This is a genomic window from Dehalobacter sp. DCM (assembly GCF_024972775.1).
Lineage (GTDB): Bacteria > Bacillota > Desulfitobacteriia > Desulfitobacteriales > Syntrophobotulaceae > Dehalobacter.
On the sequence record NZ_CP092282.1, the window covers coordinates 105172 to 220514 of the forward strand.

The following is a 115343-nucleotide window of genomic DNA, read 5'->3' on the forward strand; positions in this document are numbered from 1 at the left end:
CTCACACTTATTTCGGCTCCTCTATATGCCCGAGATAATGTTCTTTTAGGATGTTTGATTACCGGCCCGGTTCAGCTTATGGAAGCGGAATCTTTGACTGAAGGGACAAATGGACCATGTGGGGATTATTTCAAACATCTGAACACTATTCCCAAAATTTCCGGCGATCAGTTTACAGCCGTTGCAACATTAATATCCACCTTGGCTAATTATCTTACAGTCTCAGAAAGTCTTTCCCGTTATCAACAAGAATTGGTGTCCTATCAAGACCGTCTGCTTCAAGAAATTCAAAAAACAGTCAATCTGGAAAAAGAAATTACTGAGTACCAGTTGATGCTAAAACAGGCGGAACTAAGGGAACTCCAGGCCAAAATGAACCCACACTTTCTCTTTAACGCACTAAATGTAATTGCCCGATTGGCGTTTGCTGAAGGAGCGGTTGAGACTGAGGGAGCTGTTTTTGCTTTAGCAGATGTGGCCCGCTATGGTATTGAGGGAAATATCGAAATGGTCTTTTTAAAAACGGAATTGGATCACATTAATTCTTACCTTAGTATCCAACGGTTAAGGTTCGGAAACCGGATTAGCGTGAAAATTCTAGTAGAAGAAGAACATCTAAGCGTAAAAATTCTTCCTTTTACTTTACAACCACTGGTAGACAATGCGTTTAAACATGGGTTCGAATCGGTCCCAGGAAAACACCGCTTATTGATAAAGGTTGATGAGGATATCCCGGGAAATCGTTTGTTAGTTTATGTAATAGATGATGGAGCAGGTATTGATACACAGCGTGTGACTGATGGTGACCACTGGTGCCATTGCCCAGGCTCCAGCCTGGAAAATATTCATCAAAGAATGAGACGACTGTTTGGCGACGCATACGGATTACAATTGCAGGGACCCCCGGATATCGAAGGGACTAAGGCCACATTAATTATGCCGCTGTTTACAAGTAATTAGTAATACAATTCATTATTGCCTCTCATCTTTTCACAGGCCTTCCTATGCCATATCTTTGTATCTTGGAACGCAAATCATTTTTCTCTATTTTCTTGTCGCTACACTACTTCTTCTATTTGTGATTTAAAAAAGCCTAGATTTTTAGTATACGGAAAATTCAAAATGTTTTTCCAGATCAACAGAAATTAATCCAGAGGGACTGGGCCTGATAAATTAGAATTTATTATCTCAAGACCTAATTTCCTGGAGCAAAACACTCCTTGGGGACGAGGTGAAAAGTTTTTGAAGGTGGCCACTTCAAAAGGACCTAATTAAAGTTAAAAAAGAAAGGAGTAGTTGTAATGAGCAAAAAAATTTTAGAGCAATTGACTGAAGCAGTTTTAAACGGTAATGATGATCTAACTAAAGAGTTGGTGAGTCAAGGAATTGAAGCAGGATTAACTCCAACAGAAATGATCAACGGAATGTCACCGGGAGCCAGAGAAGCAGGCCGGAAATTCGGAACAGGAGAATATTTTCTTCCTGAGCTGATGATGGCTGGTGAGGCAATGAATGCCGGTGTACAGTTACTCATCCCTTATATGACGGGTGATGCTTCTCCTAAATCTATCGGAAAAGTAGTAATTGGTAGCGTTGAAGGAGATGTCCATGACATTGGTAAGAACATCGTTGCTGCGCTATTAAGGGCAGATGGTTTTGAGGTAATAGACTTGGGAGTAGATGTTTCAGCCGATGCGTTTATTGAAGCGGTAAAAAAGGAACAACCGGAGATTTTAGGCCTTGGTTCTTACATGTCCACCACCCTAAAAGGGATTGAAGACACAATGGACCTGCTGGTCAAAGAATCTCTGAGAGACAAAGTGAAAGTGCTTATGGGAGGAGTAGCAGTGTTTCCCCAATATGTGAAACGGGTCGGCGGAGACGGGTTTGCTGAGGACGCAGAAGGAGCCGTACAGGAAGCTAGAAGATTGCTGGGAGGTGAATAATAAAAATGTCCAGTAAAGAGCAAACGGAAATGGTAAAGAACATCATTGCCAAAAGGGACAGAGGTGAAAAACTGCTGCCTATTGAGAGGATCGTTCTGACAGTGTGCCATGAACATGCAGACAGGATCCCGACAGGATTTTTGTTCACGGAATGGATTGTCAACCGGTATGGGTACTCCTGCAGTGAAGCGGCTGCAGACCCCGAAAAACATTCGGATGCGATAGTGAAGTTTTTTGAAGAATTCGACTATGACGTAGTATTTCCAGGGATTGAAACGACCGTTGTCGAGGCTGAAGTTTTAGGGTGTACTTTAAAGAGACCCAAAGATTCAAACCCTCAAATTGTTAAAGAAGCAATAACCTGTGAACGTGATGTTGAAGAACTGGAAGAAAAAGTGGCAGCTTTGGACGGACGTACCGAAGGACGTATGCCGGTTAGACTGGAACTGTTTAAACAGCTGGTGAAAAAGACAAAAGGTGAGTATGCAGTAATTGCCACGCCGATGCAGCCTCTCCCGGTGGCAGTACAAATCTTGGGATACCCTCTGGCCGTTAAATGGATGAAAACAAAGCCTCTTTTAATGCACAGAGTGGTTGAGGCATGTACCCAGGCAGCCATAAAGTTTGCTCAGGCTTTTAAAGAAACCGGGATTCATGGGATTACATCTATTGCAGCTTGGAACAGCGTGCCCAACTTTAGGCCGGAGCAGCTTTGGGAATTCGACACACCGTATCTGGCCAGAATGATTCAAAGTGCCAGTCCTTTGCCATTTATTCACTATTATTGGGGCTTGCGCCTTCTTGGTGATGATTGGACAAGGTTTTTGGCCCGCCAGGTTTCAACGGGTACCTTTATTATGACAAATCTTGACCCTGATCCCCAGCAAGGACCCAGCAGGGATCTGAAGACTTTCCGGGAGTTGGCTAATACCTATCATAAGGCTTATGTCGTGGGCGTAGGGCCAGAGTTGTTAAAAGAAGGGACGCCGGAAATAATTGAAAATCGGGTCAAGGAATATATCAAAGGGCTGTATCCATGTAATGGTGGATGTATGATTAACCCTTGCGCGATTCCCCAAGGGTCACCAGTGGAAAATGTCCGTGCGTTTATTGATGCTTTAAATAAATATGGAACTTTCCCCATCAATCTGAGCAAATTGGATTAAATAGTCCTATAGATTGGAATGTCCAGTTTTCTGTAAGGGAGGGTCTACTATGGCAGAGACAATCCGATTATTGGTTGCGGATGATGAATCATTGGAGCGGGCTGTAATTATTGAAACTATTACCAGTGACGCAAGATGCGACAAGAATTACCATATCCAGGTTTTTCAGGCACAAGACGGTAATGAAGCAATGAGAATATTTAGCCAGCAGGATATTTCAGCAGCATTTTTAGATGTACGGATGCCAGGGAAAAACGGATTGGATGTAGCGGGACAGATCAAGTTGCATTATCCAGAGGTAAAGTTCACATTCATATCAGCCTATGGTGATTATCCTATGCTGCGCATGGCCTTAAATCTGCAAGCTAAAGATTATCTCCTGAAACCGGTACACCGGCGAGAAATTGTCAATGCTTTTTGGAAAATGGTAGATCCTCAAAATTTGATATCTGAGAAAGATGAAGAAAATACTTCTGAAGACATTAATTCATGGAACCCTTTAGACTCAACTAAACGCGTCATTAACTCAGCCAAGTCATATGTTCGGCAAAACCTTAGAAAACAGCTGACATTGAAAGAAGTAGCCGACCATGTGGGATTTAGTATGAGCTATTTCAGTACTTTGTTCAGTAAAGAAGAGAGCATGACATTTAAAGAATATGTAATCCAATCTCGGATTGAACGGGCTAAAGTCCTTTTGGAGAATACAAATCTTCCCATCAAGACCATTGCGCGTGAAACCGGATTTCAGGATCCCGATTATTTCAGCAAGGTGTTCAGTCAAAAGGTTGGGACCACTCCTTCCAGTTATCACATCCAAGAAGGGAAAGAAGACGACTGGAAAGATCTACTAAATAAACTGTGAGGTGACTAAGACATGAATTCGAGAGAGAGAGTTTTTGCTACTTTAGACGGAAAGATACCTGATCGGGTACCTGTACTTGCCCAGGTTGGAGATCATGCAGGAGTTAGTCAGGGTTTAACTTTTGATGTAATGTACAAGGATGCGAGGAGAGCAGCTGAGGCGCACCTAAAGGCATTAAATCGGTACAAGTATGATTCGGTGGCGATCCAGGTGGAACCAAGTTGGCCGGTAGTTGAAGCGTGCGGCGGAACACTTTTTTATCCCCCTGACAAATACCCGTGGATCACGAAGAATCCTATTTTAACAGAAGAAGATATTAAAAATTTTAAGATGCCGGATTTTGCTAAAGCTCCTGGTTCAAAAGTGACTGTAGAGGGGACGAGGATCCTGGCGGAAAGTACAGACGTTCCGGTAGGTGCGTATGTAACCGGGCCGTTTACCTTCTCAATGCAGCTATTTCCCTATGAGAATTTCATCAGAAGTATCAATAAAAAAGAATTTATGCATGCCCTGATTCAGAAAAGCACAGAAGTAGTGAACGCGTATGCCCAAGCATTAAAAGAAGCCGGGGCATCTTTCTTGGTGATCTGTGAACACGATCTGCAGATGTTCGCTCCCGCAACGATGACCGAGTTTTTCATCCCATATCTAAAGCAGGCGCTCACCTACGAATATAACATTTTGCACATGTGCGGGAAAGTAAATAATCATCTTGATGTAAATGGGGATGCTCTGTCTGACATGGAAAAACTGCAGATGGTCAGTTTAGGGCACCACACAGACATGCTTAAGTTTAAAAAGAAATATGCCGGAAAGCTTGGTTTCGCCGGAAACCTAGACCATATTGTCTTTTTGCCCCAGGCTTCCGCAGAGGAAGTAGAGGAAAAATGCGGAGAGATCATCACTGCCGCCAAGGAAGGCGGACAGTACATGCTGTCACCGGGTTGTGAAATTACCGCTGATGTACCGCCGGAAAATGTAGAGGCCATGGTTAGAGCTGCAGAAAAATTTGGGCGGTACGAGTAAAGGGGGGGACGATTTGTTCAAATTCAAAGCTGAACAGAAAATTTATCAAATTGGAAATGTTACAATCGGCGGCCAACCTGGACAGCATCCGACAGTATTAATGGCAAGCATCTTTTATCAGGGTGACAAGCTTGTTAAAGATGAAGAAAAGGGAACTTTTGATCAAGAAGGAGCCCTTGGCTGGATTAACAAAATTGATGATATGTGCAAAAAAGTTAAACTTCCTCTGATGATAGATATTGTCGGAGCCAGCGAAAATGCTATGCGTGCCTATGTTGAATTCATCGGACGCAACACAGATCTGCCGTTCATCATTGATGGGACGGTTGCCAAAGTGAGAATTGCCGGAGTGGAAATGGCTGCCAAGCTTGGTTTACAGGACAGGGCAGTGTTTGATTCCGTAAACGTTGAGAGTAAAGATGAGGAACTGAAAGAAGTAAAAAAGCATGGTTTGAAGGCTACCGTAGTTATGTTGAACAATTCAAAGAAGCCAACAGCTCAGGGCAGAGTAGATATTGCAGAAGCACTGATTGAACGGGCTAAGTCCTATGGTTTTGAAAAACTGATGCTTGACATGGCCGTACTGGACATAGTGGAGCCGGGACCGGCAGCTAAAGCAATATATATGCTCAAAGACAAATATGGATATCCTGCCGGCTGTTCACCAACCCATACGGTGATTACCGGGTGGAAGAAAGCTTCTATGTATAACAAGATTGAAGTAGCTTCCACTAAAACCAGTATGGCGACCAGCCTGCAGCTTTTGGGTGCCGACTTTATTATGTATGGAATCAAACAAACGGAAATAGTGCCGTCCATGGCGGCAGTTGATGCTTTGGTTGCATATAGCTGTATGCAGCATGGCGTAAGGCCTGCCAGCCATGATCATCCTTTGTACCATGTATTTAAGTGAATTTTGGGGTGAAAAATGTCTAACGTAATTGTCGCCTGCGGAACTTTGAAAATTCCATTAGAAAAAGCTATCGAAGCATTGCACGAAGATGAGCGGCCGGACATTATTTACCTGCCTGCGATTATGCACCTTTATCCAGACAAGTTGTCAGCTGCTATTAATGGACTGCTCGCTTCCTTTAAAGGCATATACAGTGGAATAATTGTTGTTTACGGCAAATGTGCTTACAGAATTGATGAAATAGTTAATCAACATGGGGCAATCAGGGTTCCAGGCGAATTATGTTATGCGATGTATGTCGGTGAAGACATCTACCGGGAAATGCTTAAAAAAGTGCCGGGAACCTATTTTTTGACAGACGATATATGCAGGAATTTTAACAAGCTGGTTGTAGAGCCTTTGGATTGGAGAGAGCGGCCTAGGATTAAAGAAATGATGCTTCGGAATTATCAACGAGTTGTATACTTGGATGTCATGGAAGATAACTCCCTTGACAAGAAAGCTCGCGAAATAGCTGACTTTCTTAACCTACCCCTGGAAATTCAAAGGATTGGCACCAAAAATTTTGAAACACTCATTATGCAAACTTTAAAAGAAATTAAGCAGTTTCCGAAGAGCAATGGAGGAAAGCTATGACTGACAGAAAAATAGTTTTTTATCCCGAAGAGAAGACGATTTTGACTGGTAAAAAAAAACTATTTTGGAGGCCTCTCAAAAAGCTGGTATAGCTATTGAAGCCACATGCGGTGGCAAGGGAACTTGTGGTAAATGCAGGGTGCGCATTCAACATGGGGCAAGAGAACCATTAACAAATGTCGAGGAAAACTTCCTTAGTTCATCAGATGTAGAAAAGGGGATAGCCCTGGCTTGCCAGTGCCGGGGCTATGGTAATCTTGAGGTTTTTGTTCCGGAAAAAGGAAATGAATTATCTCGAAAATTGAACCTGGAATCGAAAAAAGTATTACTGGACACAGATTTAAGAAAAGAATACTTGGAATTAGAGACACCTCATGTTCATGATTTCAGGTCAGATGCCAACCGCCTCATAGATGGGTTGAAAGGGAAACAAATTAATCCTTTGCGGCTCGATGTATTATCTACTATACCATTTATCCTGCGGGAAAACGATTTTAAGGTTACTGCTGTTCTGGCTGGAAACGAATTATTAGTAGTAGAAGCAGGGGATACACGTAACAAGATCTACGGAGTAGCATTGGATATTGGGACAACCACTGTTGCAGGTTTTTTGCTGGATTTATGTCAAGGTCTTGTAATAGGAGCCGCATCCCGTACTAATAAGCAGAATTCTTATGGGGCAGATGTAATATCCCGTATCCAGTTTTCTAATGAACAAGATAACGGTTTGAAATGTTTGCAGGAAGATGTATTAAGTGTCATAAATAAAATAATCAATGAATTGACACAGCAGAATGGAATTAATATTGGGAGCATCTATCAGGTGTTGGTCGTAGGAAACACCGTCATGTCCCATCTGTTTTTAGGGTTGTCCCCCGCTGCACTGGGAAAATCACCTTTTATTCCTGCATTCTCTACCATGACAGTAATCCCAGCCTATGTCTTGGGATTAGAAATCAATCATCGTGCGCAGGTTATTGTGTTGCCTAACATTGCAGGATATGTTGGTTCTGATACTGTGGCGGCTTTGTTAGCAGTGAAGATAGATAACGATACCGGATCGGCGATGATGGTTGATCTGGGCACCAATGGAGAGATAGCACTGGCCTGTGAAGGAAAACTGTATACCTGCTCTACCGCTGCAGGACCAGCTTTTGAAGGTGCTCATATTTATCAAGGGATGAGAGCCGTCAAAGGGGCTATAGAAAAAGTACGTATTGATAAAACGGTGACTATTGATGTTATCGGAAATGTTGCCCCATGTGGGATTTGTGGCTCCGGTTTAATTGACGCTGTTTCAGAACTGGTAAAAGCAGGAATTATCAATAATAACGGCCGGATTATGTCTCAAAAAGACCTGGATGGGAAAATTCCAGAAGAATTGTGGCACCGGTTACGTCCCAGTGGCTCTGGACAGGATTTTGTCCTTCATTATGGCACAACAGATGCTGATGATATTGTTTTAACCCAGCGAGATGTACGTGAATTACAGATGGCAAAGGCATCCGTCAGGGCTGGAGCAGAAATTCTTTTGAAGGAAGCAGCCATTAAGGCAAGCGATTTAAACGCGGTGATGCTGGCTGGGGCATTTGGCAGCTTTGTCAGGAAAGAGAGTATTCTCTCAATAGGAATGCTTCCAAGAGTAGATGAGGAAGTTGTATATTCAGTAGGAAATGCAGCAGGAGAAGGTGCAATTTTAGCGCTTGCTTCAGAAAGCGAGCGACATCATGCACAGTACCTGGCAAGGAAGGCAACTCATATCGAACTCTCGCTCAGACCGGATTTCAGTAGGTCCTTTAGAGATGCCTGTGCTTTTATGTGAACAAGATCAATGAACGGACAAAACACAGGTCAGTTTTAGGAATGGCAAAAAAAAAATGGAATAGGGGGCAAAACTTTAATTAAGTAAATATGACTAGCTAACTTTATTGGAGGGAAGAAGAATGGTGGAATTTAAATGCCCTGGACATAATCAAGATCATATTCCTGAAGAAGTTTTAAAGGAAGCTGGCATAACATTACCGAACGCTTACACAGATAAAAATGGCATAGTTGCTCTAGCCAGGGTGCTAAAGAACTATCAGAACGACGTGTTTGCCAAAGTACCTTTTTGTGTCACGGTCGAAGCAGAGGCCTTCGGAGCACATATTAAAATGGGTGATGCTTTGCACCGACCAAGAACAAATGGCCGCCGTTTCTCGTCTATTGGAGAACTATCAAGTATCCAAAGACCGGATATTTCTAAAGGTCGAATTGGAGAAGTGCTGGATGCTGTGGGGATTATGGCTGAGTCGGGAGAGAAAGTAATTCTAAATATTGTCGGCCCATTTACTATTATTCATTCTTTGATTGATTCTACACTTTTTTACAATGGGGTGCGCAAGGAACCGTCAAAAATCAAGGAAATCTTAGCTGTTATTGAGGATAGTGTAATTCAATACGGTATTGAGGGTGCAAAAAGAGGTGCTTCAATTATTTCCTATGAAGACGCGGTTGGAGTGACGGATGTGACGGGACCAAAGATGTATAAAGAGTTTAGCTGTCCGTCGAGTCGCAGAATTATATGTGGGATAAAAGAAGCTGGGGGGAGATTTCTGATCCATCTTTGTGGCAGGACCTCCGCGGCACTTGAAAATGCAGATATGGTCCACTCTTATGCCATTAAAGCCAGTAACGCCTTCACCTATGGCCATGCTCTGGCAAGGCTACTGGATGAGTTAACTGAACCTATTATTGTAGGTCACAAGTGTATAGCATGGGGTCCAATGAAGATGGATCAGCCTGTCATTTGGGGGATAAAATTAAACTAGATATGAGGGATATGTAAGATATATAGAAAATGGATATCTTCACTTGTCAAACTAGCCTTGAATAATTCTAAGAAGCAAATAGACCAGAAATGTATTGTTCATAAGACTTAGGGATGCAGGTTATCTTAAATAATTACAATTGAGGTAGTTATAAGTTATAAGTTATAACTTATAACTTATATGGTAAATAAAGTAACTGAAGTTTCGCACCCCTCAAAACCCTTGTATCTCTAATTTAAAGGTATCCTAATGCCAGTGGTTCCTTCTGATTATTACCGATTAACTGGCATTTTTAAGGGCTATAAGCTGATTACTAAGAAAAGAATTCTCAAATAGTTCTTTCAAATGTTCATATTCACTGGAATTCCTAAATTCCAAAATGTCCACTAAACCAGACTTGGCGATGCTGGTGATCACCACTTGCAGCAAATCATCAAATAATTCCCAGAGCCGCTCCGCTACATTCTTCTCTATGAGTTCGTCCTTGATTTCCGCAAATAATCCTTCTAAGGATTCGTAGGCGTTTACTCGTCGAAAATAGGCTAGGAGTGTATAGAGGAGATAGCAGGTCGTGATATGGGCAATCTGCGCATCGAAATCCCTCGATTGACAAGTCCCGAGCTTCAAATGCTGCTTGGCTTCCTTAAAAAAGACTTCGATGGTCCAACGGATACTGTAAATCTCCAACATACTCAATAAACTAAGAGATATATCCGTCGAGAGGAACAGTCTAAATTTCTTTTGATAGGGAAACCGGCAAAAATACAGTTTGATTTGTCCGATTCCTTCATAATCAACAAGGACTTCGAAATAACGGATATTCCGTTTCCTACAGCGTTTTTCGTTTCCCTCACTTTTGAGGACCGATTTTAATTGGCTGGCATTAAGGGAAGTCTCTTTGTAGCGATACTTCCTCGTATCTTGCCGAACACCACAGACCAAATGCATCGATTTTTTGTCTAATCCTCGAATCGTTTGAATGAACTCGTAACTGCTGAACCAGCTGTCAACCAGGACATATTTAGCCTTAAACCCCTGTTTTACCGCCCGTTTTATCATATCCAGACCGTTCGAAATTTTGCTAACATGGCATTCTCTGATCCGTTTAGCCCCAGCAGATTTGGGGTCTCGTTGCTTTTTGAACCGTTCTTTACGGTGCCTTGCCTTTTTTAAGGGCTTTTCCACTTGTAAAGTGAAGTCTATAGGCGTGAGGCTTTTACCATCGAAGAAACCAAGGGTTAAATTTTTAAAGCCTAATTTGCTACCTTTCTTCCCTGCAACATGGTCAAACACCTGGGTCATTTGTTCAATTCTTCGACCTGTCTTAGCAAGAGTTGTATCATCTAGAATGAAAGCGGACTTTTCATCCACTTCGTTCGTAGGATTAACCAATCGTTGAAACTGTTTGGATATACCGATCAGCAATGCTCTCCAAGGCATTTTTTCATTGTTCTTCAGTCGATATATGGAATCTTTCTTCATAGTAGTAACCTTTTGGAAATCGCTTTTATATAACGCGTGGACACTTTTCAGTAACATTAGGGGCAACATCAACATTAGTGAGAGGATTTCCGCGGAACTGTAACCATCCTGTTTCAGAAAACCAACTTTGCGGCAAAGCGTTTTAAGCTTGAACGTCTTCATAACTTCACATATAATATTGTTAATCGAATAGCCGTGATTTTGGAGTACGTTTTCAATTTCTTTGACAGGTTTCCGCATGATAACACCTCATTTTTGGTTGATTTGGAGTAGCATCTTATTATACCAAAAACCTAGTGTTCATGCGGATTTTTATCGTTTTTTCGTCTTATTCTAAGCCGAATTTTCGGCTGTTTTATGGGTGCGAAACTTCAGTTATATAAGAAACATGGGGTATTCGGCCCGGGCCCATCACTGCGGGAATTATCAAATGATTTTAGCACCGGCGCTCGTTGCCGCCGGGTTAGGCGAAATGTCGAGGACGGGTGAAAGTATTGTGCATCCGAGGCTCGGATTCCGATTTAAGGCGGCCGCCGTAACGACGGATATGCCTTTGGAACCAGATGGACCTATTTCTTTCGGAGCAAGGGAATTTTGCGTAACTTGCAAAAAATGCGCCACGCTATGTCCATCGGGTGCAATTAGTCAAGATGATCATCCGTCAAAGTTTAATAACTATGAAAAATGGCCCACAGATATTAAGAAATGCACATCTTTCCGTATTTGCAATACAAAAGGAGCCATGTGCGGAGTGTGTATGAAATCCTGTCCCTGGAACAATAAAGAGGATAGCTGGTTCCATACCGTGGGTATTTACGCTGCTTCCAAATCTAAGCTTGCTGCAAAATTATTGAAGAATGTCGATGATTTCTTCGGATATGGTACCGAAGTAATACAGGAGAACCGCTGGTGGCTTCAGTGGCCGGAACTATTTAAAAAGTAGTTTTCGTACGCTAGGCGATCGATGTTGTCTAGCGTCTCTTTTTATCTCAGCGTAATGATCGTATCAACGGCAGAAGTATGTTTGAAAAGGAGCAAGACCTATGGCCGAAGGAATATCTTATTATCCGCTCTTAATCATTGCAGTCATTGCTCTCATTATTCCACTCATCGTCAAAAAGATTAAATATATTTCTATCCCGATAGTCGTCGGGGAAATTATCGCAGGAATTATTATTGGGAAAAGCGGTTTTGACTTAATTCAAGGGAGCGAATGGCTAAACCTGCTCTATAATCTAGGATTTGCTTTTCTCATGTTTATGGCTGGGTTGGAAATTGATTTTGAGATGATCAGATCAATGGCAAGGACAAAGAATGTAAAATGGCACCAACACCCCTTTCTTATCGCCTTATTGCTATTTGCAACAACTTTTATTCTTTCGTTATTCGTATCAATTGGGCTTAAAGCCATTGGGTTAATACCCGATATCGTTATCTTCACAATTATTTTGTCCAGTACATCGGTCGGCGTTGTGGTTCCAATTCTAAAAGAACGTGATATGTTGACCACGCAATATGGGCAAAGCGTTTTACTGGCCGCGTTATTTTCGGATTTATTTACAATGTTGCTATTGTCGTCCTATATCACTTTCAAAAGCGCAGATTCCATGAAAGATATTGCTTTAATATTATTATTCATACCCATCTTTATCATTATCTGGAAATTTGGTAATGTTATTTCAAAATTACCGATTATTGAACAACTGGCCCATAAAAATTCTCAGATAAAAATTCGAGCATCATTTGCCCTTCTTATTTTATTTATCATCATTGCACAGCTTTTAAAGACTGAAGTTATTCTTGGCGCTTTCTTGGTGGGGGTTATTATTTCCTTAGTAAGTGATCGGAAAACAAGTCAGGTCTTTCATAAGCTGGACGCCATAGCCTATGGCATATTCATACCGATTTTCTTTATCATGGTTGGGGTTAATTTTAGCTTTAAGGATATTGTCAATAATGCAAGTTCGCTTTTCCTGTTGCCAATTTTAGTTCTTGCTGTTTACGCGGTTACCTTATCTCCGGTATTCTTCCTAAAAATCAATTATTCGTGGAAAAGATCAATTGCTGCAACGACTCTTCTATCATCAAGGCTGAGTTTAATCATTGCGACAGGTGCAGTGGCCCTAAAACTTGGAATTATTAGCAGTAGTTTAAACGGAACTATTATATTAGTAGCCATTGTAACTTGTACCTTGTCTCCGCCTATTTTCAATTGGTTGACGAAAGACTAATTCAAAATCTTAATTATTAAAATACGAGGTGAAAAGAAATGAATGCAGAAAACCAAAAAAGACAAAATCAACAGGAGATCCAGGAAAGCAGAAATGTATCCGATCCGGCAGATAAAACCTTAAAGCCGTCGGTCACGAACGTAAAATATAGCAAAGCCGCCCTTGAAAAATCCAATAAAAAAACAGTTCTCAACGCCGGAGACACGGAGCTGTCTTCGTCAAACGGCATGAGTATAACCCTGAAAATGCGACACAATTGGGTTCAACAAAAATTGTTGGGCCCATCGAAAGAATCAGTGAAACGGAAACAGGGTTTGCCAAAGCTGCTCGTGGTATTTATGGTGAACAGGTTTTAAAGTCATTAATTAAACTTGGCGGCAAGCACCCGTTAATGAGTGCGCTATTCACCATGTCTCATTCCATCGGTACGCCCGAATTTGTGGACGGGCCGGTAAGAGAGGATAAACTTCCTTTGCCGCCGCAGGATTTGCTGGCGAGCCATATTAAAGATCTCGGGATGTTTCTTGGCGCGTCAGAAGTTGGTGTTGGGCTCATGCCGCCTCACGCTTTCTATTCTGAGAAAGGTCCTGCGGTAGGCCACGGGCCCTACAATGCTTTGAATGTGACCCCGATAACCACAACGCATAAATACGCCATAGGCATCATCGTAGACCAGAGCTTGCCTACCGTATTGAGTTCAACGGGCTTTGACGGCATTAGTGCATCCCAAAGCTATATGGCTTATATGAACTCGGGTGTTATTGCTTGTTCTATTGCAGCTTATATTCGTAATCTTGGCTATTCAGCAAGAGCGCATCATTGTGGAAATTATCAGGTGGTGGTACCGCCGGTATTGGTAGCGTGCGGTCTTGGCGAAATGACGCGTACCGGTGAATGTGTTGCTCATCCCCGCCTGGGTTACCGTTTCAAGGCAGCCGTTGTTACGACGGACATGCCTATGGAACCCGATAAACCCATATCCTTTGGTGCCCGGGAATTCTGTGCCACGTGTAAAAAATGTGCGGATGAATGCCCTTCGGGAGCTATCAGTCATGATGATAATCCTATCATTCATAATGGCTATGAAAAATGGAATACCAATGTCCAAAAATGCACGACATTCCGGATTAGTAATAAGAATGGGGCGATGTGCGGACGTTGTATGAAAGTTTGTCCATGGAACAATAAGGAAGAGAGTTGGTTCCACTCGATGGGAGTAGCCGCGGCTTCCAAGTCGCAATTAGCTTCAAGACTATTAAAAAATATTGATGATTTCTTTGGTTACGGTACCGAAGTCTTAGAAGAAAATAAGTGGTGGCTAGAATGGCCGGAACTATTTTAACTTTTAGATCTCTAGATTACAAAGCAAAGGAGGTGAGCGTATGGTCGGAATGATTTACTCTTTTTTTGTCGGGGCCTTATCTGTTTTAATAGAAATCGGAGTTAATAGTCTCACTTCTGCCAGCGGGAAGGTTATGACTTGGTACGGCTGGGTGCTGGTTTATTTCATTTATGCCTGTATCGTGATGGGAACGTCCTTCGTTTACATTAATGCTGTGGGAAAACACAAGGTTGCAACGGAAAGAGGTGCAATGCTTCTCTTTGCGGGATCTGCAGTTGGTTGTTTAAGCCTCTGGGCGGTATGGCATTACTGGATGTAGCCCTAAGAATTAATGATAATGGAGATTAATTATGTACGTCAAAGCGCTAGACAAGCAATATTGTCTAGCGCCTTTGTTTGTTTTAGTCGTTATTTAGATTCAAATTGTTTATGTAGTCTAAAACTTTAAAAGAAAACTGCAGGTGAAGTAGAAAATTAATGTCATCTAGATCTACTTCCATGATTTCTTGTATTTTTTCAATACGAAGGCTCATTGTGTTACGGTGAATATGTAAGATGTTTGCGGTTTCAATTAGTTTCTTTGAATTTTCAATAAAAGTATAGAGTGTTTGGGTGAAATTAGTTTTATTTTTCTGGTCGTAATCTATAAGGGTTAGGAGGGATGGATGACATAAATCTTTTAAGTCGGTGTAAGATGAGCATAACTCAATCACATGATCTATTAAATATTTTTCATATTCAAAGAAAATCTTTTCTTGAGAAGATTTTACGCCGATATCCATTGCTGTAAGTGATTGTTGATAAAATTTATAGGTTTCACTGAGGTCTTGAAAAGTGCGACTTAGCCCGGCATGTAGGTTATTTTCACTAAGAAACTCAAACATATACTCAAAATCAATTTCGTGAAAGGGAGTATCGATACTCCTGCTAATCAGGATCACGATGTTATCCTCATAAATGATCGGTTTGCTGAAACTAATCAGACTTTCCACCATATCTCTAATGTATGAAAGGGGAATATTTGCAAGGTCAAATTGAGAAGGTCTTATCGTAAGAATACATAAGTTTTTTTTGAAATTGCAATCCAGATACATTAATCTTTCATGGATTACTTTTGAGTCCTTTATCTTTTTACTCAGCAAGTCAGCTAAAAAATATTCGTACATAATCCCTTTTGAGTTAATCAGAAACTTGTTTTTCTGCATTTCAGAGGAAATGACTTTGCATAAAAGTGAAAGAAGATCGATATCTTCATCCTTAATCGGTTGTAATACTTCCATTATTACAACTCTGCCGACAGCTTTTCCTTTAATATTAATACTTGAAAGTACTTGAGTAACAGAGGGTTCTGATAGTAAAGGAAATACTGAATAATTACTATTCGAATGGTCATCCTCAATTTTTTCTTTAGATAAGAACAACACCGGAAGTTTGCTGTTGTTCACTTTTTCTAAAGCTTTTTTGTGTTTCATCAAAGAAACAGTCTCGTAAGAAAAAAATCCTTTTGTTGTCAGTTCAATCCACATAGGATCATTAACCGTAATATTTTTTGTATAAGCAAGCAGCTTAAGACTTTTATCTAATACCATCATTGGGTTCCCTATTAATGGAAATGCCATATCGATGATATGTTGTATTCCCTGCCCCTGAGCGAGAGAATCTAGTAAAATTTCGGAATCAAGGGAGTGTTTGGTTTTATTGTTGAAGATATCCTGTATCGTATTAAACACTGCATTAAAACTAATTTCTCCCTCAATTTTCAATAGATTAAAGGGTGGATTCCTTTCGAAAGAATCTGGTATAGCCTCATCTGTTATCAAAATAAGATGATTTCCGCCATGGTTGGCAAAAGTTTCAAGGTTAGCGTTAGTACCCATATACAGAACATCGGGTTCAAAGGTCTGCTTTCCAGTTTCTATGAGTTTCAAGGTTCGGATCGCAGATAGCCCATTGGCGGATTTATAGAGTTTTGGATTAAATGCATTTAATTTTTCCAGAAGTGTGGTCATGTAGATATCCAGCGGATATACCCCCCAAGTATAAAAGTCATATACTTTTCAGTTGGAACGAGCCTTGGTAATCTTCTTCATAGTATAGTACAAACTGCGAAGTATTTCATCTTATAGTCCCTCACTTCGATAAAACAGCATTGAACCTTGAAAATCATTCTTAAGTAGCAGCTCTTTTATCTCACATACCTGTTTTTCTTTTTTTCTCGATGTCAAATATACTATTTCCGTACCCTGTTGTTTCCAAGATTTAATCAAGTTAACTGCGTTATTTATCGGAACATATGCTGCATGATTAAAATGTTGCAGTATACTTTTGGGCCCTAATATAGTACCTTCAGTAAAAATCATTAACCTTACTGGGTTTATCTCATTATCAGCAATATCTTCCTCGATTGGCTCATTTCTTATTAATTCTAAACAACCCACTGTATTTTCCCTTTCATAAGTCCTATAAAAAGAATTCTTTCGCCGCAGGACGCGGCGATCCTGCGCGCGATTTTATATAACGTTTCGCGAAGTTCCGCAGCGCCTTACCAAATTCATCTTTTCTAAGTTGCGGAACTTCGCTGTTATGTGATGGATAGCACCCCCATACTCAGCGGTTGCCATGGAGGGCAACCCCTTAAATGTGTATATTGCAAAGACATACAGTTTAAATGTCTTCAATAAAAAGTAGTATTCTAATTAGCTAATATCTATGGAAGCTAATCTTTTCTCAATTAACTCCTTTAACTCAGTATTTAAATCAAAAACAATGACCTCACTTATTTCATTTACTAATTCTCTTATTTCCACAATCTCCTCAACCATCTTGCGTGATTCTTCACCGGTAAGCGTATCAACCTCATCAAAGTTGGCGGTATGATATAAATATATCTCTCCACCTATTAAAAAACTAATATATACTGCAAAATATACTACTTCAATATGTAATATTTCACGCCCGACTTCATAATGTTTATTGTCTTTAGTTCTATAATTTCCTGACCCAATCATATTTGGATGTGTGTGCTCCGAAAGATATGGATAAATAATAGGGTGTATTATTGCGTCAATTGGATGTACGCCATGTTCTACCATTTTTTGTATAGATGTATTATGGTCATATTCCTTATTATTAGCCTTTAGTATTACCTTTTTATAGTTAAGTTTGTTATTATTTGTTTTTTTGAATTCATATATTCCAGCTTTCAATCCAATTTTTTGCCATACAAGTTCGCGTATTTCATGAGGATTATTAAGTATATAGGACATATTGATATAATTCTCATAAACAGTTCTAAGAATTATAAGAGTGTCTTCTCGAAAGTTATTGCTGAAGTTTCGCACCCATAAAACAGCCGAAAATTCGGCTTAGAATAAGACGAAAAAACGATAAAAATCCGCATGAACACTAGGTTTTTGGTATAATAAGATGCTACTCCAAATCAACCAAAAATGAGGTGTTATCATGCGGAAACCTGTCAAAGAAATTGAAAACGTACTCCAAAATCACGGCTATTCGATTAACAATATTATATGTGAAGTTATGAAGACGTTCAAGCTTAAAACGCTTTGCCGCAAAGTTGGTTTTCTGAAACAGGATGGTTACAGTTCCGCGGAAATCCTCTCACTAATGTTGATGTTGCCCCTAATGTTACTGAAAAGTGTCCACGCGTTATATAAAAGCGATTTCCAAAAGGTTACTACTATGAAGAAAGATTCCATATATCGACTGAAGAACAATGAAAAAATGCCTTGGAGAGCATTGCTGATCGGTATATCCAAACAGTTTCAACGATTGGTTAATCCTACGAACGAAGTGGATGAAAAGTCCGCTTTCATTCTAGATGATACAACTCTTGCTAAGACAGGTCGAAGAATTGAACAAATGACCCAGGTGTTTGACCATGTTGCAGGGAAGAAAGGTAGCAAATTAGGCTTTAAAAATTTAACCCTTGGTTTCTTCGATGGTAAAAGCCTCACGCCTATAGACTTCACTTTACAAGTGGAAAAGCCCTTAAAAAAGGCAAGGCACCGTAAAGAACGGTTCAAAAAGCAACGAGACCCCAAATCTGCTGGGGCTAAACGGATCAGAGAATGCCATGTTAGCAAAATTTCGAACGGTCTGGATATGATAAAACGGGCGGTAAAACAGGGGTTTAAGGCTAAATATGTCCTGGTTGACAGCTGGTTCAGCAGTTACGAGTTCATTCAAACGATTCGAGGATTAGACAAAAAATCGATGCATTTGGTCTGTGGTGTTCGGCAAGATACGAGGAAGTATCGCTACAAAGAGACTTCCCTTAATGCCAGCCAATTAAAATCGGTCCTCAAAAGTGAGGGAAACGAAAAACGCTGTAGGAAACGGAATATCCGTTATTTCGAAGTCCTTGTTGATTATGAAGGAATCGGACAAATCAAACTGTATTTTTGCCGGTTTCCCTATCAAAAGAAATTTAGACTGTTCCTCTCGACGGATATATCTCTTAGTTTATTGAGTATGTTGGAGATTTACAGTATCCGTTGGACCATCGAAGTCTTTTTTAAGGAAGCCAAGCAGCATTTGAAGCTCGGGACTTGTCAATCGAGGGATTTCGATGCGCAGATTGCCCATATCACGACCTGCTATCTCCTCTATACACTCCTAGCCTATTTTCGACGAGTAAACGCCTACGAATCCTTAGAAGGATTATTTGCGGAAATCAAGGACGAACTCATAGAGAAGAATGTAGCGGAGCGGCTCTGGGAATTATTTGATGATTTGCTGCAAGTGGTGATCACCAGCATCGCCAAGTCTGGTTTAGTGGACATTTTGGAATTTAGGAATTCCAGTGAATATGAACATTTGAAAGAACTATTTGAGAATTCTTTTCTTAGTAATCAGCTTATAGCCCTTAAAAATGCCAGTTAATCGGTAATAATCAGAAGGAACCACTGGCATTAGGATACCTTTAAATTAGAGATACAAGGGTTTTGAGGGGTGCGAAACTTCAGAAGTAAAATCTTATTATTCATTTATCCTAACTCAATTTCATAATGATACTGCTATTTTAAATCAAGGAGAGAAAAGAAGATGATAACTTGAAAGAGAGCAAAGAAGAAGGGGCAGTCCTCAAATATCTTGCTAAATTTAAAGGACAGAAAAGAACCACACCGCTTGTATCGCTGACCCCTATGGATATCCTAATTGCCTTAATAGGTGCTTTTTTGGGAATTGCCATTCTCAGCATATTATCACTTGAGTACGAGATTCCCATGTTGGCTACGCCGTTAGGGGCCTCCGCTGTTCTGGTATTTGGGGCACCGGATGCTCCCCTGTCGCAACCGCGTAACGTTATACTAGGTCACGCCTTGTCCGCAATTGTCGGGGTAACAACTTATCAGATTTGGGGAATTCACTGGTGGTCGGTGACTTCAGGGACATCTTTAGCCGTCTTGGTCATGATGTTAACGAAAACGACGCACCCCCCGGGTGGAGCCACAGCTATGTTTGCTATTCTCAATGCGGCTAACCCGATCTACATATTAACTCCAATTATTGCAGGTAGCCTGTTATTGGTTTTGGTGGGCATATTCGTCAATAACCTATCACCGAATCGAAACTATCCACGGTATTGGTACTAGATGCAATATTAGTAATGATTAATTCTAATGAAGAGATGAAAATTTGAAATTAAACTCTATTTATGTGCGTTTATGTAAGTATAATTGTAAAAGACTGATCCAAGAGGTGGAATTAATATTGCTTCTACCGGTCTAGTTATGTTTCACTCATTCATCAGAATGCTTATCTCAACATTTAAGACAAAGCTCTCCCAATGCAGCAAGTACAGGAACAAATATTATTATACGAGGAGTGGATAAAATGGCCGAGGTTAAAGTTTTTTCAGGAATTTGTGGTTTTAATACTAGTGTGAAAGTCGAATCCAAAAACATGCGGGATGCCCAGATTGAATTTCAGACCGAATGCCCAAACCTGAAACCATTGGAACCTGAACTTAAAGAAGTCAAAGCATTCGTGGAGTGTTTCGCAAAAGTTGGAGATTCACCGGTATTTCAAATGGCCAGAAAATACTGTAAACATGCGGCTTGTCCTGTTCCTACGGCGATTATTAAAGGTGTTGAAGTAGCTTGTGGTTTAGCCTTACCTAAAGATGCGGTGATAAAGATTAGCAAATAAGTTACAAGCACTATGATGACAAATTCTCAGAGCCCTACAGGAAGAGATGAGCGCTGGTGGAATTAATTGAGTTGACCATTGGAGAATTGGACCTGAAAGATATCTATTTGAGCATGGGTACAGGAGGTTCGGACAGAAGTATCAAACCGGAAATATGTGATGTAATCGAACAGATACGGGTCTATGCGGTACAACTAATTTAATTGAGTATATTTGTACAGTAGTGCCCGTTCAAATAGTGGGGCCCAACCAAATACTCTTAGACGAAAGGTATCCTTTGAACTGTAGTACGAATTTTTTTGAAGGGGCGTCCCAGGAAGCTATTATATTAAAGGAGAGTTTCTGAGGGTCTCACAGTAGACGCTGTGGAATTGCAGCTTTAAATCAAGCGGGGATCAAAAACCGGGAGAATCAGAGGGCAAGGATGAACCCAGCAGGTTATAAATTGGGTTATCGTTTAAGTCCAGGTTGTCATATGATTCCTATCATCGGCAAAAGATAATTTTCTCTTATTAGATGCTGATGTTGCTGCATATAGACCAAGGTTACCGGAATGATAAATACCCCAAATACAAATAGAGGTGATCCTTATGAGAGATTATGCTCGATCACAATTTCTCAATTGTGCAGGGGTACATCCCCACAGGAGCAGCCGTCAAGGCTGAAAATCTTATGGAGTGAAAGTCTCCTATCACCAATTAGCCGGTTCGGGTGATTAGCATATCCGAAATGTAGGGAGGTAACAAACTGCGGTGTGCCCGGACGAAAAAGCCGCGGCTGCCCATATAACCCAGAGAATAGAGGGTCGGAACAGACGGTGTGGCAAGCAAATATTGAGGTCAGAAGGATTAACGAATTACTGCAGCCCCGATATAGTTCCCCTTCAGAATCTGTTGAAAGGAATGCTGATTAGCGCTGACCCATTCCCGAATTGGGGAAGGCCGAAGCTTTGTGGGAAGAAACGGTAAATGCATCACAAAGGCAGCCGGGGTATGGGTTCTGACATCAATAGAAGGGTTCACAGAGATATCGACGGGAAAGTCCATTTCCAGATGGAATGGCAACAACCATCAAAGACCCGCCTTATAAAGTACAATCGAAGGAGGATGGGAGGATTTAGGACTGGCGCATGAGGTCATAAAAGCGATAAAAGGCTTGTTGAAGCAAAGGACCTCTGAACACTTGGGGGCCTCAGAGAAACGCAGTACGCAGTAACTGATAACGTATCTCTTTAATGAAGGATAACCCTTGAGTTAACCAAATAACCAATGGGCGAATATGGTGCCAACATTTAAACCTAGGGTTACTTGAGAAGGCTCAAGGGATAAACCTGGGGTTAGAACCGGAATCGGGAAATCCGACTGTCCGGGATCGCAGGGAGGCGTCAGGAAACGTGGTCTTGAAAAAAGATGCGCGCGCCTGCATTCTATCTCGACCAATTTAGACACAATTCAGTAGGACCTTATAGATTATGGATAAAAGATTCCTTCGGTGTTTCACTCAACACAAATAATTGTTGTGTTGTTATAAATAACAATTGAATTATCAGCGCTAAGGGCAAACCTGTCAAAAGATAGGGACGCAAAGCCATAGGGTCTAAGGTGCTTACCAGCACTATGATAGCCTGGCTACCGCAGAGACTACGTGTCTAAACCTGCCCTCTTAGCGGCAGGTTTTTTTGTCTTTTGAGCATGGCATTCGTGACTTTAGTGCTGAAAGTCCACTACGATGGTTGCTAGCACCAGTTGTTAGGTAAAGGTAAGAGGTGATGAGGACTCAGAAGGAAGCCGGAGGCAAGATGCCGACCTTGTGTGCAAAAATTACATATACGGCATATAGCAACCGAGCCCTCGCTTCATTTAAGGAATAATTGAAACGTGAGAACAACATGGATACGGTCGCATTTCGACAAAATATTACCGAAATATGGATGATGTCATTATTAAGATTTTTGTTTTTCATTTTAAGTAGGAGAGGTGCTGACAAATGAAAAATGTAACTTTATTAAAAATTAAAAGGTTAAAATAGCTGAAGTACAGTGGTGTAAGGATATCCATGCCGAGGGTGGCTTCACCGATCCAAATTACGTTCTACCCTCTGAGAATGTTACGCAACTCTCAACATTTCCACAATTCAATATGCCTCAAACAGACCGTAAAACCGCAATTTGTAACAAACAAATTGCGGTTTTGTCATTGACAAAAAAATCCTATTTTCGACTTCTGGTATGTATTAAACATTCTTCTTTCTCCAAAAAAATCTTTAAAAATAAATTAAGAAACTGGTTAAAGGGCAACCGATACCAGTTAAAAGATGAAATCTTATTTTCACAGTTTAACCAGCGAAACCGTGGAAAGCTATGCTTTTATGGACCGGAACAAGAACTAGATTTTATATACAAACAGCTGAAGAACCCAAAATTCAATGTCAGTGTCAGGAACGGACTTTTATTCCAGATATTAAATACCTGGAACGAGGTCAAGTGCGGCATTATCCTTATGTCTTTCTGGTTGGACATAAATTATACAGTGGACAAGCTCGGTGTCAAGAGCAGAAACATCAACTGCAACAAGCATAGTGCCTATGAGAAAATAAGAAAATTTTTGGGGAAAAACGACCATAAGCTTGGCCTTTATGCCTTCTTAGGAAATTCAATCGGGTGCCGTTCTCCTCCGCTTGTTCTTCATTTTTCAGATTAAAAAATCTAAAAATGGAGGACAAGCTCATGGAAGAAAACCAGCGTAAATACACGTTATTCGTTCAAAAGAAACGGATTGCTGTGAGTAAAGAAGTTTATATGGCTTACTACCACTGCAGAGATAGGGAAAAGTATCTTGATGAACTGGCAGTAACAAACAATATATCCTTTGAAGCCTGCCATGAAAAGGGTATTCAAGTGGAATATTTGATTGTATCTGCCCAGGAGTCCATAGAGGACAGTATCATATTGAAAGAAATGATTGCCAAGATGTTGCGGTGTCTTACTCTTTTAGAAGAAAGCGATCAGATGCTGATTAATGAACTGTTTTTCAAATGTAAGAGTGAGCGTCAATTATCGGCAGAAAAAGGAATACCACAAAAAACAATCAACGATAGAAAACGCAAAGCACTGCAGAAATTAAAAAAAATTATAGAAAAGTAAATCCGCTCAACCCCTCACTTTTTTCCCTATAGAAGTGAGGGGCTTTTTTTATCCCTCACTGCTCTTTGAAAAATGTTGGCGCAAGCCGTCCATACCCGACAGCTCAAATACGTTAACTGTTCAGCTGCTAAAACGGAAAGCGACCTTGGTAAACACGCCAGAACAGCCTGCGGACAAATTGCCCGTAAAACCGATCGCATCAAAGGCTATGAGCGAGACATGTTTGACCATAAAACAATCTGTGGTGGATTGCTTCGCCAGGACCTGAACAGCCTACAATGATACTCCTGCATAGTCGAGGTTAAGTCCCAGAGTGCAGCCCGGAGGTTCTCGGGGAGGTAGAATTCCTGTGATACCTGCTAACTACAGGTAGTTTGAGCTGTTGCCCCGGTGCTTGGGAAGTAGTGTCAAATAAAGCACAGGCTGAAAATGAAGAATAAGCGTGACCTCTTTGATATCAGAAACTGTGCAGCGGAACTCAAAGTCCGCTGCATCCTTGTGATATTAAAGCCCCAAATTTAAGGAGGCACGAGATTATGGGAGATGAGAAAAGAGTCTGGATTTACTGCCGGGTAGCTAACGGCGATCCTGAATTGATGGAAGCCCAAAGAAATGAACTGTTACACCATGCAAAAAGCCTTGGTTATATGGTAGTGGGAGAATCTCATGATACCGAAAGCGGGCGGTTCATTGACCGGGAAGGGATAAAAGAGGTTTCTGCAGCAGCCGCTTCCGGACAAATGGATGCCGTTTTAATTAAAAATGTTTCTTGCCTTGGGCGAGATATACTTCCGACCCTGGCATACATTGCGCAGCTTAACCGATGGAGTGTGGAGGCAGTCTCTGTCACGGAGGGCACCATTAAAATCACAGCCCCAAATGAAGCGATTGACCATATTATAGACACAATGCAGATGTAAAGGAGGATAAAGCAATGTCACAAGCTCAAGTAGCCAATGAAGTTAAATATAAAATGGCGCTTTCCCTGCTGAAATCCATGCTTAAAAAGGGTCTCATTACTCTTTCAGAATTTAAGGAAGTGGACCAAATAAATCAGCGTTTGTACGCCCCACAATTAGTAGAGGTATATATGTAAAAACACTTGATATAGTGGTTTTTGTGTAGTACTGTGTGTTGCTAACAGGACATCAGGTTCTGAAAAAAAGAGAGGAGGATGCGTATGCCCAAGGTAACCATGATCAACCCAATCAGCCCAAAAACAGAGAAAAAAAAGATCCTCAAACTACGTGTATGCGCATACTGCCGTGTCAGCTCAGATCACGATGAGCAGCAACAGTCCTTTTCGACACAGGTAGAGTACTACACCGATCTGATCGAAGTCAACGACACTTGGACGTTTGCGGGCATCTACGCTGATGAGGGTATCAGCGGCACCAGCAAAGAAAAGCGTGACGAGTTTCTGAGGCTGATGAAAGACTGTGAAGCCAAAAAGGTGGATATGGTTATCACCAAATCCATCTCCAGATTTGCGAGGAATACCAAGGACTGCATTGAAGCTGTCAGAAAGCTGAAAGAGCTTGGAATTGCCATCTATTTCGAAAAGGAAAATATCAACACCATGACGGTGGATAGCGAGTTGATCCTCACCATACTTGGCTCCGTCGCTCAGGAAGAATCCATCTCCATCTCCAAAAACAACAGATGGGCGATACAGAAAAAATTCGAAACAGGGGAATGGAATCCCTCTTGCCTTCCCTATGGATACACCAAGGGTGCCGAGGGTAAAATCATCATCGATGAAGCGGAAGCCGTTATCGTCCGCAGGATATACCATGACTACTTAAACGGTAAAGGCTCATATATCATCGCCAGGGAGCTGACACAGGAAGGTGTTCCTACAAGAAAAGGTGCAGAAGCGTGGGGAGAAAATGTAGTTGGGGAAATCTTGACCAATGAAAAATATGTCGGCGATATGCTGATGCAAAAGACCTTTACCACCGATACGGTGCCTTTTATCAGGAAAAAGAATAAAGGTCAAAAACAAAAGTATTTTATACAGGACAGCCATGAACCCATCATTTCAAGAGAAGAAGCCCAGCTTGTCAGGGAAATCATGGACTGGCGAAGAACAGAAAAAATGATGGTTGCCGATACCGGAAAGTACAATAACCGATACCCGTTTACTGGTAAAATTATATGCGGTGAATGTGGAACCACTTTTAAAAGACAGAAACTATTCAAAGGGATGCCCTACCATACGGAACAGTGGTGCTGCAGCAAGCATATCCACAAGCGAACAGCGTGCAGTATGACAGCCATCAAAGAGGATTACATCAAAGCAGCATTCATCATTCTTTACAATAAGCTGAAAAGCAACTGCGATCCAATACTAATCCCCTTAGCAGAGGATTTGAAAAAGCTCCATTACAGTCAAGGATATGAATCTCAGATAAAAAAACTTAACAGCAGAATATCGGAACTAACGGAACAGAGTCATGTACTGAGTAGACTGAGGTCGAAAGGATATCTTGACTCTGTTCTTTTTATAGAGCAAAACAGTCTCATCGTAAAAGAACTTGCGGAATTAAAAGCACAGCGCGGTGCTCTCCTTGATTATACCGATTTTGACGAGCGAATCACCAGGACCGATGAGCTGATTGCCATACTCAAGAACCAGGAGGACCTGACGGAGAGATTCGATGAAACAATCTTCTCTTTAATAGTAGAAAAGATATTCGTGAACTCAAAAGTAACACTTTCCTTTCATCTAATAAACGGACTGGAGCTTACAGAGATGATTGGAGAGGAAGTGAGCTAAATGGCGCAAAGGCATATGCCCTTCGGCTATAAAATCATCAACGGAACCGTAACTATTCTACCTAAAAAGGCAGACCTGGTCCAAAAAATGTTCAACGATTATATCGCAGGAGTATCCCTTCTGCAGATGGCCAAAGACCTGACTCAACAGGGAATTCCGAATGCCAACGGAAAACCCACCTGGAATCACGGCTCCATCGGGAAAATCTTAAGCAACTGCAAATATATCGGCAATGATTTCTACCCTGCCATAGTTACAGAGGAAGTATTTAATAACGTAAAAGTATGCAGAGAAGAAAAGAATGCTCAACTGAACAGAAATACCAATTACTATGCCAACGGCATCACCAGCACTTACCCTTTCAGTGGCAAGGTAGTCTGCGGCGAATGTGGAAGCGTGTTCCGGCGCTACACCGAGCACCATGATAGAAATAAAAAATGCAACTGGAAATGCAAGCGCTACATTGTTGACAACAGGGTCTGCTGCAAAAGCGGCGTGGTAGATGACCATCAGCTGGAAGCTGCCTTTATAGAGATCTTCAACCGGGTGCTTAAAAAACCGGATGTGATAGAGACTCACCCCACAGTCGAGGCAATACAGGAGAGTACGGAATTAAAAAAACTTACCCTGAAAATCACCAGAGCATTACATGAAAGTGACTCGAACTCAGTGGAACTGGCAGAGCTATTATTCAAAAAAGCTGCAGAGCAATATCGGCTCTCAAAGATAGATGACTTTGAGTACCAGACTAGGAAGCTGCAAGCAATATTTCAAACTCGCAAGCCCATCACAGCATTTGATGAGGATTTGTTCAAGGCTACCATCAAGAGCATTACGGTAGAAAAGACTGGCCAGCTACGATTCGAGCTGATCAATGGCGTAACGCTAAATACTACCTACACATTACGTGGAAAAGGAGGAATCGATCATGGCAAGAGCGGCAAGAACAGTATCGGTGATCCCTGCCGATCCGATTTATGATTTTAAGGAAAAGGCAAAGGAAAAGAAATTGAGAGTAGCGTCATACTGCCGTGTCAGTACAGAACTGGAAGAACAGCAGTCCAGCTATCAAATGCAGGTCGAGCATTATACAAGAGAAATACAGTCAAATCCAAAATGGAAGTTCGCAGGCATCTATGCGGACGAAGGCATCAGCGGAACCAACACTAAAAAGCGAACAGAGTTTAACCGAATGATAGAAGATTGCCTGGCAGGTAAGATCGACATGGTGCTGACCAAATCCGTCAGCCGATTTGCCCGCAATACCGTAGACTGCATTACCTACATCCGACAGCTTAAAGAGAAGAACATCGCCGTATTTTTTGAGAAAGAAAACATCAACACTCTAGATGGTGCTGGCGAGCTTCTAATTACCATCCTGGGCAGTCTGGCACAGGAAGAAAGCCGATCTTTAAGCACCAATACAAGATGGGGTGTTGTCCGCCGGTTCGAAAGAGGGCAGGTATACCTGAACCACACGCAATTCCTGGGCTACACTAAAAACCCTGAAGGGGAGCTTGTCATCGTACCGGAAGAAGCTGAAACAGTAAGATTGATATTCAGGCTTTACTTAGAAGGTTGCAGCTTTGCGAAGATCAAGAATCACCTGGAGGAAAATAGCCTTAAAACAGCTACAGGCAAGGACAAATGGTATACCAGCACCATATCAGGTATGATTTCCAATGAAAAATATATGGGAGATGCCCTGCTGCAAAAAAGCTTTACCACAGATTTTATTAATAAGACAAGAGTCAAAAACAGAGGAATTGTGCCCCAATACTATGTAGAAGGAAGCCACGAAGGGATCATCTCCAAGGAATTATGGAATCGCGTGCAGGAAGAAAGGGCTCGTCGGGCCAACATCCGGAAATCCACGGACAAAAGGTCGATAACAGACAACGGGAAATACAGCTCAAAATATGCCCTCTCAGACCTCGTCCGATGCGGCGAATGCGGCAAACCATACAGACGGGCAACCTGGACGAACTACTCGGAGAAACGAATCGTATGGCGCTGCTACAACAGGCAGGAATACGGGAAGAAATACTGCAAGCATTCACCGACCATTGATGAGCCGCTCTTGCAGGATGCCATTATGAAGGCCATCAACCTGCTGATTGGGGACAAAGAAGATTTTATGGGCACCCTTACCTCCAACCTCCAAATGATTATGGGCAAACATGCCAAGGTCATGGATATCCCAGCGATGGACAAACGGCTGGAAGAACTGAAGGAAGAGATGCTGGCCTTGGTTGGGAAAAATGCAAAAAGCGGAATCAACAATGTAGACTTTGATGAGGATTATGAAAAAATCGCTGCGGAACGCAAGCAAATACTCAAAGAGAAAAATGAGTATACAGAACAGCAAGCCATCTACGATACCTATAACTACAGAGTCAACGAGATGAAAAAATTCCTCGGCGATGTGAGTTGCGTTATGACCAAATTCGATAATGATCTGGTCAGACGGTTAATACAAAGTATCAAAATTGTATCGGAAGATAAGATGATTATCACTTTCAAATCTGGTATTGAGATGGAGCAGACAATGGAAGGGCGAGGAAAATATAAAGGTTGCGGACAATGGAAAAGGAACAAAAACAACGCAAAAATCAGTGCCTGCTTATGATCCGGAAGCAGGCACTGGAAATTTAAAAACAAGTAAGCTGAATAAAATTCTCAGACATCAAATGAGAGCTTTATTCAGTTTATTCTTTAAGAATGCAGAGGATGATAACACCAAAAAGCGTGTTTTAAAGGCTGGTAGGACTGATATGGGCGTGTACGCCAAAGTTGTATTTCAAAAGGATCCGCGATAAGGCGGGCGATTTATTGTTGTCTTTGATGTCGGGGCGATACAGCATGTCGGACAAGCAAAACAATAAATTACTCGCTTGCCCGCCGCATAGCATTACCGTTCAGAGCAAAGATACGCACCAACGGAGTAGGTTTACCACTTGCATCGGTTTGAATGCAATAAATAATTGATGATGGCCAATAATTCAGCGAACGCTGAATTATATATTGCAATTAAGCAATATTTTTGATATGATTTTTTTGATTAATTGCGAGGTGACGTATATGTCAGTAAGCTATAAAAAGCTGTGGAAGCTATTGATTGATAAAGACATGAAAAAACGCGATCTGAGCAAAAAAGCAGGGATAAGTCATGCTTCGATTGCAAAGCTTGGGAAAAATGAAAATGTGACCACTGATGTTCTCGTTAAAATATGTGCTGCCCTGGAATGCGATATTGGCGATATTATGGAAGTGCTGCCGGACAAGGAATAGCATGGCGGGTGACGATATGGGTAAAAAGACGACTGAACAAATAAGTTACAATATGAAAAGAATAAAAAGTAAGGATTCCCATATTGAACTGATACTTCGCAATGAACTATGGTCTCGTGGATTGCGCTATCGAAGAAACGTTAAAACAATCATAGGAAAGCCCGATATTGTTTTTAAAAAGAAAAAGGTGGCCGTTTTCTGTGACAGTGAGTTTTGGCACGGATATGACTGGGAGCATAGATGTAACGACTTCAAATCAAACAGAGACTTTTGGATTCCCAAAATCGAGCGTAATATCCAACGTGATAAAGAAGTGAACGCAGAGTTGGTGAGACAAGGTTGGACGGTACTAAGATTTTGGGGCAAGAATATAGAAAAAGACACAAAAGGTTGTGCCGATAAAATAGAAGAAGTTGTCCGATGCGAGCAAATTGTTATACAAGATCAAAGATAGGGAGCGTTGATAATGAATACGTTTAAAAACATTTTGAATGCTGCCGTGAACAACAAGCAAAATGATAATGATTTCAGAAGTCTGAAAAGGGAACTCTTTTTTCGGACTGAAAGAGAATTGGAAAATTTCAAGCCTCTAGCAAATGGAAGCACGGCCAAAAATCCAATACAACTTATTGATTTCTTTTGCGGAGCGGGAGGAACCTCTCTTGGTTTTGCAGCAATTAATCGAGTTATGCCTGTTTTCCGTTTTTTGGGAGGATGCGATATAAACAAGATTTCTGCTCAAACCTACAGTAAGAACTTTGCAACACCGTTGCTGAATGAAGATATTTTAAATGTGGCATACAGCGACGACGCCATAAGTATTTTCCTTAAAAAAATCGGATTCGATGATTCATTGCCGACAGTGTTGATAGGATGTGCTCCATGTCAAGGCTTTTCTTCTCATAGGAAGAAACATTGGGATGAAGAAGATGACAACAGAAATAATTTGGTAATAGCTTTTTCTCATTTGGTTGAAAAAATCAGGCCGGATGTTTTTATCATGGAAAATGTACCGGAGTTTTTATCACAGAGGTATTGGAAGTATTTCAGTAAAGCTTCCGAGTTGTTTACAGAATGCGGATATACAACAAAGCAGGGTATTCATAACGCAGCTGAATTTGGGGTTCCGCAAGAGAGATTTCGATCCATCATTATCGGCATGAAAAAAGATTTTTTGTTACCTTCGGGTTATTATGAAGCTGAAGAATACAGAACGGTAAGAGATGCAATCGGGAATCTTCCTCCAGTGAAGGCTGGCGAAATTTGCCCAAATGATTACCTTCATAAGAGTGCTGCGCATAAAAAGAGCACTATAGATGTTATCCGGCAAGTGCAGCATGACGGCGGGAACAGACCCATCGGGGTCGGTCCAAAGTGCTTAAATAATGTGAGCGGATTCTCCGACGTATACGGCAGGTTGAGTTGGGATAAACCGTCCATTACAATTACTCACTATGCGAGAAATCCCGCCAGCGGACGATACTCACATCCTGAACAGGACAGAGGATTAACGGCAAGAGAAGCTGCATCGCTGCAAAGTTTTCCCTATGGGTTTGAGTTCGAAGGTAAATATGATGATGTGTACAGGCAAATCGGAGAAGCAGTTCCCCCTTTGCTGTCATGTGGCATTGCGACAAACATTTTGGTTGAGTTGCTCTCCACGGAACCAACTCAATACGAACTGGATAACAGCACGCCATCTCTTACAAAGCCTGTAAGCAGTTCCTATTCCAGCGTGATTGCGGGAATAAAAGGAACAAGGAGACGAAAAGTATGAGGTATACCTGCATTGACAGTTTTTCCGGAGCCGGAGGTTTGAGTTTGGGACTGAAAAATGCCGGATTTGATACAATACTTAGTTTTGATATTGATGACAAGTGCATCAAAACGATTCGTCAAAATCAGAAATATTTCCGCCATCCCTCATTGGTATCCGATATTTCCGATATGCTGAACGGAAAGATGTTGCAATTGTGCAATTTGAAAAAAGGTGAATTGTTTTTGTTGGCCGGCGGTCCACCCTGTCAGGGCTTCTCGATACAACGGCGCGGAGAAGATACAGATGACAGAAACGATTTGGTGCTGAAGTATGGGCAACTGGTACAGGAAGTGTATCCTTGTTTTTTTGTGATGGAAAATGTGTCTGGGATCACGGGAAAACGTGGGAAAAAGATATTGACTCATCTTGTTGAGAATATGCGAAACATCGGTTACACAGTACATATGAAGTTGCTTGATGCACAAGATTACGGTGTTCCGCAAAGAAGAAAAAGAATTATCCTTATTGGAGAAAGAAATGACATGGGTTCAGACTATGAATTTCCGGAGGCATCGCCTGAAAGAAGAACTGTCCGAGATACGATTGGCTTTTTGCCCGAACCACCGGAAGATGGTAAAGACCACCCGGATATTTTGTTGCATAGACGAGACAAACTGTCTTCGCTTAATATTCTGCGATTGAAAGCATTAAAGCAGGGAGAAGGTCGCGATTCTCTGCCGCCCGAACTGTTGGCAGAATGTCACAAAATAGACAGTTCCGTAATTGGATATAGGAACGTGTACGGGCGCATGGTATGGGATGAGGTCGCTCCAACAATAACAGCTCGATTTGACAGTTTTACAAGAGGAAAATTCGGACACCCGGAACAACTGAGAAGTATTTCTTTGCGAGAAGGCGCTATGTTGCAAACATTCCCGCAAGATTTTATGTTTGTGGGAACAAAAGTGGAGGTGGCAAGGCAGATCGGAAACGCCGTACCACCGATATTGGGAGAAAAGATAGGAAGAAGTATCATAGAATATTTTGAAAGCAGAGGATGTTGAGTAATGTCATATATATCAATTGTAAAAAAATATTTGACTAATTTGCAAAAAGAATATCAAGCGGCAGTCATGGGAGGGCAGCATACCGCTGAACTGTCATACAGACCTGTTTTGGATACTCTTTTCAGAGAACTTGCAAAAGAATTAAACGGTAGCGACAGCATGACAATTGTCCTTGAACCCAAGAACCAAGCACGTATGGGAAGACCCGATTGGAGAATCCATGACGGGAGAACTTTGGGTGTATATGGTTATATTGAAGGAAAAGGGCTATCAATTAACAGATTTGACACCAGTCTATATCAAGAACAAATTGATAAATATCTTACGTTGGGACACAAACTTATCATCACAGATGGATTGGATTTTGTCTTTTGCATGGATAAATCCGAATCTGCTGTGATCATACCGCTTGTCGATAAGGAAGAACTGCGCAGAAAAGATTGGAGCAAGTTGTCTGTAACTCCAAGCTTTGAAATGTATATGCGGCGATTTTTTGCCGAGCCATCGCCGCAATATTGTGATGAGAGCCAGTTGGTGGAATTGGTTGCAATTAGGACAAGACTGTTGTCAAATGAATTGCTTAAGTACGCATCGTTACCGATAGAAGAAGCTTTTGACGATGAGCGAGAAGCCATTGAGGTTATTTCGGATTTAAAAGACTTGGTATACACACATAATGACAGGAATCTGCGAACAGATAAGGTTTTCACCGATTTTGTCGCGCAGTTAATAATGTTTTGTTTGCTGTACGCCCATAGAGTTATATGTGAAACATCCGATTCTCCGTTGGAAAAAGAAAGAAAAATAAAGGAATTTTTAACGGAAGACAGTGACAATAACAGTGAGCTGAGGCCATTCAAGCGTTTATTGTCCTTTTTAATGAAAAATGCGGACGAGAAGTGTTTTATTATTCTCTGGACGGAAGAATGCATAGAATTTTTGTCTTTTGTTCAAATGACGGACCAGCAAATATCAAATCCGGATTATCACAAGCTGTTTGAATTATTTTTATCTAAGTTTGACGCACAGGCCAGATTTGATTACGGTGCATATTACACCCCCAAAGAACTTGCCGAATTCATTGTGGTTTTAACCGAGCAAATAGTTAACAAAAGTTTTAATGGAGTCAGTATTTTTGACGAAGGAAATACCATCATAGATATAATCGCACCGAAATTGATACAATTTAATGATGCCCAAAGTCGCTGTGCTTAGGGGTGTGCAAAGCGATTAAAGGGTGTGCATACAATCAATATAATTATGAGGGTAACTTAAATATAGGTGCAAAATTTTCGAGGTTTTTCTGCTAAAAGGGGTGAATGAATATATGAGTTATTTTGCAAAAATGTATAGTAAAATTTGTTATCCACGTTTTAACTCGGGAGCAAAAGGATTGCGATCAGCGCAGATTGGTGCTATCCATGCAATTGCCGCCCATAGCACCCTCAACAAAAAAGAAGCGGCCATCATAGTCATGCCAACTGGTTCTGGAAAAACGGCAGTACTAATGATGGCTCCTTTTGTTTTAGCAAAAAAGAAGGTTCTCGTTGTGACGCCAAGTATTATGGTTCGTGGCCAAATATATGAGGATTACAAAAATCTAAGTACTTTGAAATATATTGGAGTTTTGAATAAAGAGGCACCCGCTCCGAATGTATATGAACTTAAAAATAAATACTCTGATGATCAGCATGAAAGTGTCATACAAGCTGACGTCGTAGTAGGGACTCCCCAAGTTTCACTTTCATTATCAGAAAACCCGGATAACCTTTTATTTGATTATATTGTCGTAGACGAGGCTCATCATGTACCCGCTGAAACCTGGCAAAACATACTTTTAAATATGAGACACGCGGAGGTATTACTCGTTACTGCAACCCCCTTTCGTTTAGACAAAAAAGAAATAAAAGGCGACCACATATACTCATATCCTTTATCAATGGCTTATAAGGATGGTATTTTTGGCGAGATAACCTACATACCAATCGAGGAAGCTCCAGATAAAGATCGACTCATAGCAATTGAAGCTGAAAGAGTTCTCCTAAATGACCGTTCTCAGAAATTAGACCACTACCTTATGGTTAGGACTGATACGAAGGAGAAATCAAAAAATCTTGAATTGATTTATCAAACTCACACTTCCCTTAGGCTGAAACGAATAGATAGTTCAACAACCTATAACACCATAAAACAGACAATCACAAGTCTCAAAGCTAAGGAAATTGATGGAATAATTTGCGTCAACATGCTTGGAGAAGGGTTTGACTTCCCTAATCTAAAAGTAGCTGCAATCCATGAGGCACACAAATCACTTGCTTCAACACTACAATTCATTGGCAGGTTTGCACGTACTAATACATCTAATATAGGTAGTGCAAAATTTATTGCTATGAATGATGAAAGGCTTCTTGTTGAAAATTACCGTCTTTTTTCAAGCGATTCTATTTGGCAAGATATAATTCTTGATATGAGTGAACGGAAGATATATAAAGACGAGGCAAATAAGAACGCAATAAAGGAATTTATTAGTCAAGATGATTTACCTGAAGCTAAGGTTTCTTTACATAATGTACGTCCCAATTGCCATGCTAAAATTTATGCAGTTTCCAGCTTTAACTTAGATAATGAATTCCCAGACATCTGTGGCGTTGAAAATCAAATATATCGAGATCCTACAAATAATACAATTGTAGGGTTCGCTCAAAATAAGACAAATCCAATTTGGCTCGAAGGTAGTCAAGTTAGTGACATTGAAAATTTACTCTTCATTATCCATTACCAAAAAACAACAGCTTTGCTTTTCATCTATTCACAAATTAAGAGCGAATTTTTTTATGATCAAATTGCACTTGCTTTCTCAGAAGAACCAACTAAAATACCGCGAGATGAAATGAACCGTGTTTTGGGCAAAATGGAAAACTACGAATTCTATAATACTGGTATGCAAAATCGTTATTCTGAAGATGGAGAGTCTTACCGAATTTACTCTGGCTCGAATACTGCAGCTTCAATAGATGAAACAACTGGTAAGATGCGGTCAGCTGGCCATGCATTTTGTAAAGCTATGAAGAATGATACCCCTGTAACTATAGGTTATAGTAGTGGCTCGAAAATTTGGAGTAGCTCTTACTTAAAACTATCCGAATACGTGGCTTGGTGTGATGAATGTGGTGCAAAAATATCAGACAGTAAAATAGTAGTGAAAACCAACACAAATTATGATTTGTTACCACTTCCTCGCAAGCTGAAAAAATATCCTCCTCAGGTCTTTTTCTGTTTCTTCTCTGACAAAACGTACTCTTCACCCCCGATAGTTTATTTGGGCGAGAAAAAAGAAACTGCGCATATTTTGACAGATGTACTTATTAAAGTAATAGCTGTCAATGATGATTCAGTAATGGTGTCTGCGGAGGTTGGAGGAGTAGAAGAATTATTAACATGTGATATTGAAGGGAAATATAAGTCGGAAAATGTTTTGATTTATGTACAAGATGGGAGGCAAATTTTGCCTCTTGTTGACTATCTCTCTTCACATCCCCTTCAATTCAAAACTACAAATGATGCCATAATTGTGGGTAACGAGATTTTTGAGGGGGATCCTAATTCGATAGCATATTCTGATAGGCATATTTACGGTGTCAATTGGATTGATCTCGGCACGAATGTAAGAAAAGAATATGGTGAAAAAACTAGCCGAGGAATACCTATCCAGGATACTTTGGAAGCCATCTTAAAAAAGGACGAAACTTATAAATATATTATTTATGACCATGGAACTGGTGAGGTTGCAGATTTTATTACGATTACAGAAAGTGAATCATCTATAAATGTCGAGTTTTTTCATGTAAAAGCTATGAAGGGAAAGCAGTATAATAGCGATGTAAATGATATATATGAAGTTCTTCAACAAGCCATCAAGTCAACAATCTGGTTGAAAACAAAAGCGGTGCTTTTACAAAAAATTGTTGATAGAAGAAAGGGTGGGAACTGCATTTTTCAACGTGGATCATTGGATGCTCTTAAAGCTTCCTTACGTAGTGACAACCAATTCAATGCGGTGATTTATGTTGTACAGCCTTCAATTAGTAAAAGTACCAGTATGCCTTCCAAATATCAGGAAGTAATTGCTGCTGCCAATTTTTACATAAACCATAGCGGGCGAGTAAAGGAACTAAGAATTTGGGGAAGCGTATAAAACACGCTATATTCAAATTAAATAAGCAAACAACTACAACCGTAGACGGATGAAGATTGAACCGTTAAGGACTTGTTTGCTTATTTTTATTTTATGGGGTTTCCTTTGTAGGATACTCATTTTTAATGTTCAAATCAAATTTGGGCGGGTTAGGGTATATCTCGTTTATTAACAATAAAATAGCTTCATTCAATTCATATCGTACTATTTTCCCTTGGAAATCCAAGTCGCGCATATAATCAATCGCACTATCAAGATTCTCAAATAAGCGATTCTCTCTTTTTGGTTGCGTATAGTTACCATTCAGATCAGCTAGGCTGTTCGTGAAATTCGCAAATTCCTTGGCAGAGAAAAACTTGCTTAAAGCCTCTCTAGTATCCAGCCATAAAATAGAATCGCTATCAGGATTAGTCATTTTTCTGATAGCCTGTATCGATTCACCTTTTAAGCCCAAGTAAGCGCTTGCTTTCTCTAAGGAAAAGGACTCATGATCGGTTTCCCCAGTAAGATAACCAACATCCACTTTCAAAAAATCTGCGATCAGAACCATTGTGTCGTATTTTGGAAATCCAACTTCGCCATTCTTTATCTTGGCTCCTGTGTTCAACCACCGGCTAACATCTTTTTGACCATATGCAGTTCCATATTTAGCATTCATAGCTTCCGCAAATGATGCCTGGGTGTACTTTCCTGAATCCATACATTCTTTTAATCGAGTTTTCCAGCACATCGCTTTTTCTTTTAATAAGTCATTCATGGTATATAACACCTCCGATTACGATTCATTTTATAACTTCTGTAAGTCTTGTGCAACTTAAATTGGAATGCTATCATTTTAGTATAGAAGATAAGCTCAGAGGTAGAGTAGTAAATCGAGGAGGTGTCGATATGGATTCCCAATCCAGACAAAACCATTATTTAGCCGTTGAAGCAGGTGATTGCAAGAAAAAAAGCTTTATGGATAAAGCTAAAGAACATAAGAAAGAAATTGCTATTGGAGCAGCAGTCGTACTTTCCGTGGTGGCGGTTGTGCTTATTGTAAAAAACAGAGAAGCTTTGATGGCCGTCATGAAGCCAGCACACATTGAAGATGTCTTGACGAATAGCTTAGTAACTACTAATAATACCGTTCCTATAATAACAGAGACTATCCCAAAAAATATCCCGGGTAATTCATTAACTGGAATAACCAATGTCAGAGGGCATATACGCAACCTTCCTGAAGGTTGGAAACCGTCTGTCAGCAAGTTGGAATTAGCGGAAAAATTGGGATACTGTTTAGATGATCACCAAACATGGGTAGATTCTTATACAAAATTAGCAGCCTAAATGAAGAGATGGCGTCTACATAATCACTAGCCGCAGATGCGGCTGAAAGGAAAGGTCAAATGAAACGAGAGGAAGTTTTAGATGCGCTTCGAGCAGGGGAATTTGATGGCATTAGTCATTCATATGAGCCATATAGTGGTTATGGGAAAAATAAGCATCATCTAGAGATGACTGTGTCTGGAGGTAGCATTGAGGTCACTAAGGTTACTACGGGTAAATTTTTTGATGGTAAGGAAAATGAACGATTTGAAGATAGGAATACTGAAGTTTTAAGTGATTCTGAAGCTACAGAGTTTATTGAAAGCCACCCGTATTACTTTTCACAAAGAAGACCTGATTTGTTTTAGTCCGATAAGCGGAATCTTAATAGATCAAAAAACAGCCTGCATAGTGCGGGCTGTTTTGTTGTGGTTAGCTAGACAATTGTCTCTGTGCCGTCCTTAAAGGTGAAACGGACCTCTTCTGGGCTATTTATTGTCACGTGATCCACCATGCTATGCCAGAGCATAGTGTCAAAATCGCTGATTATCCCGCAATGCTTTTTCAGCTCGGAGAGGAAAGCTTCGATGTTCTTCCGCCGGGTTGTTTTTTCCTTAATCAGCCCACTGACGGATTCCAGATTGGTTTTCGCAGCATCAAAGCGTTGGGTAAGACCCTCGTACTTTCTTTGGTATTCGTTCTGATCAAGGGCGACATGCGCATTTTCATATATGATCTGCTGTATCATCCCGGCCACAATTTCCATTTCATTTTGCAATTCTTCCTGCTGGGTTTCCAGCGCGGAGATGTCATAAAGGGTAGTTTTAATGAATTCAAAATTGGTGATGATTTCCTCCTTATCCTCGAGAAGTTTGTTCATTGCCGCCACAAATAGCTTCTTGATGGTCTCTTCATCCAAATGTGGAGTCTGACACCTGTGGTTGCCCTTGAATTTTTTATTGCATTGCCAAACCATGCGACGGTACTTGCTGTTAGAATGCCAGACCTTTGAGCCGTACCAGCTTCCGCATTCACCGCACTTTATCTTTCCTGAGAATATGTGTACACCGCTGTGCCGGTTTCGACCAGGCTGACGGGCTTCGAGTTCGCGTTGGACCATGTCAAAGACCTCAGGGTCGATAATCGGTTCGTGGTTATTTTCAACGTAATACTGAGGGATTTCACCATCATTTTGTTTTTTCTTTTTCGTAAGGAAGTCCACGGTGTAGCTCTTCTGAAGGAGGGCGTCCCCCTTATACTTCTCATTTGAAAGTATCCGTTTCACGGTTGTCGGATTCCATTTTTCCTTTTTACCGGGCGAGAGGATTCCGTCTGCCGTCAGCTGGCATGCAATCCCATAAGGCGTCATGCCTTGAAGGAACATGCTGAATATCCTCTTGATGATAACCGCTTCTTTTTCATTCAATACCAGGTTGCCATCTTCACCTCTGTCATAGCCTAGGAAGTGTCCAAAAGGTACGGTCACCTTGCCGTCAGCGAATCGCTTCCTCTGGCCCCAGGTTACGTTCTCAGAGATGCTTCGGCTTTCCTCCTGGGCGAGGGACGACATAATGGTGATCAGCAGCTCGCCCTTGGAATCCAACGTCCAGATGTTTTCTTTCTCAAAGTAGATCTCGATTCCTTTTTCTTTTAGCTGGCGTACCGTGGTAAGGCTGTCGACTGTGTTGCGGGCAAACCTGCTGACTGATTTGGTAACGATGAGGTCTATCTTTTCCTCCAAGGCATCGGCTATCATCCGCTTGAAACCTTCACGATGCTTGGTGTTTGTGCCTGAGATACCCTCATCTGTGTAGATCCCTGAGAACTCCCAGTCATCGCGGCCTTTGATGTAGCTGGTATAGTAATCGACCTGAGCTTCATAACTCGTGACCTGTTCGTCGCTGTCCGTTGATACCCTTGCATATGCCGCAGTGCGGCGCTTCCTCTTATCGTTGATGGGCGTCGCAGTAAAACGGCTTAATGTGGCTGGGATTGTCGTAACATTTTTAGCTGTTTTCCTGCTCATGCTTTTCCCTCCATGCTTGCTTCATTTTCTCGCCTTGGCTCTTTTTGCGTTCCTCCGACCAGGGGGGTTGCCTGCGTTTGAACTGCCATTGCCTTGTGATTTTCCGGCCATCATTGAGGTTGAAAACCAACTCGCTGTTTGAGATCACTGAGATGTGATCAACTTTTTCTGTGAAAATAGCTTCGTCAAACCCCTCTATTCCAAGAACTTCGGCGGAAACACTTTTCAGCAGGTTTTCTTCAATTCCACTGTGGCCGCAACCGCTGTGGGGAGGGCATCTCCAGTGGTGGGCCTTTTCTCCGCTCACCCGAGTGCTGGTGTTCCTTCGCAGGTTCTGTCCGCATGTGGTGCAGCTTATCTTGCAGGTAAAGCAGGTGATGTTTCCTGAACTTCGGGGATGCCTTTTGTTGTATGCTGACTTGGATGCTCGGGCTTCCGGAGTCCACCAGTCTTTCCTTGCAGTGGATTCCCATTCCCGACTTTCAATCCTCCCGTCCTGAAAATGGAACTCAATCTGGTTGGGGGCAGGGATTATGATCTGTCGTATCTGCTCAGCAAAGATGTCCTCGTCAAATTCATCTGTTCCAAGCACCTCGGCGCAGGATTTCTTTAGGGTTGCTTCGGGGATTGTCTTGTTTTTACAGCCGTTGCCGTTTCTCTGGTTGGCGCAAATCCACATTTTGTAAGAACTGTCCCGCTTCCTGCTCCTTGCCGACCTTTGATAGCTTCGACCGCACATTCCGCATTTGATTATGCTGGTGAAGTACCCCGTGTTGATTGCTGGATTCGCTATGGCACCGAGCTTTCTTCTCCTGGCGATTTCCTCCTGGACCTTGTTGTAGGTTTCAAGGTCGATTATGGCTTCATGGGATCCTTCGACCCAGTATTGGGGAAGTTCGCCCTCGTTGTTTTTGGATTTGTGCGTTATGTGGTCAGGTATGAAGACCTTTTGGAGAAGCATGTTGCCCGTGTATTTTTCATTCCGCAGAATGGCTCGGATGGAGGTGTTGCTGAAACGACCGCCAGTGTAGGATTTGACGCCCATTTCCTCCAGCTGCTTTTCCGTCTCCTCAGCGGAGAAACCGCTCAGGAAGTTGTCGAAGATCAACCTGACAACCTCGGCTTCTTCAGGAACAACAATGAACTGATTGCCGTTCCATCGGTACCCATAGACATTGAAGGAATTTGGCCTGCCTTCCTGAAACTTTTTTCGGATAGCCCACTTGATATTTTCGCTCGTTGAGCGGCTTTCTTCCTGTGCGAAGGATGCCAGAATGGAGAGCATCAGCTCCCCATCGCCGCTCAAGGAATTGATGTTTTCCTTCTCGAACCTGACTTCAATTCCTAAGTCCCGTAGATGCCTCACCGTCTCAAGAAGGTCGACTGTGTTTCTGGCAAATCGCGATATGGACTTGGTCAACACAATGTCAATTTTGCTCGACTCACAATCCGCCAAAAGCCGCCTGAATGCCTCTCGGTTGTCCGTAGTACCGGTTAGCCCTTCATCGGCATAAACTCCAGCATATTCCCATTCACGATTCTTTTGGATGTAATTGCTGTAGTGGCTGACCTGTGCCGAAAGGGAGTGCATCGTCCTGCCTTTTTCTTCAGAAACCCTGGCATATGCTGCGACTCTTTTCCGGCTTGGCATGACCGGTAATGATGGCTTGATTTTGCTTACTTTCCGCAATAAACTCACTCCTTTCCAACACTATACATCACTCTGAACGACACTTAAGTCAAGGGAATATAGGCGAATAGTGTGCCTAATTTGGGTTGGTATTTCTCGCGGAGAGAAGCCTCAATCAGGTTGAATTCTTCCTCTGTCACAAGGGCCTTCTTAAGCATAGTTCGGGCAATAGCGAGAGAGGACTGATAAAGTTTCTCGGCTTCGAATTGTTCCCTTGTCATGCCGTTTCACCGCCTTTGAAACGGTCTTTGACATAACAGCCGTGGGAGCAGTACTTCCTTTTTGAATTGCCGTAAGCGGTGAAAGGCTCATTACAGAATGCACAGGTGAAAGAGTAGACCGCTTTTTTATTGACCTTCTCAGGGTGCGAATTCCACCAGCTGGTGCGGCACTCGTCGCAACAGAATTTAAGCTGCTTTCTCCCGGATGGCTGAGTGAGTTCTTTCCCGCATTGTTTACAGAAAGATTGACTGATTGCCTGGGCCATTTCTGATTCAGCTTGATGTCCTACCAGGTTGTTCCTTCGGCAGTATGACTTTACGGTGTTTATTGACATCCCAAGAGCATCTGCTATTTTTCCATAGCCAGCACCCAGGGAGCGGAGTTCCTCAATGCGTTCTTTTTGTAATTGGTTCATACGATTTCCTCCTTTGAATAACGAGGATTAGTCCCTCACCATCCAAAGGACAGAAGCCGCTTGTTTGAGTACCAGTCATTCCGGCCAGAAATGAAAAAAGCCCCTCTACCGTCAAAAGACAGAAGAGAGGCTCACTTACCACACGGGCGATCTATTCGGATTTAATGAAGGCATCATTGAATCCGGCAGCTTTGACCTTGGCAAGCATCGCCTCAGCATTGGCTTTTACGCTGTATGCCCCGACCTGGACGCGGTATAGCTTTTTAGGATCAGCGGTCTGGGATGTTTCGCTTGCCTGAGCCTTGAGAAGCCTGCCGACCTCAGCACGAAAGGAGTCCATGCTTTTTCCGTGCTTTGGGAACCAGTGCATGACATCGCCATGGTTGCTGGCAATCCCAAGTTTGTAACCTTCACTATGACAGATGATGTTCTTCTCAGTCAGGCCGTATGACCTGCAAAGGAAAGCACATAGCTCCGCGGCTTCCTTATAGACTGCTGCAAAATAAGACGGGTCGCTCAGGTTGTCTTCACAGATCTCGAAACCGATGTGGGTATCGTTGGCTGAATCCCCAGCATGCCACCCCCGATGATTCCATGGAAGGGTCTGGTATGTTGCGATGCTTCCATCAGCCAGTTTGCCGATAAACGCATGTACGCAGACGCTTCGGCCCTCCGGCTTGTCCTTATTCCAGTGGTTGCCATACAGGTTCTTTCCAAGAAGGCCGTCGTCAGGGCCTACATAGCGCTTTAGGAAAGGGTTGTTAGCCCCGGTTGAGTGGACCATAATGCCTTTTGGAACGATCTTCCCGCCGGCTTTGTAGCAGGCGTTTTCTGTCAGGATGAGTTTTCTTAAATTCATTTTGTATCCTCCTTGTTGAGCTGTTCCAGAATGCCCCTGAGCTTCTCAGGAATAGGAAGGCCGATTTTCGCTGTGTTCTCCAGGATGCTGATGCCTTCGTTGGAAAGGTAGAAGAAAATGACTGCTGTACGGATAGCCCCGCCGTTCTGGATCAGTTTGGAGTCGATGATGTGTCCAACGGCCACAAGGGAAAAGATGAGCACCTTCTTGAAGATGCCCCTAAAGCCCACCTCGCTTGAGAGTCGTTTTTCCAGGACTGCCACCATGATGCCGGTGATGTAGTCGATGACTACGAATGCCACCAGGGCATACAGGAAGCCGTCCCATCCGCCCAGAAAGAAGCCGATGTAGCCGCCAACAGCGGCAATGATGATTTGAATGGTGTTGATGATGTCTTTCATTAGGCTCCTCCTTCATAAAAACAGGAAGGACTCGAAGGCCCTTCCCGAATTAGTACTATTTATTTTTAAGGCTCCGTGACCCTGAACCAGTCGCACCTCCCCTTGTAGGTCAGGCCGTTGGAGTTGTTACGGAAATATCCGATTCCAACATGGCTGATTGCCGACAGGAAGTTCGAGATGGTTTCCGTGAATACCTGCCACCAGAAATCCCCGTCGATAGACATGTCCAGAAAGTATGAGCTTCCAACCTTGCGGATCCTCACGTAAATGAAGTTGGAGTCCCATCCGCCGTTCAGGTAAGCATCGCTCGAGTAAGCGGTGTTCGATGTGAATTTGATTGCCTGCATGCCAGAATAACTGTCTCTGGAGCATTTGCCAAAAATGATCCTTCTGCTGTTGGCGCTGTTGTATAGGCAAATGCCGATATTAAAGTAGTTGAGCCTCGGCCCGTTGAGCATGACCTTGGCTGTTGCGGTGAAATCTCCTGCAGGCGCTGCCTGGACCAATAACCTCGTATGGTCGCTGCCTGGCAGAATGTCAATCGCCCCATAACGACTATTTTCAGTCCATGTTGCCGTACCTTGATTGACCCACGACCATTTCGTATCCATCACGGTATCATCGAACTCGTCGTCTTTTGAATGCGGGTTTGCAGGCGGGGCGTCGATTGGATTTGTGTAACTTGTACCGCTGCCGCCTGCCGAGGATATGGTGATCGTCTTTTGTTCGTCGTCTTGGGCGATGGATACGTTGGTGCCGGCTGCCAAGGTCACATCTCCGACCAGGGCGTTGCCGCCTGTCCTCTTGATGCTTGAGACCCTTGGGATGGCTGTATGCAGATCCGCAGCATGCCTTTCATCGTTGTAGTATTGGGGATGGTCGTCTGCATTCAAGCCTTGCAGTGAGCCATGGGTATGGTTGTGGCTCACCCCGGCAGGGCTTTCGGTTGAGGGGGTGGAGAGAGAGCTGTTCTGCGTGAACATCGACATCCGTTCAACCAGCTGGTTCATCCGGATTTCATGCTCAAGCATGATGTTGTTCAGCTCAAGGACATAGCTTAAAGCACCTGATTCATCCTCCTCGCAGGTGATTCCTTTGACCCTGACTTTCCCGTCAAAGCCTTCCGTGTCGCTTCCTTCCGGCGGGATGTACCAGCCGATCCAGTCGCCCATCATGAAGGTTTCAAAAGGCTTGAGCTTGATGCCTTCAGAGTCTATGAATTTGATGACGGTTCCCTGGATGCCCCAACTGACCTGTGCCGCCCCTCTAAGGAACAGCTGACCATAGTCCTGGAGCTTTGCCCAGTCGCTGGGGATATTCCTCGCCTGGAGGTATCCTTCGCGTCTGCCCCAGTCCGTCTGACTTGTGGGGTGCGCCGTCTCGATGAGACTTCCGCTTTCACCTTCGACCAGGAGGGCGTTGGTCATGCTTGCGCTGTCGCTCTGGTTCTGGTGCTTGACGATTGCCTGACCAGGCCTATATTTGACCGTATCGTATTTGTCCGCACCTTTTGCCTTATACAGCTTCAAATGCAGCGTCGGTGTCATCTCGATATCGAAAAGGCCCATACCTTCGCTGAGTTTCGTGGCCACCTGGGAGAGCGGAGTGCCTGCATGGAAGGAAAGGGCCGTAGAATCCTCGAACGGATTCCCCAATGTGTCCGCATCGGCAGTCCAGTCTACGGAGACGCCGGTAAGGCAGCCCCTTTGCTGGGCTTCCAGAAGGAGCTGGCGCAAGATAGCGCCGCCGTGCGCATCGGTGAAGGTTCTCTCAAGCGTGGCTGGATGCGGCATTCCTTCAGGATACACAACGCCTCGGTCAAGGAGGGAAAGGATGCCCCTGCCGCTTACCTCGATCATCTGCTGCTCACCCTCATCCACATAGGATGGACGCCTTGACTCGATGATCCATTTGAAAATGTCGATGCCGTCCAGCCTGCACAGGATGAAGTTCTGGTCGGTCACATAATCCCGGCTTCCGCCTTTGTCATCAAACCTGCTGATGGCAAATTTGCCGCTGCCGGGGTTGTTCAGGAGCACCTGAAAGGACTTGCTCTTAGCACCGCTGAGCTGACAAAGGATGCTGTTGGGATTGTTCTTGTCGCACACGAAAAGCTCGATCCCGATATCATCGGCAGGCTCTGCATCATATACTTCGATGCCGATGACATTGCTATAGCGCACACCAGGAGGATTAGGTTCTGTGAGCGCAACCTTGACTGCCCCGCTTTCAGCCTCCTGGGGGATCTGGAAAACGATCTTGTCCCAGCTCCAGGAGATGATGTTGCAAAGGTGGGTGCCAAGGTAGACATGACCGCCGTAGCCGCGCAAGTATCTGTCAGCATTAAGCGGGTCAGCTTCGGCTTTGAAGCCGAATCCATTCCCATATATGGTGACAACCGAGCCTTCAGAAGCCCTTGTGGTGGACAGTCTTTCAATGAAAGGGAAAGGAGGGTCGCTTGTGATGTTCTCATAGTCGTAAAGCGCACGTCGGTTCGTCCAGATGTCGGCTTTGGCAATATTCTCGTAGAGAGCCATGGTCCGTTTCCTTGGCCACTGGCTCAGCTTAGCAATATTCTCGTAGATGCCAAGAATCCTCTTGTTTGTCCATACTCCAAGCTTTGCGATGCTTTCATAGAATGAAACGGAGCGTTTCAGGACCTGGCTCACGCTCACGGAACGGACCGGCGAAACGGTAGTGCCGGATGTATTTGTGGCTGTGACCCTCCAGTACCAATTGCCTTCTGACAGAATCACTGCCATCCGGTAAGTGGTGTTGTGGCTCACATTTGTGGATTCGCTCGTTATTTTGGACGCGCTGTCGAATGTATCGACGCTATCCACCTCGACCTTGAGCGATGAGGCGACCAGCTGATTTTCATTATCGCTGTAAGTTACGTCAAAGGCGCAAATGGTCGCGCTCAGAGATGCCAGGTCGGAAGGCTTGACCAGATTTAAGCTAGGCAGCCCCATCTAATCACCTCCCGTTATGTCCAACTGCCGACGGTCACAATAGCCCTTGCCGCCTTTGGCCCGAGGGTGAGGAGCGGAGGCCCCAGAAGGTTTCGGACAAAGATGGTGCTGGACAGTGAACCCGGTCCGATGGAAGAAATGTCGAGTACGCTTTGCCATGGCCCATCCTGGCTGAAGGATATTGTAAAGTCCTCATGGTTCAACTGTATGTTCACATTGTTGGCAATCTTGGTGTTGCTGGTATTTTTTATCTTGAAGCTTTGGATCTCGGTCGTGCCTTCCGGCTGATCCCCAAAATCGATGAGAGAGGTCAGGTCAACCCCCGATGCATCAGTCATAACCACGTCATTAACTTGTTCTCCCACAGCTTTTCTACCATAGAGGTGGACCCCGCAAATATATAGATCCTCAAACTGCGGAGAAGTCTCCCGAAACCCTATCCTTATTGCTTTGACGGGTCCGGAGAAGGAAAGGGTGAAGATCTTGTTCCTCCAGTGGTCCATATCCGTATTTGCCGCAGGAATCGTATAGACTCCAGTCTCCCAGGTGCCATCCACACCGTTGGTCGTATCGGCTGAGCCTTGTATGGTGTGGCTGACAAATGAACATACCGTAGTTGAACTCCAGTAGAACCCAACTTTATTGACTTCGCGCAATTCCGGGAAAAAGAACCAGAAGACGCTTCCGAGCCTGTAGTCGCCAACCTTCCATGATTGCGATCGGTTTTCCTTGTTCAGGTTTCCTTTAGCCGTACTGTCAAGCCAGGAAGCTATCCCATTCCCGATGATTTGGCTGATGGTGCTCAAGTCGGACATGCTTCGAAAGCCAACTTCTGTTCCATCGATGTCATAAGGCATGCGATGTTCCGCTACTTCTGCATACATAATTCCACCTCCTAGAAGAATGCCGGGTAGTATTCCAGTTTGATGCTGCCGCCCGACACTCCATTCGTGATTCTCAACTGGTTGTAGCCGCTGTTTAGAAGCAGCCAGTAGGCATCTCCGCCATGCCTGATTGCGGAGAGCATGTTGGTGCTACCCTTGATGCATTTGAAATCTCCAGTACTAATAATGACGCTCTCGCCGGGAGCGATGCTTCCCTGATACTGCAGCCACACATCGTTATCCAGACATTCGAGTTTTGGAGATTCCATCGGGCCTGTAAGGGTAATGGTCGCATCGGTTATCGGGGCCGTTCCGGGATTCTCGTGGCTCCATTCCTGTGTCAGGGAATCCACTGCACTCATCTCGGAAATGGCCAGCGGAGCATAGAAGAAAGGATCCGAAAGCATGAACTCCACAGCGAACTTGGCATATCCGGTCTGTGTCTTCCCGAAAGTGACGGGGCGGTACACCTCTGCTATGGCTTCACGGATAGTCCCGTCGGGGAGGGTCCGTTTCAACACATACTGTCCGAGCTTTCCGAATACGCTGCTGAGATAGTCAATATTTTCATAAAGGACGTCATTCTCGCTCTTGCCGCTCGGAAGCTTTCCGGTAAGGGGATCCAGGCCGCGAACCCACATGGGGAGCATGACAATCCGTTCCTCATATCGCTTTTTGATCCATCTTTTCCCGTTTTGGAAAGGCACCTGGATGTTGTTGCCCCTGAGTCCTGGTGTTCCCAGACCTTCAGGAACTTCAATCACTGACCAGGCTTTGGTGCTCAGGCTCACGCCATTAAATTGCCATGTCTGTCCGTTCAAATCTTAATTCACCTCCCGTTATCCCAGACCGTAGGACTGCCTGAGCAGAACCCTGCGGGTGCTGTCAGACGCCGCTTCCGGCTTCGGGTTATTGATCGTTATGTCGTAGTTGTTTGTAACATTGCCGCTTTGAACCCCGGGTTCCGAAACTTTTGATTGAGCACCAACGCCAACCTTGAGCAGTGCTTTTGCCATGATCTCGTCCAGCTTTTCGATGGGGACCACCGCTTCAGTGCCGGCTTCACCAACGCCGATCACACTGGGACTTGAGAAGATTCCGCCCGACGCATACCAGTTGACCCCAAGCTTCGGGATCTGAGGAGGGTTCAAGCTGAACTTGCCTGTGATCTCAAAATGGGGAAGCTTGATGTGGGGGATTTTTATCTCAGGAATCTTCAGGTTCCTGAAGAAGCCGACAATGGCGTCAATTGCTCCCTTTACGGTATTCCGCGCGGCATTGATGGGAGTCTCGATGGCGGACTTTATTCCGTTCCAAAGGCTAGAGGTCACGGATTTTATGGCATTCCATGCGCCGGAAATTACATCCTTGATGACATTGATCTGGGTGGATACCAGACTTTTGATTAAGTTAAGTACGCCGCTGATGATGCTTTGGATGCCGTTCCAAAGGCTTGAGGTCACATTTTTGATGCCTTCCCACACGCCTTGCCAGTCGCCCTTGATCAGGCTCGTCACAACCTGGATGATTCCTTTGATCACATTAAGGGCGGTGGTGACCACGGAGGAGATGACGGTGAAGGCTGCTGTGATGACTGCCACAATGTCATTTCCGTATTTATTCCAGATGGCGCTTGCCACTTGAACGAAAGCGGCTATCAACGCGCGGATCGCTTCAAATACGCCTGCCATGACAGCTTTGACCTGGTTCCAGATGGTGATGACGCTGTTCCTGAAATTTTCGTTGTTGCGGAAAAGCAGTACGAATATTGCGATGAAACCGGCGACAGCGGCAACCGCGATGCCTACCGGTCCGGTGATGGCAACTATAGCCGCACCAACAGCCCCGGATGCGCCGCCTGCGGCAGCCATAGCCCCGGAAATAATCCCAAATGTGGTGGTGAGTGTCCCGACAACCGAGATTACCTTACCGATCACCAGCAGGACAGGTCCAACGGCAGCGGCAACCAAGGCAATCTTCACGATCATTTCCTGCTGTTCCTTTGAAAGACCCTGGAATCGATCCATCAAGGGTTTGATGGTGGCGATCAGCTTCTCCAGGATGGGGATCAGGATCTGTCCGAACTGGATGCCGATCTGCTGGGCTTGTTCCTTCATTGCCCTGATCTTATTGGTGGGGCTGTCCATGGTCCTTGCCAGGTCGCCCTGGGCATTCTTAGTGGCTTCCATGATCGCGCCGTAACGCGCCTGAACCTTCTGGGCTTCAGTCAGCTGCTCGCCTTGCTTGGCGATGCCGTGGGTGTAGGCATAGGTCTTGACAGTGGTGTCATTGACAAGGATGCCCAGCGCCTTGAGCGGCTCCGCCTCGCCGGAGATACCGGACTTCAGCTTGTTGAAGGCTTCTTCTGGATTTAAGTTGTAGAAGGAAGCCATATCATAGGAAAGCTGGGTCAGACCCTGGGACATTTCCAGGGATTCATCCGTAGCAAGCCCCATGGAAGTAAGCATGGAATTGTAGGTGGCCATATTGTTTCTTACGTTGTAAGCATTCAGCCCGAGGGCCTTGGAGGTTTCCTCCGACCATTTTCTTGCATCGTCCGCCACGCCCCCCATGGCCACCTCAAAGAGGTTCTCTGACTCCACGGCATCCATGGCCATTTTTGTTGCCGCTGTGCCGATTCCAAGAAGCGGAAGCGTTACAGCTGTGGACAGGGTTTTCCCGGCTGAGGATATTTTATCGCCCACAGCCTTCATTTTTGACCCGGCTTTGTCCATGCTCTCAGAGAGGGAGTACCAGGCGGAACTCTTTGTTTTCAGCTCCTCCGTAGTCGCCTTGAGTTCCTGCTGCATCTTGCCAAGCTCCGCATTGGCGTAGTTTAGCTTGATCTTCAGGTTCTCCGTGGCTTTGGCATCAGCGCCTTTTTTCTCAACGCTCTCCTGGTAGCTGCGGGAAAGGGCTGAAACCTTATCCTTTTGAAGGTCGACTTGGCGGTTTAAGCTGTCCGCCTTAAGCTTCAATCCGTCCGTGGACTTTCCGAAGTCCCCGAGTTTAGAGCTTGCTGCTGCAAATTCGCTCTGGACTACCTTCAGGCTCCGTTGGATCTTGCTTACGCCCTCCTGGAAGCCGCTGTCGTCAAGGCCGATCCTTGCCACTACGGTGCTGTTGTTTCCTGCCATTTATCTCACCTCCCTTAGAATAGAATGTTGTCGATGGTGTCAAGGTCTGAATGCTCATCGATTCCGTTGACCGTCTTGTAGACCTTGAAAAGAGCCTGGAGCTTTTTGGGGGTGCTGCTCCAGAATTGCTCCTCGCTCATCCGCAGGAGGTTCGTCCCCAAATAGAAAAGCCACTCCCAGTCCCAGCTTGCGGAACTTAAGTGGCTTTCGATTCCCCCGGGGCGTCATCTACCTCCGGCATTGAAATGTTAAGCGCCTCGTTGATTGCTGTGCCGAGGCTTTCCAGGTCGCTCAGCCCCAGCTGTTCGCCTATGGCCTTAAGGGTGACGGTGTCATCCTCGACTTTTACTGCGGAGTAAATCAGCGCCCTGACCGCTTTGATCTTCATGTTCTGCAAATCCTCAAAAGCAGCGTTCAGGTCGCCGTAAACTTCCTCCAGTTCGCAGAAAGTGTTCATATTGAGCTTCAGCTCATACTCCTTATTTCCGAGCTTGAATTTGATGCCCTTGTTCTTCAGTTCAGATGCCTTCAAATATCATCACCCCTTTCTAGACTGCAGGTGTCGGCTCAGCCGGAACTGCGGTAAACCAGGCTGCGATGATAGTCGGGTCTGCTCCGGCTTCATCTTCGTCTGCGATAAACCTGAAATTTCCGTCAAAGTCCCTGGAAAAGAAGGTGCCTTTAAGTTTTGCGCTTTTCGGGGACGGCTTATCAGCTTCAGTGTCGTACTCGTCAGTAGCCAGTTCGAATTTCCCCTTCAAGAGCCACACGTAGCGGTACTTGCCGTTGTGCTTCTTCGACTTGAAGCCCAGCGCCAGGGTCGGGGCGATGTCTTCCTTGCTCTCAACAAGAACGCCCTTGACCACTTTGGCACCCTGCAGGGTGGCCCTGCTGGTGAGGGAGAGCTGGTTCAGCTCGATTTCCACCTCCACGCTGTCAAAGGAAGAGATGATGTCTTCCACCGTATCGTCGGAGTAGATGTTCTCCGAATTGACCTTGGGCGTGAGCTTCGCACTTACAGCTCGTTCCAGCTTGGAGGGCGCCTGGTAGGTTGCACCCGTGTTGTCGTCGTCAGTCAGAAGGGCGATGTGGATGTCCCTTAATCCGATTTGTCTTGCCATATGTTAGACCTCCTTTGGTTCTAAATAGTAAAATTTGATCCCCTTGTGGTAGAGACCCGTGTCCGGTTCATAAAGATCCGCTTCATCCAGCCTATTGAAGCCCACGTTCTTCAAGGCTTGCTTGATGCCGGCTACGATAGCGGTGTAGTCTGATTTGGACCAGACGTCTACCTGGATGTAGTGGCCGGTGAACGCCTCGCCGTCATCTTCAAATTCCTCTCCGGTCTGCAGGTATTCATGGAAGGTAATGTAGGTCAGGGCTTGCCCGGAGTATTTCTGAAAACCGACAGGGACTCCAAGGGGGCTTAAGGTTTCAAGGATCAGTTTGTTAAGCAAGTTCATCAAGCCCCCTTTGAAGTTCATCTTTTATAGTTTCGTCGATCTTTTTTCTGTTCTCCAGAACGGAGTTCTCAGCCCAGTGCACGGCTGGGATCTTTGAGGTTCCCCACTCGGTGAATTTGGAGTAGAAGAATTCAGAGTTGTCGCCCTTGTTTGGGCCGATCTGAATGAAGTCCACGCCGTTTGCCGTATCAATCTCAGATACCTGGATGTTCTCAGCCATGTGCTTTTTGTTGGAGTCGGAGCGGGGAGCTTTTTCTTCCATGCTGCCTTTGACCATAGCTGCTGATTTTTCCAGGGCATTCTTCTTGATTTGGGTACCGCGGCTTCCAAGCTTATTGACTTTGTCGATCAGCTCCTGCATGCCCTCAAGCTCAATCTTGGCCATTGACGTCCACCTCCAAAGCCCGGATCTCCATGTACCTGTTCCGGTACTTGATATGGTCGATGCCGGTGATGTTGTAGGTCCTGCCCTGGAAGAGGATCTGCATGGTCTGATCGATTCCCTCCAGGAAGCGGATGGTGAATTTGACGGTGTTTTCTTCCTGGACTGACTTTGCTTCGAAATACTCCTTGCCATGCAGGTTTGTGACCTCGGCCCATACCGTCTTGAAGACTTGAGGAAGTTCAGTTTCGAAGCCATTCTCGTTTATAACCGGCATCACCCTCTGGATGGTGATGCGATGCCTCATTTTACCGATTCCCAAAGTTACCACCCCTCTTTCCGATAGGCGAAGAGAAGCCGCTTCATCAGGTCGATCATCGACTGCATGTCCACGGTTTCCCGCTGCTCATAAAGGTTTCCGATGGCATAGAGGGCCGCCTGTTTCACCGTTTCGGGTATTTCTACAAATTCAGCGAGGGGGAACCGGAGGATGTCCTCGCAAAGCTCCTCTGCAGAATTGATGCAGGAGGTGATGAGCGAATCGTCCGTATCACCATCGACCTTCAGGTATAGTTTTGCTTCATCAAGTGTTACCAGCAATGCGCTCACCTCCCAGTGTTATTCGGCAGCCATAAGACCCGCAACCTTGAGTTTGGCAAGCAGGGTGTTAAAGTCGACGACCAGTCCAGCGATGGTTGTAGCGGTGCTGTCGGCCTGGAAAGCAGCCGGAGTGAAGGCGGAGGGCAGGCCGACAACCTGGCCGCCCTCCACGATCTCAAGAGTTCCGCCGATGACAGTTTTTTCACCGCCTTGCTCGGTATAGTTTTTTACATTACTCATATCCCGTCACCTACGCTTTCTGCTGAAGGACCTTGATGGCTTCAGGAAGGATCAGCTTTCCGTCGACCCTTTGCGTAGCCTTAAAGCCCACCTGTCCGGTTGCAGCGAAGAGTTCGTTCAGTCTCTGGAAGGATCTGCCCTGACGGTCAGCCACCCAGTAGTAGCCGAAGTCGCCGAAGGCGATGGACTTTGCGTTGGCAGCGATGGTCGGAACAAAGGCAGAGGTCTTCACCGGCCTGTTCAGGATGGTGTCAGGCTGTCCCGCCTGGATGGAAGGCTGCCAGATGTACTGCCCGTTGCCGTCTTTCAGTTTTCTGATGGCCTTGACCGTCGCATCGTTCATGACGAAGATGGCATTCTTTCTGTACGGGGACTTCAGGCTGTAGAAAAGGTCCATGACCTCGTCGATGGTGATGGCGGTAGCTGAAGCCGCCGTAATGCCAAGCTGCGCTCCGCCGGTGGCGTTGAAGATGCCTGTGGGCTTGCCGACACCGTCTCCAATGAAGAAAGCTTCCTCTTCCTTGGCACCGATCCTTCTGGCGAACTCCCTGGCAATATAGCTCTCCAGGTTGAAGACGCTGTCGTTTAGGAGTTCCTCAGACACCTTGATCATGGTGGCCAGCTTGTATGCCCCGATGGAGACCTGTCCGAAGGCATCGTCAGACTCTGGGATTGCGCCTTCCTCGTCTACCCAGAAGGCGGTGCCCTTGGTAGCGACAACAGGGATCTTTCTGTCACCGGATGAGGTGGTGATGACTTTGGCGATGGATCTGAAGAGGTTCTCTTCCTCCAGGGATTCGACGAGGGTCTTTTCGAATTCGTCAGGCACCAGGTAGCCGCCTTCGGAATCCGTTCCGATCTGAAGGGCGTTCTGCACATCGTAGCTGTTCTTGTTTCTCATGGCTTTCCAGAAAGCCTGGGTGTAGGTGTCAGATGCCTTGCCTTTCTTCATTTCGCCGGACATGTTGGCTCCTGGCTGATTGGTGATGGGCGAAGCGGTGGGTCTTGAAAGCTCTGCATCGATGGCCGCCTGACGTTCCAGACGCTCAATCTCTTTGCCGAGGTTCATGACGTCGGTCTCCATCTTTTCGTAGGTTTCGGTGTCTGCGGCAGAGAGCAGGCCGTCCGTACCTCTTTTGCTGTCCAGGAATGCTTTTGCAGATTCCCAGGCTTTTGCGCGTTTCTCTCTCAGTTCAAGAATTGTGTTCATAGGTGTTATCCTCCTTAAATTAGTGAGCCAGCAGGCTCAGTCTCTTTTCGAGCTGCTCGATCGGGGTCTTGTTCTCAGGCTTAGGCGGGATCAGTTTCAAAAGCAAAGAGTTGGTCACTGCGGTCCTTGAGAACATCACAGCTTCCAACTCTTCTTCATGATCCGTTTGACTGTCGTCGTGAAATAGCATCTTGTCGGCGAAACCCATCTCGATGGCCTTCTTGGCGTTGAACCAGCTTTCAGCATCCATGAGCCTTGAAATCTTCGCCCGGGATAGCCCCGACTTGATTTCGTAGGCATTGATGATTGATTCCTTGACCTCAGAAAGCATCTCGATGGCCCGCTGCATTTCCTGGGAGTCCCCGATGGCAACGGTCATGGGGTTGTGGATCATCATCATGGCCACGGGAGACATCAGGACTTCTGTACCAGCCATTGCGATAACTGATGCCGCCGAAGCTGCAAGACCGTCGATCTTGACCGTCACATCTCCCTTGTAGTCCATCAGCATGTTGTAGATCTGTGCTGCAGCGAAAACATCCCCGCCCGGCGAATTGATCCACACGGTAATGTCACCCTGGCAGGACTCCAGTTCCTCTTTGAAGAGCCTTGGCGTCACTTCATCGCCGAACCAGGTCTCATCTGAAATCTGGCCGTTCAGGTAGAGGGTGTTGCCGGTGTCATCTCTGACCCAGTTCCAAAATTTGCGGTTCATACTCATGCATCACTTCCTTTCTGTTGAATCTGTGTGTCGGGTGTATTGGCTGTATTTGCAAACGCCCCGGCATCCTTGAGCTTTGTCATGTTGCCGTTGATGAGGTAGAGGTTTCCGCCTTCCACATCGGGGATAGGGTTCATATCCTCCATCTCGCGTATATCGTTGGCGGACAGCCACCCGTTTTGCCTTGCGATAGAGTAGCCGTTCATGCGACTTTGGTAATCGCCGCGAAGCAGCCCGTCCACATTCAGCTTGATGAAGTACTCGGTTTTTTCTCGCGGCAGGAGCAAGGACCGTTGGAGGGCCTGTTCCCAGCGGATGACCCAGGGGTCGAGGGTGTACTTCACGAACTCCAGGGATTGCTGCTCGATGTTCGAGAAGCTGGACTTTTCCAGATCCCCAACCATGTGCGGCGGGATCCGGTAGAGCCTTGCAATCTCATTGATCTGGAACTTCCTTGTTTCGAGGAACTGCGCTTCTTCCGGAGGGATGCCTATCTGCTGGTATTTCATGCCCTCCTCGAGGACCGCAACCTTGTGGGCGTTGTTAGTTCCCCGGTACACCTCATTCCAGGAGTCTCGGACCTTTTTGGGGTCTTTAAGTACGCCGGGGTGCTCCAGAACACCGCCGGGATTGGCCCCGTTGGCGAAGAAGCTCGCACCGTATTCCTCGCAAGCGAGGGTCATGCCCACAGCATTTTTCGCCATCGCAATGGGCGAGTACCCAACTAAACCGTCAAAACCAAGCCCCGGGATATGGAGCACGTCCTGCCTTCGAAGCACTACAGAACCGTAATCCTTTAAGTTGGGGTTCTCATCCGAGTTCCGGGAATAGGTGTAGAAGATCTCGCCTTTCTTATCCCGCCAGACCTCCATCTTGTTGGGAAGGAGCGGATAAAGCGCCACCACGCGTCCGGCTCCATCACGGATGACCTGTGCGTAGGCGTTCCCCCAGATGAGGAGGTGGCTCATAAGTGTTTCCCTGAAAACAAAGGAGGTCATCTCGCTGTTTGGCTCATCGTGCAGGATGTGGTAAAGCGGGTGGTCGTAGACTCTCTCCTTGCCGCCCTGGCTATAGCGATAGACATGGAGGGGCAGCGAAGCCAGAGCTTCTGACAGGATGCGCACACAGGAATAGACAGCAGTGGTCTGCATGGCGGTAAACTCGTTCACGGTCTTTCCGCTGGCGGTCCCTCCGAAAAGGAAGGTGTAGTTTGAGCCGGAATAGTAGTCGGTGGGCTTATCCCTTGCCTTGAAAATCTTTGAGAGAATGGGTATATCCATAGGCTTCACCTCCAGGTAAGCTTCAAAATGGGTGTAAAAAAAGAGCCTGTGTTTTCACAGACTCCAGATTTGGATTGTGTGTTAGAAGACCAAAATCCCCCGGTCGTCATATACGCTGTTTCTGACCTCTGTTCGCAGGGATCTGTCGAGAGCCATGATTGTTGCCACGGCTCCGTCGATCTTCTCGGTGCTTTTTTCCTTGTCCGGCTTTATGTTTCCCGCCGGATCTGTCCGTATGAAGATGTTGTCCATCATCCACCTCAGGACCGGATGCCCGCCGTGGGCGAGCTTTTCTTCCAGGGTCAGTTTCATAAGCTCCTTGGTCGGCGGAGACATATCTTTGAAGCCCTGACCGAAGGGAACCACCGTAAAGCCCATGCCTTCCAGGTTCTGAACCATCTGCACGGCTCCCCAGCGGTCAAAGGCGATTTCCTTGATGTTGTATTTTTCTCCGAGTTTTTCAATGAAAGCTTCTATGAAGCCGTAATGGACCACGTTTCCCTCGGTAGTCTGCAAGTGTCCTTGCTTTTGCCAAACATCGTAAGGCACATGATCCCGCCGGACACGGAGGTCGATGTTCTCCTCCGGGATCCAGAAGTAAGGGAGGACGATGTACTTGTCATTCTCATCTTCCAGAGGGAATACCAGAACGAAAGCCGTAATGTCCGTGGTGCTTGAAAGGTCGAGACCCCCATAGCAGACGCGCCCTTCCAGTAAATCCGGGTTGACCGGGAATGAGCATTTGTCCCATTTATCCATCGGCATCCAACGTACTGCCTGTTTGACCCACTGGTTCAGCCTAAGCTGCCTGAAGCTGTTCTCCTCGGCAGGGTTTTGTTTGGCGCTTTCGCAGGCGGCCTTTACCTTGTCCATGCCGACTGTGATGCCAAGGGAGGGGTTTGCCTTTTTCCAGACCTTCGGATCGGTCCAGTCGTCAGTTTCATCAGCCCCGAAGATGACGGGATAGAAGGTCGGGTCGATTTTCCTCCCGTCCAGGATGTCCTGGGCTTTCTGGTGGATCTCATAGCAGATGCTGTTGGTATCATTGCCGGCAGTGGTGATCAGAAAGTAGAGCGGCTGCATCCTGGCGTCGCCGCTGCCTTTGGTCATAACGTCAAAGAGTTTTCGGTTTGGCTGCGTGTGAAGCTCGTCGAACACGACTCCGTGGGTGTTGAAGCCGTGCTTGTTGGAAACGTCCGCCGAAAGCACCTGGTAGATGCTCCCGGTTGGGAGGTAGATCAGACGCTTCTGGGAATCCAGGATCTTCACGCGCTTTGAAAGTGCCGGGCATAGTCTCACCATGTCAGCCGCCACATTAAAGACGATGGATGCCTGGTTACGGTCGGCGGCGCACCCGTATACTTCAGCCCGTTCCTCACCGTCGCCGCAGGTGAGGAGCAGGGCAATGGCGGCAGCCAGTTCCGATTTGCCCATCTTCTTGGGGATTTCCACGTATGCCGTGTTGAACTGACGATAGCCGTTGGACTTGATTGTCCCGAAAACATCGCGGATGATTTGCTCCTGCCAGTCGATGAGTTCGAAGGGCTTTCCTGCCCAGGTGCCTTTTGTGTGGGACAGGCATTCAATAAACCCGACCGCATAGTCTGCGGCGGCTTTGTCGTAGTGGGAATCCTTGCCCATGAATTGAGTGGACTTGTATTTCTTCAGCCTTCGTATATGCGGTCACCTCCTTCGACAGACATAAAAATAGACCCCAAAGGGCCTTCCGGTACGAGGAACAGAGCCGTAAGGCTCCGCCTCTTTGGTTAGTTGAATTTGCTCATCAGGATCTGGAAAGCAATCTGGGCGTCTTCATCCTTTGGTTCCACATCCCAGCCGCGCTCGTAGCTGGCGATGGTTTCGTCCTCGCGCCTGATCATCAGTTTTGAAATCCGCCCGCCCTCAATCCCAAACTCGGATCCTTCCTCAAAGTATTTGACCCAGTATCTGACTAAGCTCGTTGGGGTTTTGATGGTTCCTTCTGTCCACATAATTCGTTCCTCCGTTAGTGTAGTTTTGTTATTACATATATCACTCTAACGGCATTTTATAGCAAGCTAATTCTGTTTATTATCAAAATCTTTTTAGAACTCCGTGTCCGTTGGCCAGTAGGTATCCTCATCCAATTCCCAGGGCAGCATCTCACCGGTGAGGATGAAGTGCGCATATTGGCTTTTGCAGTCTCGGGTGAAGGCAAGGAGTTCATCGTAACCACTGACCTCTGCTATTTGCTGCACCCTGTGGATATCAAACATGTTGGTCTCACCGGACTCTCGAATGGCTAGTATCTGGCGAATGATCCGCTCCTCGTAGGATTCTGTGGGCGGGTCAAAGGGTTTGACCACCGAGAAGTTGTCTTCTCCGAAAACCAACCCGAGGGTGGATCCGCAATCCCAGTTAACGTGTATGGTTCCAATATCATCGACCGTGCTCACCGTTCCCATCTCACCAGGTCTTAATTTGGTGTAAGGATCATTCATCCAGCCGAGTCGGACTCGGGTTCCCGGTTTGTAAGTATCCTTGATATGTTTCAAAAGGTCTGGTCTCATGCTTTTCATTTACTCCACCTCCGTTGCATCCGATGTCTTAAAGGCTGAGCTTCCTGTCAGCTTGGAAAGCAGGATCTTGCGTTCTTGTTTGTACTCGTCCCCGATGAATCCAAGCCTTAGGAGGAAGCAGCGGAAGGCATATTTTTCGTTTTCGACTTCCTTGGGCTTTGCTGTGACCCGTTTCTGTTCCTTAGCCAGTTTGGCAAGGGAGGTGATGAAAGCGGAGTAGGCTTTGATCTCTTCGGCGGTCACCGGGAAGCTGAACCAGGGGAAGCTTACTTTATCTTCTGTGATTTCAAGCGGAAGTTCCTTGACCCCAAGGGCGTTCCTGATCAGCGAGTCCTTGCTTTCGATAAGCTTTTTCAGGTTCTCGAGGTTCGTGTCTGTGAAAGATTCGCGAGGGAGTTCGATCACAAGCCCTCCGATTTCATCCTCAGGCGGTGCGGATCCTTTGTCTTCTTCGAAAGGTTTCTCTGCCTGAGCGGGCTTTGTGATTTCGGCTTCAAAGCCCTGTTCGGCCAGTCTCTCGACAAGCAGCTCCAGATTGTCCGCAGTTACTTGCTCATTGAATGTAAGTTCGCCGTTCTTGCCGACTTTGTAGTCGCCCACCTGGTAGGCGCAGGATGGGACGCCCAGGTATTTTGGCTTTGTTTCCGTGATTTCGCTGATGGCCTGAACCAGTCGCTTGCGCTCTGTCCCTGAGACTTCGTAGTTGATTTTCATTGCATTGACCTCCTTGTTTTCTTGGTATCACATATATCACTCTAAAAGGCTGTGATAGCAAGAGAAATGTGGCCAAATAAAGCTGTAAATCAGATTAGTTTTGATTTTTTACGAGCTGCCGGATGCCTGCCAAAACGTAGCAGACACAAGGGAGCGCGACGCCGTTGCCCCACATTTTATATTCCGCAGCGTCGGAGTAAGGTGCTTTGAGCCACTTCGCCACCAGCTTTCTGCTCTTGGGTTTTGCGCTTTTGCCGATGGCTTTCCTGTAGGTTTCAAAGATCTCCTCCCACTGTGAGATTTCATCTTCCGAGGGGGAAATGCTCTCAAGACCGTGGCACCAGTCGTCAGGGAATCCCTGGAGCCTTTCATTTTGTTTAGTTTTTGTGGTGTACACGATAGAATCGCCTCCTGATTATCATGGCTTTGAATCGTGTACATACACGATTCAAAAAATATTGGTCGAAAAACCGTTTTGTGATGTTTGGTGATAAAAAATACAGCACAGGCCGAGGCCATATGCTGTATTCAATGCTGCGGAGATATGGAAATGTCATTTCAGAAAATCAGGCAGTTTTGGCGGTGGTGCCGGATTGTCGCGCACAATTTTTCTAATCTGCTCAGCAATATCCTGCTCAGACCATTCATGCCCATCTCCCGGTTCGGTGCCAAACCGTTCAAGAATAATAGCCTCCTGCTCTTTGGTAAACAAAATGTGCGCGGATTTTTCCCAAGCCCTCAGCTTTTTCCTGTTCAATATCATTTTCGCTCACCCCCTCCTTGAAGCCGCATTCCACGCTGCATAAGGGAATGAAGTTCCCCCCGCAGCAGCTCACATTCAGAACGCAATTCCTGTACAGTTTCACGCAATTGAATATTTGCAGACTTAAGATCGCTTTCCCGGCGCTTGGATTTCTCCAATTGCAGGAGTAGCTTCGCATATTGACTCTCCAGCGTCCCTTCGGATACAGTCTTTGCAGGGATATGGAAGAGTTCCTCATCCATCAAGGCTTTCACGTGCGGCTTGCTGAATACCGAACGTGAAAGCCCCGTCCGTTCGCATAAGCGTTTTATGGTAACCGGACACCCTTCCGCCTTCAGCTCCTGTATCGTGCTTTTAACAGCGGATATCGTTTGTTCACGCTGCTTTTGCTGTAGATTGAGCAGGGAATCAGGAATTTTTCTCATCGCCAGTTACCTCCAGATATGTTTTCATTTTGTTTACAACCTCCTGATATAGAACAGCATTTGCAGCGGCATTTTTTTGAATGATAGGAAAGGCTTTGAACCGCACCGCTTTTATGCGCCAGGCTTCGGCCTGTTCCTCAAAGAACGGAATCTGCTCGATTTCAGGAATAAAATAGCGGCAGTTCAAGCAAGCCTGCATATCGCATTTACATCCGGTAATATCACTGCATATGCCGCCGCGCACCCTGTGGGCACGCAGGTTTTCCAGCAGCCTGGCCTCCGTCTGCGGGTTCATGCTCAGGATTCTCCCATGAAACATAACCGGAGATGACTCGTCAGACTCCCCCAAAACAAGCCTCTGCTTTTCCGTAAGAACCTCCGGACGCAGGTCGAGATGGTTGTATGATTTGAGAATCATCTGGTCGTTCTTGTGGCCTGTCATGTGGGCGATCTGCTCTATGGTAAAGCCTTCTGCCAGCCGGTCTGTAATGCCGTTGTGTCTGAGCATGTGGCTTTTCAGAACATATAGGGTTCCGTTTTCATCACGGACATCATACATTTCGCAGTATCGTTTGAAGAACACGTTGATATGGTTAGGGGTAGCTGTCAGGACATTGTGCTTCCGGACAACTGTTTCGGCCCATTTTCCGTATCTGTACCAGGCTTTCTTGTAGGCCAGCAGCAGTCCCCGCTGATTTTCCGGCAGATAAGGCGATAGGGCACGCTGCGCTTCCTGCTGCTCATGTAAAAGGTCTATCAGATATTTCCCAATCCCCTCATACTCAATGTGGAGGCTGCGCATCTCTGCCAGGTTGTAGCCGCCGTTTTGCTTCCATGAGGGGAGGAACAGAATAAAATGCCCGTCAAACTGCTTGACGCAGTCCGGCTCCATTGCGCAGACCTCGCTGACCCGCGTGGGAAAAAGCCTCATAATCCAATACGCGACCCGAATATGAAGCTGTATTTCCGGCATTAGAAATAACCGGTCAAGCTGGCGTTCAACAAAAGGAGGAATCAGCTTTTCGTCATAGTGTAAAGGCTGAACGAATGGGTTTCCGGCGAAATGATTGTATAGCTTCCGGCCTTCCCATCCCTGCATGACATCAAAAAAGTTCTTGATGACTTGCCATATGCCGTTTTTTACCTGTTCCTTTGTACAATTCCCATCCAGATATGCTTTAAATCCAGCGACAAAGGACGGCGTGCAACAATACAGAGCATCTTCTTCACCCTGCAATTCTAGAAACTGCAGGAACCATATCAGCCGGATCACGTGCTGCCGGGCTGATGATACTCGCATGCCTCCAAGCAGTTTCAGCACAATGAAGTATTTGGCTGCTTCCTTAAATTGTTCCGGGACATTCACAAAGTGGAGCACACAGGATCTGTCAGCCGGATGCTTTTTGAGCCTGTCGCAGTGCCATATGTCGTCACCAAAGCAATCGCTGCCTGAAATACTGGCAACAAAGGCGCGGTATTCCACTTTACGATCTTCCTGAAAGTTTTCCTGCACCGCAGCATTACTTGGCATACAAACCACCTCCAAAAGCTGCCTCGATTTTTGTCACGGTATCCGAGTAGGAATCAAGCAGCGCTTTTTCCTGCTGATACTGCCGGTATGACTGGTAATCCGCAATCCCCATCTCCCGGTAGGACTCAACAAGCCCGTCCACGAGCTTGCGCTGGGAATCCCGCAGGGCTATCCAGTACTGTAGATACGGTTTGCCTGTACAAAGATTTTTGCAGTTTACACAGCTTAGCGTACGGCTGCGCTCCCGGCATTCTCCATCGGCAAAAACGCGCATACAGAATCCCAATTCAACCCTGCGCTGTTCAAGGCGGAAGTCCACAAACAAGAGCCGCCGCTGTTCTTCGCTGAATTGATCAAGCTGCTCGTTGTTAAGCAGAAGATCAAATTTTTCTCTAAAAAAGGAAGTGTTCATTTCAGCAAGCCGCTTCTTTCGAACCTCGGCGTAATACTTCATTGAGGTTTTGCGTGAGAGATGGCTCAGCCAGTAGGCAAGCTCCGTCATGGATGCTCCGCTTTCGACCAGCATGACGGCAATGGTTTTTCGGAACTGCCTTGTGGTCAGCTTCCAGAGGTGGTCATTTTCATCAGTAATGCAGTGCTTCGCAATCAGCCTGTTTACCGCATCGCAAAACCCGTCACCGCAGGGAAGCGAAGGACGCTGGCTCCCATTTTTCACAATGAAGATATACGGCTCACCATATTCCTCCCGCAGGCTTTGGGTTCTCTTAATCTGACGGGTGATTTCTCTTGACAGAAAAGCAGGGATCAGCATTTCACAGGTATCGCCGATGCCGCGCTTGCGCCGGGCGCTTAATGTTTTGTGCGGCACATAGCGCAGGAGCATCAGCCCCTCAAAACGTGATGGTGCCAGACAGTCCTCTTTCAGCAGTACGACTTCCGACAATCTCAGCCCGGTATTGATAAAAATGCTGTATAGAACCCGGTGTGTATCGCTTAACTCGTGACTATGCTTTTCAATCGCCGCCGCTACTGGGTCGGGGATTATCTCAGTATTTCTGGACATGTTGTCCAGATTGAAAAAGCGGTACTTTGCAAATGGATTCCCCGTCGGTATCGGTGTCCGGAGGCTCGGATCACGCATGTCTCCGCAAAGGTAGTCTATGATTTGGCCGCAGGCACGCATGGTGTTGGCAACGGACTTGACGGACAGTCTGCCGCCGTGCTTGGATAAGCAGTCGTTTTCCAGATAGTTGTAGAGTTGACGGGCATCCACATCGGATATATCCGCGAAATAGTGGATGCCTGGGTTATTGCTGCTGAGGAAATTGACTCCCTTGATTACTGCAGCAAGAACCGGGGTCCGATAGTCGCTACGGCCTTGAAGGTACCACAGCATAAAGTATTTCAGTTCCAAGCGCAGCGAGACGCAATGGATCTTGCTGAAATCGTAGCTGTTGCTCCTCAAATTGGGTCCGGTTAGATAAAACAGCTGCCATATATCGTTATGGACACTCAATTGTTGGCGGTTTTCCCTCCTGAAAAGTGATTTTTGCTTCTCAAACTCGATGTCAGCAATTGTTTTAACTACATCAGCGATGGGTGTCCCATAAAACCTGCTTGCCTGCTTTTTGTCTGTAAATGCGGCCTGGAGCAGCTTAAAACTCGTAACGTTCTCGCGCCTGACAGTAAATTCTGCTGCTTTCTCCTGAAAGTATGCCGTGAGCAAATTTGGCGGGGCATTTTCCATAGCCCGGATCATTTCCGATACTCCGACAGAATCCAGTACCGGCTGTAGGCTGCTTCTAGAGCACAGTGATTCTTCCAATGCTGTAAATGAGGAGTTCATCTTTGCCCCTCCTTTGCCTTTTGAAGCTTATCAAACACCGCCTTGGCGATAATCGGATTGTTGTAATTGCGGTATGGCTCGATAGAATCCAGGCTCTTCCAGCCAAAGTGCTCCGAAATCATCGCATCGGAAATGTTGTTCTCCGGATGCGCCGCCTGATGCTCCAGAAATTGCATGACTTTCGTGCTGCGTCCGCTGTGGGTACGGATTTTTTTGCTGTCAAGACCCGCCCGTGCCGCACACTTTTTCAAAATCTCCCAGTAATTGCGGTATGCAAGGGGAGTACCCTGGCTGCACCCGGCTTTCAGATTGATAAAGATAGTCTGACTGAGCAGGCCGGATTGTGTTTCCGCCTGGGACCTCTCTGTCAAAAGATAGCGGTCCAGCACATCACGTGTTGATTGCGGAAGAAAGACAGTGCGGTGCTTGAAATCTCCCGAAGATGCGTCCGGTTTACCTTTTGACCGGCTCGGACTGATACGGCCAGCTTGAGAATCATAATCTTCAAGCTGCATGCTTAGTACTTCGTCTATCCTGAAGCCTTCCAGCGTGACCAAAAATATAGCCAGATCGCGTAATGTCAGAAAACAGGAGCAGATGGTCACCACTTCATCATCCGTATACCATTTGATGTACTCCCGTTTCGCGGTCAGCCTTAACATGTGTCGGTCAATAATGTATTTGTACTCATAAGAACTGATCTGGCCATAGAGAAACGATTTTTGGGCCCTCTTCGCATTGTCCATTGTCTGAAACTCAACATGATGCATACCGGTCTGTTCGAGCCATTTGTAGAATTCGGTGATGACAGTGACATACTTGCTGAGGGTGCTGTATGACAATGGGGCCCGCAGCCGAATAACGCCTCCGTCCTCATAGCTCCTACCCATAAGCCGCATTAAAAATGCCATAACATCATCTGTTACGGCATCCTCAAACGATATTCCCTGCCCATGCAGAAAGTTAAGATATACACAAAGCTTGTGTGCGTACTCCTTTCCGGTGCTGATCTTTCGAATGCTCTTCAAGTCCAGCCATTCATTGATCTGGTAAAACGGGATGCCGTGCCTTGTGATCAGCCATAGTTCCCTTTCACCACCTGACGGTGCTGGCATCAGTGCGCGCATCACCTTGAAAACTCGTTGTTCTTTTTCCATACGAACCTCCTATACGATGTACAATAAAATTCCTGCAGAGTACCCTACAGGTACAGATATTGTAACACGCTTATAGAAGGCTGTAGTAACATGGCTTTACATCGTCTTTCTATCGTGTAATTAACTACCGTGTATAGTTCCTAAATAAACCTTGCGCACTCGGTGGGGGTAAGCCTTCTGACGGCATACTCCGTTTCAACAACCCCATTCTGATAGCCGGGGTTTGTACCGTTGATCAGGGTGTTTGATGTCCCATCCTCACGGTAGCACTGGCTTTCGGCTTTCATCTGCGGGTAGAAGGATGCAGGCTGGGCGACCGCTCCCGGACCTTTTGCCACGATGGTCTGAGCTTGCTCCTCTTCAACAGAAAAATTGTACTGCGCATTCTTTCCCTGGTTGAAGGATGCCCTGTCCAACCCGTAAGCGACTGCATGGCGGTCGATGGTGTTCAGGGTGAAACTCACTCCCTCATTGATCCCGCCGCCCTGCGGACCGTTTGAATCGTCCCTGCCGATAATGCTGCCCTGCAGTGACACGACTGCCATGCCGCCCTGGTTGCAGGATGGGTTGCCGCCGTGCTTATCGATGGTCCTTGATGTCTCGGCCAGGTAGATGCCGCTGCAAGGGTTCTCCGACAGCATGGCATTGCTTTTGTCAGAACAGATGCCAAACACGGTCGGGACGAAGAGGGTCTGGTCGTTGTTGCAGCCGAGCGTGGCTGACATGTCCTCCTGGATTAGTGTGCCTTTGCCGCCGCCCTCGCAGCCCGAGCGGATCTTCAGGGTCTTCGGGGTCGGTTCGCACACGCACTGTACGCCTTTGTAGTCTGTACCCATAAGGGTCTGGGCGAGGTTCTCAGTAACCGGAAGACCGTGAAGCCGCTCACCCATGACCAGGGGGACGTTCATTCCGCCGGTCCCCATTCGTGATGTCAATGTCTGGACTGTCCCGCTTTCATCGATCCTGACCCTGCTGTCTGTTGGGTGGTTCTCGATCGCCACAGCCATCTGGTTGTCGCCCATGGCAGCCCTAAGGGTTCCGCACCGGCCTTCCAGGCAATGCCCGCCGACACGGGAAGAGGCTCCCGGTTCAAAGGAGATGACAGTTCCGGGGACAACCCCAGCCCTGATTGTAGGGCTTTTTTCTTCTTCGTAGCCGACGCCACGGCTCTTTGCGCTGTGCTCTGTGCAGAATCCGCTCGACTGCAAGACGCAGGGCGGATGTCCGTGCGACTCAGCCCTCAAGGTAGCCGCCGTGTCATGGCTGCACCCGATGGAAGAGCCGCCCTGGTCGTTCAGCACGATGCCTGATGCTCCAGGGCTTGCCGGAGCATCGGGGGAAGCTCCTTGCCGCGGGTCGATGCCCGCCTTAAAATCCCTTGACAGGCTTTCGCACTCAAATAGAATTTCTGCGGCACGTTCGCTTCCAAAATCTGCGACAAGGTAGATGCGACGGCGCCGTTGGGGGACTCCGAAGTATTGAGCGTCGACAGTTCGGTAAGCAACACTCCATCCGTCTCCCACATAGCAGTCTGCGTAGGGCCATCTGCCTTTTTCAGGCGCAGGCACCTCGGTCTCCGGCCGGGCGATGCCGATGATCGCTTCGAGGACTGCCCTGAAGTCTTCGCCTTTGTTTGAAGAGAATGCGCCCGGGACGTTTTCCCAGACGATGAATCTTGGATATGCTCCATTGGTCTTGCACCTCATTTCCTTAGTGATGCGGATCGCCTCATAAAAAAGGACGGACTGTTTTCCGTCAAGTCCTGCCCTTCGTCCGGCTACCGACATGTCGGTGCAGGGGGATCCGAAAGTGATGATGTCCACCGGCTCGATATCGGCGCCGTTGATGTCGCAGATATTACCCAGGTGATTCATGGCAGGGATTCGCTTTGATGTCACCCGAATGGGAAATGGTTCGATTTCACTTGCCCAAACTGGTGTAATTCCGTTTAGGATCCCGCCCAGGGGAAAGCCTCCGCTGCCATCGAAGAGACTCCCCAGAGTCAGTTTATTCTCCATCTGAAGCCTCCTTGGGGATATCGCTGTACTTGAATGTATCCCATCCCCTTTGCAGTATTACTCCGTCCGCTGTTCCAACCTGCTCAATATAGCGTTTCACAATGACATCGCAGAATTTCTCATCGAGCTCAATGGTGTGACACACCCGATCGGTCTGCTCACAGGCCATCAGCGTCGAACCGGATCCGCCGAATGGATCCAGGACAATGCAGCCGGACATGCTGGAATTAATGATGGGATAAGATAACAGGCCTACCGGCTTCATCGTCGGATGATCACCGTTCTTTCGAGGCTTATCGTATTCCCAGATGGTCGACTGCTTCCGGTCGGAATACCACATGTGCTTGCCTTTCTTCTTCCAGCCGAAGAGCACCGGTTCATGCTGCCACTGGTAGGGCGAGCGGCCTAAGACCAGGCTCTGCTTTTTCCAGATACAGGTACCCGAGAGGTAGAAGCCCGCATCTGTGAACGCCTTTCTGAAATTTAGCCCCTCGGTGTCGGCATGGAACACATAAATGGAAGCGTCCTGCGCCATTGCCTCCTCGATGTTCTTGAATGCATCGAAGAGGAAGGAGTAGAACGCTTCATTGCCCATATTGTCGTTTTTGATCTTGCCCGCGGATCCTTCGTAGTTGACGTTGTACGGCGGGTCCGTGACCACTAGGTTGGCGTTCTTGCCGTCCATCAGTGTTTTGTAGATTGCGGGTTTCGTGCTGTCACCGCAGACCAGTCTGTGCCTGCCAAGGAGCCAGACGTCTCCGGGTTTGGTGATGGCTGGCTTTTGAAGCTCGGCATCGACATCGAAGTCATCCTCCTTAATCCCATCCTCATCGGTCATGAGTTTGTTGAGTTCGGCCGGCTCAAAACCCAGCAGTCCGACATCAAACTCCATGCCCTGAAGGCTTTCGATCTCGAGTCGCAGGAGTTCCTCATCCCACCCGGCATCTTCCGCATAGCGGTTGTCGGCGATAATATAGGCTTTCTTCTGAGCCTCGGTCAGGTGGTCGACAAAGACGCAAGGGACTTCAGTGAAGCCTTCTTCCTTGGCGGCGATGAGTCGGCCGTGACCTGCAATCACACTGAAGTCCCTGTCCACGATGATGGGGTTGACGAAGCCGAACTCCCGAAGGCTCGAGCGGAGCTTGGTGATCTGAGCGGGAGAGTGGGTCCTCGCGTTATTCACATAGGGCACCAGTTCCTGGATAGGAACCAGTTTCATGTCACTGGTTGTCTTGCTCATGCTTTTTCACCGCCTCCTTCAGTTCCGTATATTTGCCGACGTTCTCCCAGGGGTACAGGCAGGATGAAAAATGGCCGTAGACAGCCGTCTCCGAATACCTGGGGAATCGGAGGTTCAGAAGCTCGATGATGGCTGCCGGGCGGAGGCACCAGACATCCAGAACGGCTTTTCGAAGTGCCTCATCGGGAACATTGCCTGTCCCGAAGGTTTCAACCTCAACGGATACCGGATCCGCCTTCCCGATGGCATAGGCGATGTTGATCTGGCATCTTTTCGCAAAGCCGCACCATACGATGTGCTTTGCGATGTTCCTGCCCATGTAAGCGGCAGAGCGGTCGACCTTGGTCGGGTCTTTCCCGCAGAAGGCGCCGCCGCCATGTGCGGCAAGTCCGCCGTAAGTGTCGACCATAAGCTTTCTGCCGGTAAGTCCCGTATCAGCAGCAGGGCCGCCTTCAACAAACCGTCCTGACGGATTGATCAGAATTTCGGTCTCATCATCAAAGGGGAAGTCCTCAAAACACTTCCAGAGGACATGGCTGTAGATGTCCTTGGCCAGTTCATCCAGGGACTTTGATGCATCATGCTGCACGGAGACGATGATGGTTTTCACTCTGGCTGGTTTCCCGTCCTGATACTCAATGGTGACCTGAGCTTTGCCGTCGGGTTTGATCCCTTTGATGAGTCCGTCATTTCTTGTCTCGTCGATTCGCTTGGTGATCTTATTCGCCAGAACGACCGGGAGGGGCAGCATGTCCCTGGTCTCATCGGTGGCGTAACCATACATGGTCCCCTGATCGCCCGCACCCAGGGTGCTGTACCAGGAGTTGTCGCCATTCCTCGATTCCAGGGGATTGTCCACACCATCGGCGATGTCCTGGCTCTGTTTGTGGACCAAAACCATGATGCGGAATTTTTTAGGGTCGTAGCCCACCTCCTGCAAGGTGTAGCGTACGATCCTCTTGATATCGACCTTACCGCTACAGGTGATTTCGCCCGCCACGATAATCTTTCCCTTGGTGGCCATGACCTCGCAGGCAACCCTGGAAGCGCGGTCTTTGCGTAGGCATGCATCGAGGACGCTGTCGGCGATTAGGTCGCAGAGCTTGTCCGGGTGGCCCGCGCATACGCTTTCTGCTGTTAAGAATTTAGTTTCCATATCATTTTCCTTTCCGGGCGGTCAAAAGCCGCTCCATTAAATCGTCTTGTGGAGTAAAGTTCGAGCAGTCAGTCAGGCTGTTCTCTCGCACGATGGCGAAGATCTGCGACCATAAGCTGTAGGTCTGTTTTGAGAAGGACTGAGCCATGCTGACGTAAGGGGAAGCAATCGGAGCGCCAGTCGTAGGGTGCTTTGCCAGCAGTCCGTATTCGGAGATTGCCTGCTCGCATTGGATCCACCTTGCCGCGCTCATGGCGTATTGTTCGATCTGCTGTTTGGGGACCAGGTGGCTGCACTTGTGCTTTCCGAGCCACCCCCAGGTGTCCGTGTAGATTTCATTGGCAATCAGCGGATGACCGTTCTTCTGGGTTGCCGACAGCCAATCTGCGGGTTTTGGCATTTCCGAGCCTGATTCCGAATCCCCGTCGGGCAGGGGTACGATTTGAAGCTTCTTGGAGTTGCCGTCCAGTATCTTGTCCGCCAGAGCCTTGCGCGGCCTTCCGCCTGCACCAGGCTGCGGACCTCTTTTTCCCATCTATTCACCTCCAGTCAAAGAAAGGGGGTTAATACCCCCAAAACTTACGGAATAATTCACACGACGCCCCACGCCCGTTCCCCGGGCAGAGGGTTGTAGAGATTCGATCCCCCCTACCGGTCGTGCCAACGGTCCCCGTCGCGAGCGGTAATGGCAGAGTGGCAAGGGGTGCAGAGGGCCATGAGGTTGGATTCGTCATGGGTTCCTCCCCGTGCAAGGGGAAGGATGTGATGCACCTCCGTTGCCTGAGTCATCCGACCCTGCTTCATGCACTCCTCGCAGAGTGGATGGGCTTCGATGTAGCGATCCCGTATGCGTTTCCAGGCACGGCCGTACCGCTTTTTGGAGTGGGGATCCCGGTCGTACTTCTCGTAGCGGGCCGCCTCCTGACGGGTATGCTTCTCACAAAACCTCGAGTCGGTCAGCTCCGGACAACCGGGATGTGAGCAGGGTCGCTTTGGTTTCCTCGGCATGGAACACCTCCTTTGGGCATAGAAAAAGCCCTCGCGGTGTCCCGACGAAGGCTCTCAACTTTATTTTTGTGCTATCCTAATCATCTCATAAGGACGAGGTATCATTCTATGTCTTTAGGTATCCTGATCCATAAGACCGGCACAAAACTCCAGGGCTGCGTTGTGCATCTTATAAAGGTGGTGGATGCTGTAACACATGTTCACGGCAATCTGCTCCCATGTCTTGAAACACAGGTAGCGCAGCTCCAGGATGGTCTGGTACTCGGGATTGGAGACGGATTTGATGAGTTCGACAATCTCACGCTTGAGATCCACCAGGTTGTCGATGTCGTTGTTGATGTCCGATTCAAGGTCCATGATCTTGCAGATGATATCCTCCATGCGGTGAAAGTTCCTGGCACCGCTGGGCGGGACATCACTCAGGGTGGAAGTCGCTTTGGTCGCCAGGTCATGGAGGGATGAGACCTGCTCGATCTTGCTGTTGATCCTCTGGTCTATTCTGTAGGCTTGGGACAGGTAATCCTTCACCGCTGTTATTTTCTTATTCATAGGCTACCTCCGATTCAAAGATTAAGGTCACTCGGATTGGCAGCTTTTGACTCCTTGGATTGTCTTTGATTTACAAATTCGCTTTCACGGCATCGATCAGTGCGGACTGGTTATGGTCTTTGTCCTTGAGGGATTTCATGACCCGTTCGTCGATGGTGTCCTGCGCCACGAGATGATGGATGACCACGGTGTCAGATTCCTGGCCTTGTCTCCATAGCCTTGCGTTGGTCTGCTGGTACAGCTCCAGGCTCCAAGTCAAGCCAAACCATACCAGGGTTGAGCCGCCGCTTTGAAGGTTCAGCCCATGTCCGGCAGAAGCGGGGTGGATGATGGCGACAGGTATCTCGCCATTGTTCCAGGCTTTGATCGATTCTGCGGTATCCAGCTTCGTTACGGGAAACCGCTTCCGGATCCGCTCCAAGTCATGCTTGTACCAGTAGGCGATAAGAACGGGTTTCCCGTTGGCGGCTTCGATAAGGTCTTCAAGGGCATCGAGCTTTTGGTCGTGGAGCTGGACAACCGATCCGTCATCGGAATACACTGCTCCGTTTGCCATCTGAAGCAGCTTGTTGGACAAGGTGGCGGCGCTTCCAGCATCGATTTCCTGTCCTTCAAGGGAGAGGACCAGGTCACGCTTCATGGTCTCATAGGATTTGCGCTCTTTTTCGGAAAGGTGTACGGGGATCTCGTTGATGATGTATTCCGGCATTTTGAGATAGTCCGTGCTTTTCATGCTGATGGTGATGTCCGATATCAGCCGGTAGATTTCATCCTCCGCTCCCGGAAGGGGCTTGTAGCTGAATACGATCTGCTGGTTGCGCTTGTCCGGGGTGAAGAAGTTGTTCCTGTAATGTGAGATGAACCTTCCGAGCCGCTGACCCAGGTCAAGGATCCCAATTTCCGCCCACAGGTCCATCAGTCCGTTGCCCGATGGAGTTCCCGTCAGCCCGACGATCCGTTTCACCTTGGGCCGCACCCTCCGCAGGGCTTTGAACCTTTTTGACCCGTGAGCCTTGAAGGACGACAGCTCGTCGATAACCACCATGTCATAGTCAAAAGGGAGCCGGCTCTTGTTGACGAGCCAGTCCACATTTTCCCGGTTGATCAGGTAGATATCCGCAGCCTGCATCAATGCGGCTCTGCGTTCAGTCTCATTTCCGATGGCTACGGTGTAGGTCAGGCCTTTCAGATGATCCCACTTTTCGATTTCCGAAGGCCAGGTGTCACGTGCGACACGCAGCGGGGCGATGACCAGTACCTTTCGGATCAGAAAGCAGTCAAATAGTAAATCTGCAACTGCCGTCAGGGTTATCACGGTTTTGTCAACCCAAGCCCATATCCAACAGCAGGGCGGACATTTCATGCGACTTGATAAATTCAAGCGCTACTTCTTGATACCTATGTGGTATGAACTTCATTTTTTAATCACCCCCAATCTTTCTAATACATCTCTTAACTCAAGATGGAACCTTGCATGCTCCGACTGTGATTCAAATATTCGCAGGTTGTCCTCAGAATTGTTCAAGAAGTTTCCGTCAATGTGGTGTACGACTTCTCCTTGTTTAAGAGGCCTTCCCAGAATTTTTTCAGCTATGGTCCGGTGCTCATGGACTCCTAAAAACTTCTTGTATGTTTTTCCTGAACCTGTGCCAAGCCTTGCCTCCCTTAATTTGAGACGGATATCTGGTGTCATCCTTGAAGAGTTCATGCCTTTATTCAGTTCAGAAAGATGTCGGCCGATATTGGTGTAGTCCTTTAACTGGTTGTAGGAAGCAGGGTTGAATTTCTTGCTGCTAAATTTCCTCAGGCAGTCTCTGCTGCAAAAGTTATGCCTGGTGATTTTACTCTCATATTTTTCAAATACGATGCCGCACCAGTCACAGGCCACATGTAATTTCATTAATGATTCCTCCGATCTGACCAGGCTCGTCAATGCAGAACACCGGAAAGCCTAACGCTTCCAGTTGCCTTTTCCGCTTTTCCTGCAATGGGCGCAGCTCTTTTCCTGGAGCCTTCAGTTCAATGAAGGCGAGCTTTCCATGGGGTAACAGGACCAGCCGGTCGGGCATCCCATCGAATCCTGGGATATTCAGTTTCAAGGCAAGCCCGCCCATGGTTTTCACTTTCTTTATGAGTTTTGCTTCGATAATTTTTTCTCTCATGCCATTCCTTTCCGCCTTTTCATGAGTTCCAAAGTTCCAGGTTCCAAGAAGTTCCACGGAATCCTTATAGCCTATACGCGCGTGTATGCAGGTGTCCGTGATAGCTCTCTCCCTATATCCATATTTCTTTATATATTTAGGAATTATGGAACTCATGGAAAAAGCATTGATATTCAAGGGTTCTAAGCGGTTCTAAGATGTGGATTCCTGACGTCTCGTGGCTACCAGTGGGAAGGTCTCCGTGATCACTTCTTCCTTGGACTGCCCATCGTTGACTCTCAGCCACACATACTGGGCGCCGTAGCCCTTGATTTTCTTCTTCTGGCCGGAGTACACCCAGCCGCCGATTTTTTGCATGATGAGCTTGATCTTGTAGCTGTCCGCCTGGCGTTCGAATTTGCCCCGGTCGTTCCCGAAGCACTCGCACCAGATCTCCATGTTGCTGACATACTCGCGAAGCACAGTGCCTGGAGCCTGGAGAGGGTCGTCGGATGAGAAGTAGTTTTTCCTGCTATAGAGATCCATGTCGTACCAGTTCTCAGGCAGGAGCATGTCCAGGAAGTCCTTCACGACGCCTTCCCGTTCGTCGGTCTCAAGGGCGGCAGTCTGTTCGGCTTTAGCTTGCTCGGCGGCTTCGCCGTCCAGATAGAGTTTCTCGCCTTGGGTCCAGTAGTATTTGGCTTCAGCCCAGATCTGGGGTACATCCGTTTCCGGCAGATCCCAACCCTTCTTTGTGGAGCCGTGGACGCGGACCACCCAGAACCTTCGGTTGCCCGTGGTGTCACGAAGGAAGCCTGCGCTTTCGGCATTGGTCGAGCCGACCAGGATGCACTGGCGGGGATGACTCTCAACGGACCTGCCGTAGGAAGGCCGGTACTGGTCGTCCTGCCTTGAAAGAAATCCCTTGATGTTGTTGACGTCCATCTTGGACAGACCGGCAAGCTCCGGGATCTCAACGATCCACACGCCCTGGATCTTCTCGGCTGCATCTTTGCCTTTGCCCATATCCGTAAAGTTCAGGCTGTCAGAGAACCACTCACCGGCGAGCCTTGCGAAGAAGGTGGACTTGCCAAGGTCCGTCTGACCGTTAAGCACCAGCATGGAGTCGTACTTGACGCCCGGATGATAGATACGGGCGACCGCCGCCACCAGAGTCTTTCTGGTGACGGTCCTGGTGTATTTGGTGTCGTCGGCTCCGAAATATTCGATGAGCAGCGTGTCGACCCGGCAAACGCCATCCCATGGGGGAAGGCAGTCCAGGTATTCCTTAATGGGATGGAAGGCCCGGTCGTCAGCAACCTTCGTTATCGCAAGCTCGTAATTTCTGGATGAGAAGGTTCTGTATGTCCTATCCACGTAAGCCACCAGCTGGGCCGTATCTGCGTCTCGCCAGGACTGGTGCGGTCTTGACCACGGAAGGCCTGGGTCTCCGTAGATCTGGTTGGCCAGGCGGTTGTATCTGATCCCTTGCAGCTTGGAGTCGTTTTTTAGGATCAGGAGCAGGTTGCCCAGATTGTTCTTGAGGACCGTGGATCGCGGCTCATATTCCAGGTTTTTCTCCCAATCGGAATTCACTTCTGTGAAATCCGAGGATGCCTGGGCTTTGCGTTCATCGGCCAGAAGGAGCTTCACCCGTTCGTCGGATACAGCAAGTTCCGTCATGGACTTGTAGGACGGGAGCTTGGTGACAGGCGTTTCCTCCGGATAGTTTTTATCCTGGTCGCGGTACTTATGGAACCTGACCAGGTCGAAGGCGTTCATCAGTTTCCCGCAGGCAGGGTCTGTGGCATGGTGGCTGTATGCAAATTTGCCATCGTAGATCACCACGCCGGCGCTGCTGTCTGCAGGGATGTAGTCATACCTCCCGTTCATGGCGGAGGGTCCGTAGATGTCCGAGAGGAAGGTATCGATGGCCTCCTCGACGCTGTACGCCCGATTGAAGGCGCCGATGATGCCCGGTTTTGTGAGCGGGTCTGCAGCCTGGGCTGCCGCTGTGTGGATCACTTCCGACTGCCTGCTGGAGCGCGGCCAGGTGGACTCGTCCTGCCAGTTGTCGTATCGGGACAGGTAGTCGTCAGGATTGAGGACCTTGCCGTCATGTCTTTTGTAGAAGAACTCTCCGTTTGATGAGGTTGACGGCCAGTACATCAGGCGGTGCGGCTCGTAGGTCGTGTCGTCGAAAAGGTCGATCCCGATTTCCTTGGCCACCATCCTGGCAACTGCAGGATATTCCGCTTCAGAGATTTCCCGGGCCAATGGTATTGCCAGACGGATGCGGGGATGCTCCGGGGTATGCTTGTGGGTGGAGTATGCGCAGCATGTAAAATCATGGAGCATGGTCAGTTCGTCCCAGATGTCCGGGGTACCGTAGTCCATGTCGAGCAGGACCATGGAACGGCAAAGGACGAAGCCCTTCTTGCGCCTGCCTTCCCGGAGATGTCCGGCAACATAGCCGCCCACATCCTTGATGTCGTCCTGCTGACCCTTTTTGAGCTTGCGGTATTCCTGGACGGTTTCGGTTGTCCTGATGGTGGTGCTGACCCTGGTGCAGAAGTCATCCCAGGAGATTTCATTGTTCTTCCATTTCTTATCAAGCCGGCTGTTGCCGTAGGATATCTTCATCGAGAGTCCTCCTTAGCCTGGTCCTCCAATACGGAGACGGCAAACTTCAGGGCTTCGATGAAGGTTTCCAGCTCGCAGTCGCCGCCAAGCGCGACTTCAAACCCGTCGCAGCCGCCCCAGCGGTTGGGGATGGCCTTAACATCGATGTCGGTGCCGCCCAGGTCAGCGATGCGGATATAGGTCCTCGATCCGTGGCCGGAGTCCCCGCCCTGATAACCGTTGGTTCCAGCTTCGACTTCCAGCATGTTTGCGCTGATAACCTCTCGCTGCCAGGTTTCTATTTTCTTGCCATTGACCATTCTCTGTTTACTTTTGATCTCGTACATTTTGGGCCTCCTCGCAATTCGTGTTGAAGTATCGGATGGTGTAGTTCCTGCGCTTGGCCCTGTCGATCTCGGCTTCCATGCCGCAGGAGACATAGGTTCCGAACACCCAGACTTCAGCGCATTTTGACATCAGTACATTGCCAAAGAACAGGCCCAGCTCCCGCTCAGCAGGCAGGCTGTCATCGAGGAATTGGGTGAACAGCAAGTGCGGCGCGATAGGGATATAGCCCCTATCTGCCGCAAATCTGCTGTAGCGTCTGGCCGCCAGGGTATTTGACTCGATGTCCCCGGAATAAGGGGAACAGATATATACCATCGGGCGGAAGGTGTTCCTGGCTTTCTCTGATTGTTCGACCGCCGTCAGGGCTTCATAGGCGGTGGGGTCGTAGTAGCCTTCGGAGTTGAATTTGCTTATGCTCATCGTCCCGACCCCGCTATGCGATTTTCTTCTGGAGCTTCATCTTGTACCATTCAAGGTGACGCTTGCGCTGCTCATAGTCGGGTACAGCCAGGAGGAGCCCGATGTCCACCTTTTGGAGGATCTCGATCATCTGGATCTGGTCATCTGAAAGGTAAGGGCGGATGCTGGTGCCTTTTTCAAGACCATGGGCTTGCCTGAACTGTTTTGCCGACATCCCGGTGACGATCCGGTTGATCATGTCGCACTCGTTGCTGAAATGGTAAGGCTTCGGGTTGTCGTGAAGGAGCTTGATATTTTCGGTGAGCAGAGGGAAGTCCTTACGGGCTGTGACCAGCGTCTTGATGAACTTCTCCATTTCGTTGAAACGTCTGATGTAGAGTTCCTTGAATCGCATAGCCTTTTGGCCGGTGTATCCCATAACCAGCATGGTGAAGCCATCCCGCGTCATCATGTAGCAAGGAAGCTTTCTGCCGGTCTTATCCTTGTAGTAGGTCAGCTCAAAATTGGATTCAGTGAACTCATCACTCAATCCAGATCTGGAGTCAGTGATTTTCGCGATGTCCCGCAAAACGTGGAAGTGTTCTTTCTCAAAGAACTCGGCGATATATAGGCTGTCGACCCTGGCGGTGTCGTTGGTGTCTGCGAAAACTCCGTAGTTGTCTTTTGGTATCAGTTCTTTCATCTCAATAATCCCTCCAATCTTTCCCTGCTGCAGTCCGTGCAATATACTGATGTGCCGTAAAGGTCGCCCTCGCCGTCGCCGAGCAGTTCACCCAGGTCGACCTGGACTTCACACCCGCAACCGGGGCAGGTGCAGTAGACATTATAGTCATGGATCTCCACCATGACCTCAGCCGCTTCACTGAGTTTTTCTTTAACGTAGAACATTTCTATGACCTCCCATCTTGAAGGCATCATTGCCTCCTATAATCCAAAGGACAGAAGATGGTTCCATGAGTACCATCCATTAATCTTTTTTATAAAAATCAGTTTCATAGCCGTCAGCCCGGAGCAGAAGCCCTTTCGCCCAGGGTGGGGTAAGCCCCATCTTGGTGCAGATAGCTTCCATGGAAGTGTCCATTTCAGCTTCAATGACCACCTCGTCATGGACATGCATGACGATGCTGCAGTCCCTGAGGTTCTTCATGGCAAAGCAGAGAATGTCGCGGCTGGTGGCTTGCACGATGTTCTCGACAAACTTGGGGCCGTAACTTTGGATCCGCTCCCATTTCTTCGTGCTTCCGACGCCTTCGTAGGTCACGCATTCCGATCCGAACTGGTTCTCGCCGATACGGGGTTTGACATAGGTCAGGCGTCTCCCCGAGGGAAGCGTGATAAAGAGCATCCCGCTTTGGTAGGTGAACCTGATCCCATGGGTTTGCGTGACCGTCTTTTCCCTGACCGCCTTTAGTGCCGCCCGGTCCACGTCCCACCAGAACCTTACGATGTTCTGGTTTGATGATCGCCACGCAGTGACCAGTGGTTGAAGTTCTTCCTCGGTAAGTCCCATTTCCAACGCTCCCATGGCTTTCAGCGCACCGACCGATCCGCCGTAGCCCAGGGCCAGTTCGGCAATTTTTCCTTTTTGTCTGAGATGGGAATTGACGCCATGCTTCTCAACGGGGACCCGGAACATCTGGGAAGCCGATGCGCAATAGATGTCGCCGCCTGATGCAAATACTTCCTGACGCCAGGATTCTCCGGCAAGCCAGGCAATCACACGGGCCTCGATGGCGGAGAAGTCCGCAACGACCAGCTTGCAGCCGGGCCTTGGTATGAAGGCGGTCCGAATCAGTTCTGACAGGACTTCGGGCACGGCATCGTAGAGCATTTCCAGTGCTTCAAAGTTGCCGTCCTTCACCAAACCTCGGGCTTCCTCCAGGTCGGGCATATGGTTCTGCGGCAGGTTCTGCATCTGAATAAGCCTGCCCGCCCATCGGCCGGTGCGGTTTGCTCCATAGAACTGGAACATCCCCCGAGCACGGCCATCACTACAGACTGCATTCTCCATGGCCTGGTATTTTTTGATGGAGGATTTCGCAAGCTGCTGACGGAGCGCCAATACTTCGCCAAGGGGAGCCGGAGCGGTCTTTAGGAGTTCAGCCACTACTTTCTTGCCCAGAGTGTCGGTTTCCAAGCCATTATCGAAAAGCCACTGCTTCATTTGGGCCACCGAATTGGGATTGTCCAGCTCCGTCAGGTCCTGCATCAGGCTGACGAGTTTAGATCTTGATTCCCGATCAGCTTGAATGGCGTTTTTTACGAAAGGCACATCTAACTCAACTCCACGGTCATTGATCTCCTGGTCCAGGAGGTATTCCTCCCAGACAGAATCAGGCACAGGGAACTTCTCGAGTTTTTCCTGGATGGCGAGTTCAGCCTCGACATCCCTGAGGTTGTATTCCTTAAAGGTTGACCACTTTTCAGGGGAATGGGTCGGAAGGTTACGGGTCCGCATGCCGTTTGTCGCGGTTGGATTGCAGGGTTGGCAGAAATATCGGATGAGGTCCTTGCCTTCCTTCAGCTTTTGTTTTTCAAGGACCAAGACTGCGCCGACTCCCTCCAGCGAGAGTGGCAGTCCCATGAATGCCGACCAGACCATGGAGCAGCGCCATTGCTTTGGATCAAGATACCTTCCTGTTGGCAAGCCCAGGTGTCTTGAAAGGCAGATGCGCTCAAAATTCGCATTGAAGGCCCACTTCAATATGGTTTCATCTTCAAGGGCGTTGATAATATCCGCCGGTATCGATTCACCTTCAGCCAGGTCGACGACCCTGACATCTCCTCCATCAATGGAATAACCAAAGAGGAGGATCTCGAACTCCGGGGACTCGACATAGCGGTAGACCCCGCTTTTGGCGAGGTCTACGTTGCTATAGCTTTCAATGTCGATGCTGAGCGTCCTCAAGACAGGAAGTCCTCGTCGAGATCGCTGGAGAAGTCGTCCTCAGCTCTCGATTTCCCTCCCAGGGGTTCTCCGTCGCGAACCTTCTGCAGGTTGTTGAGTCCGCAGGCGATGCCTTTATTACCGTTGCTGTTGAAGGCGTAGAAGTTGATGCTGGCTCGGCCATACACTCCGCTGTATACTTCAGCACGGTTGAGGATGATGTTGCGGTCTGCATCCACAATCCCAGGCGCGGTACCTGAGTTGGCATTGATGAAGTAGGCATTGGCATAGGCTGGATCATCCGGCCTTTCGATGTCGCCATCGCGCAGGGGTGTTTTGATGGCTGCAAGCGGAGGCACGGATTTTCCGTTGCCTTTCAGCTTGGCTTCACCCTCATGGTAGGCGGCTTCAATGGCGGCTTTGATCTTTGAGACAGTCAGGGTGTCGGTCTTGGGGATGATCAGTGATACAGAGAATTTGGGGGTTCCGCCGTTGATGGATTTTGCTTCCCACACGTTGGCATAAGACCAGCGCGTTTCGGGACCGGTGATGACCTTCATGGGGTTGCTGTTGACTTTGTTTGCATTATTGGACATAAGATTTTCCTCCTAATTATTCGTTGAAATCATTTTGTGCTGTATGGATTGCCAGTCTTTTATCGCTCTCCGGCACAAGCGTTGGTTTGCCCTGGGGTTTTTCGATGTAGCTGCCTAAGATCTCCTCAAAACGTTTCTTGCCAAGAAGAGACGTCATGGCGGTGAGACCAAGGACTTTCTGTTCATATGGGTCGTATCCGGCTGCGCTTACAACCTCAGCCACTGCTTGTTCGTTGATGTACTTGCGGTTGGCTCTGCCTTCGACCAGCTTCCATCCGTCCCACTGTTTTCCGCTGACGGCAGCCTGAAGCGCGTATTCCTTGATATCTGAAGCCCAGGAAACCAAGTCGTCGACTTTGCTGAGGATGATTTCGACCTCCTGATCGGTCAGCAGAGGCGGCAGTTCGAAGTCGAACCTTGCCAGTTCCATGTTCTGTTCGGCCCTTGCGCGGCACTCATGTTTGGCTTTGCAGAACTGACACCACTCGCCGCTAAGGAAGCTTCCTTCTCCCGCATAGGCAAGCTCCGCAGCCGGTTTGAGAATTTCCTCAGCCCACTGGTACAGAGACTCCTTGAAGACCGTATGGGTGGAGATGTTGTCTCTTCTGGGCTGGTAGATTGTCATGGAGACCGAGTCGATGTCGTAGATCCCGTCAAATATCTCCAAGGCCCCAAGGGCGTAGAGCTTCATCTGAGGATTATTTTCAGAAGTTACAATTATCCCGGCTCCAAATTTGAAATCGCATATGTGAAGCACTCCATCGGCAATGATCACACAGTCGCCTGTTCCAAAGCCGCCCTCGACATACCTTGAGAAATCAAGCCGTTGTTCAATGAGCACCAAGGGATCGGAGCAGGTCTTTTTTGCGGTTTCAACCAGCTCCAGGATGTAGGCGGCATAACCATCGGCGCAGTTCTCCATTTCCTGGCTGTAGTAGGTCAGGTCCTCAGTCGGGTCTTTTGAGGGGATGCCGAGAAGTGTCTTCAGCTTGTGCTCGCAGAGCGTATGGGCGTCCGTACCCTCGGCCGCATAGTTGCTGCCTTTGTCCTCATAGCTTTCGCAGACCCTGGCCGAAGGCGGACAATGGAGCCACCTGTGGGATGATGAGGCGGACAGAAGCGCATGTTTACCCATTCCCAAGCACCCCGGCTTCCTGTAGGAGCGAAGGATATTTTGAAGGATCAATCTCCGACAGTTTTTCCGCGCCATGCTTTTCAAGCAGAGTTCTGACCTCAGCTGTGAACCCCGCCCGGGATTTCTCGGCAAGGACGGCCCTGACTTCCTCGAGAGCGATTGGCTTACTTTCCGGTACTACCTGTTCCGCTATTGCAGTTTCCACAGGCTCTTGGGCATCGTTGCCAGTGAACATTTCGGACAAAGACTCCGAAATGCCGATCAGGGCTTGACCGCAATGTTTAAGTTCCGATACCAACAGATTTAGTTCACTCATCTTGCCCATCCGATTTTCCTCCTTTCGCAATTTCTTCTTGCCTGGAAAGCGTCATGAGCTTCCTGGCCAGTCTTTTTGACACCACGCTGATCGCCGTCAAGATGCCGGCCAGCTCCTCGTCCAATTCATGGTCTCGGGGCTGGGTGTCGTTCTGGTTCGTCTGATTTTGCATTCTTAAACCTCCATTCCGAGGGCTGTATTTTTTCTCCCTCACCATCCAAAGGACAGAAGCCTGTCGGTTGAGTACCGGCGGTGAGGATTTTTTATTTCCGGATTGCCCTCTGCCTTTCAAAGGACAGAGGGGGGTACTTTGAGTACCCCGTGATCAGATAAAATCTTTAAGTCGGTCCTTTAATTGGGCGAAAAGCTTGGTCTTGCGCTTATTGACCGCTTTCTGTGACAGCCCGATATCGGCAGCGATATCCCGCTCAGACTTTCCGCTGGCGAAGAGTTCCATGATCCTTCTGTTGTCAGGATCAAGCTCCTCCAGAGCGGATAGCAGTTCCGTGAGCAGTTCTTTTTCTGCGATGATCTCCTCGATGTCGGCAGGGTCTTCTTGGTCGAATCCATCGTCTTGAAACCAATCGAGAGATAATAGAAGGCTGTTCTTTTTGATGGGTTCCTTGTCATCTAGCATTCGGTTCAAGTCGCAAAGGCGACAGCTTTGAGTGCAAACCCTGCCTTTGGAATCCCGGCATCGTCTCTCGCGCTGCTTGCGCTTGTGCTCAGCCCATGCAGGCTGCTTGAATGCACGGTAGACTTCCTCGGTCACTGGGATTTGTTCTCCGTCGATTTCGATAAAACGTGCGGTGATTGGCTGATTGTTGTCGTTGATTTTCATTAAAAATGCCCCTTTCTCCGGCGAGAAAAGGGCACCTAAATGAGCCGAAAAAACTCGCCGTTTTTTTTAACGGGAGCCTTTCGGCTGCATGGTTTATTGTGGATTTAATTGATAAGGGTAATCAGTTAGAAGCCTTACCTAACCCTCACTTTGATTTTATAAGCAAAGGGGCTTGACCACACGGACACGGAATGTCCGTCCGGAGACTTAAAGACAAACAAAAAAAGGCCCTCGGTGGCGAATTTTGAAATGCATCCGCAGCCAAGGGCGAGTAGAAAATGTTGAATTCAGCGCAAAAAGACCCGGACATAGAATGTCCGGGCCGAAAAAAACTTTTTTATTTTTCTCTTGTCAGAGGACCAAGGGATAGACGTGCGAGAATCTCATTGCATTCGATGACACTTTTCGTGTAATGGCAGTTGAGTAAAAACTGATAGGCCAGATGCTTTTCACTATAACCAAGTGAGAATGGCGAGTTGTTTATCAGCGCCTGGCTTGCCACGGGAGGCAATTGCAGAGCAATACAAATTGCCACAACGGTCTCGATGGTCGTATCATAACTTTCATTATTCCTCATTCTCTGGATTGTTTTTGGATCCAGACAGCATTCCTCGGCAAGCTTCTCTACAGTTTTTTCTTTCCACGCCATGAGGGCCTTTAGGGATCCTGAGAATCCCCTTGGCAATTCCTGCATCACTTTTGCGAGTTCTTCATTGTATGCTCTTATTGCATTTGCCTGTGCGTTTACATCATCATTGAGCTTAGAATCCGAGAAGTGAGCCTCAAACGTGATGTCGGAAGTGGCGTCTCGATAAAGCACACATTCCGTGTAGAACTGCTTCCCATAGCTGTTGGCACCTCTATTGACTGTTAAGTCAAACACGAGGCAGCATTCATCCATATGATGCCGTGCATAGTCTGTCAGGAAGGCTTGGCCAAAGTCATCGTAGTCGATGTACTTCGGATCATTGATGCAAAAGTGAGAATCAACAAAGAGATAATTGCCACTTTGAATACTCTCTTGGAGCACAGGATTAATGGAACTCTCAAATACAGCATCGCGTTCACTGATGGAATATGTCTGATTCCTCTTAAGCGCACCCGGTTTAAATGCATGAGGTTTTACGTACCGGCCATCAATAAAAGTAAATGTTCCTACTGCTTCCTCAAAGCCTAAGTCGACCAATCTTATCTTGGCGGCAAAGCGGGAGACACCGAAAAATAGAGCAACTTCGTCAATGACATTCTCCATGATGTCAATTGCCTCAGAACCCGGAAATAGTTGCAAGTATTTTCTTAAGAACTCACCGGTTTTGATTTTTGTTTGGGTAAATGGCATCTGGATACGAGGTGCCAATGCATTAGCCTGCCACTCCATCCAATCCGTAGCCGATCTGGCCTTAGTGGGGTTAATGCCTCCGACTACCAGACATTTTATTTGTGTCGCTTCCTCATTGTACAGGCGCTCCAGCTCAAATGCCTTTCTATGAAGATCCCAGTGGACACATTCGTGGACTATGGTGTTGTTGACTGATCCCAGATTGCGCAGGAAATATGCATCGGGATCTACGAAGATCGCACCCTTGTTGACAGGCATGCGTTTAAATTCTGATTCATCCTTGTCGTAGTATTCGGCATCACAGTCAGTGAAGAATATCTGGCCAAACGATGAAAAGTCAGGGGTAATGTTTTTAAGGTGAATTGTAAGACCCATGCGTTCGGCTAATACTGTAGGGTCGATGGCCATAGGGGTATACAAGGCTTCGCGATAATATTTTTCCAGGATTTCTTTCGCAACTGCCTCCAGCTGTTCACTTTTAATGATGGGGACAAGAGAGTCGGACATCGGATTCAGCTGTTTGTTCTTGTTGTAATATTCTTCGATAGAAGAAATGGCGAAATCACTCAGATTTTTTGATAAGTCACCGATGCAGGAAACCTTAAACCATTGGGTCTTTTCATCAAAACGGTCGTTATGCCTGTCAGTTTCTCCGATTTCAAAATCCGCTTCAAGGAGTACATCGAAAGAGATTCGCATTCCCGGGTGGTTTTCGATATAGACATGCTGGACCCTGATATCTGCCAGTTCTGCCCTATCAATCTTATATACTCGTTTTGAGGAGACATCCAAGTCACGGTAATTCTGTTCAAGGAAATTTGATACAGCAGTGAAAAATTCGTTATAAAAACGATTTGAAATATACTCTCTAAAAGAACGACTTTGAGCCATAAGTGTGCCTCCAAACTATAAAAAAAATAAATTGATCAAGTTTGATTAATAAATTATGTAGGCATTCCCAGTTCATTAAATTATATCACTATACAGAGAGCCATTCAATTAATAGTAAATAAAAATCGAGCGAACGCAAGAATTTGCATTGTGCCAGTAACTTCATCGTGCTATAATTAAACATAATTTGTAATACCCATCCGTCTGGAGAGGTGATAGTTATGGCTATTAGTTATAAAAAACTTTGGAAGCTCTTAATCGATATGGACATGAAGAAAAAGGACCTACAAAGAGCAGCAGGTATCAGTTCGGCGTCCATCACAAAGCTTGGGAAAAACGAGAATGTAAACACTGAGATATTACAAAAAATTTGTACAGCGCTGAAATGTGATATTTGCGACATCATGGAAATGCTCCCGGATGAAGAAGGCAAGGTCGAGAATTAATAATTTACCTATGCAGAGTATTTTATGAGAACCATTTTTAAATGAATGGTGAGAGGTGGATACAAATATGGCTATTGAAGAAATTTTAAGAGATAACTTAACGCCTGAGCAGTATGCTGCGGTGGTGGATGAGTCTAAGCATATTCTTTGCTTAGCATGCGCTGGTTCGGGCAAGTCACGGACCCTTGCATACAAAATCGCTTATCTGGTGTCAAAGGGTGAATCGCCTGAAAGCATTATCGCATTTACATTCACCGAGAAGGCGGCAGAGTCTATCAAACGTAGAGTTGCAGAAGCACTGCACAAATTTGATTTGCCAGAAAACTATATTGGTGCAATGTTCATCGGAACGTTGGACTCATTTTGCCAAAAACTACTTGGCGATATTGATGCGCATTATCGCCAGTTTGACATCTTGGACACCAACCGAATGATTCTATTCATCATGTCGCGTTTGAATGTATTAGGACTTTCTCATGGGAAAGGTTATTTCGGGCGTATAAGAGACCTTACAAAAGCTTGGGAGACACTCAATAATGAAAATATATCGATTAATGAGGTATCTCAATACGATGCAGATTTGTTTGAAAAATTGTCAAAACTGCGTGACTGTCTTGATTCTGCAGGCTATATGGACTTTTCCTTTGCAGTTTATCTTGCTGTTAAAGAGGTCAAGAAAATCGAGGATAAGACAGGTACATATATTGAAAAATTTAAGTACCTCTTTGTTGACGAGTACCAAGACATAAACCCCATCCAAGAAGAATTCATTAAGACACTCGCAGGCCATCTGGATATGTTGGTTGTTGTTGGTGACGACGACCAATCTATTTATGGGTGGCGGGGTGCCAACGTTCAGAATATTATTGGATTTAAAGATAGATATACAGATGTTAACGAGCATCGTTTGTTGGTTAACTTCAGAAGCACAAAAGCAATAGTTGAAACGGCGAGTAGTTTTATTCAGCATGCCATTCCGTATGAGAGACTACCAAAAGCAATTACATATCATGCAGATGGCAATGTTCAAGAAATACGAAAGCTTTGGTTTAATGAACGTGCTGATGAGGCCAAATGGGTTGCTGAGAGGATTCAATCTCTAGTAGGCACAACTTATATCGAATACAATGCCGACGGTTCTGAAAAAAACCGCCGTGGATTAACGTATAGTGATTTTGCTGTACTGCTTCGCAGCATTCGCAGAGATAAAAAATATAACGCAGATGCTGAAAATTATGACGTCGAGTTTGTCAATGCAATGCGAGACCTTGGCATACCAGCTAAGACGTCTGGCGAAGGTGGAATCTTTGATCGTCCATTTGCCCAATGCATACTCAGGATAATGGAGTTACTTTGTGACGAAGACAATGATCGAACAGAAGCAGAGACTGTTTTCAATACCTGTGTTTTACCAAACTTCCCGACTGCAAATAAGGAACAATATTTCCATGTCCTCCAAGAGTGGCATCGAAACATATATGCTGTAGGACGCCGTAAAGTCTATCCGCAGAACTTTCTACATCAGCTTGCAGATGCGTTGATGTTGCGCGACTTAACTGACGAGACTGCTCTTCGAGATTTAGGACTTTTTAGCGATATCATTAAGGACGTCGAGCAGACTTATATTAGTATTGATGATAAATGGAGATATAGGGAGATGATAAACTTCTTCCGCAACATAGCTCAGGATTATGAATTGGAAAGTCTGGACTACATTGCTAAAACTGATGCTGTGAGTGTTTCCACTATTCATAAAGTAAAGGGACTCGAATTTCCAGTTGTTTTCGTTGTAGATATGGTAAATCAAAGATTTCCTGGCAGAAAAAGTGAGTACAATGGACTTATTCCGGAACAACTCATGCTTGCTGCGAAGAACAGAGGGGCATATGGAAACCGGCAAGAGGATGAAGCTCGGTTGTTCTACACGGCAATTACACGAGCAGAAAGAATGTTATACCTTAGCGGAAGCGAATACCACCCTGGCTTGAAGAACGCTAAAAAACGCTCAGCGTTTATTGTCAACCTAACACATGATCAAATGACCGAAGATAAGTCGTTTACGGACTTAGCAGAGAAAATAGCTCCACAACCACGTTTTGATGACAACGAATTGCCGACCGACTTCTCATCTGTCAAAAGTTATCTGACTTGTCCGTTTATGTACAAGTTGCAAAGTATCTATGGGTACAACGCCACCGTACCAGAGCTTTTTGGTTTTGGACAAACGACTCACACAATATTGGAACGGTTACATCAGCGATTCAAGGATAGAGTGCCGACCGAGGAGGAAATTACTCGGATGGTCGAGTCAACTTTTATGCTCAAACACGTCTTTCCTAGCAATGATCCGATAAACCATCCAGGTTCTTATGAACGTGCAAAAAATTTAGTAGACAAGATTTTGAAATTGTATGTGAAAGACCATGGCAGCGATTTTTGCCGTCTCCGTCAGGATGAAGCTCGTTTTGAATTATCTGTTGAGGACGCTCTAATAACAGGCGCGATTGATCTAATTCTAAAAGAAGACGAAAGACAGCAAATACAGTCTGCAGAGGTTATAGATTTTAAGTCGATGGAAATTCCAGAGGAGATTAGCGAGTTCGACTGGCGTGAAATGTCTGTTCAAGTTCAGCTTTATTCGAAAGCAGCCCGTGAAGTCATCGGACAAAATGCAGAAACAGGATTCGTTCATACGCTTAAAAACAACAAGCGGATTGAGGTTCCAATCGATGATGCTTCGGTGCAAAGAGCCATCGGAGCCATAGAATGGGCAGTAAAAGGGATACTTCGAGAAGATTTCCCGATGAGAGCTTGTGCGTCAAATTGCTCCAAGTGCGACTACACTGCTATGTGTGCACGGAAGCGTCAAGAATTTAAAACTGAGCAGCAACCACCACAAATAAATACCCCGACCGGGTTAAAGACAATCGCCGCTTTTGAACATGACGATGGAGGCGGTAACGGATGAGATTCAAATTTGAAGCTATAGATATATTTTCAGGTTGCGGGGGCGTTTCATGCGGTCTGACCCTTGCAGGTTTCAAGGTAAAAGCTGCAGTGGAGATTGAGGATAGTGCCGTGGACACTTACCTTGCTTACCCCCCACTTTCCAAAGTGAATGTGCTAAGGGGCAAACAAGGTGGTGACATATGTAATTTGAGTGGTGAAAATATACTTAAAGCGGCAAATCTAAAAAGGAGTGATATCTACCTCTTTGCGGGCTGTCCTCCCTGTCAAAACTTTTCAAGGCAGAATCCTATCAACAAAAATAAGCCCATTGAAGAACGTAAGAAGCTACTGTTTGAGTTTTTGAGAGTTATTGAAGAGATAGAGCCTCCTTTCATTCTTATGGAGAATGTTCCTGGTATTAAGACAGAGTATAACAGGCCTATCCTTGATGAATTTCTAGATCGCCTTAAGCTTAGATATGTAGTCGCGGATGGCATATTAAACTCCGCTGACTATGGTGTTCCACAAATACGCAAGCGGTTTGTTCTTCATGCCGTGCGTAAGGACATCCATGAAGAATTGGAGACCGACGGTCATGAATTTGGCCTTCCCAAGGCGACGCACAACATTTCCGGCAAAGATGGGCTTTTACCATGGAAAACGGTTCGGGAAGCCATAGGTGACTTGCCCGAAATCAAAGCCGGGGAATCATATGTAGAAGACGAGAGAATTTACAACCACAAGTGCGCGAACTTAGATCCCAAAAATATCAAACGAATGCAAATCATTCGTAAAAACGGCGGATCACGTGACGGGTTGCCTGATGATTTAGTTTTGGAATGTCATAAGAAGACGGATGTGGAGGGCAATGTATTCTCGGGTCATAAAGACGTTTATGGTATCATGGATGCCGAAAAGCCAGCTCCAACTATGACTGGCGGTTGTCTTTGTTATTCAAAAGGTCGATATGGTCACTACGAGCAAGATAGGGCAATTTCAATTAGGGAAGCGGCTCGCCTGCAGACCTTCCCGGATGATTTTGTGTTTAGCGACTCGCTCACTGCAGCCGCTCTACAAATCGGTAACGCCGTACCGATTGACCTCGTAAAAGCGAGCGGAGCTGTGCTGAGACAGGCGATGTATCAAATAAAAGCTAAAAGGAGCAAGAGATAAAATGACAAATTTCTTTGAAACACTAATAGAAGTCCTGCAGGCTGATGAACGATTCTTTACGGAAGAAGGGACGTTGCTTCGCAACAAGGTCTATGAATCTGCTATGAATATGGATGCAGGATTAATTGGTCTGCTCCTTGCGAATATTGATACAAAGAACCGGTTTTTTGTGGATGTGAAGGGGACGCTAGTCTTCGATAAAGTCGGTTTTGGGTGGGTTGTAAATAACCGCCAGTTTTTGCCCGATAGTTACACACGCTTTAAGAACCGAATTGGCTTGGTTGATTCTAGAGGCGACCTCATTTCAGCGTCTTCCGACGTGGTACTCTCTTTCCCTTACAAGGATTGCGTCCTTGAAGGTGGTCAGACAAAAGATGACCAAAAGAGAGAGGAAGTTTTCTTCAACTCCACTCTTGCACCCGATGAGGTGGACAGACTGCTTTATCCGAAAGTACTTGTCAGTGCCCAAAGATTCACTTATGATGGCGCAGTCGATTTAACAGGCTTACCAGAGGTGAACGCTGATCCAAATAGTGTAGTGCAAACAACTGCTATGGAGTTTTTAAATACGGATAACCTTATATTAAAAGGAAACAACCTTCTTGGTATCGCTTCCTTACTAAAAAGGTTCGAAGGCAAGGTTAAATGTATATATATTGATCCACCTTATAATACAGGGGGGGATGGCTTCAACTACAATGACAGATTTAATCATGCGACATGGTTAGTATTCATGAAAAATCGACTTGAAATAGCAAGACGCCTGTTGTCAAATGACGGTAGCATTTGGATTACATTAGATGATGTGGAATCGCACTATCTTAAAGTCCTTTGTGATGACATATTTACCCGTGAATGCTTTGTGACTGAGGTCGAGTGGAGACATTCGGACAATAGCAATAATAACGCCCTGACTTTCTCAATAGACACAAACCATATCCTTGTATACTCGAAGAGACCTGGATGGAAACCGAAATTTTTAAATGATCCTGAAAAACGTAAACATTTTAATAATCCTGATAATGACCCTCGTGGTGCATGGTTTGACGGTAACCCTGTAAATAATCCAGGTTTGCGTCCAAATCTGCAATTCAACATTACCGCACCAAACGGGAACATCATTAAACATCCACCGAATGGGTGGAGATGGTCAAAAGAGACAATGGATGAGAAATTTTCAACTGGTGAATTAAGATTCTCGGAAGATCAGACAAGGGTAATTAGGCGGTCATATTTAAATGAAATGGAGGGGCTACCACCTTCAACGTTATGGACAAACTTTGACACAACAGGGCATACCAGAAAAGCAAAATATGAACTTAAGAACTTGTTTCCCGACATGCCTGTAACCAGCCTATTTGCAACACCGAAGCCCGAGTTGCTTATAAATTATATCTTTGATCTAGCTACTGAGCCTGGAGACTTAGTGTTGGACTTCTTTTTGGGCTCTGGTACCACATGCGCCGTAGCACATAAGAAGGGTCTACGTTACATTGGCATTGAACAAATGGACTATATATCAACCTTTGCTATTCCGAGACTAAAAAAAGTAATTGCCAATGAGCAAGGTGGAGTTTCAACGAATGTTAATTGGCATGGAGGTGGTTCATTCGTCTATTGCGAACTTGCTAAGTGTAATCAGAAGTACATAGATGAAATTCTAGCAGCAAAGAGTGATGCTGACCTTACTACCTTATTGGAATCTGTATTAAACAGTGGTTTTATCAGTAGTAAAGTGAATCCTGCCATGATTGCAGGAGCTGCCGCTGACTTTGAGGCTTTGTCGATCGAAGATAAGAAACGCTTACTTTTGGAGTTGCTCGATAAAAATATGCTCTACGTTAATCTGTATGACATTGATGATGAGGAATACGCTATAAGCGACACAGACAAAGCTTTCACACGGAGTTTCTATGGATTGGAGGATAAGTAATGTTCCTTTTTCAGCAAATAGACTCAATTCGAGATTATTCACCGATTTCATATAAGCAAATGCCCGAGTATATTGCTGAGAACCTCAATCAAACATTCGAATTGCGCCCTTACCAGATAGAGGCTTTTCGGCACTTTATTACTTTTTACGAAAGCGAAAAATGTCCACACCCAACACAATCGCTTTTTCACATGGCAACTGGAAGTGGTAAGACGCTCATTATGGCAGGGCTTATTTTATATCTCTATGAGCGTGGATATCGGAATTTCTTATTTTTCGTAAATCTTGATAACATTGTACAAAAGACTAAGGACAATTTCCTTAATGTCGCTTCAGCAAAATATTTATTTGCAGAAGAAATAACCATCGGTGGAGAAACAGTCAAAATAAACGAGGTGACAAATTTTCAAGGTGTGAATCCTGATTCAATAAATATCTGTTTCACTACAACTCAGGGACTACACTCAGATATGTGGTTCGCAAAGGAAAATGCCCCATCGTTCGATGACTTTGCAGAACAAAAGACAGTTTTAATTGCGGATGAAGCACATCATCTCAATGTGGACACGCGAAAGGGTAAAGTCGACAAATCTGAGGAAGATTTGCGAGTCAGCTGGGAAACGACTGTAAACCGCATCTTCAATGCTAATCGCAATAATATACTTTTAGAATTCACAGCGACCTGCGATTTGCAGAATCCGTTCATTCTAAGCGAATACGAGAATAAAATTATATTCGACTACCCTCTTCGCAAATTTCGCGAAGAAAAGTATTCGAAGCAAGTACGGGCTATAAGAGCCGATATCACATATGCCGATCGTGCACTGCAGGCTCTCATGTTCAGTCAATACCGCTTGAAAGTTTTTCAAGATCACAGGATGTACATTAAGCCAGTTATCTTATTCAAAGCAAAAACCATAGCCGAAAGCAAGGACTTTGAAAGGTATTTTCATGAGATGGTTCGGACGCTCTCGGGTAGTACATTGGAGAGTATTGTATTAAACTCACCTCTTGCTGAAGTGAAACGTATGGCGGATTACTTTGCTTCCAAAAACATTGACTTTGATGAATTGGCGCAGGAGTTACGTGAGGAATTTAAAGCTGACCATTGTATCTCGGTCAACGACGATAAGGAAGCAAATGAACGTCAGATAATACTCAATTCTCTCGAAAGTAGAGATAACCCATATCGAGCTATTTTCGAAGTTAAGAAACTAGATGAGGGATGGGACGTTCTAAACCTATTTGATATTGTACGCCTTTATGAAACTCGTGATGCTTCTAAAGGAAAACCAGGAGCGGGGACTATTGCAGAAGCCCAACTAATTGGACGTGGTGCAAGGTACTGCCCGTTTGCCATTGATGATGACGATGAGAAGTACAAACGAAAATATGACGGTGACGTGGAAAATCCACTCCGTGTATGCGAAGAGTTGTATTATCATTGCCAATATGACAGTCGCTATATCGATGAGCTGAATAAAGCATTGATTGCTACGGGTATAATGCCAGAGAGCCAGACCGAAGTGCGCTATATACTCAAGGATGATTTCAAAGCTGATGAAATATACAAGACAGGCATAGTGTTTTTGAATAAGCGTGAGGTGAAGAGTCGTAAAGCTATTGTAGAGTTGTTGCCTTCCGTTCGCGACAAAGAATATTATGTAACAATAAATACAGGAAAAACAGCAATGGACACTATGATGATGAACGCACATACCAACACAACTGTAAAGACATACCAATACAGAACGACAATTGGGAAAGTTGCTGAATACAATTATTCACTTGTCCATAGCGCCTTACGTAGAATTGATGTCTTTAAATTTAGTATACTTCGAGGATACTTCCCAAATCTGAAATCATTAAGGGAATTTATAACGGACACCGCATATCTAGGTGGCATAAAAATGCTTATCGAGAACCGGGACGAGATACCATCGGCAAATACTTACTTTTTAGCGTGTTTGAAAGTACTGACAAAAATAGGAGCAGAGATATCGACTATCAAAGAAACCTACGAAGGTACGACCGACTTTACGGATAGGAAATTCAGCGAGGTATTCCGCAGCAAGACACTCCATATCACTGATCCACATGGAGAAGGCGAAGGTGTTTCTCAGAATGCTGCAACAATTCGTCCAGAATGGAAAATAGACCTTAGTACTGCAGATTGGTTTGTATTCAATGATAACTTCGGTACGACTGAAGAAAAATCGTTTGTTGCTCACTTTGCCTCATATGTTGCGCAACTTAAACTTGAATATGATAAGGTCTATCTGGTGCGAAACGAACGGCAGCTTGTCCTCTACTCCTTCGATGGTGGTGAACGATTCGAGCCGGATTATTTAATGTTTTTGCGTAAAAAGAAGACAACTGGTTATGAGCAATATCAGATTTTCGTCGAGCCGAAAGGCAATCATCTTATTGCGCAGGACAAATGGAAAGAAGATTTTTTATTGCAAATTGAGACACGTGGTATTCCTAAGAAAACCTTTGTGGATGACACTGTTTATCATGTCTGGGGATTTCCATTCTACAACCAACAGAACAAAATGGCAGAATTTGCATCTGCTTTTGAGCGTGTACTGCCTTAGTTCAAGTTGAAGTATGAATGCGAACTAATGTGAGGTGTTAACTATGGCGGATGTGTACACACAGGTAAAACGCTCCGCCGTAATGCGGAGTGTAAAATCGAAGGGAAATAAATCTACAGAGTTGCGACTTATTGAGGTGTTCCGTGAACAAGGAATTAAAGGTTGGCGGCGTGGATATTCTGTTACCGGGCATCCAGACTTTGTTTTTTTATCGAAGCATGTAGCAGTATTTGTAGACGGATGTTTCTGGCATGGACACAATTGCCGTAACACGCAGCCAAAGGAAAACCAAGATTTCTGGACAAAGAAAATTGGCGGCAATATTGAACGAGATTTAGCTATAACAAAGAAATTTGAGAGTCGTGGTTGGAAGGTTATTCGTATTTGGGAATGTGAATTGAAAAAGAAAAACCGCTCCGCCCTAATTGAAAAACTGAGAGTCGCACTTGGTGAGAAAAGTGGTGGTAGTTAACTTTTTTATTTAGCTATACAATTTAATTATTTCACACGAAGAATCATTGGTGTGTGCATTGCGTTTATACAACAAAAAAATCTTTGTTGAAATGAAATCATCTGCAATAATAAAGGCACCTGTAGTTAGCAGATAATCTCCTAACGCCTTTAGTTTGAGCCTTCTCCAGGCTATATCACCTGGAGAAGGTTCTTTTTCTTTGTATCAAACTCGGTACGAACATAGACCCATGTTGCGGAACCGGGTCATTTTTAGAGCAGATTGTGATGCACGATACAAGAGATAAGAAATATAATTTATGCGGTTTTGAGATCTTGCCCGCTCCATATATGTTGGCAAATTACCGAATGGCAATCTTGCGCAATAAGTATGGAGTAAAAAAACATAAAACAAATATTGTTTTGGCAAACACACTCAGCAACTATACCTTTGGAGAAACCGTGGATACATCTACAATTCAAGGCGAAGAATTACAAAAAGCACAAACGCTGTCTTCGTTGCCGTTGAAGTTGATAATTGGGAATCCTCCTTCATCTGATTCTTCAAAAACAAATGAAGGGCCGGAATTCTCAATAATAAGCGATCTGATGACTGATTTCCGTCCGCCGGAAGAAACCAGGCATGCTCGACAAAACATACAAAAGCAGATTAACAATCCCCATATGCAATTTTTAAGATGGGCATGTGAAAAGTTGTTAAAATCCACACAGCACTCGGTGTTATCTTTTATAGTCCCCTCTTCATTTTTAGAGGCTGAATCTTATCGTTATGCCCGAAAATATTTGTGCGATAATTTTTCGGCGATCTGGATAGTTGCTGTGGATGCCGATGCAAGGACGGGTATCAGAAGTGACAGTTTATTTAACACTCTGCAAGGCCGCGCGGTTATTATTGCTGTCAGACGTCATAACGAGATCAAGACAACAGATAAGTATATGTATTTGGAGTGTTCTTCATTGGGCAAATCTGAGAAATTGGATTTTTTACAGCAACCAATCGATAACATCATGCCTCTCTTTGCCGAGCAAGCAATTAATTGCGAAACTTTTTCTTTCTGTCCGTCTAAGCCTTTTGATGAGGAGTTCTATGATTTGTTTTGGCCGGTAAGCGGAGAGATAAATCAAAAAGCAATTTTTATTAATCATTGTTCGGGAATAAAATTAGCTCCCACAACGTTGTTTACTCATGTAAAGGTACCATTTTTGAAGCGAAGGACACGAGATATCGCACAAAACGGAGTCCAAAGTGCAAACGAATGGTTTGCGGGGCAACAAAAGATGCCGACGGAAGATAAGATTAAACACTTTCAGCACGCACTGAATGAAGTTGGAGATGTTTCCAGGTTGGAAACACTAATGAGTGAGAAAATACGTAAATATTCCTTTAGGCCGTTTTTGACGTCAAATGTAATTCTTTGGGAAGATGTATTAAGAAAATATGCGAAAGTCGGTGGAGGAGGAACACGGCTCAGACCGGAAATCATACAGGCATACAACAATGAAAATACGGTAGGATTTGCAATGGCTCATGCACCTAAGGATTTAGATTCTTCGCTCAAACAATTTGTATCGTTCTGCTGGAATCATCCGGACAACGATATGTGTACCAGAGGAAATTCGCATATATATCTTAATCAGTATTCAGAGAAAACTGCCGAAGGCATCGTGATGCAAAACAACATCGATGCGAATTTGCGGCAGCATATATCAACTATGTTAGGTATTTCCGAATTGGATGTAGCCAATAAAATTGTTTTCTACACCTACGCAATACTTTGTTCTCAAAAGTATTTAGATGCGTTTGAAGGGGCATTATTCACTGTTCATCGTTCAGATAAACGAGCAAGAGTACCTATTGTTGACAATGCAGAAACGTTTAATCTTTTAAGTGAAATAGGCCATAGCGTTGCCTGTCTGGAGCAACATGATTATATTCCTGAGAATGTATTGGGACTTAATGCAGATAGTCTCTGGAGTACAGTGTCAAGTACTTCATTCAGGCTTCGTTCCTATGAGTTAAATGAAGAGACTGAACAAATAGTTTTAACTGATGGATCGGTAACTTTAAAGATCCATTGTCCGGTAGACATACAGCGATTAAAGATATCGGGATATAATGTCATAAAAAATGTTTGGCTGAAGTTTAATTCATATGCATACACGCATTGTGAATTTCATAAGGATGACCTTTCGGGGCTGCTGAATCTTATGAACAAACTGATGATGCATATTTCGTTTGTGGGGCAGATAGACGAGATAGTTCAAGATATATTGGACAAAAAGATAAAATTGTTTAATTGAGATGCAAAATACCTCTTACTATCTTGTAAAATCGCAAGTTTATGATGGGGGGGACAATTATGAAATTGAAAACTGTCCAAATAAATAATTTTAGGTTGTTAGAGGACTGCAGTGTCCGTTTAAACGATGAAACTACTGTCCTTGTTGGGAAAAACAATTCGGGGAAAACATCATTTTCATGTATTTTTGAGATGTTTCTTAATGATAAAAATTTTAGCTTTGACGATTTTGCAATTAATTGTCATTCTGATTTTATTGCCGCTTATAAAGAATATATTTCTATAAAAAATGATGAAAAAAAAGTTGAAGACTTTTTCATTTCTATAGATTCAAAAATACCTGCTATAAAAATGTTATTGGACATCGAGTATGACGAAAAAGATAATTGGAGCAATATTAGGCCGTTGCTAACAACATTAGAACCTACCAATATATTGCAAATATTATTTCGGTTTTGTATAAAGGAACCAAAAGCCTTCTTCGAAAATCTACATAACGATATGCAAAAAGTTAAAATCACTAAAAAAAATGAAAATAAAAAGATAATAGAATGCGTATCAGAGATTTTCATAAAGTACTTTAAGAGGATAATAAAACCATTTTCTGCTGATGTTCAAACGGAAGAAATTAGAATATCAGATGTCAATAAAATTATTGGCAATTATTTTATTGCGGCTCAAAGAAACGTTGAAGATGGAAGTTCTCAAACAAGCTCAAAGCTTGCCCCCGTTTTTCAACGAGAATATAAAAATTGCGAGCAGAAGAAAAATATCGATGGTTTTGCAGATGTGGAATTCGCAAATCTTAATAATGAGATGGATAAGGCAAATAGTAATATTGACAAGAAATTGACAGACTTTTTTAAGAGTTTTACTAATTCTTTTGCTACATTTGGCTATCCAAATGTAGAAGGTGCAGATATCGTTTTAAAATCTAATGTTACGGCTACAAATCTATTTAGTGGAATACGTCTGTTTTATAAAGACAAGGAACATTTATTGCCGGAAAAATATAATGGCTTGGGGTACAGTAACTTAATATATATTATCTCGGAAATTTTATGCTTTAAGTCAATATTAGAGGAAAATCCCACAGATCTTAATTTAATTTTTATTGAAGAGCCAGAAGCTCATATGCATCCACAGTTACAAAATACATTTATTTTAAAACTTAATCAGTTTTTAAAGGAAAATAATTTAAATGCACAAATTATTATATCAACACATTCCCCGCACATTGTTTCAAATGCTGATTTTGAGAGTATAAGATATTTCAGTAGAAATAATGGGAATGTAACTATAAAGGACTTATTAGAATTCAAAACAAATATAGAAACAAAAATTAAAGATGATGAATCAGATGATGATGAATTTGATATTGATACGATTCAATTTTTAAAACAATATATTACTTTAGTAAAATGTGATATGTTTTTTGCGGATAAAATAATTCTTATAGAAGGATTATGCGAGAGACTGTTAATGCCATTATTTGTAAAGAAAACAGATAAAGAAATTTTTAGGTTACCTAAATTTAAAAATTTGAGAGCTCTTTCAGAGCAATACATATCCGTTATTGAAATCGGTGGCGCATATATGCATAAATTTAAAGAATTTTTGGAGTTTCTAGAAATAAAAACTTTAATAATTACGGATATTGATTGCTGCTATACAGAAGAAAAGCTCAAAGAAGATGGAACAATCGACTATAAAGAAGACGGTTGTACCCCTAAGATGACATCGCCTCAAAAACATGAAATATTGCTTGCCGATTTAGAGAAACTTGTTTCTACTAATCAAACCTTGGTACAATGGGTACCCCAAAAAAAGAAAATAAAAGATCTTGCCTTCGTGAAATTTGATTTTAATAATGCATCTACTATAGCTGTAGCTTATCAGACCAATCGGTTAAACAGCCGAACTAAAATTAAATGTGGACGAACTTTTGAAGAAGCTTTCATTATTGATAATAATAAGTACATTCTTCAACATAAGAAAAAGCTGAGCAGCATTAAGAATAACATAAAGGATTATGCAAATGATGATGAGATATTAAATAAATCATACAGCATTTATTCATATATTGATGCTAATGACAAAAAAACCGACTTTGCGTTTGATTTAATGTATGTTCATCCCGATAAATGGGACACCCCACGATACATTAAGGAGGGATTGTTTTGGCTGGCAAAGTAGAAAGCAATGTCTTTAAATGTATAGATAATAAAAGAAGCTTTATCATAGAGGCTGGTGCGGGAAGCGGTAAAACTTGGACGCTGGTTCAATCGCTGTTTTACATAATAGAAAATCAAGGTAACTATTTGAGAAAAATGCATAAACGAATTGCTTGTATAACATATACCAATGTTGCTAAAGAAGAAATCATTGAGAGAATAAAAGCTGATGACTTAGTGGATGCCAGAACAATCCATGACTTTTTATGGGATATTATCAAACCTTTCCAAAAGGAATTAAAAGCAGAGCTGGTCAATTTAATTAAGGAAAAAACCTTGAAAAAAGCAGAAATAGTAAGCAGCTCCAACCCCACAACCAAAAAATATAAAGAAGCGGCAGAGGCGCTTGCTAAGTATAATGATACTTTAGATGAACTTGAAAAATTCAAGGGAGAGATACAATACAGGGAATTCTACAATCGAAAAAATGGTATAGTGTCACATAATGATATCTTATGGCTTGCCAATGTCATTATAAGAAATTATCCAATTATCCATAAAATAATTGGAGATACATATCCAATTATTTTTATAGATGAATATCAAGATACCGATAAAAACATCGCACAAACAATATTGGAGACTTTAAAACAAAATTCAACTATAGTTTTTGGTTTTTTTGGCGATTATAATCAACAAATATATGGAGGAAGTATCGGAAAGATTGATTCCGTAAAATACAACTTAGAAGTCATCCCTAAAAAGGAAAATTATAGATGTTCAATTGAAGTAATTAATCTTTTGAATAAATTGAGAAATGACATAACACAACGGCAAACAGGAGATCCCAAAAATGGAAAATGTATTTGTTATTATGTGAATGATAATGAAGCAGATACAGAGAACATCATTAAAAAGCACATAAATAAAGATTTTGGTTTAGCATCGGAAAGTGAGTTGAAAAAACTATATTTGGTTACTAAGACCATTGCAAAGAAGAATGGTTATTTTGAATTACACGATCTGTATGATGAAGAAAACATAAATATAGAACATAGGCGGCCCAAGAGAAAGGATCAACTTCTTAAAAATAAAGATAATAGAGATTGCCCTTTTGCAAATTTCTTATATACCATAGAAGAAATAGTCGAGTTGTTCAACGAAAACAAAATCCAGGCATTATTGAAAAAGACAACATATGAAATTTCGTGTTTAAACGATAAGGTCCAATTAGATAAAAATATTATAGAACTTAGAGAGCTAACAGGAAGCGAAACGATAAAAGGAATTTTTGAATTTGTTTGGAATCGGAATCTTTTACCTGTCCCTGAAAAGCTAAAAGTTTACTTCCAAGATAAAGAACTACAAGATGATTTTTTTAATGCACTGATGTGCTTGCCTTATGTACAATTCCGTAATTTATATTATACGGTAAAAAAGACCTCGCCTTTTTCCACAGACCATGGTACGAAAGGTGCGGAATATGACAGTGTAGTATGCTTTATCGATGATAATGATTGGAATACTAGCTATAATTTCAACAATTATTTCAATAAAACAGATGAAGGAAAAGCAAGATTTGATAAAACAAAGAATCTTTTTTATGTAATTTGTTCTCGAGCCAAATATAATTTAGCAATTGTTATTTTATCGAAGCTCAGTGACGAATCAATAAATAAGTTAAAGCTTTGGTTTGGTGAAGAAAATTTTATTTCCATATAAAATATTGATCATAAACACATACAAGAAATGCAATTAAGGGGTGATAATCAATGGAACTATTGTATTTGTGGATTAATAAATCGGAAAATGGCATATTTAAGAGCCAAGAGGTTTTGTTATCGAACAAATACAATATTAGTATTTGTTTTGACGATGATAGGTACCAAGTGAATATTACAGAAGGAGAATCATATTATAATATTTTTGAAAATGAAGTAATTAGAAATGTTTCTGCACTTGTTGGTTCCAATGGAGCAGGTAAAACTACATTGTTAAAATACATATATAGAAATGACATTATGCCTAAACATAACGAGGATAGACTGGAATATCAAAAATCAGTAGAAGCGGAATATGAGCTTGATAAAACATTACAAATATTTGCAGATTCCGATAAAACCATAGTGATTCATAATTTAGAACAAGAAGTTGTAGTACCTCATGGTGTAGAAGTGATCCGAATGAATAATAAGAAGTTCCAAGAGATGCATGAAAACAAATCATATTTAAATTCCATAACTAAGATTTACCTAACGAATGGAAACTACATAGATGATAATGGATATGCAGCAGAATCGGGAGAACCTAGTCGTATCGTTCTTTCAGTAGGAAGTATTAAAAGTTTTTCACATGATTTTTACAATAAATGTGTGCGATTTCCTCAAGGGCTAATAGGTAATAATTTGTATAATGGATTGCAAAACATGATTGTTTCAACTAAGAATGATATGGACTTTCAGTCGGTATGTGACGTTCTCTATTTTGATAAATTATTTAAGTCACAAAATATGAGCAGATTTGCAGGGAAGATATCTACAGAATTACATATCTCAAGTAAGCTGTTACCAGCGATTTTAATCAAAATGAAGGTGAAAAAGCCTTCAAGCTATGATTCGCATTTAGACTATCCATCCTTGGTTGAGAATAAAATTAAAGCATGGGGAAGTTTTGTCAGAAATACTAAAAGCAATGTATTTGATTTGACAATATGCATGAAATTAAATTTTATATTTGAATTAGATTTTATTTATGATGTTTTGGATAAATATGAATTATCTAATTTATTGACAGCTGAGTCTGTCTATTTACAACTAAGAAAGCTTTTAAGAGAATACTGTGAAGAAGAATATATTGAATATTACGAAGAAGCTATAGCTGAAATTGCTAATTTGGAAATGCTGATTTTAACTTGTGATTTAATCGCTAACCTGTATCCGGAAAGCGATATGGCGTATGAGAAAAAGATTATGATAAGCTATGAAAAAGACTCGACCACTTATTTAAATTTTATTAGCTTCATCAATGATACCGCAAAGAAAAATCATTCATTTATATATTTAAATATTTAAACTTAGAAAACTTAAAAATGTCATCGGGTGAAAGAGCTTATCTTAACTTCTTTTCATGGATCAATTTATTAAGTTTTTTTCATGAAATATCAGATAATGTATTGGCTTCAACAAGAGAAAATATTCTTCTTCTTATTGATGAGATCGAATTGTATTGTCACCCAGAATGGCAGCGTCAATTTATAATCTTTTTATTAGAAGAATTATCGGAACAATTTGTTGGAAATAAGATTCAAATAATATTAGCAACGCATTCTCCCATAGTATTGTCGGATATACCTTTATCCAATACAGTGTACATTATGCAAAACGAGGATGGACAGTCGCATATTGAAAATAGAACCAAACACAAAGAAACATTTGCAGCGAATATATACAAACTCTTCGACGATTCTTTTTTTCTTAGTAAAAAAGGAGCTGTAGGAGAATTTGCTCGTAATACAATAAATTCAGTTTTTAAAGACTTAAATGATGTTTTAGAAAAAAGAAGACCTAAAGATAATTTAAAGAAAGAAAGAATTAAATTTGTAATTAATAGAGTAGGAGAACCGGTTATAAAAAACCGGCTCACGGATATGTATATAAAAGTATTTTCTGAAGATAAGGACGCATTACTATCAATTCAAAATAAGCAGATAGTTGAACTTCAAGAACAAATCAGAAATGGAAAAATAGTGAGTAGCGATGAACTTAGAATTTTGCATGAGCAGCTTACAAAAACATTAGAAGAAGTTAATAAATTACTACCGAATGAAGGCGATTCCATATGATAAGAATTGCAATATCTGAAATTAAGGAATGGGAACTAATTCAAAAATGCCATCTTGAGTATTTTAAAAAATATGTTACTCCACGGATTAATAATATAAGCTATAAAAAGGGTACGCTTGAGAGCTTAATGAAAAAATTTATAGATAATATAGTGTTATCTGATATAGCAATTGGCAAAATCAGTAGTTTAAAAAGTTGTTTAATTGAGTATGATCAAATCCTTGCATCAATGGCTGTTGGATGCTCTGCTAAAACATATAAAAAGAGAATAGAAAAAATTAATAATACTTTGAAGTATATTTTTAATTATGAAAGCTTTCGAGACAATAAAAATAATATTGAAATAGATCATAAGCCAATGAATTGGAATAGACATAAATTAATATCGCTAATGGATATTAGAACTTGTCCATACTGCAATCGTCAATATGTCACAAATTATACGGAAATTGATAATAAAAAAACCACGGCTGATTTAGATCATTTTTATCCTCAAAGCAAATATCCATTCTTGGCTTTATCGTTGTATAATTTTATCCCATGTTGTCAAGTTTGTAATTCTAGGTTTAAGGGCGATCGCTTTGAGGCAGAAAAGCATATTTACCCTTATGATGAGGAATTTGGAGATGACGCTAAATTTACAATAAAATCTGAAACGATGGATTATATCTGGGATAGTTTGAGCAATTTTGAAATAGAGTTATCGGTACAAAAAGAATGTAAAAATGTAGAAAAAATTAAGAACTCTATTAATACCTTTAAAATAGAAAAGGTTTATCAAACTCACAAAGATTATGCTCAGGAAATAATTAAAAAAGCTATAGTCTATGATAAACAAATGATAAAAGATTTAGTAATACAATACCCAGATATGTTTAAATCTGAGGATGAAGTTTGGCAATGTGTTATGGCTAATTATATGACAGATGAAAATTTAGGAAATAGGCCACTTGCAAAACTAACTAAAGACATTTGTGAACAGTTTGGAATAAAGGTAAAAAGTTCAAGCTTTTAAAACATCCATTTCCTTCCGCGAAGCACACGTATCACTTCAAATTGTTTTACTACATAGAAACTGTGAAGTATATCCGAATTGTAGTCCCAAGGCACGTTGAGAGTATAATTCTGATGACGAAATGTGGTTCTGAAGGCAAATGAGGCAAGTTAACCACTATATGTAGTGGTTTTTGGGCAAAAAATAAGCAAAAAACGGGCTGAAAAAGTGCATTTTTCGGCCCGTTTTTTTGATGGTTTTTATAGATGACATTAGGGATTTTTGTAGTATGGTGATAATCCAGCCAATTTATTAAGAAACAATTCAGCGACAAAAAAATTGTTCTTAAAGCAACTCTGGAGTGACATCTTTCATTTGTTCTGTAATTTCGCTAATATCGTCAAATTCATATTCAATACTTTGTGTAGCTGTTTTTTTCCTTTCACATGAGGTGAGGTCAAAAATATCTTCGCTAGAAGTCTTAAACGGGAGAGGTGGAAACGGTACATTCATTATATGGTGATACGATGCGTCTTTTAGTGTCGGGACCTCAATTAAATAAGAAAAGCAACCATAAGTTAGACTAAAGAGCAAATAGGGGCCCTGCCAGATATTCGGTTTTCGTTTGTATAAAATGCAACAAGGATACTTTGTAACATTAAAGCCAGGGATCATCTTATACCTTACCAAGAGTTTTTTTTCATCAGAATAGAAATTGACATGCCTTTTCTCCATTATCCAGCTAATAGTTCTAACAAAATTATTGATCTCTGCTTCAGGCATTATGCTAATAGCCATCTTAACAAAACACTTAAAAACCGCTATCGGGATATATGAAGGAATTGTTCCGGTACGAATTAATTTTTTCGTCTCAGCATTAAAAGTAGTAGTGATGTCATCAGTTGTGTCATTCATAACAAATATTTTGTCTGAACCATCAACACTTTTCCAAATTGCTTTTGATTTGCCGCCTTTGGATTGATAAATAGGTACACCTTTTTTACCTGATATATTGGTAGCGTTATGATAAAAATTAAAAAAATTGGCATATTCGCTTTCGAGTTGTCTTGCAAATAGTTTATTGCATTTATCACATTCATAATATGATACTAAGAAATGATTACCTGTAGATTCCGGAAGGGCATGAGCAATTTTCTCAAACGCTACTTCCGGCTCGCCTTTTCCGCAAAATCGACAAACTTTATGTTCAACACTCCCAAGATAAAAAAAGTCTGTATAATTCAACAACTTAAAATCTAAAACGTCATAGCGACGTTCATAAAAATCAAAAAGTTTAGGATCGATGTCCTTAACATCTAAATAAAAGTTATGCATACTGCAACCTCTCTCTTTCAGGATACTTTTATTATACAACAAATTATAGAGTACCCCATGTGGATGATCTATTTATAATGTTTATATTGAGGAATTCAATTATATTTGGTATAATTAGACAACAGAGGACCAAGCATCTTTCCTTGAATTTAAATAGCAATCGGTATATGTAAATCCGTGCAGGGCAATTCCTTGCACGGATTTATTAAAAATTGGAAATTCATTTTATAGCAATGTAATTTTCGATAGAGGTTAGAGCCATGTGAATGGGTGTACCAATGAAGTGGTTACATTATAGCATCCTTATAACAATAAATCTTTGGGGGTGGTTTTATATGAAATCTGTTTTACTCGGCAATGGAATTAATATTCAATTTGGTGGCAAAGCATATTCCAATGATTTTATCATGAAGCGGATCATATTCAACGCCAGAGCAAATAAATATGATCCTTTGTTTAACGGCCTGATTTTAGGTAAAGACATTGAGGGCATCTTCAGAGCCTTCATTGATATTGCAAACAAAGCACGGAACGGTGATTATGACGGAACCGGAATTTCCGATGACCGAGAAGCTATTGAGGATTTCAAGAACAGATATACTGCCCCCATTACGAAATATTATGATATCATGCTTGAGGACTGGTTCTTGCTGATTCGGTTATTCTTTATTACGAATGCTGACATTAAAGACCAATGGCAGTCAGTGAAACAAGGATTTGAGCGTATGATCCTTGATGCGATCTATAACGATGGGATGATCACCAACGTCCATCAAAATATGAATAAAAATGTGAAGCGTTTTTTTGCTGGCTTTAATCATATTTTCTCGCTCAATTATGATTGCAATCTCGAAGCGTTGACAGGTAGACACGTGCTTCATCTCCACGGAAATTATTCCGTCCTCGCTGACAGCGAAAACCCCGATATTGTTGAAGGGTATATCCGCCAACAGGCTGGGCAGTTAGTTGTCATCGATGAGTTCCGACATTGCTTTTGCAATGCGTTGCTGGATTATAGCGGCGAACTTAAATTCAGACGAGCGTCAAACATCAAAAAAGCCACCGAAGAAATGGATCGCTGGCTTGAGCTGTCGAAGCGAGATGAGGCAGAATATGAAAAGCAAATTGCACTTCTGAAAGAAAAGAACGAATGTGCTTTTCAATTTGTCAGGACGTATGTTCAGCCCCACGCTCTGAAAGTCGGTACGGATTATCATTTTGACGAGTTATTAAAATTAGAGGGAGAACTGCATATCATTGGACTGTCTCCGAATAATGACAGCCACATATTCAGGTGCATAAACGAAAGCAAGTTAGAGAAAATTTATTTTTACTATTTTCCTGAAACAGACAAAGTAATCCCCGTCACCAAACCCTATGAATTATTGCGCGTCGAAAATTTATGGGAATCATTAGATGCTAAAAAGAAAAAATACAACTTCCGCTATCCCATACCGAATAACCCCGAGGTGGATAAGTTCATCGAAGTGTTCAATGCGTTGTCGTTTGATCCAATTCCTAAGAAGAAAATCATCGACGAAATAAATTCGATCCCACAGTTTGAAGCGAATAGGCTGTTTGCAATCGTAAGAAAAAAGCTGGAAGAGCAAAAGAATCTTGGAAATCCTAAAAGCGAAGATGAGCTGATTCGGGACTTTGGAGAGATTAGCCGCATAGGGCTGCGTGAAGGGATTTTGCCTTCATCTCTGTTTATGCTCTACATAATGAGTTATAAAGGTTAAAGTAGGTGGATACTTTATGAAAAATTTTATCCAAACTATAAAAGGAATAAGTACCGAAAAGCTTATACATCAATTTGCTGAAATATCCGTTGATATGTGCAAGAAGCAAGAATATTTACATAATATTGATGTTCCAATCATTCAAGGGAATATGAAGAGAACTATGACAGTTCAATTGTCGGCATGGGACATTCATGGAATTCAGTATCATGCGATTTGCTACAGTAATGATTATAGGAATTCAACCACAGTTTATACTGTTGGGCAGATTGTTGATCTCTATCGCCAATTTGAAAACCAGGAATCTCCTGCGGAGGAACTGCGAAAAGCCGATCTCAGCGGTGTTTTTAAAATACTTTTTGGACTGGTTTCTGAGCAATTACCTTTTCAAAACATGGGCTGGATATATGAAAACTTCAATAGAAATTTTCATATATTAGTGGCCTCAGATAAAGTAAACAGAAACCTTAAGATTGGCCTGGAGCAAATAATCAGAGAAAAATTCGGTTGGTCAATTGATGAATACATATCTGTGCAGTTAATCGTATATTGGCTATGTATGCAGCACTGTGATCCGCTTACTGCGCCGGAGAAAATATATAGAAAACAGAATGATACGGTGTTAACCAAAGAGAATATTGAAAAATATATCAAATATTATTCGTGCAACTATGATGATGTGCGACATTCTCCGATTAAAAAACAAATTTTCTACTCAAAGCCATTCATTCATACTGATAAATCCGGAGCATATATCGCTTCAAATTTCTATTTAGTGTTCTGGATGATCAGTAATAGCCTTTATTGGTTGATGAGAGATTATTACAACGATTTAGGTAGCCAGGCGTTTGTCAATGCTTTCGGGACAATGTTCGAAGACTATCTAAAAGAACTGGCCGAGAAGCATTTTCTACCAGAACAATGGAAATCCATCCCTACTATGAAAAAGAAAAGCGCTGATTATTATTTTGATTTAGAAGATGCAATATTGGTTATTGAGCAAAAGGCCTCATTAATCCGCATATCGGCAAAGCAGCAGACACCGGATTTAAATGCTTTAAACATTTTTTTTACTAACGCAATTACAGAGGCATATAAACAAATTCAAGCAACTTGTTCAGAAATCAGACTGTCAAAACCGATTATTAAAATAATACTTTTATATGAAACAATTGAAAATACTCACTTAATTGAAGCAGCTTTACCGGAGATATTTGGAACTGACGATAGTTGTTATATCATGACCATATTGGAGCTTGAGATATTGTTTCATTTGTGGTCAACAGATAAAGATAAATGCCTTGAGCTGTTGCTAAAAATGCTGTCAGGAAAAAAAGAAGACACAATGCAAAGCTGCAGCATCTCAAAAATTTACAAAGATATGGGGTTATATGCTCTGCATGGTATTGCCAGAGAGCTAGACTATTTTGAGAAAGCACTTGAAAATTTGGGGAAAGAATTGGATAAGACATATGAAGAATTGGAAGTGAAGCAATAGTGATCTGTGCTTATTGTGAGCAAGAAGCAAAAGGAACAAAAGAGCATATTATTTCCTGTGCCATATTAGATATTTTCCCTGAGTGCTTTGCCACTATAGATAATCTTAGAGGCAAAATCCACTTGGGAGATCCGATGGTAAAAGACGTGTGCGCGAATTGCAATAACAATAGAATTTCTTATATTGATTCGTCTGCAAAATCGATAGTATCTGATTATTTTGTTCAGAAATATGAAAAAGACGATATATTGGATTTTACTTACGACTACACTTTACTTCAAAAAATGCTCTTGAAATATGCATTTAATGATTTGCGTTCACGTAAAGATGATACTTACTTCTTTACACAAAATATCTTAGACTTCTTGATGAATAAAAATATAGTTGATCCGTTGAGAAATGTTACAGTATTAGTCGGTCTTGCTGTCAATACTTCGCCTGCACCCGACTATATGTTCGGTAATAATAAAATTCGATGGGGCAAAAATCCTGCCTTTCTTTCGAATAGTATTATTGAACATATAAATTATGAAACAGGAGAAATTCGTCATAGAAGTGAAAATCCACGTCAAGAATTTAAGAAGATGAGCTTTTCCTATATATTTAGATTTAATAGCGGACAGTTTTTGCTAATTTGTTGGGATGATGATATTTCTGATGATGATTTGAAAACAAATAATGTGATATTGCAGTGTCAATATCCATATACCATTCTTAGTAGTCAAGGACATCACACCCTATCAAGGTGTACAAGCGAAACAACATATCATTTTGAAATGCTAATTGACGTAAGCTGGGGACAAGGAATTTTTGACGATGTTACTTGGATGCGTGGCACTTATACAGATAAAAGCCAACAGGATCTTAAGGAAATAGCAAGACGTTGGCAAAAAGAAGAAGAGGACTTAGCTAAAAGGTTCCCAAGATAGATTTACTACGAGCGCAATCTATACCATAATATGAGCATAAGCGGAAATTTGAGTGGCATCTTTTATTACCTAACTTCTCAAAATTTTAGGTAGTAAAAGATGCCATGCGGTCAAACCCGTATGGCATTTACCTTTTTGGGGGATTCGGCCCCCGATTTTTTGCCCTTCAATTTTAGAGATGACAAACGACTTCTTTGGCATTCTGAAGGGATTTGAACCTGCGTGAATAACTGACATAAAAAATGAGCGGGGTATTTTCTAAGCGAAGATACCCCGCTTTTTTTATTCCCTTTTTTAGATTCTCAAATTAAAAAGAATGGAGGAAATCAAAATGGCAAACGAAACAATGCGCATCTTCTTACCGCTGACGATCTTCACCTATCCTCGGTATAACTGCTCGGAGGATGAGCGAGAGGACATTTCATCCAGGGAAGCGGTGGCATATGAGGATCAAATTCTCGCTGCTATTGCTAAGGAGAACCGACACTTTGAAAATGATCGGGGTCTCGCCGAGTACATCCATGACGAAGCTCTCAATAAAAAGGTGTATAGTCTGATCCCATCTGTGGAAGTTGTCGACGGCGAGCTGTGGGGAGTTATGACCGCAGGGCTTAAAGAACCCCTCTCTGGCGAAGAAACAGCCGAGCTGTTAGAATTTGTGACTGGTCAGGCGAGTGACGGTTATGGCGAAGGATTTGAACAGAGGCCCATCAAAACTCCTGACGGTGAGATTTACACCAGCTTCTGGAATCATGAAAACTATTCTCTCAAGCTTGAACAGGATATGAAAAACAATTCGCCTGACCTCGGATACGGAGGCCTGGTGATGCGATGAATGAAAAAGTGAACGGATAAATAGCGCTCTTTGGTTTCTTGTGAAGCTGGAGGGTGCTTTTTTATTACAGCAGATTGCTGTGAGCAATACAACTGAATAAAAGAACGAAAAGGCGCTGTCTTACAAAAGGCAGCGCCTTTTTTGTTTTTCCGAGAAAGGAGCTGAACCATGAATCATGATGTAACACCAGAAGAAAAAACAGTCACAGGAGTATGCGATCCGCCGATTAAGTATTCCTTACCTCTGCCCAAAGATCTCGATCGTTGTACAGGATGTCCTTATCCCCGAGTCGGCTTCATCTGCTGGAGTCCGGACGGCTCCTGCATGAAAACCGAGGTTGATAAATTCAGCCGTCCAAGCAAAGGCAGGTGATGAAAATGAACAGCATCATCAGCTGGGTGGGCGGCAAAAAAGCACTGCGGGACTTGATCTACCAGCGGATGCCAAAAGAATTCGGACGGTATATTGAAGTCTTCGGCGGCGGGGGCTGGGTGCTGTTCGGACGGACACCCGACGCCGCCATGGAGGTCTACAACGACTTTAATTCTGACCTTGCGAATCTTTTTCGTTGCGTCCGCGACCGCCCCTTCGCTCTACTAAAGGAGCTGAATTTCCTTCCGCTGAACGGGCGGGATGAATTCATTGTCTTGAAAAGGTATCTGGAGAAGGAGGAATTTACAAACGAGTACCTGCGAGAGGAACTGGAGCTCGCTGAGCGGTATCTTTCGGAACTGCAGTATGAAGAAATCAAGCTAATCCTTTTGGAAAACGCGCAGATGAACGATGTGAAACGCGCCGCCGCTTTTTACAGACTCATCCGCTTAAGCTATGGAAGCGGATGCACCAGCTATGGCTGCCAGCCCTTCGACATCCGTAAAACCTTTCACCTTCTCTGGCAGGGCAGCCGGAGGCTTAAGGATACGGTCATTGAGAACAAGGACTTTGAAGAACTGATAAGGCAGTATGATCGTGAGAATGCCTTCATCTACTGTGACCCGCCATATTATCAGACGGAAGGACACTACGCTGTGGAATTCAAAAAAGAAGATCATGTGCGGCTCCGAGATAACCTGGCGGCCTGCCAGGGCAAATGGCTGGTGAGCTATAACGACTGCGCTTATATCCGGGAGTTGTACGAGGACTATCACATTGAAGCGGTCAGTCGAATCAACAACCTCGCCCAGCGGTATGACAACGGCTGCGAATATGCCGAAGTCCTAATCTCCAATTACGATACCGGTGAACGACTGAGGGACATGCCGACCCAGTTGGGGCTATTCGACCTCGCCTGTTTTAACGGCATGGAATAACTAATCTAAATCTATTAGGAGGGTCAATATTATGAAACTGATTGAAATGCGTACATTCGTAGACAAACAAGGCAGCATTATCCTGCCGGGCGAGGCGCTTGGCACGGTGGGATTGAAGCCCGGCGACGAGTTGCGTGTCACTCTCGCTGTGGGGCAGGAAGAAACAGAAAACATATGCCCGCAGCTTGTCATTACGCCACAGGGCGTGGAAGTTGCGGTGCAGCTGACCGGCTGGCGGGAGGACGATGAGGAAGGCGACCTGACTCTGACTAACGATCTTCTACAAGCGGCGGAGATTCCGGCGGACAGTGATCTGGAGATCGTCTGCACAGCCGGAGCCATTGTCATTATGGAATCGGATGTTCTGGACAACCTGCCTGACGAGCTCCGTGAGCTCTTCGGCGAGCTTGGCATCGACCCCGGCACAGTTCGGGAGGTTATGAGAAAGGACGGATATTTTATATGAAAGCTAAACCCATTTATAAAATCATTGACGGCAAGGGCCGCGTCCTGATTCCCAAGGAGCTTCGAGCAGCTTCCGGCATGGATTACGGAGATATTGTGAAGCTGAATATCCATCAGGGCGTCGTCACTGCAAAGAAGGTGGATCTCATTGAGGTAGGCGACCAGTCGCCAGAGGCGGTGGAAGCCTTTGTCCATGCCGCCATCCGCGAGATGCCAGAAGATACACAAATCACACTTGCAGCCAGATTGCTCGAACTTATCGAGCAGAGAAAGGGGCGGCGTCATGAGTGAGAAGACATTGTTTACTCAGGAGGACTGCATGCAAACCGGATATGACATGTCCATTAACGGAAAGGTTATTGTACTTCATCCGTCCTCATTGCCGGAGGAATTCCGGAATGCGAAGTACCAGATGTACTTCTGTACAGGAGGAAACGGCAGCAATCCGAATCCCATCGGCCGCTACATCTTCACAGTATCCCTGGCGGAAGGAGAAAAACTTCGCTGGAATAGGAATGACATTCTTGGCATTCTAAAGCCTGAACTCCTTCCTGAATATGCACAGCTGCAGCTCTCGCAAATCCGTCCAAACGGTTCACTGGATCTGAAAAATAATGAACCGCAGTACAGCGGTTATTGTTTTCTGCCGGACGGACGCTACACCTCCGGTGTAGGGCTATGTAGTGACAAGGAGGTGATAGATTACATCGAGATGCAGAAGGAATACCAGCACAGGGTGATGATCTGCGACCGTGAAGATTTCTGTGTATTTGAGATGATTGCGGGACAGATCGTCCATCCATTGCCGGAAACCATGGAGGCCTACCGAAAGGAAAAACAGGAGCAAGGCAGAATGGAAATGAAGCTATGAAACCTATAGGGACTTAAAGCCGGGGTCAGGTTGCTGATTCCGGCCTTGTCATTGTTAAAACCAAAAAGAAAGGACTGAAAACCCATGAAACAAAAAGGAAAACGCATCGGCATTCTCGCCCTTGTTCTCATCCTTCTGGTGTGCGGCGGAATCTATACGGCATACCGCCTGCATCCGGAAGCCTTCATCCGGCAGGATGAAATCATCACACGCGGTGAGTTTGCCGCCATTCTGGTGCGGGATATACCGCTGGATACCGCAAACGCGGCGAAAGACCCACCCAGCTTTCCTGACATCGACGGCCACTGGTCGGAGAAAAACATTGAGGCACTCATCGACGCCGACATCATTGACCCTGCTGATTATCCGGACGGCTTCCATCCTGATGACCCTATAACCCGCGCTGAGATCATCAAGATGCTCGTGCGGATCAGCGGAATGGATGACGAAGCGAAAAACACGCAGGGACACAGCGGCTATGAGGATCAGGATGCCATTAACGATGAGGACAAAGGATACCTCATTGTCGGCCGTGAGGACGGTATCATAGGAGAAACGGACGATAACAAAATCCATCCTAATGATCCGGTGACCAAGGGAGAAGCCGATGACCTGATCGACAAGGTTACACCGGAAACCCCCACACCGCCACCGGTCACACCAACTCCAACGCCTCCTTCACAAACTCCGACCCCGGAGCAGCCGACACCCACGCCAACGAATCCGGATGATGAGCAGCCGACTCCAACACCCACGCCAACGAATCCTGGCAATAACTCCGGTGGCGGTTCAGGAGGCGGCTCATATTATTATCCGGATGCGGAGGTACGGTTTGAGTTTCCCGCCATAGCACATACCGATACGGAAATCAAAGTGATGCCCGTGTGGAAATACATGAGCAGCTTCTCGTGGTCGCTGACCAAAACTGATGTGGACGGCTCCCAACATCCTGTAGAACTGAAAGATGCCGTCAGCGGTACTCTCGGATTAGAGGGCGGTACTATCAGGTTTAATCAGGATGGGCAATACACATTGACCGCCAAGGCAAAGAATGTAATTGGAAAAGAAACTGTGCTGTCCAAACAGATCACAGTCTATCCGGTCATCGATCTGAGCTTTGACCTTCCGGAAACGACTCACACGGACAAATCGGTTACTCTCACCTTCCAGCTGGAAAAACTCTATGGACACGACATTGTATGGACAGCAGCAAAAGACGGGGAAACCGTTCAGCCGGCCGACATTCTCAACGGCGAGCTTGGGAGCGAAGGCGGCACTTTTGTGTTCAAAGCAAAGGGCGAATATACACTTACCGCTGCCATCACGGATGACACCGGACGAGTCTTTATCCATACAGAAAAAACAAAAGTCTATCCGGTGGCTGGAATTGCTTTTGAGCTTCCAGCAGCCTCCCATACGGATACAACTCTTGAGGTTTCAACAACACTGACAGAAGCGGACGGACTTACTGTAGCTTGGAACCTTACCAAGAACGGTGAAACTGCTGTGCTTGCCGATGAACTGGAAGGTTCCCTGACCAATGACGGCGGGAAAATTCGCTTCAAGGACAAAGGCGTGTATATGCTCACCGGAGCGATCACCGATGAAACCGACAGAATCTTTGAAACCTCTAAAACCATCACCATCTACCCGGTAGGTTCCATTGGTTTCTATGTGCCGGAAATCACCCATACAGACAAGGCTGTCCGCGTGGAGAGCCGCTTCGAAAACCTTGGAGAAGCCGCAATCCAATGGTCGCTGACCAAGGATGGAGAGGCTGTCACCTTAACCGATGCGGTCCTGGGGGAATTGACTAACGAGGGCGGCTCCATCTTCTTTAAAGAAAAAGGCGAATATGTTCTGAAAGCAGCTTTTACAGATCCTGCTGGCAGGACGTATAGCTACACAGCACCGGTTAAGGTCTATCCTGTTCCCAGCATTTCTTACAAGCTGCCTGAAACCGCCTACACCGATACCATTGTCAGTGTAATTCCAGAAATCTTGGAATTAGGCAGCCTAAAAGTTGAATGGCTGTTAGAGAACGGCTTCGGATTCCAGGATTCTGCGACTTATGTCGATGGAACTCTGGAAAACAGCGGCGGTTCCATCCGATTCAAGCACGCCGGTACCTATGAGCTGATCGCCCGAATCACAGATGAAACCGGGCGGGTATTTCTGTTTGAAAACGGCGGCAGGATCGAAGTCCTGCCGGTGCAGAACATTTCCTTCGAGTTTCCTGAATCGACCCACACCGACCGCACTGTTGATCTCCGGACCCGCGGCAACAACAATGTGCTGCCGGTGGAATGGTCGCTTACCAAAGACGGAGAGACTGTGGATATTTCCGATGCTTTGGGGGGTACGCTGAACGCCTACGGCGGAA

General features: G+C 44.7%; 114 protein-coding genes, 2 pseudogenes and 1 riboswitch (2 of these 117 only partly in view). Of the genes and pseudogenes, 56 read left to right on the top strand and 60 right to left on the bottom strand.

Features of this window, described 5'->3' with window-relative positions; genetic code table 11:
* The 9 genes from LPY66_RS00500 to LPY66_RS00540 all read left to right on the top strand — a co-directional run.
* Window positions 1-960 carry the 3' portion of a sensor histidine kinase gene (locus LPY66_RS00500; RefSeq protein ID WP_337986226.1) on the top strand. Its footprint begins 336 nt before the window's first position, so 960 of the gene's 1296 nt are visible here — the last part of the coding sequence; its start codon lies beyond the left edge, outside the window; the stop codon is at window positions 958-960.
* 341 nt (window positions 961-1301) lie between these two features.
* Window positions 1302-1946 (top strand): cobalamin B12-binding domain-containing protein, encoded by a 645-nt coding sequence (locus LPY66_RS00505; RefSeq protein ID WP_337986227.1) that lies wholly within the window; start codon window positions 1302-1304, stop codon window positions 1944-1946.
* Window positions 1947-1951: 5 nt separating this feature from the next.
* Window positions 1952-3112, top strand: a complete 1161-nt coding sequence (locus LPY66_RS00510) for a uroporphyrinogen decarboxylase family protein (protein ID WP_337986228.1) — start codon at window positions 1952-1954, stop codon at window positions 3110-3112.
* A gap of 49 nt (window positions 3113-3161) precedes the next feature.
* Window positions 3162-3977: a response regulator transcription factor gene (locus tag LPY66_RS00515; RefSeq protein WP_337984900.1), complete on the top strand. Its 816-nt coding sequence runs from the start codon at window positions 3162-3164 to the stop codon at window positions 3975-3977.
* A 12-nt stretch (window positions 3978-3989) separates the two neighbouring features.
* Window positions 3990-5003 carry a uroporphyrinogen decarboxylase family protein gene (locus LPY66_RS00520; RefSeq protein ID WP_337984899.1) on the top strand — a complete coding sequence of 338 codons (1014 nt, stop codon included), beginning with the start codon at window positions 3990-3992 and terminating at the stop codon, window positions 5001-5003.
* Between the two features lie 13 nt (window positions 5004-5016).
* The gene (locus tag LPY66_RS00525) at window positions 5017-5916 is read left to right on the top strand and encodes a hypothetical protein (RefSeq protein WP_337984898.1); all 900 of its coding nucleotides are present in this window, start codon (window positions 5017-5019) and stop codon (window positions 5914-5916) included.
* A gap of 15 nt (window positions 5917-5931) precedes the next feature.
* Complete coding sequence (locus LPY66_RS00530; protein WP_337986229.1) at window positions 5932-6552, top strand: DUF1638 domain-containing protein; 621 nt, start codon at window positions 5932-5934, stop codon at window positions 6550-6552.
* Window positions 6553-6616: 64 nt separating this feature from the next.
* Entirely contained in the window at window positions 6617-8374 is a 1758-nt protein-coding gene (locus LPY66_RS00535) for an ASKHA domain-containing protein (protein WP_337986230.1), read from the top strand.
* Window positions 8375-8495: 121 nt separating this feature from the next.
* Window positions 8496-9362 (top strand): uroporphyrinogen decarboxylase family protein, encoded by an 867-nt coding sequence (locus LPY66_RS00540; RefSeq protein WP_337986231.1) that lies wholly within the window; start codon window positions 8496-8498, stop codon window positions 9360-9362.
* Between the two features lie 279 nt (window positions 9363-9641).
* On the opposite strand, the gene LPY66_RS00545 is transcribed toward LPY66_RS00540, so the two are convergent.
* Complete coding sequence (locus LPY66_RS00545; protein WP_015042633.1) at window positions 9642-11084, bottom strand: IS4 family transposase; 1443 nt, start codon at window positions 11082-11084, stop codon at window positions 9642-9644.
* 121 nt (window positions 11085-11205) lie between these two features.
* On the opposite strand from LPY66_RS00545, the gene LPY66_RS00550 reads away from it, so the two are divergent.
* The 5 genes from LPY66_RS00550 (at window position 11206) to LPY66_RS00570 (ending at window position 14736) form a co-directional block, all read left to right on the top strand.
* The gene (locus tag LPY66_RS00550) at window positions 11206-11787 is read left to right on the top strand and encodes a reductive dehalogenase (protein WP_337984895.1); all 582 of its coding nucleotides are present in this window, start codon (window positions 11206-11208) and stop codon (window positions 11785-11787) included.
* A 100-nt stretch (window positions 11788-11887) separates the two neighbouring features.
* A complete protein-coding gene (locus tag LPY66_RS00555; RefSeq protein ID WP_015044018.1) occupies window positions 11888-13075 on the top strand; it encodes a cation:proton antiporter in 1188 nt (395 codons plus the stop codon).
* A 38-nt stretch (window positions 13076-13113) separates the two neighbouring features.
* Window positions 13114-13431, top strand: coding sequence for a hypothetical protein (locus LPY66_RS00560; protein ID WP_337984894.1), 318 nt, complete (start codon window positions 13114-13116; stop codon window positions 13429-13431).
* Complete coding sequence (locus LPY66_RS00565) at window positions 13332-14417, top strand: reductive dehalogenase (RefSeq protein ID WP_337986232.1); 1086 nt, start codon at window positions 13332-13334, stop codon at window positions 14415-14417. The genes LPY66_RS00560 and LPY66_RS00565 overlap by 100 nt, the downstream gene beginning before the upstream one ends.
* A 40-nt stretch (window positions 14418-14457) precedes the next feature.
* Entirely contained in the window at window positions 14458-14736 is a 279-nt protein-coding gene (locus tag LPY66_RS00570) for a hypothetical protein (protein WP_015044016.1), read from the top strand.
* A gap of 82 nt (window positions 14737-14818) precedes the next feature.
* Here the strand turns inward: LPY66_RS00570 and LPY66_RS00575 are convergent, their stop codons facing one another.
* The 3 genes from LPY66_RS00575 to LPY66_RS00585 all read right to left on the bottom strand — a co-directional run bounded on the left by LPY66_RS00575 (window position 14819) and on the right by LPY66_RS00585 (window position 17758).
* Window positions 14819-16426, bottom strand: a complete 1608-nt coding sequence (locus tag LPY66_RS00575; RefSeq protein ID WP_015044015.1) for a PucR family transcriptional regulator — start codon at window positions 16424-16426, stop codon at window positions 14819-14821.
* A 111-nt stretch (window positions 16427-16537) separates the two neighbouring features.
* Window positions 16538-16855, bottom strand: a complete 318-nt coding sequence (locus LPY66_RS00580) for a hypothetical protein (protein ID WP_034377934.1) — start codon at window positions 16853-16855, stop codon at window positions 16538-16540.
* A 258-nt stretch (window positions 16856-17113) separates the two neighbouring features.
* On the bottom strand, window positions 17114-17758 hold the full coding sequence (locus LPY66_RS00585; RefSeq protein WP_242824889.1) for a DUF5677 domain-containing protein: 645 nt from the start codon (window positions 17756-17758) through the stop codon (window positions 17114-17116).
* A 121-nt stretch (window positions 17759-17879) separates the two neighbouring features.
* On the opposite strand from LPY66_RS00585, the gene LPY66_RS00590 reads away from it, so the two are divergent.
* The 4 genes from LPY66_RS00590 (at window position 17880) to LPY66_RS00605 (ending at window position 20794) form a co-directional block, all read left to right on the top strand.
* Complete coding sequence (locus LPY66_RS00590) at window positions 17880-19322, top strand: IS4 family transposase (protein ID WP_015042633.1); 1443 nt, start codon at window positions 17880-17882, stop codon at window positions 19320-19322.
* Window positions 19323-19492: 170 nt separating this feature from the next.
* Entirely contained in the window at window positions 19493-20035 is a 543-nt protein-coding gene (locus LPY66_RS00595) for an HPP family protein (protein ID WP_337986233.1), read from the top strand.
* Between the two features lie 241 nt (window positions 20036-20276).
* Window positions 20277-20591: a DUF6951 family protein gene (locus LPY66_RS00600; RefSeq protein WP_337986234.1), complete on the top strand. Its 315-nt coding sequence runs from the start codon at window positions 20277-20279 to the stop codon at window positions 20589-20591.
* 56 nt (window positions 20592-20647) lie between these two features.
* Window positions 20648-20794, top strand: coding sequence for a hypothetical protein (locus tag LPY66_RS00605; protein WP_337986235.1), 147 nt, complete (start codon window positions 20648-20650; stop codon window positions 20792-20794).
* Between the two features lie 645 nt (window positions 20795-21439).
* Here the strand turns inward: LPY66_RS00605 and LPY66_RS00610 are convergent.
* Entirely contained in the window at window positions 21440-21637 is a 198-nt protein-coding gene (locus tag LPY66_RS00610) for a hypothetical protein (RefSeq protein WP_337986236.1), read from the bottom strand.
* Window positions 21638-22137: 500 nt separating this feature from the next.
* Window positions 22138-22227, top strand: a riboswitch (cyclic di-GMP riboswitch).
* Window positions 22228-22786: 559 nt separating this feature from the next.
* Between LPY66_RS00610 and LPY66_RS00615 the strand changes: the two genes are divergently transcribed.
* From LPY66_RS00615 to LPY66_RS00680, 14 genes are all read left to right on the top strand, one after another.
* Window positions 22787-23290: a hypothetical protein gene (locus LPY66_RS00615; protein WP_337986237.1), complete on the top strand. Its 504-nt coding sequence runs from the start codon at window positions 22787-22789 to the stop codon at window positions 23288-23290.
* A gap of 26 nt (window positions 23291-23316) precedes the next feature.
* Complete coding sequence (locus tag LPY66_RS00620; protein WP_287895433.1) at window positions 23317-23733, top strand: sigma-70 family RNA polymerase sigma factor; 417 nt, start codon at window positions 23317-23319, stop codon at window positions 23731-23733.
* 72 nt (window positions 23734-23805) lie between these two features.
* Window positions 23806-24015 carry a hypothetical protein gene (locus LPY66_RS00625; protein WP_337986238.1) on the top strand — a complete coding sequence of 70 codons (210 nt, stop codon included), beginning with the start codon at window positions 23806-23808 and terminating at the stop codon, window positions 24013-24015.
* 254 nt (window positions 24016-24269) lie between these two features.
* Entirely contained in the window at window positions 24270-24653 is a 384-nt protein-coding gene (locus LPY66_RS00630; protein WP_287895434.1) for a recombinase family protein, read from the top strand.
* 14 nt (window positions 24654-24667) lie between these two features.
* Window positions 24668-24829, top strand: a complete 162-nt coding sequence (locus LPY66_RS00635; RefSeq protein ID WP_287895435.1) for an SHOCT domain-containing protein — start codon at window positions 24668-24670, stop codon at window positions 24827-24829.
* Window positions 24830-24913: 84 nt separating this feature from the next.
* Window positions 24914-26512 carry a recombinase family protein gene (locus LPY66_RS00640; protein WP_287895436.1) on the top strand — a complete coding sequence of 533 codons (1599 nt, stop codon included), beginning with the start codon at window positions 24914-24916 and terminating at the stop codon, window positions 26510-26512.
* Window positions 26513-27493 carry a recombinase family protein gene (locus LPY66_RS00645; RefSeq protein WP_287895437.1) on the top strand — a complete coding sequence of 327 codons (981 nt, stop codon included), beginning with the start codon at window positions 26513-26515 and terminating at the stop codon, window positions 27491-27493.
* Window positions 27441-29141, top strand: coding sequence for a recombinase family protein (locus tag LPY66_RS00650; protein WP_337986239.1), 1701 nt, complete (start codon window positions 27441-27443; stop codon window positions 29139-29141). The genes LPY66_RS00645 and LPY66_RS00650 overlap by 53 nt, the downstream gene beginning before the upstream one ends.
* A gap of 452 nt (window positions 29142-29593) precedes the next feature.
* Window positions 29594-29803, top strand: coding sequence for a helix-turn-helix domain-containing protein (locus LPY66_RS00655; protein ID WP_337986240.1), 210 nt, complete (start codon window positions 29594-29596; stop codon window positions 29801-29803).
* Window position 29804: 1 nt separating this feature from the next.
* Window positions 29805-30257, top strand: a complete 453-nt coding sequence (locus tag LPY66_RS00660; RefSeq protein ID WP_337986241.1) for a very short patch repair endonuclease — start codon at window positions 29805-29807, stop codon at window positions 30255-30257.
* Window positions 30258-30269: 12 nt separating this feature from the next.
* Window positions 30270-31580: a DNA cytosine methyltransferase gene (locus LPY66_RS00665; RefSeq protein ID WP_337986242.1), complete on the top strand. Its 1311-nt coding sequence runs from the start codon at window positions 30270-30272 to the stop codon at window positions 31578-31580.
* A complete protein-coding gene (locus tag LPY66_RS00670; protein ID WP_337986243.1) occupies window positions 31577-32626 on the top strand; it encodes a DNA cytosine methyltransferase in 1050 nt (349 codons plus the stop codon). The genes LPY66_RS00665 and LPY66_RS00670 overlap by 4 nt, the downstream gene beginning before the upstream one ends.
* A gap of 3 nt (window positions 32627-32629) precedes the next feature.
* Window positions 32630-33844, top strand: coding sequence for a hypothetical protein (locus LPY66_RS00675; protein ID WP_337986244.1), 1215 nt, complete (start codon window positions 32630-32632; stop codon window positions 33842-33844).
* Between the two features lie 112 nt (window positions 33845-33956).
* Entirely contained in the window at window positions 33957-36824 is a 2868-nt protein-coding gene (locus tag LPY66_RS00680) for a DEAD/DEAH box helicase (RefSeq protein ID WP_337986245.1), read from the top strand.
* A gap of 91 nt (window positions 36825-36915) precedes the next feature.
* Here the strand turns inward: LPY66_RS00680 and LPY66_RS00685 are convergent, their stop codons facing one another.
* Window positions 36916-37581, bottom strand: a complete 666-nt coding sequence (locus LPY66_RS00685; protein WP_337986246.1) for a hypothetical protein — start codon at window positions 37579-37581, stop codon at window positions 36916-36918.
* A gap of 131 nt (window positions 37582-37712) precedes the next feature.
* Here LPY66_RS00685 and LPY66_RS00690 point away from each other — a divergent pair, with 131 nt between their 5' ends.
* Both LPY66_RS00690 and LPY66_RS00695 read left to right on the top strand, forming a co-directional pair.
* On the top strand, window positions 37713-38153 hold the full coding sequence (locus LPY66_RS00690; protein ID WP_337986247.1) for a hypothetical protein: 441 nt from the start codon (window positions 37713-37715) through the stop codon (window positions 38151-38153).
* Between the two features lie 59 nt (window positions 38154-38212).
* Window positions 38213-38500 carry a hypothetical protein gene (locus tag LPY66_RS00695; RefSeq protein WP_337986248.1) on the top strand — a complete coding sequence of 96 codons (288 nt, stop codon included), beginning with the start codon at window positions 38213-38215 and terminating at the stop codon, window positions 38498-38500.
* Between the two features lie 68 nt (window positions 38501-38568).
* On the opposite strand, the gene LPY66_RS00700 is transcribed toward LPY66_RS00695, so the two are convergent.
* The 53 genes and pseudogenes from LPY66_RS00700 to LPY66_RS00960 all read right to left on the bottom strand — a co-directional run bounded on the left by LPY66_RS00700 (window position 38569) and on the right by LPY66_RS00960 (window position 85096).
* Complete coding sequence (locus LPY66_RS00700; RefSeq protein ID WP_337986249.1) at window positions 38569-40158, bottom strand: recombinase family protein; 1590 nt, start codon at window positions 40156-40158, stop codon at window positions 38569-38571.
* Entirely contained in the window at window positions 40139-41857 is a 1719-nt protein-coding gene (locus tag LPY66_RS00705; RefSeq protein WP_337986250.1) for a recombinase family protein, read from the bottom strand. The genes LPY66_RS00700 and LPY66_RS00705 overlap by 20 nt, the downstream gene beginning before the upstream one ends.
* Window positions 41858-41892: 35 nt before the next feature.
* The gene (locus LPY66_RS00710) at window positions 41893-42069 is read right to left on the bottom strand and encodes an SHOCT domain-containing protein (RefSeq protein WP_337986251.1); all 177 of its coding nucleotides are present in this window, start codon (window positions 42067-42069) and stop codon (window positions 41893-41895) included.
* Window positions 42066-42485 (bottom strand): helix-turn-helix transcriptional regulator, encoded by a 420-nt coding sequence (locus tag LPY66_RS00715; RefSeq protein WP_337986252.1) that lies wholly within the window; start codon window positions 42483-42485, stop codon window positions 42066-42068. The genes LPY66_RS00710 and LPY66_RS00715 overlap by 4 nt, the downstream gene beginning before the upstream one ends.
* Window positions 42486-42636: 151 nt before the next feature.
* Window positions 42637-43344: an N-acetylmuramoyl-L-alanine amidase gene (locus LPY66_RS00720; protein WP_337986253.1), complete on the bottom strand. Its 708-nt coding sequence runs from the start codon at window positions 43342-43344 to the stop codon at window positions 42637-42639.
* Window positions 43341-43745, bottom strand: coding sequence for a phage holin family protein (locus tag LPY66_RS00725; RefSeq protein WP_337986254.1), 405 nt, complete (start codon window positions 43743-43745; stop codon window positions 43341-43343). Before LPY66_RS00725 ends, LPY66_RS00720 begins: the two co-directional genes overlap by 4 nt.
* A gap of 65 nt (window positions 43746-43810) precedes the next feature.
* On the bottom strand, window positions 43811-46717 hold the full coding sequence (locus LPY66_RS00730; RefSeq protein ID WP_337986255.1) for an IPT/TIG domain-containing protein: 2907 nt from the start codon (window positions 46715-46717) through the stop codon (window positions 43811-43813).
* 14 nt (window positions 46718-46731) lie between these two features.
* Window positions 46732-47601 (bottom strand): hypothetical protein, encoded by an 870-nt coding sequence (locus LPY66_RS00735; RefSeq protein ID WP_337986256.1) that lies wholly within the window; start codon window positions 47599-47601, stop codon window positions 46732-46734.
* A gap of 11 nt (window positions 47602-47612) precedes the next feature.
* Window positions 47613-48422, bottom strand: coding sequence for a hypothetical protein (locus LPY66_RS00740; RefSeq protein ID WP_337986257.1), 810 nt, complete (start codon window positions 48420-48422; stop codon window positions 47613-47615).
* An 18-nt stretch (window positions 48423-48440) separates the two neighbouring features.
* Window positions 48441-50738 (bottom strand): phage tail tape measure protein, encoded by a 2298-nt coding sequence (locus tag LPY66_RS00745; RefSeq protein WP_337986258.1) that lies wholly within the window; start codon window positions 50736-50738, stop codon window positions 48441-48443.
* Window positions 50739-50752: 14 nt separating this feature from the next.
* Complete coding sequence (locus LPY66_RS00750) at window positions 50753-50878, bottom strand: hypothetical protein (RefSeq protein WP_337986259.1); 126 nt, start codon at window positions 50876-50878, stop codon at window positions 50753-50755.
* 56 nt (window positions 50879-50934) lie between these two features.
* Window positions 50935-51270: a hypothetical protein gene (locus LPY66_RS00755; RefSeq protein WP_337986260.1), complete on the bottom strand. Its 336-nt coding sequence runs from the start codon at window positions 51268-51270 to the stop codon at window positions 50935-50937.
* Window positions 51271-51286: 16 nt separating this feature from the next.
* Entirely contained in the window at window positions 51287-51859 is a 573-nt protein-coding gene (locus LPY66_RS00760; protein ID WP_337986261.1) for a major tail protein, read from the bottom strand.
* Between the two features lie 3 nt (window positions 51860-51862).
* Window positions 51863-52201, bottom strand: a complete 339-nt coding sequence (gene gp17, locus LPY66_RS00765; RefSeq protein ID WP_337986262.1) for a tail completion protein gp17 — start codon at window positions 52199-52201, stop codon at window positions 51863-51865.
* The gene (locus LPY66_RS00770; protein ID WP_337986263.1) at window positions 52188-52586 is read right to left on the bottom strand and encodes an HK97-gp10 family putative phage morphogenesis protein; all 399 of its coding nucleotides are present in this window, start codon (window positions 52584-52586) and stop codon (window positions 52188-52190) included. Before LPY66_RS00770 ends, gp17 begins: the two co-directional genes overlap by 14 nt.
* Window positions 52573-52890 carry a phage head closure protein gene (locus tag LPY66_RS00775; RefSeq protein ID WP_337986264.1) on the bottom strand — a complete coding sequence of 106 codons (318 nt, stop codon included), beginning with the start codon at window positions 52888-52890 and terminating at the stop codon, window positions 52573-52575. Before LPY66_RS00775 ends, LPY66_RS00770 begins: the two co-directional genes overlap by 14 nt.
* Before the next feature lie 17 nt (window positions 52891-52907).
* Window positions 52908-53183, bottom strand: a complete 276-nt coding sequence (locus LPY66_RS00780) for a head-tail connector protein (protein ID WP_337986265.1) — start codon at window positions 53181-53183, stop codon at window positions 52908-52910.
* Window positions 53184-53201: 18 nt separating this feature from the next.
* On the bottom strand, window positions 53202-53423 hold the full coding sequence (locus tag LPY66_RS00785; protein WP_337986266.1) for a Head fiber protein: 222 nt from the start codon (window positions 53421-53423) through the stop codon (window positions 53202-53204).
* Window positions 53424-53433: 10 nt separating this feature from the next.
* Entirely contained in the window at window positions 53434-54633 is a 1200-nt protein-coding gene (locus LPY66_RS00790) for a phage major capsid protein (RefSeq protein ID WP_337986267.1), read from the bottom strand.
* A gap of 19 nt (window positions 54634-54652) precedes the next feature.
* Window positions 54653-55348 carry a head maturation protease, ClpP-related gene (locus LPY66_RS00795; RefSeq protein ID WP_337988163.1) on the bottom strand — a complete coding sequence of 232 codons (696 nt, stop codon included), beginning with the start codon at window positions 55346-55348 and terminating at the stop codon, window positions 54653-54655.
* A gap of 2 nt (window positions 55349-55350) precedes the next feature.
* The gene (locus LPY66_RS00800) at window positions 55351-56634 is read right to left on the bottom strand and encodes a phage portal protein (protein ID WP_443112448.1); all 1284 of its coding nucleotides are present in this window, start codon (window positions 56632-56634) and stop codon (window positions 55351-55353) included.
* An 81-nt stretch (window positions 56635-56715) separates the two neighbouring features.
* Window positions 56716-58311 (bottom strand): terminase large subunit, encoded by a 1596-nt coding sequence (locus LPY66_RS00805; protein WP_337988165.1) that lies wholly within the window; start codon window positions 58309-58311, stop codon window positions 56716-56718.
* Between the two features lie 89 nt (window positions 58312-58400).
* On the bottom strand, window positions 58401-58625 hold the full coding sequence (locus LPY66_RS00810) for a DUF7678 domain-containing protein (RefSeq protein ID WP_337986268.1): 225 nt from the start codon (window positions 58623-58625) through the stop codon (window positions 58401-58403).
* A 93-nt stretch (window positions 58626-58718) separates the two neighbouring features.
* On the bottom strand, window positions 58719-58979 hold the full coding sequence (locus LPY66_RS00815) for a DUF5049 domain-containing protein (protein WP_443112510.1): 261 nt from the start codon (window positions 58977-58979) through the stop codon (window positions 58719-58721).
* Window positions 58962-59192, bottom strand: a pseudogene (locus LPY66_RS00820) (DUF4314 domain-containing protein); the annotation flags it as partial. The pseudogene LPY66_RS00820 and the gene LPY66_RS00815, both read right to left, overlap by 18 nt.
* Window positions 59193-59906 (bottom strand): virulence protein, encoded by a 714-nt coding sequence (locus LPY66_RS00825; RefSeq protein ID WP_337986269.1) that lies wholly within the window; start codon window positions 59904-59906, stop codon window positions 59193-59195.
* Window positions 59907-60000: 94 nt separating this feature from the next.
* Entirely contained in the window at window positions 60001-60303 is a 303-nt protein-coding gene (locus LPY66_RS00830; RefSeq protein ID WP_337986270.1) for a hypothetical protein, read from the bottom strand.
* A gap of 156 nt (window positions 60304-60459) precedes the next feature.
* Window positions 60460-60669 carry a hypothetical protein gene (locus LPY66_RS00835; RefSeq protein ID WP_018213978.1) on the bottom strand — a complete coding sequence of 70 codons (210 nt, stop codon included), beginning with the start codon at window positions 60667-60669 and terminating at the stop codon, window positions 60460-60462.
* Window positions 60666-61094, bottom strand: coding sequence for a DUF6262 family protein (locus tag LPY66_RS00840; RefSeq protein WP_018213979.1), 429 nt, complete (start codon window positions 61092-61094; stop codon window positions 60666-60668). The genes LPY66_RS00835 and LPY66_RS00840 overlap by 4 nt, the downstream gene beginning before the upstream one ends.
* The gene (locus tag LPY66_RS00845; RefSeq protein ID WP_117415749.1) at window positions 61078-62625 is read right to left on the bottom strand and encodes a site-specific integrase; all 1548 of its coding nucleotides are present in this window, start codon (window positions 62623-62625) and stop codon (window positions 61078-61080) included. The genes LPY66_RS00840 and LPY66_RS00845 overlap by 17 nt, the downstream gene beginning before the upstream one ends.
* Complete coding sequence (locus LPY66_RS00850) at window positions 62615-64432, bottom strand: site-specific integrase (protein WP_117415750.1); 1818 nt, start codon at window positions 64430-64432, stop codon at window positions 62615-62617. Before LPY66_RS00850 ends, LPY66_RS00845 begins: the two co-directional genes overlap by 11 nt.
* The gene (locus LPY66_RS00855) at window positions 64429-65589 is read right to left on the bottom strand and encodes a tyrosine-type recombinase/integrase (RefSeq protein ID WP_117415751.1); all 1161 of its coding nucleotides are present in this window, start codon (window positions 65587-65589) and stop codon (window positions 64429-64431) included. Before LPY66_RS00855 ends, LPY66_RS00850 begins: the two co-directional genes overlap by 4 nt.
* A 140-nt stretch (window positions 65590-65729) precedes the next feature.
* A complete protein-coding gene (locus LPY66_RS00860; RefSeq protein WP_337986271.1) occupies window positions 65730-67607 on the bottom strand; it encodes a DNA cytosine methyltransferase in 1878 nt (625 codons plus the stop codon).
* Window positions 67597-68847 (bottom strand): site-specific DNA-methyltransferase, encoded by a 1251-nt coding sequence (locus LPY66_RS00865; protein ID WP_337986272.1) that lies wholly within the window; start codon window positions 68845-68847, stop codon window positions 67597-67599. Before LPY66_RS00865 ends, LPY66_RS00860 begins: the two co-directional genes overlap by 11 nt.
* Complete coding sequence (gene metK, locus LPY66_RS00870; RefSeq protein WP_337986273.1) at window positions 68828-70003, bottom strand: methionine adenosyltransferase; 1176 nt, start codon at window positions 70001-70003, stop codon at window positions 68828-68830. The genes LPY66_RS00865 and metK overlap by 20 nt, the downstream gene beginning before the upstream one ends.
* A 1-nt stretch (window position 70004) precedes the next feature.
* Window positions 70005-70538, bottom strand: coding sequence for a P27 family phage terminase small subunit (locus tag LPY66_RS00875; RefSeq protein ID WP_337986274.1), 534 nt, complete (start codon window positions 70536-70538; stop codon window positions 70005-70007).
* A gap of 113 nt (window positions 70539-70651) precedes the next feature.
* Window positions 70652-71011: an HNH endonuclease gene (locus LPY66_RS00880; RefSeq protein WP_337986275.1), complete on the bottom strand. Its 360-nt coding sequence runs from the start codon at window positions 71009-71011 to the stop codon at window positions 70652-70654.
* Between the two features lie 114 nt (window positions 71012-71125).
* On the bottom strand, window positions 71126-71560 hold the full coding sequence (locus tag LPY66_RS00885) for a DUF1492 domain-containing protein (protein WP_337986276.1): 435 nt from the start codon (window positions 71558-71560) through the stop codon (window positions 71126-71128).
* Between the two features lie 70 nt (window positions 71561-71630).
* Window positions 71631-72978: pseudogene (locus LPY66_RS00890) on the bottom strand (SNF2-related protein).
* Entirely contained in the window at window positions 72975-73460 is a 486-nt protein-coding gene (locus LPY66_RS00895) for an HNH endonuclease (protein ID WP_337986277.1), read from the bottom strand. Before LPY66_RS00895 ends, LPY66_RS00890 begins: the two are co-directional and overlap by 4 nt.
* Window positions 73438-73722, bottom strand: coding sequence for a VRR-NUC domain-containing protein (locus tag LPY66_RS00900; RefSeq protein WP_337988167.1), 285 nt, complete (start codon window positions 73720-73722; stop codon window positions 73438-73440). Before LPY66_RS00900 ends, LPY66_RS00895 begins: the two co-directional genes overlap by 23 nt.
* Window positions 73723-73914: 192 nt before the next feature.
* Entirely contained in the window at window positions 73915-76344 is a 2430-nt protein-coding gene (locus tag LPY66_RS00905; RefSeq protein ID WP_337986278.1) for a virulence-associated E family protein, read from the bottom strand.
* Window positions 76341-76670, bottom strand: coding sequence for a hypothetical protein (locus LPY66_RS00910; RefSeq protein ID WP_337986279.1), 330 nt, complete (start codon window positions 76668-76670; stop codon window positions 76341-76343). Before LPY66_RS00910 ends, LPY66_RS00905 begins: the two co-directional genes overlap by 4 nt.
* Window positions 76651-77091, bottom strand: coding sequence for a DUF7768 domain-containing protein (locus LPY66_RS00915; RefSeq protein WP_337986280.1), 441 nt, complete (start codon window positions 77089-77091; stop codon window positions 76651-76653). The genes LPY66_RS00910 and LPY66_RS00915 overlap by 20 nt, the downstream gene beginning before the upstream one ends.
* A gap of 13 nt (window positions 77092-77104) precedes the next feature.
* Window positions 77105-77773 carry a Rha family transcriptional regulator gene (locus LPY66_RS00920; protein WP_337986281.1) on the bottom strand — a complete coding sequence of 223 codons (669 nt, stop codon included), beginning with the start codon at window positions 77771-77773 and terminating at the stop codon, window positions 77105-77107.
* Window positions 77770-77979 (bottom strand): hypothetical protein, encoded by a 210-nt coding sequence (locus LPY66_RS00925; protein ID WP_337986282.1) that lies wholly within the window; start codon window positions 77977-77979, stop codon window positions 77770-77772. The genes LPY66_RS00920 and LPY66_RS00925 overlap by 4 nt, the downstream gene beginning before the upstream one ends.
* A gap of 79 nt (window positions 77980-78058) precedes the next feature.
* On the bottom strand, window positions 78059-79999 hold the full coding sequence (locus tag LPY66_RS00930; protein ID WP_337986283.1) for a DNA polymerase: 1941 nt from the start codon (window positions 79997-79999) through the stop codon (window positions 78059-78061).
* A complete protein-coding gene (locus LPY66_RS00935; protein ID WP_337986284.1) occupies window positions 79996-80574 on the bottom strand; it encodes a DUF2815 family protein in 579 nt (192 codons plus the stop codon). Before LPY66_RS00935 ends, LPY66_RS00930 begins: the two co-directional genes overlap by 4 nt.
* A gap of 16 nt (window positions 80575-80590) precedes the next feature.
* Entirely contained in the window at window positions 80591-81709 is a 1119-nt protein-coding gene (locus LPY66_RS00940; protein WP_337986285.1) for a DUF2800 domain-containing protein, read from the bottom strand.
* Entirely contained in the window at window positions 81702-82034 is a 333-nt protein-coding gene (locus LPY66_RS00945) for a DNA ligase (RefSeq protein ID WP_337986286.1), read from the bottom strand. The genes LPY66_RS00940 and LPY66_RS00945 overlap by 8 nt, the downstream gene beginning before the upstream one ends.
* A complete protein-coding gene (locus LPY66_RS00950) occupies window positions 82018-82197 on the bottom strand; it encodes a hypothetical protein (RefSeq protein ID WP_337986287.1) in 180 nt (59 codons plus the stop codon). The genes LPY66_RS00945 and LPY66_RS00950 overlap by 17 nt, the downstream gene beginning before the upstream one ends.
* Before the next feature lie 153 nt (window positions 82198-82350).
* Window positions 82351-82866 carry an RNA polymerase sigma factor gene (locus LPY66_RS00955; protein WP_337986288.1) on the bottom strand — a complete coding sequence of 172 codons (516 nt, stop codon included), beginning with the start codon at window positions 82864-82866 and terminating at the stop codon, window positions 82351-82353.
* A gap of 337 nt (window positions 82867-83203) precedes the next feature.
* Window positions 83204-85096, bottom strand: coding sequence for a helix-turn-helix domain-containing protein (locus LPY66_RS00960; RefSeq protein ID WP_337986289.1), 1893 nt, complete (start codon window positions 85094-85096; stop codon window positions 83204-83206).
* A gap of 221 nt (window positions 85097-85317) precedes the next feature.
* On the opposite strand from LPY66_RS00960, the gene LPY66_RS00965 reads away from it, so the two are divergent.
* The 12 genes from LPY66_RS00965 (at window position 85318) to LPY66_RS01020 (ending at window position 103996) form a co-directional block, all read left to right on the top strand.
* On the top strand, window positions 85318-85542 hold the full coding sequence (locus tag LPY66_RS00965) for a helix-turn-helix domain-containing protein (protein WP_337986290.1): 225 nt from the start codon (window positions 85318-85320) through the stop codon (window positions 85540-85542).
* A gap of 67 nt (window positions 85543-85609) precedes the next feature.
* Window positions 85610-88510, top strand: a complete 2901-nt coding sequence (locus LPY66_RS00970; RefSeq protein ID WP_337986291.1) for an ATP-dependent DNA helicase — start codon at window positions 85610-85612, stop codon at window positions 88508-88510.
* Window positions 88507-89664, top strand: a complete 1158-nt coding sequence (locus LPY66_RS00975; RefSeq protein WP_337986292.1) for a DNA cytosine methyltransferase — start codon at window positions 88507-88509, stop codon at window positions 89662-89664. The genes LPY66_RS00970 and LPY66_RS00975 overlap by 4 nt, the downstream gene beginning before the upstream one ends.
* A gap of 1 nt (window position 89665) precedes the next feature.
* The gene (locus LPY66_RS00980; protein WP_337986293.1) at window positions 89666-91597 is read left to right on the top strand and encodes a DNA methyltransferase; all 1932 of its coding nucleotides are present in this window, start codon (window positions 89666-89668) and stop codon (window positions 91595-91597) included.
* Window positions 91597-94194, top strand: a complete 2598-nt coding sequence (locus tag LPY66_RS00985; protein ID WP_337986294.1) for a DEAD/DEAH box helicase family protein — start codon at window positions 91597-91599, stop codon at window positions 94192-94194. The genes LPY66_RS00980 and LPY66_RS00985 overlap by 1 nt, the downstream gene beginning before the upstream one ends.
* A 43-nt stretch (window positions 94195-94237) precedes the next feature.
* The gene (locus tag LPY66_RS00990; RefSeq protein ID WP_337986295.1) at window positions 94238-94666 is read left to right on the top strand and encodes a very short patch repair endonuclease; all 429 of its coding nucleotides are present in this window, start codon (window positions 94238-94240) and stop codon (window positions 94664-94666) included.
* A gap of 221 nt (window positions 94667-94887) precedes the next feature.
* On the top strand, window positions 94888-96966 hold the full coding sequence (locus tag LPY66_RS00995; RefSeq protein WP_337988168.1) for a type ISP restriction/modification enzyme: 2079 nt from the start codon (window positions 94888-94890) through the stop codon (window positions 96964-96966).
* 59 nt (window positions 96967-97025) lie between these two features.
* Window positions 97026-99161, top strand: a complete 2136-nt coding sequence (locus LPY66_RS01000; protein WP_337986296.1) for an ATP-dependent nuclease — start codon at window positions 97026-97028, stop codon at window positions 99159-99161.
* A complete protein-coding gene (locus tag LPY66_RS01005) occupies window positions 99146-100861 on the top strand; it encodes a UvrD-helicase domain-containing protein (RefSeq protein WP_337986297.1) in 1716 nt (571 codons plus the stop codon). The genes LPY66_RS01000 and LPY66_RS01005 overlap by 16 nt, the downstream gene beginning before the upstream one ends.
* Before the next feature lie 50 nt (window positions 100862-100911).
* Window positions 100912-102210 (top strand): hypothetical protein, encoded by a 1299-nt coding sequence (locus LPY66_RS01010; RefSeq protein ID WP_337986298.1) that lies wholly within the window; start codon window positions 100912-100914, stop codon window positions 102208-102210.
* Between the two features lie 17 nt (window positions 102211-102227).
* Complete coding sequence (locus tag LPY66_RS01015; RefSeq protein WP_337986299.1) at window positions 102228-102980, top strand: AAA family ATPase; 753 nt, start codon at window positions 102228-102230, stop codon at window positions 102978-102980.
* Window positions 102977-103996, top strand: coding sequence for a hypothetical protein (locus LPY66_RS01020; protein WP_337986300.1), 1020 nt, complete (start codon window positions 102977-102979; stop codon window positions 103994-103996). The genes LPY66_RS01015 and LPY66_RS01020 overlap by 4 nt, the downstream gene beginning before the upstream one ends.
* A gap of 324 nt (window positions 103997-104320) precedes the next feature.
* Here LPY66_RS01020 and LPY66_RS01025 read toward each other — a convergent pair whose 3' ends face one another.
* Window positions 104321-105310 carry an HNH endonuclease gene (locus LPY66_RS01025; RefSeq protein WP_337986301.1) on the bottom strand — a complete coding sequence of 330 codons (990 nt, stop codon included), beginning with the start codon at window positions 105308-105310 and terminating at the stop codon, window positions 104321-104323.
* Window positions 105311-105645: 335 nt separating this feature from the next.
* Between LPY66_RS01025 and LPY66_RS01030 the strand changes: the two genes are divergently transcribed.
* The 10 genes from LPY66_RS01030 to LPY66_RS01075 all read left to right on the top strand — a co-directional run.
* Window positions 105646-107052, top strand: coding sequence for a hypothetical protein (locus LPY66_RS01030; RefSeq protein ID WP_337986302.1), 1407 nt, complete (start codon window positions 105646-105648; stop codon window positions 107050-107052).
* Between the two features lie 16 nt (window positions 107053-107068).
* Window positions 107069-108550: a hypothetical protein gene (locus LPY66_RS01035; RefSeq protein WP_337986303.1), complete on the top strand. Its 1482-nt coding sequence runs from the start codon at window positions 107069-107071 to the stop codon at window positions 108548-108550.
* Window positions 108550-109479, top strand: coding sequence for a hypothetical protein (locus LPY66_RS01040; protein ID WP_337986304.1), 930 nt, complete (start codon window positions 108550-108552; stop codon window positions 109477-109479). The genes LPY66_RS01035 and LPY66_RS01040 overlap by 1 nt, the downstream gene beginning before the upstream one ends.
* Before the next feature lie 331 nt (window positions 109480-109810).
* Complete coding sequence (locus LPY66_RS01045; protein WP_337986305.1) at window positions 109811-110314, top strand: hypothetical protein; 504 nt, start codon at window positions 109811-109813, stop codon at window positions 110312-110314.
* 168 nt (window positions 110315-110482) lie between these two features.
* On the top strand, window positions 110483-110686 hold the full coding sequence (locus LPY66_RS01050) for a hypothetical protein (protein WP_015262175.1): 204 nt from the start codon (window positions 110483-110485) through the stop codon (window positions 110684-110686).
* A gap of 5 nt (window positions 110687-110691) precedes the next feature.
* Window positions 110692-111624, top strand: coding sequence for a DNA adenine methylase (locus LPY66_RS01055; protein WP_337986306.1), 933 nt, complete (start codon window positions 110692-110694; stop codon window positions 111622-111624).
* Window positions 111625-111655: 31 nt separating this feature from the next.
* Window positions 111656-112090 carry a hypothetical protein gene (locus LPY66_RS01060; protein WP_337986307.1) on the top strand — a complete coding sequence of 145 codons (435 nt, stop codon included), beginning with the start codon at window positions 111656-111658 and terminating at the stop codon, window positions 112088-112090.
* A complete protein-coding gene (locus LPY66_RS01065) occupies window positions 112087-112380 on the top strand; it encodes an AbrB family transcriptional regulator (RefSeq protein WP_337986308.1) in 294 nt (97 codons plus the stop codon). Before LPY66_RS01060 ends, LPY66_RS01065 begins: the two co-directional genes overlap by 4 nt.
* Window positions 112373-112960, top strand: a complete 588-nt coding sequence (locus LPY66_RS01070) for a hypothetical protein (protein ID WP_337986309.1) — start codon at window positions 112373-112375, stop codon at window positions 112958-112960. The genes LPY66_RS01065 and LPY66_RS01070 overlap by 8 nt, the downstream gene beginning before the upstream one ends.
* Before the next feature lie 84 nt (window positions 112961-113044).
* Window positions 113045-115343, top strand: partial view of an S-layer homology domain-containing protein gene (locus LPY66_RS01075; protein WP_337986310.1) — the 5' portion only. It continues 2309 nt past the right edge of the window; only the first 2299 of its 4608 coding nucleotides appear in the window; its start codon is at window positions 113045-113047; its stop codon lies beyond the right edge, outside the window.

Bases quoted from the DNA above. Each gene is read 5' to 3' on its own strand.
- LPY66_RS01015 (WP_337986299.1), top strand. From the start codon at position 102,228: ATGTCATCGGGTGAAAGAGCTTATCTTAACTTCTTTTCATGGATCAAT.
- LPY66_RS00655 (WP_337986240.1), top strand. From the start codon at position 29,594: ATGTCAGTAAGCTATAAAAAGCTGTGGAAGCTATTGATTGATAAAGAC.
- LPY66_RS00575 (WP_015044015.1), bottom strand. From the start codon at position 16,426: ATGACCACACTTCTGGAAAAATTAAATGCATTTAATCCAAAACTCTAT.
- LPY66_RS01025 (WP_337986301.1), bottom strand. From the start codon at position 105,310: ATGCATAACTTTTATTTAGATGTTAAGGACATCGATCCTAAACTTTTT.
- LPY66_RS00845 (WP_117415749.1), bottom strand. From the start codon at position 62,625: ATGCCAAGTAATGCTGCGGTGCAGGAAAACTTTCAGGAAGATCGTAAA.
- LPY66_RS00625 (WP_337986238.1), top strand. From the start codon at position 23,806: ATGTTGGCGCAAGCCGTCCATACCCGACAGCTCAAATACGTTAACTGT.
- LPY66_RS00640 (WP_287895436.1), top strand. From the start codon at position 24,914: ATGCCCAAGGTAACCATGATCAACCCAATCAGCCCAAAAACAGAGAAA.
- LPY66_RS01050 (WP_015262175.1), top strand. From the start codon at position 110,483: ATGAATCATGATGTAACACCAGAAGAAAAAACAGTCACAGGAGTATGC.
- LPY66_RS00730 (WP_337986255.1), bottom strand. From the start codon at position 46,717: ATGGGGCTGCCTAGCTTAAATCTGGTCAAGCCTTCCGACCTGGCATCT.
- LPY66_RS00545 (WP_015042633.1), bottom strand. From the start codon at position 11,084: ATGCGGAAACCTGTCAAAGAAATTGAAAACGTACTCCAAAATCACGGC.
- LPY66_RS00510 (WP_337986228.1), top strand. From the start codon at position 1,952: ATGTCCAGTAAAGAGCAAACGGAAATGGTAAAGAACATCATTGCCAAA.
- LPY66_RS00610 (WP_337986236.1), bottom strand. From the start codon at position 21,637: ATGGACTTTCCCGTCGATATCTCTGTGAACCCTTCTATTGATGTCAGA.
- LPY66_RS00985 (WP_337986294.1), top strand. From the start codon at position 91,597: ATGTTCCTTTTTCAGCAAATAGACTCAATTCGAGATTATTCACCGATT.
- LPY66_RS00960 (WP_337986289.1), bottom strand. From the start codon at position 85,096: ATGGCTCAAAGTCGTTCTTTTAGAGAGTATATTTCAAATCGTTTTTAT.
- LPY66_RS00760 (WP_337986261.1), bottom strand. From the start codon at position 51,859: ATGGCAAGACAAATCGGATTAAGGGACATCCACATCGCCCTTCTGACT.
- LPY66_RS00895 (WP_337986277.1), bottom strand. From the start codon at position 73,460: ATGAAATTACATGTGGCCTGTGACTGGTGCGGCATCGTATTTGAAAAA.
- LPY66_RS00695 (WP_337986248.1), top strand. From the start codon at position 38,213: ATGAAACGAGAGGAAGTTTTAGATGCGCTTCGAGCAGGGGAATTTGAT.
- LPY66_RS00795 (WP_337988163.1), bottom strand. From the start codon at position 55,348: ATGAACCGCAAATTTTGGAACTGGGTCAGAGATGACACCGGCAACACC.
- LPY66_RS00650 (WP_337986239.1), top strand. From the start codon at position 27,441: ATGGCAAGAGCGGCAAGAACAGTATCGGTGATCCCTGCCGATCCGATT.
- LPY66_RS00825 (WP_337986269.1), bottom strand. From the start codon at position 59,906: ATGAAAATCAACTACGAAGTCTCAGGGACAGAGCGCAAGCGACTGGTT.
- LPY66_RS00810 (WP_337986268.1), bottom strand. From the start codon at position 58,625: ATGTGGACAGAAGGAACCATCAAAACCCCAACGAGCTTAGTCAGATAC.
- LPY66_RS00665 (WP_337986242.1), top strand. From the start codon at position 30,270: ATGAATACGTTTAAAAACATTTTGAATGCTGCCGTGAACAACAAGCAA.
- LPY66_RS00725 (WP_337986254.1), bottom strand. From the start codon at position 43,745: ATGAAAGACATCATCAACACCATTCAAATCATCATTGCCGCTGTTGGC.
- LPY66_RS00685 (WP_337986246.1), bottom strand. From the start codon at position 37,581: ATGAATGACTTATTAAAAGAAAAAGCGATGTGCTGGAAAACTCGATTA.
- LPY66_RS00790 (WP_337986267.1), bottom strand. From the start codon at position 54,633: ATGAACACAATTCTTGAACTGAGAGAGAAACGCGCAAAAGCCTGGGAA.
- LPY66_RS00915 (WP_337986280.1), bottom strand. From the start codon at position 77,091: ATGAGCATAAGCAAATTCAACTCCGAAGGCTACTACGACCCCACCGCC.
- LPY66_RS00880 (WP_337986275.1), bottom strand. From the start codon at position 71,011: ATGCCGAGGAAACCAAAGCGACCCTGCTCACATCCCGGTTGTCCGGAG.
- LPY66_RS00630 (WP_287895434.1), top strand. From the start codon at position 24,270: ATGGGAGATGAGAAAAGAGTCTGGATTTACTGCCGGGTAGCTAACGGC.
- LPY66_RS00590 (WP_015042633.1), top strand. From the start codon at position 17,880: ATGCGGAAACCTGTCAAAGAAATTGAAAACGTACTCCAAAATCACGGC.
- metK (WP_337986273.1), bottom strand. From the start codon at position 70,003: ATGGAAACTAAATTCTTAACAGCAGAAAGCGTATGCGCGGGCCACCCG.
- LPY66_RS00840 (WP_018213979.1), bottom strand. From the start codon at position 61,094: ATGAGAAAAATTCCTGATTCCCTGCTCAATCTACAGCAAAAGCAGCGT.
- LPY66_RS00680 (WP_337986245.1), top strand. From the start codon at position 33,957: ATGAGTTATTTTGCAAAAATGTATAGTAAAATTTGTTATCCACGTTTT.
- LPY66_RS00560 (WP_337984894.1), top strand. From the start codon at position 13,114: ATGAATGCAGAAAACCAAAAAAGACAAAATCAACAGGAGATCCAGGAA.
- LPY66_RS00515 (WP_337984900.1), top strand. From the start codon at position 3,162: ATGGCAGAGACAATCCGATTATTGGTTGCGGATGATGAATCATTGGAG.
- LPY66_RS01065 (WP_337986308.1), top strand. From the start codon at position 112,087: ATGAAAGCTAAACCCATTTATAAAATCATTGACGGCAAGGGCCGCGTC.
- LPY66_RS00910 (WP_337986279.1), bottom strand. From the start codon at position 76,670: ATGTACGAGATCAAAAGTAAACAGAGAATGGTCAATGGCAAGAAAATA.
- LPY66_RS01020 (WP_337986300.1), top strand. From the start codon at position 102,977: ATGATAAGAATTGCAATATCTGAAATTAAGGAATGGGAACTAATTCAA.
- LPY66_RS00635 (WP_287895435.1), top strand. From the start codon at position 24,668: ATGTCACAAGCTCAAGTAGCCAATGAAGTTAAATATAAAATGGCGCTT.
- LPY66_RS00990 (WP_337986295.1), top strand. From the start codon at position 94,238: ATGGCGGATGTGTACACACAGGTAAAACGCTCCGCCGTAATGCGGAGT.
- LPY66_RS00860 (WP_337986271.1), bottom strand. From the start codon at position 67,607: ATGGAGAATAAACTGACTCTGGGGAGTCTCTTCGATGGCAGCGGAGGC.
- LPY66_RS00745 (WP_337986258.1), bottom strand. From the start codon at position 50,738: ATGGCAGGAAACAACAGCACCGTAGTGGCAAGGATCGGCCTTGACGAC.
- LPY66_RS00980 (WP_337986293.1), top strand. From the start codon at position 89,666: ATGACAAATTTCTTTGAAACACTAATAGAAGTCCTGCAGGCTGATGAA.
- LPY66_RS00885 (WP_337986276.1), bottom strand. From the start codon at position 71,560: ATGAATAAGAAAATAACAGCGGTGAAGGATTACCTGTCCCAAGCCTAC.
- LPY66_RS00975 (WP_337986292.1), top strand. From the start codon at position 88,507: ATGAGATTCAAATTTGAAGCTATAGATATATTTTCAGGTTGCGGGGGC.
- LPY66_RS00865 (WP_337986272.1), bottom strand. From the start codon at position 68,847: ATGAGCAAGACAACCAGTGACATGAAACTGGTTCCTATCCAGGAACTG.
- LPY66_RS00700 (WP_337986249.1), bottom strand. From the start codon at position 40,158: ATGAGCAGGAAAACAGCTAAAAATGTTACGACAATCCCAGCCACATTA.
- LPY66_RS00945 (WP_337986286.1), bottom strand. From the start codon at position 82,034: ATGGGCAAGATGAGTGAACTAAATCTGTTGGTATCGGAACTTAAACAT.
- LPY66_RS00955 (WP_337986288.1), bottom strand. From the start codon at position 82,866: ATGAAAATCAACGACAACAATCAGCCAATCACCGCACGTTTTATCGAA.
- LPY66_RS00970 (WP_337986291.1), top strand. From the start codon at position 85,610: ATGGCTATTGAAGAAATTTTAAGAGATAACTTAACGCCTGAGCAGTAT.
- LPY66_RS00905 (WP_337986278.1), bottom strand. From the start codon at position 76,344: ATGAAGATATCCTACGGCAACAGCCGGCTTGATAAGAAATGGAAGAAC.
- LPY66_RS00600 (WP_337986234.1), top strand. From the start codon at position 20,277: ATGGCCGAGGTTAAAGTTTTTTCAGGAATTTGTGGTTTTAATACTAGT.
- LPY66_RS00645 (WP_287895437.1), top strand. From the start codon at position 26,513: ATGGCGCAAAGGCATATGCCCTTCGGCTATAAAATCATCAACGGAACC.
- LPY66_RS00855 (WP_117415751.1), bottom strand. From the start codon at position 65,589: ATGGAAAAAGAACAACGAGTTTTCAAGGTGATGCGCGCACTGATGCCA.
- LPY66_RS00950 (WP_337986287.1), bottom strand. From the start codon at position 82,197: ATGCAAAATCAGACGAACCAGAACGACACCCAGCCCCGAGACCATGAA.
- LPY66_RS00750 (WP_337986259.1), bottom strand. From the start codon at position 50,878: ATGAGCGAGGAGCAATTCTGGAGCAGCACCCCCAAAAAGCTCCAGGCT.
- LPY66_RS00935 (WP_337986284.1), bottom strand. From the start codon at position 80,574: ATGTCCAATAATGCAAACAAAGTCAACAGCAACCCCATGAAGGTCATC.
- LPY66_RS00690 (WP_337986247.1), top strand. From the start codon at position 37,713: ATGGATTCCCAATCCAGACAAAACCATTATTTAGCCGTTGAAGCAGGT.
- LPY66_RS00530 (WP_337986229.1), top strand. From the start codon at position 5,932: ATGTCTAACGTAATTGTCGCCTGCGGAACTTTGAAAATTCCATTAGAA.
- LPY66_RS00800 (WP_443112448.1), bottom strand. From the start codon at position 56,634: ATGGATATACCCATTCTCTCAAAGATTTTCAAGGCAAGGGATAAGCCC.
- LPY66_RS00720 (WP_337986253.1), bottom strand. From the start codon at position 43,344: ATGAATTTAAGAAAACTCATCCTGACAGAAAACGCCTGCTACAAAGCC.
- LPY66_RS00505 (WP_337986227.1), top strand. From the start codon at position 1,302: ATGAGCAAAAAAATTTTAGAGCAATTGACTGAAGCAGTTTTAAACGGT.
- LPY66_RS01060 (WP_337986307.1), top strand. From the start codon at position 111,656: ATGAAACTGATTGAAATGCGTACATTCGTAGACAAACAAGGCAGCATT.
- LPY66_RS00850 (WP_117415750.1), bottom strand. From the start codon at position 64,432: ATGAACTCCTCATTTACAGCATTGGAAGAATCACTGTGCTCTAGAAGC.
- LPY66_RS00555 (WP_015044018.1), top strand. From the start codon at position 11,888: ATGGCCGAAGGAATATCTTATTATCCGCTCTTAATCATTGCAGTCATT.
- LPY66_RS00735 (WP_337986256.1), bottom strand. From the start codon at position 47,601: ATGTATGCAGAAGTAGCGGAACATCGCATGCCTTATGACATCGATGGA.
- LPY66_RS00710 (WP_337986251.1), bottom strand. From the start codon at position 42,069: ATGACAAGGGAACAATTCGAAGCCGAGAAACTTTATCAGTCCTCTCTC.
- LPY66_RS01030 (WP_337986302.1), top strand. From the start codon at position 105,646: ATGAAATCTGTTTTACTCGGCAATGGAATTAATATTCAATTTGGTGGC.
- LPY66_RS00965 (WP_337986290.1), top strand. From the start codon at position 85,318: ATGGCTATTAGTTATAAAAAACTTTGGAAGCTCTTAATCGATATGGAC.
- LPY66_RS00660 (WP_337986241.1), top strand. From the start codon at position 29,805: ATGGCGGGTGACGATATGGGTAAAAAGACGACTGAACAAATAAGTTAC.
- LPY66_RS00540 (WP_337986231.1), top strand. From the start codon at position 8,496: ATGGTGGAATTTAAATGCCCTGGACATAATCAAGATCATATTCCTGAA.
- LPY66_RS00785 (WP_337986266.1), bottom strand. From the start codon at position 53,423: ATGAGTAATGTAAAAAACTATACCGAGCAAGGCGGTGAAAAAACTGTC.
- LPY66_RS00520 (WP_337984899.1), top strand. From the start codon at position 3,990: ATGAATTCGAGAGAGAGAGTTTTTGCTACTTTAGACGGAAAGATACCT.
- LPY66_RS01000 (WP_337986296.1), top strand. From the start codon at position 97,026: ATGAAATTGAAAACTGTCCAAATAAATAATTTTAGGTTGTTAGAGGAC.
- LPY66_RS00775 (WP_337986264.1), bottom strand. From the start codon at position 52,890: ATGAGGCATCGCATCACCATCCAGAGGGTGATGCCGGTTATAAACGAG.
- LPY66_RS00920 (WP_337986281.1), bottom strand. From the start codon at position 77,773: ATGAAAGAACTGATACCAAAAGACAACTACGGAGTTTTCGCAGACACC.
- LPY66_RS00670 (WP_337986243.1), top strand. From the start codon at position 31,577: ATGAGGTATACCTGCATTGACAGTTTTTCCGGAGCCGGAGGTTTGAGT.
- LPY66_RS01045 (WP_337986305.1), top strand. From the start codon at position 109,811: ATGGCAAACGAAACAATGCGCATCTTCTTACCGCTGACGATCTTCACC.
- LPY66_RS01070 (WP_337986309.1), top strand. From the start codon at position 112,373: ATGAGTGAGAAGACATTGTTTACTCAGGAGGACTGCATGCAAACCGGA.
- LPY66_RS00925 (WP_337986282.1), bottom strand. From the start codon at position 77,979: ATGTTCTACGTTAAAGAAAAACTCAGTGAAGCGGCTGAGGTCATGGTG.
- LPY66_RS00900 (WP_337988167.1), bottom strand. From the start codon at position 73,722: ATGAGAGAAAAAATTATCGAAGCAAAACTCATAAAGAAAGTGAAAACC.
- LPY66_RS00875 (WP_337986274.1), bottom strand. From the start codon at position 70,538: ATGGGAAAAAGAGGTCCGCAGCCTGGTGCAGGCGGAAGGCCGCGCAAG.
- LPY66_RS00620 (WP_287895433.1), top strand. From the start codon at position 23,317: ATGGAAGAAAACCAGCGTAAATACACGTTATTCGTTCAAAAGAAACGG.
- gp17 (WP_337986262.1), bottom strand. From the start codon at position 52,201: ATGAACTTGCTTAACAAACTGATCCTTGAAACCTTAAGCCCCCTTGGA.
- LPY66_RS00770 (WP_337986263.1), bottom strand. From the start codon at position 52,586: ATGGCCAAGATTGAGCTTGAGGGCATGCAGGAGCTGATCGACAAAGTC.
- LPY66_RS01010 (WP_337986298.1), top strand. From the start codon at position 100,912: ATGGAACTATTGTATTTGTGGATTAATAAATCGGAAAATGGCATATTT.
- LPY66_RS01035 (WP_337986303.1), top strand. From the start codon at position 107,069: ATGAAAAATTTTATCCAAACTATAAAAGGAATAAGTACCGAAAAGCTT.
- LPY66_RS00940 (WP_337986285.1), bottom strand. From the start codon at position 81,709: ATGGGTAAACATGCGCTTCTGTCCGCCTCATCATCCCACAGGTGGCTC.
- LPY66_RS01055 (WP_337986306.1), top strand. From the start codon at position 110,692: ATGAACAGCATCATCAGCTGGGTGGGCGGCAAAAAAGCACTGCGGGAC.
- LPY66_RS00570 (WP_015044016.1), top strand. From the start codon at position 14,458: ATGGTCGGAATGATTTACTCTTTTTTTGTCGGGGCCTTATCTGTTTTA.
- LPY66_RS00675 (WP_337986244.1), top strand. From the start codon at position 32,630: ATGTCATATATATCAATTGTAAAAAAATATTTGACTAATTTGCAAAAA.
- LPY66_RS00715 (WP_337986252.1), bottom strand. From the start codon at position 42,485: ATGAACCAATTACAAAAAGAACGCATTGAGGAACTCCGCTCCCTGGGT.
- LPY66_RS00835 (WP_018213978.1), bottom strand. From the start codon at position 60,669: ATGATATTGAACAGGAAAAAGCTGAGGGCTTGGGAAAAATCCGCGCAC.